We start from the raw sequence: 99154 nt of genomic DNA, 5'->3' as shown, positions 1-99154 counted from the left end.
TCTCCGCCGTGCTCCCGCAGGTCTCCGCCGTGCTCCCGCAGGTCCTCAAAAACCTCCGGCAGCGGAAACCATCATGCCGCAATCCGCACATACAAGGATGAGGGAAACTCGAAACCGGCTTTCACCCTCATCCTGAGGTGCCCCGAAGGGGCCTCGAAGGACGAGGGTGTCTCTCAGTACTCGCTGACCTGGCCCGGCGGCATGGACATGACGCGGAAGGTGACGGCAACGTCGCCGGCATTCTGGAAGCTCAGCGTGCCGGTCACCTCGTCGCCCTCGACGACCGTTGGCAGGCCGAACACCATCAGATGCCGGCCGCCGGGCGTGAAGACGAGCGGGCCTTCGGTGCCGAGGATTTGCGGGCCGATCTCGCGCATCTGCATGACGCCGCTTTCGTCCATCGTGTGGGTGTGCAGCTCGACGCGTTCCGCGCCATCGATGCGGGCCGACAGGAGGAGGTCTTCTCTACCTTCCGTCAGATTGGCAGCGAAATAGGCGGCGGTCACATCGCGGCCTTGCGGGTGCGGACGCATCCAGGCGGCGCGGATTTCGACCGACGTCGCCTCGCGGGCCACCACGGGTGTCGCATCGTCCATCGCCGGCATGGCGTCGTGGTTCATCCCGGCATGGGTCTCGGCCTCCTCGCTTGATCCGCCGCAGGCAGCGAGGATGAGGGTGAGCGGCAGGGACAGGATCAGGCGGCGCATGGCGGGTCTCCAACTGGGTCGGGTAATGTCCTAGACGGCGGAAAACGGGCCGTCCATGCGGCAATCTAGCCCCAGAAGCCGACCGTCTTCTTCGCTTCGGCGATGACCGGGGCGGCGACTTCGCGGGCGCGCTGCGCCCCGGCTTCGAGGATGCGGTCGATCTCGGCCGGGTCGGCCATCAGGCGGTTGTACTCGTCAACGACGGGGGCGAGCTTCGCGACAGCGAGGTCGGCGAGCGCCGGCTTGAACGCGCCGAAGCCCTGGCCGCCGAACTCGGCGATGACGTCGGCCTTCGTCGTGCCGCAGAGCGCGGCATAGATGCCGACCAGGTTGGAGGCTTCCGGGCGGCCATCCAGGCCGTCGAGGCTTTCAGGCAGCGGCTCGGGATCGGTCTTTGCCTTCTTGATCTTCTTGGCGATCGTGTCGGCGTCGTCGGTCAGATTGATGCGCGAAAGGTCGGACGGGTCCGATTTCGACATCTTCTTCGTGCCGTCTTTCAGCGACATGATGCGCGTGCCCGCGCCCTCGATGATCGGCTCGGGCAGCGGCCAGAATCCCTCGCAGTCATAATCGCGCATGAAGCGGGCGGCGATGTCGCGGGCGAGTTCGAGATGCTGTTTCTGGTCCTCGCCGACGGGCACCTGGGTCGCCTTGTAGACGAGGATGTCGGCGGCCATCAGCACCGGATAGGTGAAGATGCCGACGCTGGCGCGTTCGCGGTCGGAGCCGGTCTTGTCCTTGAACTGGGTCATGCGCTCCATCCAGCCGAGGCGGGCGACGCATTGCAGGATCCAGGCGAGCTCGGCATGGGCCGGAACGGCGGATTGCGCGAAGATGGACGAGCGTTTCGGATCGACGCCGGCGGCCATGTAGGCGGCCGCGACCGAGCGCACCGCGCCGGGCAGGGCGGCGGGGTCGTGCGGCATAGTGATGGCGTGCATGTCGACGGCGCAATAGAAGCATTCCGCGCCGCGCTCCTGCAGCTTCACCCAGTTCACCAGCGCGCCGAGATAATTGCCGAGATGCAGGTTTCCCGTCGGCTGCATGCCGGACAGGATGCGGTCGGGGCCTTTATAGGCGGGCGCGTCACTCATGGGTCACTCCGGGCGGGGTCTTCAAGGCCCGCGGGGTTTAGCCGCGCTTCAGGGCCTTCCGCAACTCTCCCATCCGTACCGCGCCCGTCGCGAGCGCCAGGGCGGCATAGATCACCCCCCCGATGGCGACGACGGCGATGAGGGCGAGCAGCGTCGAGCCGCCGGTCCAGCCGGTCAGCAGGGCGCGCTGAGTGCCCATGGCTGCGACGGCGGCGCCCATGATGGCTGTCGCAAGCCCGATCCGGACGAGTTTGGATTTGAGGCGCGCATCGAATTCCAGCAGGCCGCGCCGGTGGAGGACCACGCCGAGCAGACCGGCGTTGATCCAGCCGGCCGTAGCCGTGGCGATGGCAAGGCCGACAAAGCCGACCGGGGAAAAGAACAGCCCCAGGCCGAGCGCGATGTTCACGACCACGCCGATTGTGGCGAACTTCATCGGCGTTGAGGTGTCCTGCCGGGCGAAGAAGCCGGGCGAGAGCACCTTGATCAGCACGAAGGCCGGCAGGCCGATGGCAAAGGCCACCAGCGCCGCCGAGGCCATTTCGGCATCGAGCGCGGTGAAAGCACCGCGCTGGTAGAGCGCGGTGATGATGAAATGCGGGATGACGGCCAGGGCCACGGCTGACGGCAGGGTCAGGCCCATGGAGATTTCGAGCGCCCGGTTCATCGCGTCCGAAGCGCCGGTATCGTCACCGGCGCGCAGACGCTTCGACAGGGCCGGCAGAAGCGCGACGCCCATGGCGATGCCGATCACGCCGAGCGGCAACTGGTAGAGCCGGTCGGCATAGTAGAGCCAGGAGCGCGCACCTTCCTGCAGCGTCGCGATCGAGCCGGTGACGACGATGTTGATCTGGGTCACTCCCGCGGCGATCGCGCCGGGCACGCCCAGCACGATCAGGCGGCGCACGCCTGGCGTCAGGCGCGGGATGCGGAAGCCAAGGCGGATGCCGATCCGGCGGCAGGCGAGCCAGAGCCAGAGCGTCTGCACCACGCCCGACACGGTGATGCCGATCGAGAGCCAGAGGACGAGGGTCTCAGGCGGCGCCTCGCCGAAGAAGAGGATGCCGATCAGGATGACGTTGAGCAGGACCGGGGCGGCGGCGGCGGCGGCAAAGCGGTCATGCGAATTGAGGATGCCGCTCAGCATGGCCGAGACCGACATCATCAACAGGTAGGGCATGGTTACCTGCGTCAAGAGGATGGCCAGCTCGAACAGGCCGGGATCGCCGACGAAACCCGGGCCGAGCGCATACATCAGCCAGGGCATGGCGATCTGCGCCGCGACAACGAAGACCAGCATGAAGGTGGCGAGCACGCTGACGACGTCGCGGGCGAAACGTTGGGCCTCTGTTTCGCCCTCGGCCTCCATGCGCCCGGCATAGAGCGGCACGAAGGCGGAATTGAACGCGCCCTCGGCGAAGACGCGGCGGAACAGGTTCGGGAACTGGAAGGCGGTGAAGAAGGCGTCGGCGATCGGCCCGGCCCCGATGGCGGCCGCCAGCAGGATTTCGCGGACGAAACCCAGAAGCCGGCTCATCAGGGTGAAGACGCCGACGACGGCGGAAGAACGAAGCAGGCGCATCAGATCCCCTAGCGGCCGGTGCTGGCGCGGGCACGGGCGAGACCGCGCGCCCTGGCTTCCTCGGCCCATTGCGCCTCCTCCTCCCGCAGGATGGAGAGAAGGGCGGCGCGGACCGGTTCGCGGTCGGCCTCGTCGGTGAGCTTCGCGCCATTCTTGAGGACGTAGAAGACATCGACGGCGCGCTCGCCATAACCATCGATCCGCGCGCCCTGCAGCGACAGTCCGGCATCGGCGAGCACCCGCGCCAGTTCCGACAGCAGGCCGGGACGGTCGCGGCCCGTCGCCTCGATCACGGTCGCGGCTTCGGACGCCGTGTCGTCGAATTCGACGGTCGAAGGCACGGTGAAGGCGGCGGCGCGGCGCTTCATGGCGTGCGGCCCGCGCTTGGCGGGACGGGCAGGCTCACCGGCTGCTGCACGGGTGACCCGGGCCTGCAAGGTGTCGAGGGCGCGGGAGCGGCCGACCCCGTAGGGGCCGCCGGACTCCTCCTGGATCAGGAAGACGTCGAAGGCATGGCCCGACCGCGTCGTCTCGACATGCGCCCCGACGATATTGGCGCCGATATCGGCGAGCGTGGCGGCAATGTCGGAGAAAAGCCGGTCCCGGTCCGGCGCATGGATCAGCACTTCCGTTGCCGCCCGGCGGCGATCGACGCGCACAGCAACAGCGATATCGCGCGTCATCGCGCGGGTGGCGCGCACGAAGAGGGCATGTCGCAACCGGTCTTCCGGGCCGAAGACCAGCCAGTAGGAATCGGGCAATTCCTGCGCCCATTCACGGGCGAAGGCTTCGTCGAAGCGGGCCATGCGCGCGGCGAGCTGGGCGCGGGCCTCGTCGGCCTTGGCGGTCAGGCGCGCCCGGGCCTCGGCTTCGCCGGCCTCGGCGAGCACGCTGTGCCCGTCGGCCAGCACGGCCGCGGTCGCCGAATAGAGATCGCGCAGAAGCTGGGCTTTCCAGCCATTCCAGATGCCCTCGCCGACCGCCCGGATGTCAATGGCTGTCAGGAGCAGCAGCAAGCGAAGGCGTTCGATCGACCCGACGATACGGGCGAAATCGATGATGGTTTTCGGGTCGCCGATATCGCGCCGCTGCGCGGTGTCACTCATTGTCAGGTGCGAACGGACCAGCCAGGAGACCAGTTCGACCTCGTCCTCGGGCAGGCCGAGCCGCGTGCAAGCCTCGGCGGCGCGGATCGCGCCCTCCTCGCACTGATCGCCCTGGCCCTTGCCGGTGTCGTGCAGCAGCGCCGCAAGGTGAAGCGCCCGCCGGTGCTTGATCTGGCCGACGATCTTGGTGGCGAGCGGGTGGTCCTCGGCCTGTTCGCCCTTCTCGATCGATCTGAGCCAGGCCAGCGTGCGCAGCGTGTGCTCGTCGACCGTGTAGCGGTGATACATGTTGAACTGGGTGCGCGCGACGATGTCTCCGAATTCCGGGATGTAACGGCCGAGCAGGCCCGCCTCGGTCATCAGGCGCAGCACGGCCTGGGGTTCCGGGGAATCCAGCAGCGTCGCGAAAAAGCTGCGTGCGGCCCGGCTGTCGGAGCGGAAATTGTCATCGACGAGGCGCAGTGAGCGGCCGATCGCGCTCATCGCGTCGGGGTGCAGATCGGCGCTGTGTTTCGCGGCGATCTCGAACAGGCGCATCATCACGACGGGGTCGGCCTCGATGCGCTTCTCGTCGGCGAAGTCGATGCGGCCTTCGCGCAGGACGAAATCCTCGCCGTCGAGCGTGGCCGGTCCGCCCTCGCCTTCCGGCAGGAAACGGGTCAGGCCGCGCGGGCGCGACTTCCAGGCGTCGGCTTCCAGCTTGGCGCAAACGAGGCGGGTCAGCGAGCCGACATCCATCGCGGTCAGGAAATAGCGGCGCATGAAGCGCTCGACGCCGTGCTCGTTCTCGGCGTCCTCATAGCCCATGCGGCTGGCGATCTCCGGCTGCAGGTCGAAGGTCAGCCGGTCATCCTTGCCGCCGGTCAGGGCGTGGAGGTGAAAGCGGACCGTCCACAGGAAATCGGCGGCTCGCAGATAGCGCTCGACATCATTGACCGTCAGCAGGCCCGCGGCGACCCAGCGCTCGAAGGCATCCTGGCCATAGAGGAATTGCGCCAGCCAGCGCATCAGTTGCAGATCGCGCAAGCCCCCCTTGGAATCCTTGATGTTGGGCTCAACCGTGTAGCGCGAGCGGCCGGCCCGTGAGATCCGGTTGTCGCGCTCCTTCAGCTTGGCCTCGACGAAGCCGGCATGCCCGGCCTCTCCGGCTTCGGCACGCAGCTTCGCCTCGAGATCAAAGGCGAGGCGGGCATCCCCGGCGATCACGCGCAGCGACAGAAGCGAAGTGCGCTCCGACACATTCTCGCGCGCCAGTGCCAGCGTTTCGCCGGTCGTGCGGGCCGTGGCGCCACCGACGACCAGCCCCATGTCCCACAGGCCATAGACGAGGTCCTCGATGAAACGGTCGGCGGCTTGCCCGGCGCTGTCGGCCTTGAGGAAAAGCAGGTCGATGTCGGATGAGGGGGCGAGTTCGCCCGCGCCATAGCCGCCGATCGCGCACAGGCTGACTTGTTCCGCGCCTTCGGGGTTGTGGGTCTCGAGCGCGGCAAACAGGGCTTCCAGCGCCGAATCGGTCGCATTGGCGAGGAAGCGCGCGGCTTCGAGCCCGCCGCTCTTGCCGTCCAGCCGCGCGAAGGCCTTGTCGCGGCCCTGCGTGACGGCGGCTTTCAGGTGGCCAATGGCGGCGAGGCGCGCAGCCTTGTCCGACCAGCCGCCCGCACCCAGCGAAGCGGCGATCTCCGCGCGCAGGCGAAGCCCGTCAAGGGACAGGGGGAGGGCGGCGACCGTCATCGCGCCGGAGACTAGGCTGCGCCGCGAAAAAGGGAAACGGGGTGGATGTGCCGAGTGCGCCTGACGTTGCCCTCCCCCTTGAGGCTTCGACCCGTCCCCTCGGGCGAAACGCTCCAGTGGAGCGTTTCGAGGGGAGAAGGGCCGTGAGGCTGCGCGTCAGCCAGCCGACCGGGGAGGGGGTGTTTTCAATCACCTTTCTCCGACGCCCCCCGGTTTCGCGAAGCGAAGACCGGGGTCCAATCGGGATCCCGGATCGGCTGCGCCGTCCGGGAAACGTCAGTTGAAAGGTTGATGGGGTCCCCATGAAAATGGGGACCTGAAGCATTCACCAGGTTTCGGATTCCCGCCTGCGCGGGAACCCCGGGGAGAGCAGAACGCTCACCCCACCCCGCTCCCCATTTCTAGGGGAAGGGAAAATGGGTCAAGCCTCGACGTCCACACTGCCGCCGGAGGGCTGGCCGCCGCCTTCGGCGGGGCCGGAGGACACCGCGACCATGGCGGCGCGCAGCGTGCGGTCGCCGAGGACATAACCCGGTGCCAGCACCGCGGCGATCGCGCCGGCAGCGTGCTCGGACGGGAATTGCGCCGTGGCCTGGTGCAAATTCGGGTCGAAGGCCTCGCCGGGCTGCGGATCGATCTTCTTCACGCCGTGGCGCTCGAAGGCGGACAGCAGGCTGCGCTCGGTCATCGCCACGCCTTCGACGAGCGTCTTCGCCGGACCCTCCAGCTCGGCCGCCTTCACTGCGTCGAGCGCGCGGGAGAGGTTGTCGGCCACGGCCAGCAGATCGCCGGCAAAGCCCGATACGGCGTATTTGCGCGTGTCGGCGATCTCCTTCTCGGCGCGGCGGCGCGTATTCTGGGCATCAGCCAGGGCGCGCAACATCTTCTCGCGCGCGTCCTCGAGCTCGGTCTGCAGCGCGTCGATCGCCTGTTCGGCGGTGATCTCCGCAGAGTCGTCGGCCTCGGGAATTTCGGTCTCGGGGGTGTTCTTGTCGGTCATGGGCGTCTTCTGAAGCGTCCTTGAGTCTCGTTCAATGGCGGCACTCAGCCGCGCGGCTTCTCGATCAGCCGGCCCATCACGCGGGCGGTATAGTCGACCAGCGGGATGACCCTGGCGTAGTTGAGGCGCGTCGGGCCGATCACGCCCAGCGCGCCGACAATGCGGCGGTCCTCGTTCATATAGGGAGCGACGATCACGCTGGAACCCGAGAGCGAGAAAATCGGGTTTTCCGCGCCGATGAAGATGCGCACACCCTGCCCGTCGCGGGCGCGGTCGAGCAGGGAGATCAGGCCTTCCTTGCGTTCGAGATCGTCGAACAGCATGCGGATGCGTTCGAGGTCCTCGGCGGCCTGGAAATTGTCGAGCAGACGGGCGCGGCCGCGCACGATCAGATTGCGTTCCTCGCCGCCGGCCCAGTCGGCGAGCCCGCTTTCCACCAGGCGCGAGGCGGCCTCGTCGAGCTGGGCGCGGCGCTCGGCGATCTCGCGGCGAATCTCGTCGCGCGCCTCGGTCAGGGTGCGCCCCTTCAGGCGTGCGGACAGGAAGTTGCCCGCTTCGATCAGCGAGGCGGTCGGCAGGCCGGACGGCGCGGTCATCAACCGGTTCTCGACGCTGCCATCGGCAAAGACCAGAACGGCGAGCGCCTCGGTCGCGCTCATCGGCACGAATTCGACATGTTTGAGCGGGGCTTCGCGCGCCGGCGCCAGGACGAGACCCGCCCCGCCGGCGAGGCCGCCGAGAAGGGAGGAGGCTTCCGACAGCAGGTCCGGGATCGACTTGCCCGTCCCGGCCATGCGGGATTCGATGTCCTTGCGCTCGTCGCCAGTCAGTTCGCCGATCTGCAGCAGGCCGTCGACGAAGAGGCGGAGGCCGGCATGGGTCGGCATGCGCCCGGCGCTCTGGTGCGGCGCGGTGAGCAGGCCCAGCTCGGCGAGATCGGCCATGGTGTTGCGGATCGAGGCCGGCGACAGGCCGACACCCTCGATGCGCGACAGGGTGCGCGAGCCGACCGGCTCGCCGGTGGCGAGATAGGTTTCGACCAGTTCGCGGAAGATGGCGCGCGAACGGGCGTCGAGGTCGGTCAGGGACGGGGCGGGCCGTGTCAGCTCACTCATGGCGGTCATCAGTTAGGATGAAGCCCGCTCCGGTGCAATCTCCGCGCATGGGCAGGTCCGGCTTTACCCGGCGGGGCGAGGCGGTTAAGCCCGCGCGGAAACACAGACCAGAGCGAGGAAGACCATGCGACCCGACGGACGGACTGCCGACACGATGCGGACAGTGGAATTGATCACCGGCGTTTCGCCTTATGCGGAAGGGTCGTGCCTCGCCAAGTTCGGCAACACGCATGTGCTGTGCACCGCCTCGGTGGAGGACAACATCCCGCCCTGGCTCAAGGGCTCGGGCAAGGGCTGGGTGACGGCGGAATACGGCATGCTGCCGCGCGCGACCCATACGCGCGGCCGGCGCGAGGCGGCGGCGGGCAAGCAGTCCGGCCGGACGCAGGAAATCCAGCGCCTGATCGGCCGTTCGCTTCGTGCGGTGGTCGATCTCAGGGCGCTCGGAGAGCGCCAGATCACGCTCGACTGCGACGTGATCCAGGCCGATGGCGGCACGCGCACGGCAGCGATCACCGGCGCCTGGGTGGCGCTGAAACAGGCGGTGAACTGGCTGATCGAGGAAGACGTGCTTGGCAATGACCCGGTCTATGGCCAGGTCGCGGCGATCTCCTGCGGCGTGATCTCCGGCGAGCCGCGGCTCGACCTCTGCTATGAGGAGGACCGGGTGGCAGAGGCTGATGCCAACTTCGTGCTGACTGCGGAAGGCGGGATCGTCGAGATACAGGCCACCGCGGAAGACAAGCCGATCCCGGAAGACGCCTTCGGCACGCTGTTCACGCTCGCGAAGACGGGTGTTCGCGAACTCTGTGACATCCAGAAAAGCGTGGTGTAATAAGGATGATGAAAGGCGGCGGGAGCGCGCTGGGGGGCTGAAAAAGGCCCGTCCGGCTCTTGGGAAGGGGCTATGGACCGAACAGGCCCGCCCCCGCCGCCTCTCACAAGGCCCTTCGCGGTTTTCCCCGCGAGGGGCTTTCCTCTTGCCGGCCTGTCTGAAGGCTCGACGGCCTATCCGTCGTCGTCCTCGGCGCCCGGTTCCGACTCGTCATAGGTCAGAAGGTCGCCCGGCTGGCAGTTCAGTTCGCGGCACAGCGCTTCCAGCGTGGAAAAGCGTACCGCCTTGGCCTTGCCCGTCTTCAGGATGGACAAATTCGCCATCGTGATGCCGACGCGGTCGCACAATTCGGTGAGCGACATCCGCCGTTCGAGCAGCATCCGGTCGAGGGTGACGCGAATGGCCATGTTTCGCGCCTCCCTAAATCGTCAGTTTCTGTTCCTGGCGCATTCTCGCGCCTTCCCGGAACACTTCCGAAAGCACCAGGAGCGCGATCACCGCGAACCAGGCCGCCAGGTTCAGATCAAACTCCACACTCAGTTCGACACCGCCCTCCACGGGCTGGCCGAACATGGTGAACGCCATCGCCAACAGCCCCTGGGCAGCGTAGGCGACCAGTTGATACAGACCGATCGCGACGGCGATGACCCGCAGATGGCCGGCATTTTCCGGCACGAAGGGATCGCCCGCGATCAGGGTCGCGAACATCCGCCGCAGCCGGTCCGTGATGATCATCAGGACGATGATCTCGAGGACGAAGAGCGGCAGGACGATCACATGGTACCGGCTGAGACGCTCCAGACCCTGCTGCAGCGTATCCGGCGCGATACCAAGAAAACTCAACGCCGTCAGGCCGAGAGACAATGCCGTTCCGATCGCCGAGACGACCAGAAGGGCCCACAGCACATACCAGGCAATGTCGAGTGCCCATTTGAGGATCGCGACCAGCGAGATCCGTCTTGTTTGTGCCATTCCCCAGCCCCTGGTGTTCCGCCTCAGGGTCTGCCGGTCTGGCGCGAAGGGGAGATCGCCGCGCCGGCAGCCCTAGAGACGTTCATTCCCGATCACGCAAACGCCGGAGCGATTGCCGCGATCATCGCCGCGCCGACAGACAGGACGAGGACCAGATTGATCATCACCATGCCGGCCTGACGGACCGAACCGTTATCGTTGTTTTTGGACCTGACCATTTTCATTTCTCCATTACCAGTGTTCGACCAAACCGTTTGAGTTTGTTACCCGGACGATCATTGTCGCCGTCCGTGGATTTATCGATAAACGTGAAAATCGGACGGCGCAAGCGAAAAATATCGTTTTTCGATATGAATTTTTCGAAAGGCGATATGAAAATCTGGAGAAATCGCCCGTGACGCGAAATTCGGACTGGTTGGTCGCAACCCACAATTCAGGTAAAATCAAGGAGATAGCGGCGCGGCTCGCGCCGCACGGCGTGTCGATCACGTCTGCTGCAGACGCCCATTTACCCGAACCGGACGAGACAGGGGATTCGTTCGCCGCCAATGCCGCCCTCAAGGCCGAAGCCGCGGCAAATGCCTCGGGGAGGCCTGCCCTGGCTGACGATTCCGGGCTTTCGGTCGCCGCGCTGGGCGGGGCACCCGGAATCTACTCCGCGCGCTGGGCGGGGCCGGAGAAAGATTTCTTTTCAGCCATGAAACGGGTCCATGACGGGATTCTGGAGGCTGGCGGATCGGCGGACGCGGCTTTCGTCTGCGTCCTGGCGCTTGCCGAACCGGGCAAGCCGACCCGGTTCTGGGAAGGCCGGGTGGAGGGGACGATCGTGTGGCCGCCGCGCGGAACGGCCGGTTTCGGCTATGATCCGGTCTTTGTCCCTGCGGACCATGACCGGACGTTCGCGGAAATGACGCTGGACGAGAAACAGGCGCTCAGCCATCGCGGGAGGGCGCTGAACAGGATGGTGAAGGAGGTGTTCGGGGAATGAGCGGCGTGTCTGCCCCGCTCGGTCTTTATATCCACTGGCCCTATTGCCGGCGGATCTGCCCGTATTGCGACTTCAACGTCTACAAGGCGCGGGGCCATGACACCGATCTCACAGATGCGTTGATCGCCGACCTCGCCGGATGGGCGGATATCGCGGGTAAGCGAGCATTCACTTCCATCCATTTCGGGGGCGGCACGCCCTCGCTGATGACGCCGCGCGATGTCGAACGGGTCATCGAGGCGGCCGACCGCCTGTTCGGGCTCGAGACCGGGGCGGAGATCGGGCTCGAGGCCAATCCGGCGGAGGCCGTGGCCCTGCCGGACCTCGCCCGGGCCGGGATCAATCGTTTGTCGGTCGGGGTGCAGAGCCTCGATGACCGGGCGCTGGCCCGCCTCGGACGCGACCACGACGCGGCCAGGGCGATCGAAGCGGTCGGGATTGCACAAACTGCCGTGGAGCGGGTCTCGGTCGATCTGATCTTCGCGCGCGAGGGGCAATCCCTGGCCGATTGGGAAAGAGAGCTCACCGCCGCCATTGCGCTGGGGACCGGGCATGTCTCGGCCTATCAGCTGACGCTGGAACCCGGCACGGCCTTCGCGAAGCAGGCCGAGACCGGACGGCTGACCCTGCCGGACGGCGATGCGGCGGCCGACTTCCAGGAACTGACCTATGGCGTGCTCGGGGCCGCCGGACTGACCCCGTACGAAATCTCCAATTTCGCGCGGAAGCCGGACGACCGCTCGGTGCACAACTCGCTCTACTGGACCGGCGCGGACTGGATCGGCATCGGGCCGGGCGCGCATTCGCGGCTGTTCTCGTCAACGACGGGGGGGCGGCTCGCCGCCGAGGCGAAGGAGAGGCCGGGCGACTATATCGCGGCGGTGCGTCAGGCCGGGCGGGGCAGCGAGGCTGAGATCCGCCTGACACCGGCCGAGGATTTCGCGGAACGCGTCCTGATGGGGCTGCGGATCGCGGAAGGCATCGACCGCGCCGCGCTGACGGCGGCCACCAGGCTGGCGCTCGACGCGGTGCGGCTCGAAACGCTGGCCGGCGATGGCTGGATCACGGTGACGCTGGACCGGGTCATGCTCACAGCGCAGGGACGGCTGCTCGCCGACCGGATCGGCGGCGAACTGGCGGAACCGCAAGCGTCCTAGAGAATTGGCTCAGAAATCGTCGGGCTGCGGCTGGCAACGCGGCCAGACCTGCCGCGCGTAGAGGAGGTCGTGAAGCAGCTTCTTGCGCAGTTCAGGGTCCGCCTCGGGGAAGGCCGCGACGGCATTGAAGCCGTTCTCGACCAGTTTGGGCAATTCCGGATGGCCTTCGCTGACTGTCGAGACATCTTCCGACTCGCCCATCCACAAGACGCTCACCAGTCCGCGCCCCGACTCCATCGTCCGGGACAGAAGGGCGTAGACGCCCGGCCCGGCCGGCGGCACGTCCGGTTGCTGGTAGACGTTGAATTCGACGCGCGCGTCGAAGGTGCGCATGCCGAGCTTGGGCGACGGAAATCCGGTCATGTCGGGTCTCTAGAATCCGGTGAGTTCGAAGGAACGGGGCGCTGGATCGATCGTCTCGATGCCCGAGGGCCGGACCTCGAAAATGGCCAGTCCGCGCTGGATTCGGCCAGCGGCGTTGAAGCGGAACAGGCCATCGGCGCCATAGAAGCCGTCCGGAGTCTCGATGCCTTCCCGCGTGATGCCGTCCTCGCTGCGCGCGAGGAAGACGGTCAGCAGGACCGCGTCATAGGCGTGGCTGGCAATACGCGAGGGTTCCTCGCCCCAGGCGTCGGCATAGGCGGTATTGAAGCGGGCGCGGGCTTCCGGGTCCGGTCCGGCAAACCAGCCGCCACGCAGGGCGGGCTCGCGCACCGTCTCAGGATCGTTCCACAGGCCGGTGCCGAGGAATTTGACCACCAGCGGATCGACGTCGTGATAGGGCAGAAGCGGGGCCAGCGTGCGCAGGCGGATTCCGCCTTCTGGCAGGATCACGGCCTGGAAGGGCGCGGTCGGAGACGGTTCCCAGCCGCCGCGGGCCTGACGCTCGATGGCTTCCATCGCGCCAAGGCTGGTGCGGCCCATCCGGGCCAGGCGTCCGGCCGCCGATGTCATCGCCTCGACGCCGCCGGAATAGTATTCCTCGCCCACGACCTCACTGGCATTCAGGTGCGCGGCATCGCGCAGCGCGGTTGAAACCGCCTCGCCATAACGGCCCGACGGTCCGAGATAGGCAAAGCGCGACGCGCCCTGCCGGGAGACGTATTCGACCAGGCGCGCGACTTCGATGTCGGGCGGGAAGCTGAGAAGGTAGACGCCATTTCCGGCGGCCTCGCCATCGGTCGAGAAGGCGATGACCGGGATATCGTATTCACGCGCGACCTCGCCCGCGGCGATGGCGGCGCTGCCGAAGAGCGGGCCGAGAATGATGTCGGCACCGTCGGTGATTGCGGCGCGGGCGGCGGAGCGGGCGCCCGAGGGGGTGCCGCCGGTATCCTTCGGAATCAGGACAACGTTGGTATCACCGCCCTGGAAGAGCGCGAGCTGGGCGGCATTGAGCAGTCGCAGCGCCTCGGTGCGGGCCCCTTCATTGTCCGACGAGAAGGGCAAAAGGATGGCCGCTCGGACGAGGTCGCGATCTTCCAGATGCGCCGGGGTCAGGCCGGTGTCGCGCTGGGCGGCTGGCGGCGTTTCGGGCTGCGGCTCGGGCTGACGCACCGGTTCCTCGACCGGCGGCGGTGTGTAGGAAGGCGGCGGAGACGGGGGCGGTGCAGGCGTTGAGGCGCAAGCGGCGACCAGCCCGGTCAGCACGGCGACGACAAGAGGCCTTGGAAGGAGGCGCGACACGCGCAAGACTGTCCGCGAGATCATGAGCAACCCGTCTGAGAATATGTCCGGCGAAGCTAGCCGCCCGCACCCGCCGGGGCAACCGCCCGAACCGGGTCTGCACCTGGTCTCGACACCCATCGGCAATCTCCGCGACATCACGCTGCGCGCGCTGGACACGCTGGCCGGGGCCGATCTGATCCTCGCCGAGGATACGCGCGTCGCCGCCAAGCTGCTGTCGGCCTATGGCGTTTCCGTGACCGTCTGGAGTTTTCACGACCACAATGAAGACAAGCAGGCCGCAATCATCCTCGACCGATTGCGGGCGGGAGAGCGGATCGCGCTGATTTCCGACGCCGGCACGCCGCTGGTCTCCGACCCCGGGTTCAAGCTTGTGCGGGCCGCGGTGGCGGCGGACCTGAAAGTGCATGTCGTGCCGGGTGCGTCCTCCGTGCTCGCCGCGCTGTCGCTGAGCGGATTGCCGAGCGACGCCTTCTTCTTCGGCGGCTTCCTGCCGGTGAAATCCGGGGCCAGGCAGGCGCGCCTCAATGCCCTGAAAACCGTGCCCGGCACGCTGATCCTGTTCGAGACCGCACCGCGCCTTGTCGCGTCTCTGGCCGACATGGCGGTCGTGCTGGGCGATCGGCCGGCGGCGTTGACGCGGGAACTGACCAAGAAGTTCGAGGAAGCCAGACGCGGGACACTGGCGAGCCTTGCGGCGCATTACGAATCGGCGGGCCCGCCCAGGGGCGAGATCGTCGTCGTGATCGGCCCGCCGGAAGACACCGAAGCGGCGTGGGACGAGGTCCGCTTGGATGCGGCGCTGGCCGACCGCATCCCGGCTGCCGGGGTGAAGCAGGCTTCAGCGGAGATCGCGGCCCTGTCGGGCTGGGCGAAGCGCGACGTCTATGCCCGCGCGCTCGAGCTGAAGGACCGGGCGTGAGCGGGAAGCGCCGCCGCGCTGAGGCGCGCGGGCGGCGCGCCGAAACGCTAGCCGCCCTGTGGCTGATGGCCAAGGGCTACCGCATCATCGCCCGCCGCTACCGCTCGCCGCTGGGCGAGCTCGACCTGGTCGTCCGGCGAGGCCGGGTGCTGGCCTTTGTCGAGGTGAAGCAGCGCGCCCATGCCGGTGCCGCGCTGATCGCGGTCGGCCCGAAACAACAGCAGAGACTGATCCGGGCGGCCGCGGCCTTCCGTACGCGGCACCGGTCGCTTGCCGAACTTCAGCCGCGATTCGACCTGATGGTGATGACGCCCGGGCGCTGGCCCGAACACTTACGCGGGGCGTGGCGCCTGGAAGGGCGCGATGCCCTGACATTGAGCTGACTCCGGCGCGCCGGCGTTAACCGTCTGGAGTCGCGTGCGAGTCAGGCTCCGGCCATCCGATTCGGTCGACCAGAAGGATCCCCCCGATGTTCTCCCGCCTTGCCGTTCTCGCCGTGTCCGGCGCCCTGCTCGCCGGCTGTGCCGCCTTCCAGCCCGAGCGAAGCGTCGGGCGCGGCATCGACGACACCAATGCGTCGCTCTCGATCAAGTCCGCCATGCTTCGGACCGAAGGCTATGCGCTGGACAATGTCGATGTCGAAGTCACCGAGGGGATCGCGCTTCTGACCGGCACGGTGCCGCGCGAAGCCGACCGCCGCATGGCCGAATGCCTGGCCTGGTCCGCCGTGGCGGTTCGCTCGGTGGAAAACGAGGTCGAAGTGACGAGTCCGGAGAATTTCCGCGACCGCAGCCGCGATTACTGGATCGGACAACAGGTACGCTCGCGGCTGCTGCGCGACCGGTCGGTGCGCAGTGTGAATTTCAATGTCGAGGTCGAGGGTGGACGCGTCTATCTGCTCGGCGTCGCCCGCACGCGCGGCGAGCTCGAACGTGCCGCCGGCCATGCCGCCCTGGTCGACGGGGTCAGCGACGTGATCACCTATGTCCGCGTCGCCGGCGAAACCGCCGAGCCGGTCTCGCGCGGGGCGCGCCAGGCTGCCGTGTGCGAAGGCGAAGCCGCACCGGTCCGGTCCGGCGAGGAGGCCGAACTGCTGGGGGCCGCGCCCGACATGGCGCCGCCGGAAGAAGTGCGTGACGCGCCGGTGCGTCCGATTGATGATTGATCCCCGGCGTCCCATATCGGGCGCAGACAATCCGGTGCGGACGGGGAAATGAGCATGGCGCTACGCGTTGCGGTCCAGATGGATCCGGTCGAGACCGTCAATATCGACGGCGACACGACTTTCGCCCTGATGGAGGCGGCGCAGGCGCGCGGCGCCACCCTGTTCGAATACCAGCCGCAGCATCTCAGCTGGCGCGAGGGCCGGATCGTGGCGCGGGCGCGTCCGGTAACCGTGCAGCGGGTCAAGGGCGACCACGCCGCGTTCGGCGAGCGCCGCGAGATCGATCTGGCCGAGGATGTCGATGTCGTCCTGATGCGTCAGGACCCGCCCTTCGACATGGCCTACATCACCGCCGCCCACATTCTCGAGGAGCTGAAAGGACGCACGCTCGTCCTCAACGATCCGGAATGGGTGCGGTCGAGCCCGGAAAAGCTGATCCCGCTGAAATTCCCGGAGCTGATCCCGCCGACCCTGATCACGCGCGACATGGCGGCGATCCGGGATTTCCGGGCGCAGCACAAGGACATCATCGTCAAGCCGCTGTTCGGCAATGGCGGGCTTGGCATTTTCCGGCTGAAGCCCGACGACGGAAATCTTTCCGCGCTGACCGAGATGTTCTTCGCCCAGAGCCGCGAACCGATCATCGTGCAGGCCTTCCTGCCCGCCGTGGCGGAAGGCGACCGCCGCGTCATCCTGATCGACGGCGAGGCGGTGGGTGTGATCAATCGCCGCCCGCAACCGGGCGAGACCCGCTCCAACATGCATGTCGGCGGCACGGCGGAAGTCGCAGAGCTCAGCGAGACCGACCGGCGCATCTCTGCCGCGATCGGCCCGCTGCTGAAGGAGCGGGGCCTGGTCCTGGTCGGGATCGACGTGATCGGCGACCGGCTGACCGAGATCAACGTGACCTCGCCGACCGGCGTGCAGGAGCTGAAACGCTTCTCCGGCGTCGATGCTGCAGCGCTGTTCTGGGATGCCGTGCAACGCCGCCTTGGCTGATCCCGCGGGGGTTGAGTTGTTCACAAAAACGCGCGCGGGTTGACTCTGCGCCCGCTTTGTTCTTTCCTTGTTCCGGTTTTGATCCGTCTTGTTTCCGGCCTCCTGTGGAAAACTCCATATGGGGCATGGGGTTAGACGGATCGCTTCATCCGGTTTGACGGGAGGGGGCATGAGCGCGCGTACGACCACCGTGGCCTATGAAGGCGCCGAGGCGCGCCGCGTCGACGTCCAGGTGCAGATCGTCGATGCCCATTTGCCGACCTTCACCATCGTCGGACTGGCCGACAAGGCCGTCGCTGAGAGCCGGGAGCGGGTCCGCGCCGCCTTCGCGGCGATCGGGCTTTCGCTCCCCCAGCAACGCGTGATCGTGAACCTTGCCCCGGCCGACCGGCCGAAGGAGGGGGCGCATTTCGACCTGCCGGTTGCCATCGGCCTGATGGCGGCAATGGGGGTGGTGCCGTTCGAAGCGGCGGAACGCGCGCTGGCGGTCGGTGAACTGGGACTGGACGGCACGATCGCGCCGATCCCCGGAACCCTGCCCGCGGCGCTGAAGGCCGCGGAACTCGATCTCGAATTCATATGCCCGGCGGCGTCAGGCCCCGAAGCCGCCTGGGCGGGCGGGGATCTCCCCATCCTCGCCCCCTCTTCGCTGATCCAGCTGGTCAATCACTACAAGGGCGTTCAGGTGCTGTCGCGCCCGGCCCCCGGCGAGCTGATCGACGGTCTGCCCGAGGCTGATCTGCGCGATGTGAAGGGCCAGGAGGGCGCCAAGCGCGCGCTCGAAATCGCCGCGGCCGGCGGGCACAACCTCCTCATGGTCGGCCCGCCGGGTGCCGGAAAATCGATGATGGCGGCACGCCTGCCCGGCTTGTTGCCTCCCCTGGATGCCGGTGAACTCCTGGAAGTGTCGATGATCCAGTCGGTCGCGGGCCTGCTCGAACGCGGCACGCTGTCGCGCGCGCGGCCCTTCCGGGCGCCCCACCACTCCGCCTCGATGGCGGCGATGGTCGGGGGCGGGCAGAAGGCCAAGCCGGGCGAGGCCAGCCTCGCGCATCACGGCGTGCTGTTTCTCGACGAATTGCCGGAGTTTCACCCCCAGGTGCTCGACAGTCTGCGCCAGCCGCTTGAGACAGGGGAGATCGTCGTCGCCCGCGCCAATGCGCACATCACCTATCCGGCCCGCTTTCAGCTCATTGCCGCGATGAATCCGTGACTTCCTGTTGCCTTTCGTCCGCCAGTTCCCTGGAAGGGACATAGTGCAACGAGAGCTCTATGTCCCTTTCACCAATCTCGATCTTTTCCACGATGGCTTCGATGATCGAGACCTTGTCCTCGAAGGTAAGGTCGTCCCAACGGCCATAAAGATCGCGGGCACCGGAGATCACTTCCTCGCTTGAGAGCCGCGACACCTTGAGCGCGTCGATCTTGCCCATTATCTGCGGGATCGCGGTGTCGATCTCCTTCATGCGGGATTTCTTCTCGGTATAGAGCTCACCGAAGGCCTCCCGGGACATGGTCTCGTCCATATAGTCCCGGTAGATGCGGTCACACTCGACCTTGAGCTGGGCCTTCTCTGCCTTCAGGGTTTCGATCTGGTTCGAGTGATCGACGATCTCCTGATCGGCATTCGCGAGGAAGGCGGACAGATCTTCCTCCGACCAGAAGAAGCGCTTCATCTCGTCGCGGAAGACCGCTTCGAGATCGTCGACCGGCATTTTGTTGCGGCATTTGCCGCAAGCGAATTTATGCGTGCCGGTCTTCACATACATCTTCCCGCCACAGGCGCAGATCGTCTTGCCGGCGAAGAGATACTTCCCCTTCGGCCCGACATTACGCCGCGCGGATTGCGCTTCGAGGATGGCATTGCATTCCGCCCAGAGGCTGGCACTCACCACGGGCTCGACCTTCTGGATGACCCATTCGTCGCGAGGTTTGTACGCCCAGGTCTTGCCGTTCGTCTTATGGGGGCGCTGCGTCGTATAGTTCGCCCGGTGCTCCCCTTTGGCGGTTGGATCGCGCAAGAGCCGGTCGATCGTCGTGTCGGAGAACTTCGCTCCCGTTCTCGTGCGGAAGCCCTGCTCATTGAGGAGCTGCGCGACCGTCTTCTTGCGGCGATGTTCGAGATAGAGTTCGTAGATGAGCTTGCGGACGGGGGCCTCCTCTGGATGAGGTTCGAGCTTTCCGTCGATCCAATCATAGCCAAAGCTCGCCGGTCCGCCGGTGTTCTTCCCGAGCTTGGCGCGGATCGGAACGGAGGCCGCCACGCGGTCGGCGATCTCCTCTCTCTCCCACTGCGCCATCGCCGCGATCATCGTGTAGAAAAGACGCCCCGAAGGCGTTGATGTGTCGATCGCCTCGTAGAGCGAGACGAGGTCGGCCCCGTAGCGGTCGAAATACTCCGCGAAATCGAGGAGCTCGCGGGTGTTGCGCGCGAGACGCGCAAGCTTTGAGAAGATGAGCCCGCGGATGCGGCCGGACTTCACATCCTCCATCATGCGCTGGGCTTCACCATGCTCGACAACAGATTTTCCCGATACGCCCGAGAGATCATAGACCGTCCCGACGATCCACCCTCGCGCGGCCGCATACATCTTCGCGCGCTCAAGGTGGTGTTCCGGGCTCTCGCCTTGCGCCTGGTCCTCGGTCGAGACCCGGATCCAGATACCGACTATGTGTCCGACGTCCTTGTCGCTTCCATCCCGCATCACCGCGCCTCCTTCAATTGAGATGTGTGCAGTATCTCATAATTGTGCGTTCAATTAAACTAAAGAAGCGCATTTTATACACTACAGTTTCTGTCGTGCCCGAATCTTTTCATTCGTTGACTTTTATCCGAAAACTGGAATGAGGCTCGATTTCTGCCGGTAATTCAGCTCCTTGAGTCCGGGCCTGTCAGGGGCTCCGGGACCTTTCCGGGCTGATCCGTGCCGTGTCAGACCGGGCGCCCGGCCTGGCGCAACGCCTTCTTCGAGGCGTCCTTCGCTGCGCTGCGGTCCGGTTCTGCCGGATGCGCCGACCGGACCCCGGTCCGTTCAGGGCCGTCTCCGCCGCCCGGAAGGTCCGGGGCTTTTCCCGACGACCGGTGGCGGCTTCAACAAGGAGACTGACCCCATGCATCTCACACACATCGAGCTCGACCAGCTCATCGTCTCTCCCGTCAACATGCGCGGAGGACGCAGACAGGCTTCGATCAAGGACATCCTGCCGAGCGTTAAAAAGCGCGGCATCCTGACCCCGCTTCTCGTCCGCCCCAATGGCGAGGACGGCATGTATGAGATCGTCGCGGGCAAGCGTCGCTATCTCGCCGCCAAGGCCGCCGAACTTTCAGGGCCTCTGCCGTGCGCTATTCTTGAGGAGGGCGACGATGCCGACGCGCTCGAAGCCTCGCTCATCGAGAACCTCGCCCGCCTCGATCCCGATCCGATGACCGAGTTTGAGGCCTTCGCCCGGCTCGCGCGTGAAGGACGCAGCGTCGAGGACATCGCGGCAACCTTCGCGGTCTCGCCCGCCCTCGTGCGCCAGCGCCTCGCCCTCGGCAATCTCGCGCCAAAAATCCGCATCGCCTACCGTGCGGGCAAGATCGACGCCGAGAGCGTGCGCTACCTCACCCTCGCCACTAAGGCGCAGCAAACCGACTGGCTCGCCCTCTTCGAGAATCCCGAAGCCCGCGCGCCGCGAGGCTACGCCCTTAAACGCTGGCTCTTCGGCGGCGAGGATATCGCCACCAGCGCCGCTCTCTTCGATCTTGATGCCTATCCCGGCCGGATCGTCACAGATCTCTTCGGTGAAGCCTCCTATTTCGACGACGCGGAGAGTTTCTGGTCGCTCCAGAACGCCGCCATCGCCGAACGCAAGGCCGCCTATCTCGCCGACGGCTGGGCCGGTGTCCGCATCTATGGCCCCAACGATCGCTATGAACGCTGGAACGAGCACGAGGTCGCGAAGTCCGACGGCGGTCACATCGTGATCGAGGTCCATGCCAACGGCGAGGTCTCGATCCATGAGGGCCGCCTGTCGCAGCGCGACTACGCGAAGAAGATCGCTTCGGAGCGCTCTGAGGACGCCAACATCGAGCAACCCGCGAAGCCCGAGATCACGCAGACGATGAGCGACTATCTTGCGCTCCATCGCCGGGCCATGGTCGGCGCCGAACTCCTCACCGCCCCCGGCGTGGCCCTTCGGCTGGCGGTCGCCCACCTCATCTCGGGATCGGGTCACTGGAATGTCCGACCCGATCCTGAGCGCGCGCTGAGCGAAGCCGTCGCCGCCTCGATTCGTGCGTCGAAGGCCAACGGAGCGCTGGCTGCGGCCCGTGAGGCGGCCGCCGAGACACTCGGATTGCCTTTCGTGCCCGACACGCTCATCGCCCGTCCGGGCAGGGGGGCGTCGCTCAGCGGGCATTTCCGGACGCTGCTGGCGCTCGATGACGCGACCGTCCTTTCCCTCCTCGCCCTCGTCATGGCCGAGAGCCTTGAAGCGGGCGGCGAGGGCGTCGAGGCCGCAGGCTGCGCTCTCCAGGTCGATCCCGCCACCTGGTGGTCGCCGGAGACGGCCTTCTCGAACCTCCTGCGCGACCGGGAGACGGTCGACGCCATCCTCGGCGAGCTCGGCGGAGAGGCGGTCTTGACCGCCAATCTCCACGAGACGCTCAAGACCAAGAAGGCCATCGTCGAGGCCTATCTCACCGGTGAAGGCCGCGAGAAAGCCTCGGGTTGGACCCCGCGCTATCTCACCTTCCCGATGGCAAGCTACACCTCCGCAGGAGCCGGACGGCTTGAAGCCGTGAGCCAATCGGCCGCCGAGGCCATGGCACGCACGGATTAGGTCTTTCTGCCTCATCAAAACGGGACCGTCCCCTTGGGGGCGGTCCCATTCTTTTTGTCCTGATAAGCGATATCAGGCCGTCTCTTTCAGATGCCGGGTCTGCGCCACGATCCCCATCGCCGCGGCCTCGAACACGACCATCCTTGGATGCTCCGCCTGCCACGGCCTCCGCCGGGGCGGCAGGCGGCGCTTCAGTTCGGGATAGAGCGCCGCGACCGCGACGGCGACATCGTCCTTCGATCCCGTCCCGAAGCCCGCGAAGTGAGCATGAACCTCGAGCCGTGAGACCGGTTCGACGTGACAGGCGCGCGCGGTCGCCGTGTTCGACAGGCGCGCGATCAGCGTCACGATCCGCTCCTTGCGGCGGGCTCCTGACGCATGAACGTTTTCGAGGGCCACGATTTGGGGTTGCCCCAGGGCGAGGAGCGTCTCGGCCTTGGCAAGGCATTTCGAATTCTTGTCGCTTCGCGTCTCATAGGCCCCGCAATCAAGGAGACGCTTGTCCCCGTCGAAGAGCGCATAGCCGAGCCCGCGCGCGGTTGGCTGCAGGGCGAGCACGCGCACACAAGCCTTCGCCGTCATGGGCGCCGGTAGCGCAAGAGGCGCGCGATGAGGGCGCGTAAGAATTCGACCTTGTCATGGACATCCGGAGCGGACTGATGTTGGAAGCGGCGCTTGAGGCGCAGCGCACGGTGGAGCATGCGCGTGCGTTCCTCCGCGGTCACGGACTGAAGGAGCGCTGCCGCCGAGTCGCCGAAGGCGAGCTCATAGGCGATGAGCGTGCGCGCATCGGGGAGCCGGCGTCCGGTCTCGAACGGCGAGATCGCCTTGCGGTGGCGAAGTCCCAACAAGTGGGAGAGCTCGGCCTGGTCGAGGCCCGAACGCTCACGGCAGGCCTTGAAGCTGAATGAATCTGGATGATGCATAAGATCAAGGGGCGCGATCGGACCACTTACCGTCCGGGCGCCATCTTTATCCTTTCAGCATACCGCATTCCTTCATAGACGTGGAAATTCACCCCAGCGGCGAATGCGGCGCTCACCGCGCCGCATTCGAAGCCGTCGTCTCTTTTCTGCCCGCTCGTTTCCCTCGCGGGGGAGGTCGGGGCGTTCGGGGATGTTGCGATGTGTAGGTGCTCGAGCATTCTTGCAGCGCATCGCGCCTGTCACGCCGCTCCGTTTCGCGAGTCAGGCAGCCTTTGCGACATCCCCCTCATCCCCGTAGTCCACCCTTGTCTCGAGCCCGGCGGCGGCGCTGAGGCGCTCGGCGTCTTCCTGCGTGACCCCATAGCGAGCGCACAAGGCCGCTATCGCAGCCCCCGCTTCGCGGGGCACGATGAAGACACCGTGGCTCTTCCGGGTCGGGAGATTGAGCCGCACCCTGAGGATATGTCCCATCGACCGCGCATTCATCGCCCGCGCCGCGTCCCCGAGGAAGACTTTCCCATGAAGCCGGGCGATCGCCTGCACGCTCGCACCCGCCGTCTCCGTCGCATCCAGCAGACAGCGCGTGACGGTCAACACCTCGGCTTCGACGCTCTGGCCGCGCGTCTCCTTGAGCCCCGTCTCGACCGCCTCGGCGTGGATGAGGATGGCTTCGACGTCTTCCTCCTCAGCCGCGACACTCAGAAGCGGGGTGAGGATCTGCCTCAAGCGTGGTTCGAACCGGTCGAGGCGTTCGTCCTGCCGGGCCGTGATCTTCCCGTGATTGTGGAAGCGCCAGAGAAGGAGCCGGTTCCTGAGCCGTTGTGCCGCCTCCTCCTGGTCTGGGGGCAGATTGATCGGGATATCGGCCCGCGGAGCCGCACCGCTCGCCGTCTCGGTCAGGAAGCGGCTCTCGAGCGCGGGGTCGTCATAGCGCCCGCGCATCGCCGCGATTTTCGGCCCGAACACCTCAAACGCCCGCGGCCGGAAATCCCGCCCGTTCGGACTCTCGCTCCTTAGAACCGGGAAGCCGCGCACATTGCCGTTGTTGAGAATCTTCGCGATGAGGGCGTGCTCATCGGAGAAGCGGAAATCGGCCTCATCGAGAATGAGCGTCCCGCCAATCCGGTCGATGAGATGAAAGAGCGGCGAGACGGTCGAGGCCCCCGCCGCGAAGATCGGCTTGTAACAGAGATTGCCGAGTGTGATGAGAAAGCGCGTCTTGCCCGTCCCGAACTCACCCCGGCGGCGGAGATAGGGCAACTCCTCGAACCGGTCATGGACCCAGGTCATGAGGACGTAGAGCGCGGCGAGCCGTTCGAACGCCGCCGGCAGATCGACATAGCGATGGATGTGCGAGCGGATCGCCGCGAGAAGGTCTTCGGTCTCGCCATAGCTTTCCGTACCGGACGCGAACTTCACGACGCGGTGCCGGGCGAGCGCTTCGGCCTCGCGGGCTGGAACGAGCCGGTCCGGGCCGTCCGGGAGTTGCGAGACGACATGCACCTTGTGACCGTCCCAGACGGCGAGCCCTGCGGACTTCTTCACCGGGTCGAAGACGAGTTCGACGAGCGTGCCCTTCGGCAGGACCGCCGAGACGACCGGGCGAAGCGGGCGCGGCGGGGCTTCTGATGAAGCGGGCAAGGGACTTGGTGATTGTGTTTTCTGGTTCATAGGCCTTGAGCCTATCGCGGCCGTCCGATCGCCCACAGACGTGGAAATTCTCACGAGGCGTGAATTTCCACGTCTGCTCCGATGCACGGTGAGGGGGTAGGCTGATCGCCAATGCCTCGACGTCCTCCAAGACCACAAGCCGACCCGATCCTCTTCAAACCGCCGCGCATCGAATCCCTGCGCAATCTCCTTTCCCATCTGCCCGAACCGGAAATCGATGCCGCCGAGGCCCGGCTTTGGCGCTACATCAAGATCGTGCGTTCCGAATGCATGCGTCAGGTGCGCGAGGAAATCGAGCGCGAACGCCGAGCGCGCGATTCGACAGATCGCCCGGAGGATTCTAGAATCGCCTAACTTACTCTTTATGAAGCGATATTTCGGCTACATCCGGGTCTCAACACAAAAGCAGGGCGTTCGCGGCGTCTCCCTTGTCGAACAACGAGATGCGATCGCTCGCTATGCCCAGCGCGAAGGCGCGGCCGTTTCGGCCTGGTTCGAAGAACGCGAGACCGCGGCCAAGCGCGGCCGCCGCGTCTTCGCCGACATGTTGCGTCGGCTTCGGGCCAATGAGGCGGACGGGGTCATCATCCACAAGATCGACCGGTCCGCGAGGAATCTCAAAGACTGGGCCGATCTCGGCGAGCTCATCGATTCCGGCATCCACGTTCTCGTGGCCACAGAGAGTTTCGATCTCGCCTCACGCGGCGGGCGGCTCTCCGCTGACATCCAGGCCGTTGTCGCGGCCGACTATATCCGCAACCTGCGCGACGAGACTAAAAAGGGGTTCTACGGACGGCTTAAACAGGGGCTCTATCCCCTGCCAGCCCCCATCGGCTATCTCGACGCGGGCGGCGGCAAACCGAAAGCACTCGACCCGGAGCGGGCACCGCTCATCAAGCGCGCATTCGAACTCTACGCTGACGGCAATCATTCCCTTCGGTCGCTAAAGTCCGAACTCGCTGCCCTCGGTCTTCGGTCGAGAGGCGGAAGGCCGCTCTCGCTCAACGGCCTGTCGGTCGTCCTCAATAACCCCTTCTATGCGGGGCTCATCCGCATTCACACAACCGGCGAGACATTCGGGGGCATCCACGAGGCCATCGTTGAGATGGATCTCTTCGAGACCGTGCAGCGACGGCTTCGCGGGAAAACGATCCAGCGCACCGAATACGCCGATCTTCTTTTCCGGAAGATGATCATGTGCGCGAACTGCGGCCGCAAGCTGGTCGGCGAGTGCCAGAAGGGTCGCTTCTACTATCGTTGCCACACAGTCAGCTGTCCGGTCACATCGATCCGGGAGGACCGGGCCGAGGCGGAGGTGGTTGCCTTCCTTAAAGACCATCAGGCTCCGAAGGAACTCGTGGCGGACATCGATCGGCTGCTGGGGCGAACCGATCGTGAGTGGACGGCGGAATGGGATCGCATGACGGCAACGACCCGCCTGAAACTCGCCAACGACACGAAGCGCCTCGATCGGCTCACCGACGCCCTCATTGACGGGGTCATCGACCAGGCGACCTACAACCGGCGCCGGGAGCAGCTCAACCGAGCGATCCTGCAAGGACGACAGGCAATTGACCAGGAAGAGACCCGATTTAACGAGTTTCGCTCTGCCTATCTGAAAAAGCTCGAACTCTGGAAAAGCCTTCAATCAAGCTATCTTTTGGGAGATGTCGCCTATCGCAGGAATCTGCTCGAAGAGGTGACCTCGAACCGGACCTATGACGGAAAAAAGCTAGCGTTTGAGCTGCGAAATCCCTTTCGGGAGTTCAAAAAACGCATGAGCGTCACGACGGGCTGCCCGTCTCGGGACACACCTAGTACCGAGACGGCTCTACTGCGTAAATTTATCAAAAAAATAGATTATCCGCCGTCACCCGAGCCAGGACGGAAGAATGAACATGGAGATTTCTGGATATAAAAAACCGGAAGGATCTGTCCTTCCGGCGGGAAATGTGCTGTACTCGAGAGTCCAGCTGGGGGAGGCTCAAGTTGCGTACCGACCTCCCCTCAGCCCGAGACGAGGAGGTGTTGGCCCCCTATCGAATTGAGGATCTTGCGATCCATTCCCTGAACCAGCGGCACTGAGTCAGGTAATGAAGAACATACATCAGTTCGATAATTTTGTAAAGGACCAACCCTCCTTCGGTGCGGACAGCCCAAGGAGGAGACAATGCCGCAAAATGCGAGTGCTGTAGTTTGTGAAAATACTGAGGACCCTGACAGTCCAGGGACCTGTGATAAAAATTTTGCGGAAGTGCATGTGTATGAAGCGTTGATCGAAGATGGATGGACACCCCAAAGCGTCCACGTTCAAAACGATCTGCCAATTTGGAAGTTTTTGTGCGGTTTGACGACACGCTCTCGCGTGTCATCGCGGTGCGCGTCGTTCATCCCCACGACCTGCCGCGTATGAAGACTAGATGCTATGCGGGAGTATCTCGTGAGCGACCAATACCGATCGCTCGGGTGAAAATTAAACGGTAGTAGAATGTGTGTGCATTTAGAGCGGCCGGCCCCATGTGGGGTCGGCCGTTCTTATACCGAATAGCAGAACGCCCCCTCGGGACATCGAACCTGGGTATCTTGTGTTTAAAGGCTCATTCAGCGTGCGCGCGTGCGGGTACACCCAGAATCGTGTACCTCGAACTTTGAATCTCTCTCTTATGGCGCTCAACAGAGCGGATTTGGTGTCAACGGATTTTATCCGTCACCGCGGGCTGCCCGTCTCGGGACACACCTAGTACCGACACGGCTCTGTTGAGGGAAATCGTATCACAAAATCCCGATGACGCTCCGGAGGAGCAGCAACCGAAGCCTAAAAGAAAACCGGCTGGCCATGAAGACCAGCCGGTGTGAGGTCGTACGTTGGAACCGTCGTACAAAGCCGAGATTCCTGTGGCATCATCAAATTCACAGATTCTACGGACGATTTTCGACCAGTTATTGAGGGCCCTCAGAGAACACGATTGCTTAGTAATCACCGACGATCTGTACAACTTTCTGGCATTGAGCCTGAAGTTCCGAAGGATCAGGCTTTGGCGCGTTGGCATGCATGTACCTGCGACTGTACTCATTTAGCGCGTTCAGGCCTGCAACAGCAGAAAAGAGAGGGTCCGACTCTCCAGCGTTTTTGATCTCCGGCAACATTTCACTTATCAGTGCATTCTCCGCAAATCGGCCAGGCATTCTCGCTCGCATGTAATCTTCTAAGAAGGGTCGAATTGCCTGTGCGGTGCTCTGTAAACTTTCTCCTTTAATTGGCGCGCCTTGTGTCGCAAATTCGCGTATAATTTCAGCATTGCGAACGTATGGCTGCTTTAATTCTTCACCGGCATCCCAGCGCGATACACACCCGATTCCATCCGTCCTACAGAGCAACTGAAACGTTGCAGTTACATCACCTGAGGCATCTTTCTGAATATTGAACAAGAAACGAGGGTCATGTGAAAAGACCACGACCTGTCTCGCCTGAGAAGCTAAAGATCGTATCTGACTTTCGGTTTCAAACTGCCTTCCTAAATCCTGACTATTAAAAGGATCATCAAATACAATAACAGCGTCAGATAGGGCGGGGTCAGATTTTATTTGTGCCAAGAAGAAAGCTAAAGCCAGAGTGCCCTTGTCACCTGCACTGAGGATTGTCGAGAAGCAAGGTTCATCAACTTTCTTCTCACCGACGGGGAATCTTGTCCCACTTAGTTCGATCGCGTATTCTGCGTTAGCTTCGCGTCCTACAAAAGTTGCTTGGGTATCGACAATTCGGAAGTTTGCACTGAATGTTTTTAGTATCTCATTTATTTGGGATTGTCGCGGACCTATATTATCTTTTGTAAATGCTTTAAGGTCTGCCTGCGCTGCTGCTTTGAGCATGTCGACCTCCGATTTTCGTGTGATTGCCTGAATATAACGTTCCACGAGTTCAGAAACTTCGGTCTCTCGCCTGCGTTGCAGCGCTTCTAACCAAGCCAGCCTTCCTTCGGCTGCTGCAACATCTACACTGGTTGCAGATTTCCTAGCTTCGGCAATTACTTCGGAACATGAGGAAATGTCCCGATCCACCCTTAAGAGAATCTCGAACGCGGCACTTATCTTTCTCAAGGACGCGTCAGAAGGCACCAATGTCTCTAGGGGATTTTCTAGCTTCGTTTCGAAATGACTTTGAAGCTCTAGAAGTCCGGTCTCAATGACACCCTGCTCTGAGTCAGTGATCACGGGTTCAACTGGCAGGCGAGTAACGGAACCCCAAAACTCGACATCCGATCCGAGTGCGGTCGCTTTCGCAGACCAATCTGTTTCGACCAGCTTCTCGACCTCTGCGTTCGCATCGCGACAGCGACGGTGAAGGTCTGTGAACGCGCTACTGAAGTAGCCCTTGTACGCTTTAATGAGATCGAGACCGTCGATTGGTTGATCACAGTAAGGACATGCGCTCTCGAGGCGATTTAAGTTGAAACCAGTGTTCAGCCACTTTGTGTCTTCTCGGGACATTCCGTGCTTTTCAAGATGATCGCGAACGCGGGCGATAGCATCTTCAGACACATGCTCGACCGTTTCGGCAAATAAGATCAAAAGTGGACCAAGGTCTGGAGGCGCTATCACAGCGATCTCCTTTCGCCGTGATACCTCTGTAGCTTTTCGGCCGAGTTCGGCGTCCTTGCGCGCTTGATCTACTTGAGCATCAATGTCTGCTGATATTTTTGCTTCGCAGTATTTCTTTAACGAGCGCGCATCAACGGCTTTGATCCGAGCGCTTATTAACGACCCGATCTGCTTGATCTCGCCATCAAGCGTTCGCTGCTCTGAATCAAGTTCGTTGACGCTCGCTGCGAGGCTCACGCCCTTTTGCCCGAGGACCACAGGAACCAGGCTGCGCTTATTATCGCGCGTCACACTTTCGCCTACGTGCAGATTCCGAGAGATATACTCTTGGTCAAAAATTATGATCGCTCCAGGTGCCTTCTTCCAAACGCCGCCTGTGAAAGCTATCACCCCGACCCCATCTAAAAGTAGCTCAGCCTCGCTTTGCGCCGTGGAGCCTGCGCGCTTGCGTGCGAATATTAGATTTGGATTGGCCTCGGTCGCGGATCTGAGCACTGCACAGATCGTACTTTTCCCCAGGCCGTTGCGAGCATAAATCAGTGATAATTTCGAAAACTGCGGAGCCTTGTGCGAAAGGTCGGCGAAACGTCCGATATCCTTAATTCTCTGAATTTTATGAAGCATATTGTTTTAACCCCCCCGCACGAAATTTGAATCCGCGAACTTATCCGTTGCCCACAACACGAATCGCGGCTGGCAATACCTTCTCTGCCCCTGTCGTCCACCCAATTATATCAAAAAGTGAATTCATAGGCATTTGCCGTATTGGTTGTGCCTAAAGGTCCCCATTCTCCATGAGCCGGCGTCGGTTCGCCTCTCGTTGGCGATCGTTCTGGTGCTCCTCGTTGACCGAACGCATCGCCTGCTCGCGCACCAGCTTGATATAACGCCACAGACGCGCGTTCGCTGCCTCGATCTCGGTATCTGAGCATCCCTGCTCTTTGAGCATCTTCTCGAGCGACAGGACCCTCCGAGACAATTCTTGTTGTGCCGACCGGTTAACACAATGCTTTTTTGAGCCCGCGGAAAGAGTGCGCTCGAACGCAAGATTCTCTTGGGGCTTTGAGCTCCATTTTCTTGGGTTTGAACCGTCCTCCTGCGAGTTTCGGTCAATCGAACATTCAGCTAGAAACGGATGGACGACGCTAGGGAGCCGTCTACTGTCTGAGAATTGGTGTCACGATGTCGCATCTCGTCAATTGACGTTCGACCCGGCATCAACGGAGGAAAGGGAGACCAAACTTGCCTATCGCCATCGAACCTCCGTCGCGACAGTTGCTCAGGAGTATGGATACGCGTTTTGCGCTCCAGCGGGACGACTGGAATGACTATAGCTTTAGAACACTCTATCACCTCTATTATAGACCCGATGGTGACGCTTCGGATGTGACATACATCGGTGGCGTAAAAATCCTTCGAAAGGGTCAGAAAGCGGGTCCGCAGCTTATTCAGAAGCCGTTTAACAAGTTGTCTGAAGACTGGGCTTCAGTCGGTACTAGTCTTGACTACTACCAACGCCTTAACGAGCTCCCCACTCGGCACCGAAAGCGGATCATGGATGCCTTGAACGACGTGGTGGCGCACCCGGAGCTCGTGGCAGTATTCCAGGGCGAGGAGGGTTGGGAGAAATCACTCTTCCGTGACAACTACGATTGGCGCGGCTTCCTTAACGACGCACAGGCGCTCTACGAGAATAACTTCTCATCCTTGGCCGACATTAGCGAGGCGTTCACTTTCACTCCGGCCGGAGTGGATGAACCCATCGAATTCGATTTTAGCTCTCCCGAACCCGCCAACTACTTTGGGCCGTACCGTCGGGTCGGGCCGAGTAGGCGCGGAACGCTGCTCCCAAATCGCATCTTCGTTCTAGTGGGGCGCAACGGGTCGGGAAAGAGCACTCTCCTCGCGCGGTTGGCGCATATCGCTTTCGCATCGCCCTTGGAGCGCTCAACTAAAGAGCTGAAAGCGCTCGGAACGCTAGACCCCCCATCCGTTGGTTTTATGCGCATTATTACAATTTCCTACAGCGCATTCGATAGCTTTGTAGTGCCCAGCCTTGGCGCCAAGGATTTGTCACAGATGACACAAGACCTCGCTAGCGGAGAGGGGCGATTCGTCTTCTGTGGATTACGCGATCTCGTCGCTGAGGCGCGCGCGGACATCGAGAGAGATGAGGAGGCGACCTCGGGTGGTGGTGATACCAAGCAACCAGTCGAGCGCCGGACCACCACTCGCTTGAAACCGGTCGAGAAGCTAGCTGATGAGTTCGCCGAGCTCGTCACGCGCATACGCAAGGAGGAGCGTGTCGAACTATTGGAGGCGGCACTCGAGCCGCTCGTTAACGACCCTTCTTTCGCCGACCTCAAAGATCAAATGGAGCGGTTGACTTCTTCTTCCAGGTCAGCGCGCTCCTTTTTCCTCGGGTGGAGCACCGGTCACAAGATCGCCTTGCACGTCGTCGCATCGCTCGTTGCGCACGCAATGCCGCGCTCGCTCGTCCTCTTTGATGAACCGGAAGCGCACCTCCACCCGCCTCTCATGGCGGCGCTCATGCATGCGGTCCGCATCGTACTCACGGAGTTGAACGCTCTATGCGTGGTCGCCACTCATTCTCCAGTGCTTCTTCAGGAGACGCTATCTCGGCATGTACGCCGGGTGCGGCGAACGGGAACGTTGCTTGAAATAAAGAAACCAGTTCTGGAAACTTTCGGTGAGAATGTAGGAGTGCTCACCTACGACGCTTTCGGTCTGACCGCGTCTAGCACCGACTACCACAAGATTTTGGATGTATTGGTAACTGGCTGCGATACGATCGACGAGCTAGACGCACTGTTCGAACCCGGCCTCAGCGCGCAGGCGCGCGCGTATGTTCTTACACAATTCGCCCGAAAGAAATGAGGAATCTTCCCGCACCTTCGCGTGCCAGCGATCGGCTCGACCTCGTAAGGGCGATCCGTCGATATCGATATGCTGGCCAACAACTGGGCCATGACATTACTGAAGCGGAACTCGAGAGGGTAATCGCGCTCTACGACAAATACGAGCAGGACCGCGGAGCGCCTTGCACCGAGTTCAAGGGCGATGACCTACCTTTTTCTTTACGGGAGGAACTCTTTGCCGCTTATGACAAGACGCAGGAAGGCCGAATACTGCACTCTGTACGCGAGCGCTTGTTAAAAGACATTGATCTTTGCCCAGTGTGTGGAATTGGGAGAGCGGTCGAACTCGATCACCACCTGCCAAGATCAGTTTTCAAGCCGCTAGCAATCCACACACGAAATCTGGTACCGATGTGCCATGACTGTAACTTAGCCAAGCTAGCTGGTTTTTCTGACGAAGGGGCAGGCTTCCTTCATCCATACTACGACGTTTTACCTGACATCGACTTCGTACAAGTTTCCGTTAATCTCAATGCAGCTGACCTCGTCGTGTCGTTTTCAATTGATGCTGCCGCAGCGCTTCCTTTAGGCTATTACGACCGGCTCACGGTGCAAATGCATGACCTGAAATTGAATGACCGCTACCAGCAAGAAGTGAACACTTACATTTCGTCACACGCTGCGGCGCTACATCTTTCCTATCGCGCGAGTGGTCAAGACGGGGTGCGAGAAGCGCTGCGGTTGCAGACACAGTTTGAGATCAGAGCCTTCCACCGAAATCACTGGCGTCCGGTCTTGTTGCGAGCGCTGACCGATCACGAAGGTTTCACTGATGGTGGCTTTGCCGACATCCTCCCGATTTCAGAGGATATGCTTGAGGATCTGGGAGGGTGAGGCAGTCTCGCTTTCGGGAGGCACTCTTTTGGCGAAGAACTTCGAAGTCAGATTCAGAACCCCTCACGAGTTGATCGCTTAGCTGACTGACCTTCCGCTACCTTTATTGCCGACTTTTCTCAGTGTTGGAGTCGCGCAGTGCCTGTTGTGATTTCTAAAGATTCTATAATAGGCAATGACGATGCAAATCTAAATGCCGCAAATACAATTTTTGCTAAAAAACTCGATATAAATCGCCGCCATATCCTGTATTGCAATCTTAACAGAATACTGGATAATGTTCATAGCTGAGCCGCGCGCGTCAAGCTTTCTTTTGAAGGCGCTCGGATATGGGCTCAGCCAATCAATATGCTTCGAGACAGACAAGGGTATCGGAAGTACCTCACGCCGAAAGAGCGAGAGACCTTTCTTGTTGCCGCGGATAGGTTCGACGACGAAGTCGCAACGTTCGCATTGGTCCTGGCGTACACCGGCTGCCGGATCAGCGAGGCGCTCGAGCTTACCGTCGGACAGATCGATACCGCTGAGAGCGCGATCGTTTTTCGTTCGCTGAAGAAGCGTCGAGATGATGTTTTCCGCGCGGTGCCCGTTCCAGGCGATTTCATTGAGCGCCTTGTACGGGTTCACGATCTGAGAAACCGTCAGGTATCAGCGCCACTCTGGCCCAAATCGCGGACCACAGGCTGGGCATACATTAAACAGGTCATGGCAGAAGCTGGCGTTGAAGGCACTCATGCGAGCCCTAAAGGCTTGCGGCATGGATTCGGCGTCGCTGCAACACAGAAGGGGATACCGCTCAACATCGTTCAGCGCTGGCTGGGCCATGCCGACATATCGATGACGGCAATCTACGCCGATGCGATCGGGGACGAGGAGCGCGCATTAGCATCCCGTCTCTGGAGGCCGCCGGCCGCGTGAAGGCGCTCCACCGTCTCCAGTAAAGTGTTCAACTCCTGGGGACAGCTTCATGCCAAATCATCGCAGATCCGCTGGCGCGGCCGCTCTCCGACTCTCGCTCGTTGCGTCGTCTTTTCTTCTGTCAGGCTGCGTGGCTGCCGCGCCTGCAATCTTTATGGCCGCCACCGCGCTTACGGTCGGGTCGACCGCGTTCTTCGGCTACAAGATGTATCAGTCGGCGAGCGGTTCGGAGATCGAGATCGGCTTTGAGAACGATCTCGTCTCGCAGGTGGTGCAGGAAGAGCTTTTCAGCGCCGAGACCATCGCGTTCTGGCCTTCTCCTAATCGATCGCTCGTGGTTGCCGCAGAGGACATCAACAGTGAGCTCGGAATCTCGGTTATTTCTCCGGCCCTGACGGCCGAGAGGCTGCGTGCTGCCGGTATTGCGACGTCCATCGAGACGATGACCGCCGGGGAACGGGCGCAGACCTTCTACGCCGCCGCTGAGGCACTGAATGCCGACTTTATCGTCACTTTGACGATGATTGGGACCGAGACCGACTCGAACGTGTTTTCAATCCGCCGTTCGACCTACACCGCCAACTACGATGTCGTGGTCTACAGCCATTCATCGAATGCGGAAGTCTGGACGAGCCGGCTGATCGCAGAGCTTGGTATCGGCCGGAACATCCCCAGCCAGTCAGAGATCGACGAGGTTGCCGGTCGCGCCGTCGCAGACCGGATCATCGACTTCTCCGAAGGCGACTTCATCGTGTCCTACATCGACGGCGAAACACCAGAGATCCGCCTCGTTGAGCGTCGTTCTCCGTCATCCATTCTTCTTCCCTGACCGCATTGGAGGCATGCCATGAACAAGCAAGCTGCGCTTGGAATTTCGATCGCAGGTTTCGTTGTCCTCATCCTGTCAGTCTTCATTCCACTCTACGGCCTGACTTATATCGGCGGCATCGCGCTCGTCCTGGTGACCGTCGGCGCATTTTTTGGAGAACGCGTCTTCTCCGTGCTCACCGTTGTGGTCTCGGCGGTGAAGGTCTGGTTCTTGAGCCCAACGTTCAAATTGATGACGAGCGTGAATGAGGGAGGTGACCTTGCACTCGTCTATACGATCGCAATCGCCGCGCACGCTGCACCGGTCATTGGGTTGATCATCGCCCATCAACGCGCCCAGAGTGTGAGCCCTGAGAACACCAACCAACCCACTGGCATGCCCCGCGGAAAGTAACGCACCAGGGCTTTCTTGGCACGACAAACTCCCCGTCATGTACGTGTCTAGCGGGCTTGGCTCCTCACGCCATACTGGATGGAATGGAGTATTCCGACCGACGTTATCTGTTTGGGCATACCAACCATCGCGGCATTTCCCGGCCAATCTATCTCGGTCGCAGCCATATCGACCAACATACCTATCTGATCGGCCGAACCGGGACTGGGAAATCCTCACTCATCTTCTCCCTTCTCACCCAATCGCTCTGGGCAGACGACTGCGGAATCGCTCTCATCGACCCGCACGGCGATCTCGCAGTGAGCGTGGCGTCCACACTGACTGAGTCAGAAAAGGCTCGGACCTATGTCCTCGATTTGGCGAGCGAAGGGTCAACCCTAACCTTCAATCCGCTCGCCCACGTGGCGAAAGAGTTGCGGCCGCTCGTTGCGTCCGGCTTGCTCGACGTGTTTCGTATGATGTGGCCCGATGCCTGGGGTCCCCGGATGGAGCATGTCCTCCGAAGCGCACTCTTTGCGCTCCTCGACTACCCGCCCGCCAAACTCCCCGACATTCTGCGCATCCTCAACGACAAGACATTTCGCTTTGAGGTACTGCGGCACGTCAAAAACCCGCAAGTGTTGCGGTTCTGGAAGGTCGACTATCCCAAGCTTTCGTTCCGTCTGCAGGCGGACGCCATAGCGCCGATCCAGACGAAAATCGGTGCCCTACTCGCTGATCCTCGCATCTACCAATTCCTCGCCGGCGAGGGAGAGGCGCTTCGAATTCGCCGGATCATGGATGAGCGGCAGATACTGATCGTGAATCTCTCAAAGGGAAGGCTGGGCGGTGATAGTGCCCGACTCGTCGGGGCGCTCCTGACGACCATGTTCGCGATCGCGGCGTTCTCCCGCGCGTCCATGACAGGTTCCGAGCGCACGCCCTTTCTGCTCTTCCTAGACGAGTTTCAGAGCTTCACCACAGGTGCGGTCGCCGACATGCTCTCCGAGCTCCGGAAATACCGGGTCGGCCTCGTTATGGCGCACCAGTATCTTCATCAGCTCGACCCGGAGATCCGTCACGCAGTATTCGGCAATGTCGGAACGATGATCGCCTTCCGCGTTGGTGCGGAGGACGCCTACCTCCTTGAGCGCGAGTTTGGTCCCAAATTCACCGCGCACGATCTGATGAACCTGCCTAACCGTCACATCTACGCGAAGGTTCTGATCGGTGGCGCTCCTGGGCGCCCGTTCAGCGCCGTGACCGCTTCCCCGGAGGAAATCTTGTCCCGCAGATAGCGAGTCTGACGAAAAAGACTCGCATTGATTGTATTTTGGAATCTACTCTCGGCTTGAGGGAATCTCACGGAGGGTCAGATGAAGCTCAAAATTCGGCGCAGCCAAAAATCGGGACTTACCGGCAAGGTCAGCTTCGCCATCGATGTGATGGCCGAGCTGACCGATCACGAACGAGCGCTCTGCGACAAGTACCGGCTCTGGAACGACGTGGTCTACTCGTCAGAGGGATCAGACGGCAAAGCGGCGCGTGCCCAGGAGGGTAATATTCTGGCGCTCGGGTCACTCGCGCTCGATCGCATGACCAAGCGCATCTTCTCGGTCAAGGACCTGACGTCGGGACAGCATATCGAAGGGAAAGACCTCGTCGAAGTGATCGCCGCGGAAAACCAAGTGAAGCAGGCCTGCGGTTCGCTTCGTACCTATCTCGACGCCGCATCGCAATTCGACGGTTCGGAAGACGTCATCGAGTTCGCCGGCTAAGACCGCGTGTCTGACGATTTCGTCTCTGCGTTCTGGGACTGGGTCAAAGACGGGTGGAAGGCTGGCGCCGCGTCATCACCATCCCTCGGGCCCCGCGTCGGCCGCGGTCTGTTCTCAAATTGGTTTGAAAGCGAACGCGAACGAGAGCTCAGGGAGCTTCGCGCGCTCTACGAGCGTGTGACGACACAATTCATTGCCTCGCCGCTCGCCGACGAAAGCCGCTTCCGGATCGTCATCGATGAAGTTGTTGCGGATATCTTCGGCGGTGCCAAGCTCACGGTCACGCCGACGCTCCTGAAGGTCGTCTATCCGCCGATCGAAGCGCTATTGCTTGAGGAATATTGCACCCTTCCTTCGATGGAGGGGCGGGAGTGGCCCTTGCTGCGTCTTGAGACGCGCGTCGATCTGCGTGCCGCGCTACTTCGAAAAGAGCGCCAACTCGCCGAAAAGAACCCTTATGTGAATGCGGGATGCGCCAATCTCGTGGCGATCTGTTCGACCCTATTGTCCAGCACGGAAGCGGCGCTCGACGAAGTGAGCGATACGGGCGGTGCCCTTCGCTTTGACACCCGTCTCATCGACCAGCTCAGCGACCCGGCCGAGGTGGTCCAGGACGTGATCGGTCTCACCTTCGACGGTTCGTTCGAGGAGTTCGAGATCTTCGAGCCGCTACGGCGGCGGATGTACACAAATCTCCTGGCCGCCTCCGGTATTGAGCCGTGGCATGAGCATTCGAGCCGGAAGCCTTATATCCTGCCCAAGCAGTCGAAAATTGGTTCACCGGGCGAGCTGGCAGAAACCTACCTCGAGGATACAGTCTTCCACGACATCCTCGATGCCCCGCTGCCCCTCTCGATTTCGGACGCGGTTCGCTTTGAGCACTGCCACATCCTCGGCGGGACCGGTCATGGCAAGACCCAGCTCCTCCAGAAGATCATCCACCATGATCTCACAGCCGCGGTCGAAGACGGACGTGGGGTCATCGTCATCGACGGCCAGGGCGACCTCATTCGAACGCTGACGCGGCTCGAACTCTTCGATCCCGGCAATCCATCAGGCCTCGCGGACCGGCTCATCCTCATTGACCCCGAGGACGTTGAATACCCAGTGGCCCTCAACATGTTCGCCATCGATCACGAGCGTATCGAGGGCTATTCCCTTGCCGACCGTGAGCGCGTGTTCAACGGCGTCATCGATATCTTCGACTACGTCTTTTCAGCGCTCCTTGGAGCCGAGCTTACCCAGAAGCAGGGTGTCGTGTTCCGCTATATCGCCCGGCTGATGCTCACTATTACGGGCGCAACGATCCAGACGCTGCGGCAGCTCATGGAGGATGGCCGGCCGTTCAAAAGCTACATGCAGGTGCTCGACGGGTCCGCGAGACACTTCTTCGAGCAGGAATTCTTCTCCCCCGCCTTCGCCGCGACGAAGAAGCAGATCCAGCGCCGGCTCTGGGGCGTGCTCGCTAACCCGGTCTTCGAGCGGATGTTCTCCCACCCCGAGAACCGTATCGATCTCTTCGAGGCGATGAATTCGGGCAAAATCATTCTCATCAATACGTCAAAGGAGCTCCTGAAGTCGGAAGGGAGCTCAATTCTCGGCCGGTTCTTTATCGCGCGTATCGCGCAGGCTGCGCTTGAGCGCGCTACGCTTCCGTCCGAAAAGCGCCGGCCGGTATTCGTGTTTATCGACGAGGCCCAGGACTATTTCGACGATACGATCGGCGACCTCTTGAACCAGGCACGGAAGTACAAGGTCGGGCTCACGCTCGCGCATCAGAATCTCGATCAGCTCTCTCCAAAGCTCCGTGCGACGATCGCCTCATCGACGAGCATCAAGCTGGCGGGCGGCACTTCTGCGAAGGATGCCCGAACGCTCGCCGACGACATGGGATCTGACCCGGAGTTCCTTCGTTCCATGCGAAAAAGGCGCGGACGGACTGAGTTCGCACTTCATGTAAAGCACCATACGCCGAGGGCGCTTCGGATCGATATCCCGCTTGGCGAGGTCGATGAACTCCGCTCACTCAGCGACGAAGCCTTCTGCGAGCTCGTGGCGAAGTCCCGCGAGCGATATGCCGTGCCTCTCGCAGAGGTGAATTCGATCATCGAGTCCAGTGCGGCTGGCGCGGCTCGTGATCCGGGCCCCGCACGAGTACCGGAGCGGCGGCCGCCTTCACCAGAACGATCGCGAACCGAGCGCGTCGATCCCGAGCCTGGGCGCGCGACTATCCGCGATGATACCTTCGAGTCTCCGATCCAGCAGTCCGAAACACGTCCCGCAACAGAGGCGGACACCTATCTCGCCGGTCAGGGCGGCCGCGAGCACAAACGTCTGCAACAGACCGTACGACGGATCGCGCAGGAGCGCGGTTTCAAAGCGACCATCGAATATCCCGTTCCGGGCGGCGCGATCGACGTTGTCCTCGAGCAAGGCGCGGTATCGATTGCCGTCGAGATTACGGTCACGACCGAGCTCGCCCACGAAAGAGCGAATATCGAAAAGTGCATCGGAGCCGGATTCCGTAAGATTGCGCTTCTCGTACCCGACGAAAGCAAACGACAGCGAGTTTCTGCCGCGACGGCCGCCTGGCCGCCATTCTCCCCAGACGTGAATTTCCACGTCTATGGTCCAGAGGACTTTCTTGCTTTCATTGAGGCAGAGGCCGCGGCGCTCGCTGGATCAGAGCGAACCTCGAGAGGCTACCGCGTCCGGGTCACCCACACCCCCCTCTCGCCCGAGGACGCCGCGCGCCGGCGAGAGGCGATCAATCGGGTGATCGGCCGTTCCATCCTCAAGAAACCCCCGGAGTGAGTGCTCGGCGCTGTCCGCCGGCATCGAATGGTCGATGTCGGCGCAGCAGCACGGAGCATTCCCATGACAAATGACTGCAAGTGCGCGCAGATCCGCGCGCTAAATGACGAATTCCGCACAACTGGCCAGGGGGGAAAGATCTTCATCACGTCAGGTCTCCGCAACCGAGGCGACGGGTTCCTGGAGCGTTGCTTCCAGCGGATGCGGGAGTTCACAGACTTCAGCGAGGACAACGACCCGTACAGCGAGCACGACTTCGGGAGCTTCGAGATCGAAGGCGAAACGATTTTCTGGAAGATCGACTACTACGATCCGACGATGCAGTTCGCGTCCGAGGACGCGTCCCAGCCCGAAATCACCAAGCGTGTCCTGACGGTGATGCTCGCAGAAGAATACTAGCACTCGCGCCCCGTATCAGCGGGGCGCCTTTTATTGCGCGCAGCCCGTAGCCTAGATGGCGGAATCTCAACTATTATGGTTAAATATGAACACTTTAGTGCATAGTGTCTAATCGATATAGCGATGCGTCAAGATCGAAAATTCCGGAGCTATCGCTTTTCGCAACTTCATGATGATTCATTCCTCCGGAACAAGAGCATATCTCAACCGCCACGAGCGCGACCGGTTTGTAAGAGCTGCTCGAGAACTGCCCACCGATCAACGCCTATTTTTGTCTGCTCTTTGCATTCACTGGGTGCCGGGTATCGGAGGCACTGGAGGTAATCGCCGCTCGCGTCGACACCGAAGAGCAAGTTATTGTTTTTAGAACACTTAAGCGTCGATCTGCTAACGTATTTCGAGCGGTACCCATGCCTCCTGACCTTGCAAACGAATTAGAGCAACACATGCATTTCGTTGCGCTTTCGCCCGAAGCGCGACTATGGGCTTGGAGCCGCGGCAAAGCCTGGTTGATTGTCAAACGTGTGATGAAGAACGCAAGCATCGAAGGAAGGCACGCTTCACCCAAAGGTCTCAGGCACGCCTTTGGCATAACGGCCGTAACTGAAGGAATTCCTTTAAACTTAGTGCAGCGTTGGCTGGGTCATTCTCGGATTGAAAGCACAGCTGTATATACGAATGCGATCGGACGGGAAGAGCGGGCGATTGCAGCTCGTATGTAGGACAAACTCTGAAATTCTGATGTAATCGTGTGCGCAGCCTCAAAGGGCCAACTATACTCTTGACGCGCAATCTACGACGAAGAACACTCTACCCGAAAGTGTTTGCTGGCATTGTCACTATTATTTTTTCAACGATGTGGTGCAATACAAAGATCTCAACGGCGAAGAAAGTAGCGAAGTTTCAGTAACTTACACTGTGTGGCTCGATTGATAGCGTCTTTCTAGCCGTCTCCAGTCGCGATTGCTGGATAGCGGCCTTGAGGATTCGGCAGAGCATACCTGTCAATCGAGCCACGGAGACACTCTAGTGCAAAACAATGCGAAGATGCACTCTCTAGCTCATGTACTAACCGCGAAGTGTTTCTTGAAGCGTGCCGCCCGCCAATGCATGAGGCGGGCGTCAGCACCTGGGGCTGATGGCATGAGCTGGGCCGAGTATCGCAAAGACCTGACCAACAACCTTGGGCGACTTGCTGCTCGGCTATCAGCTGGGACGTGGCGACCGTCGCCAGCCCGTGAAGTTCCAATTGAGACCTTTGACGGCAAAAAAATGATACTCAGCATTCCGATCGTTGAAGACCGGATTGTGCATCGCGCTCTGCGTAATCTACTCGAACCAACGCTTGAGAGGCACGCGTTTTTTGACTTTGCATCTGGCTTTCGACCAAAGCGAAACCGGATTACCGCAGTCAGGCAAGCTGCAGAGATAATAACCGCAGGGTTTCCATATGCCGCTGACGTTGACGTTGAATCTGTATCAGACGACGTCACCGTCGACGAAGTTGTTACGTGGGTCGCGCAATGGATTTCAGACGGTAGTGTGTTGACAACATACAGACATGCCCTTGAGGGGCTTCCGACTCCTCTAGCGCCGGGAAGCGGCTTGTCACCAATGCTGCTCAATCTAAGACTCTTGCCGATCGATGCTACTCTTCAGCACGAACGCATTGTCCGCTTCGGAGACAATTTCTGCGTTTTCACAGCTACGCGCGCTTTGGCAGAAGCTGCGTTCGACAGGATCGTCGACACTCTCCAGAAGAATGGGCTTCGGCCATCTATGGGCAAGAGCAGCGTTCGCGATAACGTTAATCCGGAAGACTTGTTCCTGTTAGGTGGTTGAATGCGGCATTCGATCAGGTGGGTACTACTGGAGGGCGGTGATTACCCTTATGGCGACACGGGAAAGATGATGACCGTACCGACGCTATGGTGGAGCGATACCCCAATCACAGCCGGACAGATTTCACGAGCAGGAAGCACTACCAACGCCAACATCCCAGTAACGCATATTAGCTTGCCAGAAGCCGTACTTATAGCAGATGGCGTCGGCGGCCGGCTGCCCACCTCGGTCGAATGGGAGTGGATGGCCGCCGGAAAGGAAAAGCGGCTCTATCCTTGGGGCTGGGAGGAATGGACCGTCGAGAAGGCGGCTCTAACAAGCACCACTGCGGGGCCATGCCCAGTGAGGCGCTTCCCGGGTGGTGCGACTCCGACTGGAGTGTTCGATGTTGCTGGCAACGTTTGGGAATGGACTACCACCACACTCCCGAATTTGGGAGCTTACATTAGAGGCGGCTCGTACGCTTCGCCGCCGCTTTACGCTAGGACTGCTTTCCGTAACGCAGCACCAATTGAACTTCGGTCACGCGGTATAGGCTTTCGAATAGTACGCAAACCTTGATACGAAAGTGCGTGGCATAATCGACACCGCCCCTGCGGGATAGTGAGAGCGGCACATCCACCCATAAAAACTCACGATCAGAAAACGGGGCGAACCTTATTATAGCTGGGAGCGAATCCGACTACGTCAGTGCAATCATTGGCATCTCCATTAAACGAATGGCCCTCGCACATGAACATACTCTTTTGTCACCTTACAGCGGGATACAACATTTTCGGAGGAGTGGAGCGATCCATTATAAACCTCGCGCTCGAACTTTCCCGCCAAGAGCACAGAATCGTACTTTACACAGGAAGAAATACCATCCCCTCCCTTGACGGGCCCACATATAAAAGTATTTCATTTGTTAAAGCAGAATATTTAAATATTCCTACGTATTGCGATAATTTCGACGATACGCTCAGAAGATTACTAATAAGTAATGCGGGTGCTATAGTAAGAGAATTGAACGAGCTATTTTTTGATGGGAAATTTGATGCAATAATTGCAGTAGATCAACTTTGGGGAGTAATTCCATTTTTAAATAGAAATAGTCTCAATACAAAAGCGAAATTCGTTATGTATTACCATATGTCTCACTCGAACATGGACATAAATAGATCTATCGCATTCGGTTTTGATCACTATCTTGCTGTTAGTGATTTCGTCGCCTCTTCCATCTCTAGAGTTTTTCCGTCAATGAATGGAAAAATCGAAATTTTGCCGAATTGCATTTCAGATAAGAACGTACAGCTCAAGCCAATCCAACAAAGAAAACCATTTATATTTTGTAACGCCAGAATGTCTCCTGAAAAGGGTGTACACGAAGCTGTTCAAGCATTCAAGGAAGTCTCCGAAATCATCCCACTCAACCTCAAACTATGTGGCGGCGATTTCCACTTTGGCAGTAACGCGCCGGTATTGGAGGAAATCCGACAGTTTATTGATCGCAACCCCAATATATCACGCCGGATTGATATCGAGCCGCGTCTAACTTGGAAGGAAGCAGATGCGCTTTCAGCTGAAGCCAGCATGGTCTTGGTCGCATCCAAGGAAGAGTCGTTCGGCCTCGCGGCACTGGAAGCAATGAACGTCCGTACGCCAATTGTTTCTACACGGGCTGGGAACCTAGGCTCACTCTTGGACGGCGTGGCCATATTCTCCGAAGACAGCTCTCCGGCAAACCTGGCCGAAGCGATTTCCCGGTGCTTTCGCTCCATCCAAGATGGCTCGATAGAGGGTCGCTTAGAAACCGGCCTCCGCTGCGCAAGAAAGTTTCAAGCCTCAACCGTGGCCAGCGACCTCATCAAGGCCCTCTCCAACTAGATCTCTCGATTGGGGAAGAGCTTTTTGCTCAAAAGATTGCGCTATTCGATATTCGCCCGAGTAGGGGTAACTCAACAAAAGCTTCCGCGTGCTTACAACCGACTCGAAGGCCCCAGAAAGCCGTTTGTCGAAGTGACATATCGACAAAATGCTCAACCGGCTGAGATTCATGCATGCTGATAGCTGCGATCTTTCCCTCCACCCAATTGTCTATGCTGATGAGCATGGTGGGCTCAATAGTGGCGGAGCGTAATCTGCTCGCGTAGCTGTCACACGCGAAGATCTGCCGAGGCAATCCGATTTGAATTTTTGTTTCGATCGCGGCCGCGGTTACAATCGCTGAAACACGCCGGTGATCTGGGTGCACATCATCGAAGTGATGCGTGAAGATTACACTTGGGCGCAATTCGAGGATCATCTCCACTACGGATGCGCGAGATATTTCTTGAACCACGAGTCGATATTTCAGCACTTCTGCGGCACACCGAGCTTCATTAACGCGTTGCATGTCGCAGTGATCGATGAACACGGCAACGCTCCCCACCTCAGCGTAGCGCAACAGCGTTCCACCGCACCAAATGTCGGCGTCATCAGAATGGGCAAAAATACCAAGCAGCATTAGAATCTATTTCTTCTCCCGAAGTAGTGAAAGGCCTTCGCAGATTTTTGCGGCGATAGGCAGGTCAGCTGTAGGTTCAAGTTGCGGAGACTGCTCGAGCTTTAATGTTGGATCCAACCTTAGCAAGGCTCTCGCGCGCTCAAGATCGTCCCACGCGTCCAAGACTTTGCCCTCTAATGGACCAGGGTCCGAGTCCATCGATGCGATATTGTCCAAAGTGACGTGCTTGCCTAGCAATAGCTGCGCTTTCTTGGGGCCAATTCCCGTGATGCCCTTAATATTATCCGCCGGATCGCCAATCAGAGAGCGATAGTCTACCCACTGTGACGGCAACACTCCATACCGCGCGACAATCCAGTTAGCATTGATGATCCAAGCATCTTTCTTTTTCTGGGTGTCAAGTATTTCTGTTTTCTCATCAACAAGTTGATAGAAATCCTTATCCGAAGAAAAAATAGTTACGCTATGAGAGCGATGTCCCTCCCTCGCAGAGGCGATCGCATCATCCGCCTCATAGTCGTCGCATACATAGTTTCTTATACCGCACATATTCAGGCCATCTATTAGATGATCAAATTGATCAAAATGACTCAAATCCCCAAATCTATTGTTTTTGTAAGTATAATCAATCTTCCTATTTTGATTTGAGGATCTTTCGCTATCAAAAAACACTAAGACGACTTTTTGAGCATCAATGCTCCGAAGGCCGGCTCGTAGTAGGGCAAAGAACCCGAATGTCGGTGTAATATCCTCGCTCCGACGCCCAATAATCCGAGCCGGAAATCCCATCGCAGCCCGCCAAAATAAATTGCTCCCATCAACGAGCACGATCTTTAAACGCGGAGTTTCAGACATGTTTTGGCACCAAGAATTGGGCGTGACGCTCACCAACGCGCTACGCATTCTAACACTCTACCATATATCGCCACACATCTGCCTGTCCGATAAACGGCAAGAAATACTATCATTTATACCTCGCGCCTTGCCTTTGCCCCCCTCGCATTGAGCCGCGTTCACCGGTCAACCGAACAGTGAAATTCGTTCGACCCAAACGCAACCACGGGACACCACTTGAAATGCCGGCCACTTTGAGCCACACGAAACTCACAAAATGTTGTAGAACTACCCAGGCAGCCGTCGAATATCGCTCGGAACCTTATCAAACGGAGCGGTCTCAGGCATCAAGTCGCGCCCAGATTCGAACGAGGTGGAAAATGCGTGTACTGCTCATTGCGCCTCTCGGCGACGATCCACGATATCCACTGTATTTCCCAAGCGAAAATCTTGGACTTGGTTATCTCGCTTCATATCTCCGAGAGCGCGGCGTGGACGTGACACTGGTAGACGCCAATCTATTGCGCTTGGCCGCTTGCGAAATCTCATCGGTCGTGAATTTTGCGGAGTTCTCGCTTGTCGGCATTTCAATCTCATCTCACATGCTTGTATGGGAGGCGTTAGAAGTCGCCCGGTTGGTGCGCGAGCGTAACGAAAATGCGCATATCACCGTCGGGGGACATTTCGCGACGTTTCAAGACACCGCATTGCTCCAGGACCACCCCACGATCGACAGTGTCGTCCGAGGCGACGGAGAAGAGATCTTATGGGCCTTATTCTCCGCCCTGTCGTCGAATGGGGATCTCGCTGCATGTGTTGGCTTAACTTGGAGGCATCGAGACACTGGAGTTATTAAGAAAAATTCCGCTTCGCAGCAGTTAGTGGACTTGGATTCACTTCCTTGGCCAGCCAGAGATACCCTTTCGATATTGCGCGAAAAAGGGCATTTGTGGGCGACGCAGATTTCAACAAGCAGGGGATGCTTTGCTAGTTGCTCATTCTGCGATATCCGCGCCTTCTATGGCCCGAAATGGCGAGCACGAAGCCCGGTCGACGTAGTTGATGAGATTGAATTCATTAACGAACGATACGGCTCGACATTGTTCCGCTTTTCCGACGACGAGTTCATTGGGACGAACAATGAGGGAAGGAAGCGTGCTAGACTATTTGCGGAGGAAATAATTCGCAGGGGAATTGAGGTGGAGCTTATGATCGACGCCCGCGCCACCTCGGTCGAAGAGAGCCTCTTTCGGCTTTTACGGAAAGCCGGGGCAGTAGATTGCCTGATTGGAATTGAATCGGGCGTAGATCGAATTCTTCGTATGTATAATAAAGGGGCTTCAGTGGATCAAAATGTAAGAGCGATAAATATATTAAAGAACATCGGCATGACCTTAAATCTCGCCTTCATAATGTTTGATCCGAGAATGACATTCGGGGAATTGCGAACTAATTTTGAGTTCTTGGAGCATAATGATATAACTACTATTGATGCATTGAAGAGTTGGTTGTGGCCATTACATGGAACACCAGCCTTGGATCAAATTCGAGAGCTAGGTTTGATCACGAATGAGACCATTGAGGGCGTCGAATACCGATTCCAGGACCACCAAGTGCAAGCCGCATTTAATTTTATTTCATCGTTTAAATCCATCAGCTTTGAAATTGAAAAAAGAATCTTTCTCGAAAGAATAACACCAAATCACGACACAAAGCGCCTTGCAGATGCCGAATCCACTCTGCTGGATATATGGAGAATTGGATACGAAACAATTCTGTACGACGATAAGGTAAAATTCGATTTATTATTAAAAGAAATGAAAAAAGAAACTGAAGATATATCTAATCGATGGATGCAATAAAGTTACTAATCAAAATCGATTTTTTTTTGCGAACGTCTGGTTCCCATATAATTCTTCCATTATATTTTTCAGAAAATAGAACTGACGCCATTACTAGATAATTAGGCTCTATCAATAAATAAATAACTTTTGGATAAAGTGAGTGTATAATTTTAGCGTCTATTTGATTCGACACTGCGGCTCGCATTTCGAGTGCCATCTCGAATGATAATTTTTGTTCATACGGCAATATTTCATCGTGGGCACTCAACAAGCCGTGCTTTGCGGATAAGATGAAAATTCGATCTAATAACGAAGGGTACGGCAACACAGCTTGGTAGAGTTCTGGTATTCCGCCGCCTCGGTAAATCTGGATGGCTTTAGTCGGCCTCCTCGTGTCTTTCTTGCGGCGGGAGCAGCCAATTATAAACACGCTATCCATAGCTTTATCCGATAAAATAGGTTTCTTTATCCGCCAAGAGAATTGTAGACCTGTTTGGGAGACGGAAGGGGTTCCATATCCACCTGTCTGGGGGCATCCTCCCACGGAAATAATACCCAATCATCCACATCCCATACCCAATGCGTGGGTAGCACATCGCTTCCAATATTCCTGCAAAGCGTGGCGGTTTGTGTGATAACAATACCGCTTGTCCGTTGAATATAACTTTTGACTTCAATCATTGTTTTGCCTGTGCCACAAATGTCGTCGACGAGCACAGCGGTGCCACTTTCGGGTAGGTTGACATCTCCAGAGGTGGAAATTTTTACCTCATTGTTCGTCTTGCTATACGGTGCATCGCTAGCGTTGTGTGATGCTGTGATTTTGTAGTGTGGTAAGTTTAATAATCGAGACAGTTGATCTCCGAGTTTGTATCCACCCCGAGCGATAGATAGCACGAAACTGTCTTGTCCGTGTCGGGTGATTGAGGTTGCTAATAGAGTGCAAGCCACCGTAAAACTCTCATCGGTGAGCTGCAAAATGCGCTTTTTTTTAAACTTCCGCATTTGGGCTCGCCTCGCAATCGAGCTTTGGGACTCTAGGCAGTCACGCGATGCACTATTGACCTTAAAAGGCACGCTCGGCAATTCGAAGTTGCGAAAATTGTCTCCGGACACACGCCAACGGCTCTCGGCGATCGGCGCCTGCCTTCAATCTGCGAAAGCGTTCGACCAATCCGACCTGCCCGTCGCGCGGCGTCTGTCTTACGCTCAGCCTCGCTGAGCGTAAGACTAGGGCAGCAGATCGTCGAGACGCGTGATCTTTGTGTCGGCGATGTTGGCCAGCACGTCGGTGAGCCAGGCCTGCGAGGCTACGCCGTTGAGCTTGGCGGTCTCGGTCAGCGTTTAATCAATGGCCGCCGCCTTGCTACCGTTCTGCGAGCCGGCGAAGAGGACGTTCTTCCGGCCCGGGGCGAAGGGGGCGCATGGCGCGCTTGTCGGCATTGTTGTCGAGCTCGGTCATGCCATGGTCCAGCCAAGGCTCGAGCCGCTTCATGCGCGTGAGGGCATAGCGGATCGCTGCGGTAAGCGGTGTCTTTCCGGACACCCTCCTAATCTTGCAGCACGCTAGCGGCACCCGCTGATTAAACACTATGCACTAAAATGTTCAATCAGCGGGGTTCCGACGAACAGCGGTATGGTGCATCAGATTCGTTGAGCTGTTGTCGGTGGGACGATCTTAGGCTTGGGGTAAGTCGCTGCACGCTTTCGGTGGCAGAGTTAATGCCGACCTACGGAGCATAACCCCTGAACTTCCTGGGCGGAACTTGGGCCGATACCCCGCTTTGTCGGGACGCTAATACGACGGTGCGCTTCTCACCGCCGACGACGAGTTTCTTGATCGCGATCTATCAGGACGATCTACTCACAGACCGCGTTGATTGCCGGAATGAGTGGCGCCGCGGCCGATACGGCTCGCGTTTAACTTCGCTCGATTGCGGATTGACAGCCCAGGTGAACGTAAACCAGATCGACAGCGATACGATTGAACTCCAATACATCAATCTGTCGCATGCGCCGTCCAACCTGCAGGAAGCCGATGTCGCAAAGCGGCGGGATGCTCACCGAGCGGCTGTACCGGTGCATCGAGTAAGTCTCACCGCGAGGGCCTAACGTCGCGGGATCCTCGGGGCTGAGTCAAAATCCTCGCAAAACGGCCGGGCACTGGGCCCGGCCGCGGTATCAAGGTCAGATAGGACTCGACTACTTCTTCTTCGCTGCCTTGCCGCCACGGCCAAGGCCGATCTGCTTGGCGAATTGGGAGCGGCGCTTGGAATAGTTCGGCGCGACCATCGGATAGTCGGCGGGCAGGCCCCACTTGCGGCGATAGTCTTCCGGCGACATGTCGTATTGTGAGCGCAGATAGCGCTTCAGCATCTTCAGCTTCTTGCCGTCTTCCAGGCAGATGATGAAGTCGTCGGTGACGGACTTCGAAACCGGAACGGCCGGCTTCTGCTTCACTTCCGGCTTGGCATTGCCGCCAGAAATGTCGCTCACTGTCGCATGAACATTGCGGATGAGGTCCGGCAACGACTCAGACGGAATCGAATTGTTTGCAACAAAGGACGCGACGATGTCGGTCGTCATGCGCAGCAGTTCCTCGTTGTTTAGTGATGACTCGACTTCATTCATATTGATGTCTCCCAGAAAATCTTCTGCGAGCTTGGTATTGCTGCATCGAAAAGCCGTCAATACATAAGAAAATACAACTATCGATACCTATCTAGCGGCGACTCCTACCAACGCTGGAATGTTTCCATGAATCGCGTCTGCGGGTCTGATGTCACTGGTTCGAGCCTTGCTCCGCGCTCGGCAACTCTTCGAACAACACCGGATCCTGGATGGCGCCAGTTCGCGAACTCATCTGCCGGAGCGACCGCAAATGTGGGTCGAAAAAATTCAATCAGTTTCGGATTGAAATTGTGGTCTGACCCATGGTGCGGAAGCGTCATCGTCAAGATGGACTGCCCGCGAACGGAATAGTGATCACAGAACTTCTGCGCTTCTTGCACGGTCTTCAAATCAGCGTCCCCCGTCCCGAGCCAGCCGATGGCGGAGAGCAAAGTGTCTCTGCAACACCAACAACCCAAAGGCCATCGGTGAGGATGATCTACGTCCACATTCCACAGGAATTTCTCGGGGTCTTCATACGGTCGAGACAGGATCGAGAGACTCGTTACATTCAGATCAGAGCTGATCGCTTTATAGGCATCGCGGAGTTTGGTGCGACTGTTCACGAGGAGATCCCTGAGCTCGTCCGGGGACGATAGGAGCGAATCGAGGTGGGCGAGTTCGAGGGAGAGCTCGCGCGCTAATGCGGCTCGGAAAGCCTGAAGCCTGCTTGGATCGATCGGCTTGACATGGGGAAAGAAACCCCAGGCAAACCGCAGAATCGACAACTCGGAACGATCGCTACATTCCTGAACATTTGAACGCCCGACGCGACGTGGTGCGCTGCTTCGGCGAGCGGGAGAAAACCTTTTGAAGACCCAACCCGCATCCCTTTTATCCTCGCCAGGTCTCGGCTCAGGGCCGGGACCAGGCTCGTCGTCGGGCTCAGAAGCATGCACGATTATGATCTCATCCGGTCCAAACCGTTGCGAAATCGTACCAACTGGATCGATCGTGAGATCGCGTGCCAGCGCCATATCTTCTCCCCAGGCGCCAAGCGCGGTGTCCTTCGCGAAGAGAATCGCCCGTTCCGATAATCCGGTATAAGGAAGGACAATCGTTTTGGCCCGGACGGGCGCCGATCCCGCGAGAAGCTCGGGGAGGCCGCTCACATGGTCGGCATGGAGATGGGACAGAAACATGAGATCAATCGACCGCCCGTTCAGTTCCGATTTGAACTGGTTGATCTCGCGATTTCGCGCGTCCTTGTAACGCTCCATCGCGCCGCAATCGTAAACATAGACGAAGTCAGTGCCGCCGCTCTTGTTCAATTTGAAGAACCCAGCGTGGAAAAAACCTTGGCCGACGGCGTATTGAGTCCGGCGGTGAAACACGTTTGTCATCGCGCTCTCATCAAAGTGGCAAGATCGGCCAATGAGGCGCTATTGCCTGGGGCTGGGGCAAATACATCGCGATCGCCGCATTGCTCATTGAATAGCCATGCCGGACAAGGCGTTCGAAATTCGGTGCCCTCATTGCCTTCAGGCGTACAGCTTCCTGTCTTGCGCTTTCGGCATCGACCTTGGACAGCGAGAAGCCACCCCCAGCCGGGAAGTCGCTCACATCTCCACGGAGCGGAATGTAGGCGAGCTTTCTTTCTCCGGCCACAGCCAGCGAGACAAGCCAACGCACGCGGTTGTTTTCCGCTTGTCGGTGAACGAGCGAGAGGGCGCGCCGCGCCGTCTTCCCCCACCATTGCGGCTCTGTGTCGGCTGACGCCGGGTCGCCGGCGTTCGAGACGAGAAGCACGCCGTAGCGTTTCCAGATGGGCTCGAGCCCCAGATTGTCATATATGCCCGCGTCGGCGAGGAGGGAGCGTTCGGTGTAGGGCGCGTGATGGGCGTCCTCTCCGCCCTGCCGGATCATGACCTGAAGTTTGAGGTCAAGCTTGATGGGGCAAAAGAAGGGCGGAAAGCCTGAAGACGCCGCGACCATCTGGGCGAGTGGGAAATCCGGACGATCGATCCGCCCGACCCGGTAGTTCGCGGCATAGGGACGTGAAAAGCGCCAAAGCGTGTTGAGTTCAAAATCCGTAGCCAGAATCGTGAAGCGCGGCGCGGTCTCATCATCGGGAAAATCCTGGAGCGTCGCGTCGCCGAAGAGATGTTTGCGGTAACCCGCGATGAGGCCCTCTCCGGCATTCATTCCCGGGACCAGGCCGCGCAGGATGTTTGGCTCATCGAGCGTGACCGTCGTGAAGAAGTGGGTCAGCGGCGCCGTGACGACATCGGCGAAATTCGCAGCGACGCTGTCCTTCCAGACCAATTCTCGCCATTTGAGGCCGAGGAAGGCGGCGGTGATCGAGCCGCCCGAAACGGAGGTGATGCGCCCAAGCTTTGGGAGCATCCCCAGCTCATTCATCCGTATGAAGGCGCCGAGCTGATAGGCGCCTGACTTATATCCCCCACCTGAACAAGCGAGCGCCATGCTATTGGGTTCAAACTTCGAGGATTGAAGCGTGCCGGACAGTGCCTTTGCGACATCGCTTCGGGACTCTTCGGCTTCATCCCTTTCGGTCGAGGCCGTGTCGATCTCACTGACCATGCCCGTCTCCTTCTCCCACTCCGGGATGACGTCACCCCGGTGTCCCGTCCCATGTGCCGACGGCTTGAAGTGTCAGTCACCTGCGCGCGCATATCCGGCCGTGACCGAGCCATCGGGCGCGATCTCGAACACGATGTGATCACACCCGCCGGCGCGCCCATCGGCGTCGCTGCCGATCTTGTCGGGCTGCGCTTCGCAGGCCGCGTCATCAAGATCCGTGCGCCAGAGCGTGCCGCGGCCCTCCATCGAGGCGACGATCTCGCCATCGGGCAGAACCACCGAGCCATAGCGGGTTGGCCCCGAACTGATCACAAAATGCTCCGCATCCACCGCGTCGAGGAAGTCATCCCGCGAGGAGGTGAGGCTGCCATGATGACCCGCGACGAGGATGTCGGCTTCAAGGCTGGCCAAGCAGCATTCAAGGAGCAGGCCTTCGATCGAGTGAGGATCGGGCGCCTCGCTTGGCGGGCGGCGCCCGCCGGCCTCGGCATCGCCCATCAGGAGAATGCGCGTGCCGTTGAGGTCGAGGCGGACGACGAGACTGTTTTCATTGGGGCTCGCATGCGGCGCACCGTCGGCATGAAGGAATAGGAGGCTCGCCCCGGGTCCGAGCGCGATCGGCGCGTCATCAATCCGCGAGGCTGCGGGAATTGAGAAGGAGACGGGCGGGGTGTCCGGGCTGGCGCAGACCGAGGTATCGAACACCGCCTCATGCGTCCCGAAATTCTGCAGCGCCGTGTGGTAGCTCACCCCCGGTTCGGCGGCGACCGCCGCGAGGAAGGCCTCATAGCCCGACGTACAATTGATCCGCCCCGAATCCCAGACATGGCGAATGTCGTGCGAGACGAAAAGGTCAGGCAAGAGCTCGACATGGTCGCGGTGCGGGTGGCTCAAGATCACATGATCGATCACCGTCCGGCCGGGCAGGCGCGCGGCAAAATATGCCGAAAGCCGGTTGTTCGACCCTGTCCGCCGGTCATCATTGCTGCCCCCGTCATAGACAAGAAGCACGTCCTCGCCTTCGAGAATGAGGGCGAGACCGGTGCCGACATCGACGACGTGAAAGCGATAAGGTGCCGCGTCCGGATCGGCGATGATCTCGCTCCAGCCGGCGCTGACATAGGCGAGTTCGCCGTCTGCGGTCCGAACACGGTGCCAGCGCGGGACTGAACCCTCATAGTCGAGACTCTCACCAGGACGGAGAAGCCCAAGCGCCTCGGTATCAGTCGAGGGGCCCGCGCGGAGCGCGACGCCGGTCACGACCCGATCGGCTGGAACGACCCGGTCGGCCGGGAAGGCCGGCGCGGCAACCAGAATACCAAGGCAGGCCAGAATGAGCCGGAACATCAGCGATTCCCCCTTCATCGCCCGGAGGTGTCGCTCCGGAGATCATCCCCGTTTAGCATGGAGGCGGGATCGCCCCCCAGGAAGGTGGGTTTGGAGTGCTCCTGGGCGGCGATCCCGCTCCTGCTGAGGTGTCGGTCACTCCCACACTGTTGCGGAAGCGAGGCAGGCGAACCGACATTGGGCGCGCGCGCCGGTGACCCGAAGGGATCCGTCACGGCTCCGCGCGATTCGGATGCTGTCAGAAATACACGCATTAGTCGAATCGATTCTCGATGCTTTCGTTTGCGTGTTGACGGTGAGGGTAACGGCCCGTCTAATGCGGTCACAAGTCGCCGTGGGGATAGGAGTGATCTTCCCGGCGCATTGACGGGCAGGAGGGGTGGGGATTTGACGGACGCACACTGGAGGCTCGCCGGTTCGCCGGGCGCGCATTTCTCCGACGTGCTCGAGATGCTGACCGCCTATCGCGGGCTCGAAGCGGAAGAAGAGCTCGTTGAGTTCTTGGGTCTTGAACGCTTCACCGAACTTCTACATGGGGACGAACCCCGCTTCGGGGAGTTTCTCGAGATCGCGCGTATCCTGCGGGTCCCGCTCTCGACCTTCCAGATCACGTCGGCGGGACAATTCCCCGAGCTTGAGCTTGCCTATGCCGAACTCCTTTATCACGCGGCCTCGATGACGCCGGTTCAGCGTCACGAACTTGCCGGTTCCATGGTGCGCCTCGTTCGCCCGGAGGTGTCCGGTGCTGACGAGGGTTCCGCTGAAATCATTCCCCTGCCGCGCCGCACGCGAGAGGATTAGGGCCATGACGAAACTCGAACGCCCGACCCTACTCATTCTCGCAGACCCGAGCGCGCGTCAGGCCGCCCACCGCCTCTTCGCGGCCTTCGATCGACGCGGCGTCCTCGCCGATGTCGAGATCGCGTCCGGTGAGGTCTCGAGCGCAGACCTGCCTGAACATCTGTGTCTCCTCCTTTCCCCCGGTGTGAGCGACAACCTCCCGCTCGCTGTGCGTCTGGGCGCCTTCATAAAGGCCAGAGGCCGCGAAAACCTCATCCTGGTGCGCGCGGGCTCAGTGATCGCAGAGCGCGCGATCTATCCCGGCAGTTTGAGGTTTGAGCGCGGCACCGATGACCGCCTTTCCCCGATCGAGCCGTTAAGGCCTGACGCCGTCCTTGAAATGAATGGAAAGGACGCGGACACGGTCGTTGCGCAGCTGATCAGCGGGCGCCCCGGGCTTCTGACCGACGGCCACGGCGAAATATCGGTGCTCAAAGAGCGAGGCCGAGCGTCTGCTGGCGGAGCGGGCTGGGGGCGTGCCGGCTGGGCCGCAGCTGCGGGTCTCGCGGTCCTCTCGATCGGGCTTGGCGTGTTCGTGCTCGATCTGAGGTCTGAACGCAGCGAGCTGCTCGTGGCGCGCCAGGACGCTGAGTTCGAGGCCGTGCGCTGGCTCACCACGTTGGAGGAGACACTCCCCGCCGAAGAACGCCGCGCTGTGTTCCAGGCGTTGGGCGAAGGGCTACTGGCCGACTTCGCTGCCATCAGTGACGTGAACGCCAGCGATGATGAATTGTCGCTCGAGGCACGCCTCCTCCACGCGGTGGGAGATGCGCGTTTGCGTCACGGTGATGTCGCTGGCGCAGAGACGGCCTTCGAGGCGGCGGCGGCGCACACGGCCGCGCTGCTGCAGCGGCAGCCGAACGATCCAGATCGCATCTATGACCATGCGCAGTCGGTCTTCTGGGTCGGCAATGCCGCCTTTCTCCAGTTGAACCTCCCGCCTGCCGCAGAAGCCTTTGCCACCTATCGCGACCTTGCCGAGCAGCTTTACGCGATCGACCCGGCCAACCCCGTCTACCGGGCTGAACGCGGCTATTCCCTCACCAATGCCGGCGCCGTGGCACTGGCCCGCGGTGAGTTCAGCGAAGCGGACACGCTCTTTGGCGAGGTGATTACGCTCCGGGAAGGCGATCTCGTCGCGACCGGAGCCGCCTCGCGCCGCGATCTCGCCAACGCCTATGCCTGGCGCGCCGATGCCGCGCGGAGCCTTGGCGAACTTCAGCGCACGCGGGAGACGCGCGAGCGCGCCCTTGCGCTCTATCTTGAGGAACGTGCCGCCAATCCTTCGAGCTATGGTGCGCTGCAGCTCGTCGGCGTCGCGCATCGGGCGCTTGCGTCGGTGCTCCTTGATCTCGGTGAGCTCAATGAAGCTCGAACCCATCTTGATGCCGCCGAAACGGCGCTTGGCGAGGTGCTCGAATTTGCGCCCGACAACGCCCCGACCCGGCGTCACTACATGGCGACAATGCGCGACCTCGCGGAGATCGAACTCGCCGAAGGCCGCGTCACGCAGGCCCAGCTCCGCATCTCGGCCGCGCAGCGCTACCGGCTCGAAGGCGAAGCCGGCACGGCCGAGGATGACCGGGATTTTGATCACGCCTCATTCGATCTCGTTTCCGCGCGGGTCGCTCTGGCGCGGCAATCCCCTGAGGACGCGCTCGCCCTCGCGCTTCGCGCTCTGGCCGCCATGGAACGCCAGATCGCGCAGGGGCGGGAATATCGCCGTCACTATGCTGGCGAGGCACGTCTTCTTGAGGGCGATTCGCTCGCCGCACTCGGACGGCGCAGCGAGGCCGAACGGGCCTGGCGCGCCGGGCTTGATCATGTCGCCCAAGGCGCCGAGGTCCGGGACCGCCGCGCGGTCGCGGTCGAAGCGATGTTGCGGGCCCGGCTCGGCGAGGACGAGCCAGCGCAAGGGTTGCGCCTGGCCGCCGAGGCGGGCGGGTTTCGCCGCCCCTTCTTTGAGGCCTTCTGGATCGAAGACGACCCCGCCGGCGTGGCGGAACTCAGCGATGGAGACGAACGCGATGACGGATAACGCGACCAGCGCCCTCTTTCAGAGCCTTGGATATACCGGCCGGGATGTTCGGCAGGTCGTGGTGCAGGTCTATCCATCGGTGCATTTCGAAAACGGCGCGCTCGTTGCCGGCCACAAGACCTATATCGGTGAGGCGGCCGGGAATTTCCGGACCACGGTCGAGACCGATTTCATCTTCGCCTCGGCCGATCCCGAATGGGAGTTCATGGAGTTCGAGCTCGGCGGACAGACCTGGCCGGGCCTTGCCATCTTTCCCGGCGATGGCGACTTCACCGTGCGCTTTGGAGACACGGGGCCTAGAAGCGTGCTACTGACAGACCGTTGCGCTTGTCTTTATACGCATCGATATCAGATTGTTCTGAAGAACAAGGTCACCGGCGAAATCGCTCTGTGTGACCCGGAGGTCGGGAATGGCGGCGACGGGGTCGGATAAGTCAACCAAACATAATCCTCGGGCCGTGACCGAGTTTGATGCCGAGCTTGGCGAACGCATCCGGATTGCCCGCAAGCTTGCCGGCTATAGTCAGACCGAGCTTGCAGAGAAGCTCGGCCTCACCTTCCAGCAGGTGCAAAAGTACGAACAGGGAAAGAACCGGATCGCCGCAGGCCGGCTTGTCGACCTCGCGGACGCGCTTGGGAAACCGCTCGGCTTTTTCTACGATAACCCCGCCGCGTTTGAGCCAGGCGAGCCGATCTTTCAGCCCTTGAAGGGTCTCGATCCCGACACCGCACAGCGCGTGCTGACGGCGCTGGAACGCGCTGATCCCAAGGTGAGACGCTCGATCGTCAACATGATCGAGACCGTGACGTCGGACGAATCCGACCGTTAGCGGAAGTCCAATACGTCACAGTTGCGCCAAATCCGCGTTATCTGTGGAAAACCTCATCGTGCTGCGCCCGCTCACTTTCGTGCGCACTCAATGACTTTTGATCGCGAATGCCCTGCCAATGCACGGGTGATGGTTTCGTGCGGACGCAGCAATTCTCATGGCGTTGGGCTGCGCTTCATAAATTCTTCTTGAGCGCGAACCATTTTTTCCTTGCAGCCTCAAATTTCCTTCTACTACCGTGGGTTCGGGATAGAGGGACGGGGACGGATGCGATTTCGCTTTCTCGCGAGCACGGTCACGGCGTGGGGAATTTTCGTCTCGCCTGCCGTCGCTGACACCGCTTGCCATACTTATGATGAAACCGGGCGGCTCGTCGCGTCAGACTACTCAACCGCGTCAACATCCTCGTCGATCGACTACACCCTGGATCGCAATGACAACCGCGTCGCGGTTGACCAGGCAACGACCGGCACGCCGACCTGCACCACCCCGGCTGCGAATGTCGGACCCGTCCCGGGCGGCGACCTTGCTGCGGCCGTTCAATCAAGCGGCGGAGGCGGCTCGGGAGGTGGGGGCGGTGGTTCAAACACGCCGCCGGTCGCTGTCGATGACTTCCGGACCGTTTCCGCAGGCGGGCAGATCACGATCAGCGTCCTCCTCAATGACACGGACGCCGACAGTCACACCCTGACAATCACCTCGGTCAGCGTTCCGCTCGCGGGTGACGGATCAGCCAACATCCTGCCCGGCGCCACCCAGATTCAGTATTTCGCGCCATCCACTCCGCCGAGTGATTGGCAGGCCGAGGTCGAATACACGATTTCCGACGGGCACGGCGGTACCGATACCGCCATTGTCTATATCGATATTTTCTCAATGTGAACGAGGCGGCTATGCGCTCCTTCCGCTCATTCGTCCTTCTGTTGGGCTCCGGCCTTCTTTGCAGTTCCGCTGTCGCTCACGCGCAATCCGATACCGGTCAGCATGACGAGGAGAACGCCGCGGCGGTTCAGCAGGCGCTCGATTTCACACCGCCTCCCGCGCCGCCGGCCTCCTTGATCGAGGCTTTCGAACAGCCCTTGCCTCCTGGCGCGGTCCAGGTTCGTGATCGTGGCGGCGTCTATCAGGCGCCCTACGCGGAGCAGGAATCCTGCTCGGGCGATTGGTGCGGAACAACGGTCGTGAACACGGCCACTGGGGAAGTGATCTACGCCTACAAGCAGTGGCAAGCCGGGGCGGTAGAGACCGGATATGGCGAGGAAGTGATCTTCGTGCCCGTCAATCCAGCCCAGCCGGGAGCGCAATAGATGATTTTCGCACGGATCGCGCTCGCATCACTTGCCGTCCTAATTGCGGCCGCTGGTTCGGGAGGCTCGGGAGCTGGCGCACAAACACCCCCCGATTTCACGATCGAAGGTGTTCCATCGATCCGCGTCGATGTGCCCCCGCTCATCACGCCCGATGATGCGAAGACCTATTACGGGACGCTTTCGCAACCTCTGGCAGCTCCGGAGCGCGATCCGCGAATCGAGCGCCTTGCCGACGCGCTGAACAACGATCCCTGGCGGATCTACGAATACGTTCACAACTCGATCGGGTTCACGCCCCAATTCGGTCTCCAGAAGGGTGCGTTCAGCACGATCCTCGACGGTTATGGCAACCCGTTCGACCAGGCCAATCTCATGGTCGAGCTGCTTCGCGAAGCCGGCTACACGGCGAATTACCGGCTCGGAGTGCTCGAATTCAGCACCAGCGCCGGAAATCTCGGCGTCTTCACAAACTGGTTTGGTCCGTCCGCTGCGCGCGATGCGTGCGAGCTTCTCGCGGGCGGCGGTATACCTGCGATCGTCAACAACACGCCGGATGTTGCGTGCGATACGTTCTCGGCGGCGGCCGGGTCGCTCAGCTCCGTGCAATTCGTTCACATCTGGGTCTCGGCCGACCTCGGAAACGGCGTTCGGGCTTACGATCCAAGCCTCACCTCTCATATCTGGACCCGGCCCGATGACGCATTGAGTGCTCTGCCAACCGCGGCGAACTATCAGTCGGACGCCGGAGGATCGATCGGAACGGCCAACAGCCTCCCCGCGATCACCGGCATGGGATCCTCCTCGGTTACGTCCGTCGATACGCGGCTTGCCGGTGCGACGTCGACCCTGCTCACCGCGCTTCGCGATCCCGACAATATGAATCTGTCGCTCGTCGAGGTGGCGGGCGGCGTGCGGATCGACGAGGCTTACGAATTCTGGCCCACTCACGACACAGCGGGTGGCACGCACCCTTATGCTGTGTCGTCTAGCTGGGATCTCGACCCTTTAACCGAAATTCCGACCGAGCTCACCTCCATGGTGACGTTGCGCCTTGCGCTCCGCGGGAACATGACAGGTGTGCAGGAACAGGAATTTCGACTTGCTGACCTAGTGGGGCGGCGGCTGATCATCAGGGCGAGAGGGTTCAACCATAATCGGGAGATCCATCTCTACCGCGACGAAGAGGAGGTGCTTGAAGCGACCTTCACGGCGTGCACGGGCTGCGAGGCCGGTGGTCTCGGCGCCATGCTCGGCATTGAGTTCGACCATCCCTATGCCATCGGCGGTGGGGGCTATATGGACGAGGTGTGGAACCAGCCGATCGGGGACACGACCACGACGGCACTGGTGATTGGCGCAGGGGATCGCGGCACCGGGGCCGAAGCGCGCAACGCGTCCGCCTATGCTGGCGAGGGCTTTATTTATCGTTCTCCCTTCACTGCCGGTGCTTCGGCAAGTTGCGTTGCGAGCCAGACCCATAGTCTGACCAATGGCGGCGGCAGCGGACCCACAACTGTTTGGTTCACCTACAATGTCGACACAATTATTTACCCTAACCCCGCCTCGCATGAAACAGATACGATTACAACCACACATTGGGATTCTTATTCGATCGATTTGGGCGACCCAACGACCGGGATTGTAACTGGGAGTTGCCTCCCCGACATCAACACGCAGACCGAGATTGGTTTTAACACCGCACAAACCCGAACCAAACTGCGTCTCGCTGAGGCTTGGGCTGCGCGCAGCGAGGAGATGCTGCGCGTCATAGATGGTCTGGCGTCCGGTCGGCATGTCACGCACCACACGATCGTGATCGCCACCTCGCGCGCCGATATCGGCAGCAACAACGATATCCGCGAGGATCAGGCGCTGCTCTCGGTCACGGGTCGGTATTCCTATGCGCCGCTGACGCACTCGGGTGGCACAGGGGCATCGCGGCGGGCTTACACGCAGGCGGCATCGGCGGGCCTCTCGGCGCTCGAAGGCGCAGTGACGCAAGAGGTTTCGGGCGCGACCGTGGCGAACTCCACGGCGTCGATGTTCAGGTGGTATCTGACCGCCAATAACTCGGATGCGGGATGGCTTCCCTTGAGTGGCCCCCGCGAGTTTTACCTTCTGAACGATCAGAATCTTGCGACGGCCTTTGCGAGCTCCGCATTCGGACAGAACACGGGTTTGCTTCGCGATCTGCCCTTCACCGGGCAAGTCAGCGCCAACCTTCTAGCGCAGGCGGATTTCAATCTGATCTTACCGGCGGCCGGGCGCCTCGGGCCGAGTGTGGACTCGATCCGCTTTATTTCCGACGGAACGCTTGCTGGTGAGAATGCCGGCGGAGGCGGTTATTGGCGACGAATGGGCGGTGCCTTCATCGCGTATAACGACGATGGCGACGGCGACCGGGAAGTCGCTCACATGACCGCGTCGTCCTGCGGCACCGAACGTCCTTGGGAGCGGCAAAGCCAGTCCTGTCTGCTTCTGCCGCTTAAAGGGAGCGGCGCGGCAACGTTCTCGGAGGACATCTCGGGGCCACAGGCCGAGCGGGACTATCTTTCCGAGCAGTATGAGACCTGGGCGTCGTCCTTCAGCGTCGATACCGCAACCGGAGCGATGAGCTTCACGCCGCCCGCCGATATCGAGACCGGAGCCGGTGGATATCCCTACAGCCTCGCTTTTCAGCGCACCTATAATTCCGGTGCTCAGGCGACAGGGCCGCTCGGTACCGGCTGGACGCACAATTTCGAAACATGGCTCGAGGTCGATTCCGACGTTCGGTCGGCAACCGACGGCTCAGCGCTCAGCGCAATTTCGACGATCGTCGCGGCAGACGCCATCCTGTCTCTCTTCGAGAGCGGCGGAACCGAAGTCGACATGGTCACCGCCCTGATCATCCAGGGGTGGTGGGCGGACAGTCTCGTCAACAACCGCGCGACCATTCATCGGGGTAGTGGATCGGAGGCCTTCTACCGGCTCCCGGATACAGGATCGACCTTCGTGTCGGGACCGGGATCGCTCGTGACGCTCTCTCAGACCGGCAGCATCTCGGTCGATACGGAATTCACCGAATACGCCGAGCCAAACGGTCAGTACGCACAGCTCACTGACATCGCCTACTATGAGCAGCACGGTTTCGACTATTCGGGGCTGTCATTTACGCGCACGACCGAAGACGGCACGACCGAGACCTTCACCTATGGCGCCGATCGGATGCGCCGGACGGGGCTCCTGCCACAGGTTGATAGCGTTGATGTGGGCTCGCACAACATCTTCTTCCTTGATGCTGTTTCGCTACCGACCGGTGTCGTGGTCGATTACACCTATTCGGGCGGCACGCTGACCGGTGTCTCGAACAATCTCGGCCGGTCGCTCGCTTTCGAATACAGCTGCTCGGGCTACACCAACTCCAGTTTCGAAGGCCAATTCGTGGCCGAGCCGCCGCCCGCGCCCGATTGCCGTCTGGTCCGGGTCACGGACGATACCAGCCGAACCGTGGAGTTCGCCTTCGGCGGCAACTCGGCCGTCAACAAGATCGAACTTCAGACGGTCGAGGCACCCGATGGCAGCCTTCAAACCTATGGTTATAGCGCGCAGCGCGTCTGGTCGCTCGAGCCCTATGGCTCGCCGTTCGCCAGCGGGATCGGAACCTATTTCGACGAGCTGAGCCTCCTGACGTCCGTACGTCTCCCGCATCAGCAAAGTCCCTACACCTTCCTCGATTTTGCCTATGACGCGTTCGGTCGCCTGACCACCGTCACCGACGCCGATGGCGACACCACCTTCTACGGCATTGGCGAGGGTGCGCGGGGGCTTGTCCGTAATCCGGCTGGCATCCCCACCTGGAGTTTCTTCGATCAGGATGGACGGCAGATCGCGTCGCTCGACCCGGCAGGCAATCTTGAAACGACCGGATATGACGGCATCGGACGAACGGTCTGGGAGCGGCTCAGATTCCGCACCCATCCGATCACCTATTTCTGGCGCGGTACGGATTACACCTACGACGCGTTCAACAATGTCGTAGAAACCCGCTCGCTTCCCTATCCCAATTATCCCTCGGGCAGTTCCGGGCTTCCCGACCTCGTTACGACGACCGAATACGATCATCCGAATCGTCCGACCTGGCCCACGCGCCGCATCGATGCGCGCGGTTATTCGGCCGAGGTGATCTGCTACACCTCTGCAACCCCGGAAGCGGAATGCGCTGCGCTCTCCGGCATGCTCGACGCTGTGGACCGTGGCCCGCTCCCCCAAGCGATTATCGGCGCCGAGGGCGAAACCACCGTCTTCAACTATACGACCCACGGACTGCCTAGCGGAACCGAGGTTCTGGTCTCCAGCGGCAATTGGCGCGAATCTGTCGTCACCTACAACGCGAACTGGCTGCCCCAGAGTTCGAGGATCGAGAATACATCGACCGTCTCGACGCCGGGCGGCGTCCTCTATGGCGGGGTCGACCTCGTCACATCCTTCACCTGGACGGCGGCTGGCGATCTTGCGAGCGTCACGGACGCAGAGGGCGGCGAGGTCGAGGCCACCTATGACGCCAACCGGCGCATCATCTCCATCACGGTCGAACCGGACACGCCCGCGCTGAGGCAATATTCCCGCTTCGATTACAACGCGTCTGGCTGGCTGACGGCGACCCGTGTCTCGGTCGATGGCACGTCGACGGGGCAGATGCTGACGACGAGCGTCACCTATACGCCGTCGGGTCAGGTCGAAACCATTCTCGACCCCGATGATGCGCCGAGCACGTCGGAGACCGGTCAGCACTTTGCCTACAACACGCGTGGCTGGCTGGAGCTTCTGACCGATGGTGCGGGGCGTCAGACGCACTTTACCTATAACGCGATCGGGCAGGAACGCTGTGTCCGCGCGGGTTATGGCACGAGCGATGTGCGCACCGTCTCGCTCATCGTGCCGCGGCCCTGGGGCGGGGCGTCCTATCTCTACCAGCCCAATGCCGACCGGGATTCCGATTGCAGCTACACTGATGCCGGAGAGGATCCGTCTGCCACCTGGGCGACTGTTTTCCCGAGCGACCGGTATCTCAGGGACTATTTCACCCAGTATCCGCACGGGGCGTGGGACTACCGCGTCCTTGATCCCAACGGCAATGTTACGGCCCGCCATCGCTACACGCCCGACGGACAGGGCGCCCAAACCCTGCGCTGGACGCACACCAGCACGTATGACGATTCCAACCGTCTGACCGCGCTCACGACACCGGAAGAGACCGTCGAGACGCTCTACAATCTCGCGGGCGAACCGACCTATGTCGGCATCGTCAACGGGAGCTTTCTGCAATACGAGTACGACTTTGCCGGCAATCTCATCCGCGAGGTCCGCTCGAACGGGATGAACACGCGGTATGAATATGACCGCGTCGGCCGGCGCACCGCCATCATCTGGCCAGACAACTACACCGCCCGCTACGTCTACAATGCGCGCGGCGACCTCATCCGGGTCGAGGAGGACGCGAACGGGGACGGGACGTCCGAAACCACACTCGCCGAATATGTCTACGACCGCCTCGGGCGGATGATCGAGCAGCATCTGGGCGGGCGCGACCCCCATGGCGATCTGACGGGTCCGGGCACAGCGAACGCGGCGACGGGGATCGCCTACGCCTATGAGGCCGACGGGGATCTCAACAGCGAATTTCACCTTTTCACGAGCTCAGGGCACAGCGTCACCTTCACTTACGACTATGACGGTTCGGGGCGTCTGACCGCCGAGCATGCTGACACGGGAGGCTGGCTCTGGTCGGCTCCCAATGGTCTCAGCTGGGATTTCTTCAGCGCCAACGCCGTGCGCACGGGCGAGCCGACGGACATACAGAACCGCTATGGCGGCGTCTCGCGCACGCAAAGCGGTGGCACGCCCGTCAATCTCAACTTCGCCTATGACGAGAGCGACAATCTCGTCGCGGATGGTACGCGCACCTTCCTTCACGACACACGCAACCGGCTCTATGCGGTTACAGGCTTCGGCGACACCGCCGTGATGCAGTATGACGCGGTCGGGCGGCGCTTCTGGTACACGCCCGACTACGGCACGACCTGGCAGGGCTATTTCCACGCCGGCGATCTGGAAATTGGCCAGATCGACGGCAGCTACAACCTCCTCCACCGATTCATTCCGGGGCCTGGGACGGATCAGCGCGTGGCGATGATCAGCTATGACACGTCCGGCAATGAGACCGGGCGGTATTTCTATCACGCCAATCGCTTGGGTAGCGTGATCGCTATGGCTGACGCTTCCGGCGCGCTCGCTGATCGCTATGTCTATACGCCCTTCGGCGTGGAAGAGCCGCTCGTCACAACCGGCAATCCCTTCCGTTATACCGGCCAGCGCTACGACCAGGCCACGGGGCTCTATTTCTACCGGGCGCGCTACTACTGGCCGCAGATCGGGCGCTTCCTCGAAACCGACCCGATCGGCTATGCCGACCAGCTCAATCTCTACGCCTATGTCGGGAATAATCCGCTCAATGCGACGGATCCAAGCGGGATGGACGCTGTTCACATAACAGAGATTGTAACTCCCGAGGGCGAAGTACAACGTAACGTCTCGACCTCGTATGACGATTCGGATGAGACAACTGTCTACATCCAACGGCAGACGCAATCCAACCGGTATGAAACCCGGATTGTGAATGGTCGTGAAGTGAGTATGTATCCATACGTTCACACGGATTACGACTATGAACAATATACAATTTCGGGCCGATTGTCGTCAGCAACGACAAGAGAGGCGATCACCGAACTCGCTTCGCAAGTCTTAGGGACACGTCTCCGCTTCAGACCTAGCGTTCAAAACCGTGAGATGTATAGGTATATGTCACGAGCGGAAGCCGAGGCTGTCCGTGAGACCGGCATTCTTCGCGGTGGTCGAAGGGGCGATACTTTCTTTACTGATGAAGCAGTAGATTCAGCCCGGCGAGCTCGGAGCAGATTTGCGTTACCGGAAGAACCGCAGGTCCGAATGAGAGTGCGTATATTGAACGATCCCACTCTACAACGTGCGGGTACAAGGGTTCGTCGAGATTACGGTCAGCGAGGTGGCGGCCGCGAATGGATGACAAGCGATGAGGTCCAGGTAGAAATCATTGAGGAGGTTATACTAAGGAGATGAAAATCGTTGAAATATCTGTCTCCGAACCTTGGGACTTTGACGGGCCTGACGGCCCAAACAATATCGTAGGAATATTATGCGAAGGAGCTTTAACTGAACGACAATACATTGCTGTTCTTTCTATCAAAGCTTTAGCATTTCGAAATATCAACTATAATGCGGTGGCCTTGTCACCGCGGTATGAAGGTGAAGCGTGCCTAGCAAATTTTCTTGCGGGTCGAAAAGTTTATGTGAATGGGGAGTTTGGACAAATCGCGGATGGCCGGTTTATTAGATCAGGGGAACATCAGATTATTGGTTCTTGCCATCTTAAAGAATCATAATCACATCTTTCTAAACGGAGTAGTTTTATTCAATATTTCTCTCGTTTTCCAAGTTCTGCTTTAATTTCTGCTAATTTCTGACGGGGAACGATCAAGCTACTGATATTACCGCGCTTGCCGCGCTGCCCCCTGAAGTGGGTCGGCTATTAGCCTCCAGAATAAAAAGTATTGGAATCTTACTCGGGGTCAACCTATCTGTAATTTGCTGGCAACCCGCGATTGCCGCCTGCCCCGCGTCCCGGTTTAATGCCCCTGGATGGGAGTATCAGGGACCGCATGACGATGCGCCAAAGATGTCCGGTTTCCGGGTGCGCCCGCGCGCAAAACCGGAGCGAATTTTCGCGAAGCGTTCGCCCCCGTCTCGTTCTGATTCCTCTTATGATGCTCGCTGCGTGCTCCACGCCGACGGAGCGTTCGACGGGCGTACCTCCGCTCGGCTCTTTTGCGGCGCAGCTAGCGCGCGGCGAGCCGCGTGATCCTCGAGCCAACCCCCGCGACGGGGAGGCGGAAGAGCTCGCCTCCCCCACCTTCACGATGCGTGGACCAAGCGAGTTTCTCGATTCCGGGCGCGGGAACGCACGCCGCGCGGTCGAGACCCGCGACGGGATCGAGCTGGCCTTCGATCAGGCCAGTATCGAGGAGGTCGTCTCCGCCGTGATCGGAGACCTTATGGGCGCCGAATTCGTGATCGATCCCGAAGTTTCCGGAAGGGTGACGCTGCGGTCCGCCCGCCCGATCCCCCGCTCGGACCTGCCCGCGGCGCTGGACCGGGCACTACAGCTTTCGGGCGCACGCCTCGTCGAAACCACAGACGGCGTCTATTTCGTCGCGCCCGATGCGCGGGCCCGTGAATTCGCTCGCGGGCCGCGTCTGGCCGGCGAAGGCCTGCCGCCGGGCTATGGCTATGTCGTTGCGCCACTCGATTTTGTGCCGGCAGGCGAGATGGCCCGGCTCTTGCGGCCCTTCGCGCCGCAGAATGGGGTGGCGCTGGTCGACAGCGAACGCGACATTCTAATCTTGGCAGGCGATCCGGGGCAGCTTGACGTCATGCTGGAGACGATCGACCTCTTCGACGTCGACTGGCTGTCTGAAATGTCGTTTGCGCTCTACGAGCTGCGTTATGCCGAGCCCCAGGCGCTGATCACCGAGCTCAACGAGATATTCGGGGGACCGGAGGGTCCGGTTGGAACGCAGCTCGAATTCGTGCCGCTAACCCGCTTGAATGCCGTCGTGGCCATCGCCCGCCGCTCCTTCCGGCTCGATCAGGCCGAGGCCTGGGTCCGGCGGCTTGATGTTCGTATCGACCGGGGACGGCGCGTGCGCGTCCTGCCGCTTGTAAGTGCGGACGCGACGCGCCTCGCCGAGCGATTGAACGCCCTCTTCACGCTTGATGGCGCGCTCGACGGCAGCGCAATCACTGTGGAAGCGGACCCCGACGCCAATGCCCTATTGATCATCGCCGACGATGCCGGCTTCGACCAGGTCGTCGAGGCCGTGTCGGGTCTCGATCGCGCCCCCGATCAGGTGCTGATCGAGGCGATGATCGCTGAAGTCGTCTTGAACGACGACCTCCGCTACGGCGTTCAATGGTTCCTCGATACGCGTGACGGCGGATCGCTGACCAACACCGACAATGCCGGAGGCGGGGTCGGGCCACGCTTTCCGGGCTTCTCCTACACCTATGCGTCTGACTATGTGCGCGTCGCGCTCAACGCCATCGCCTCAGTGACCGATGTCGAGGTGATCTCCTCGCCGCAGATCATGACGCTCGACAACCAGACCGCCAGCCTGCAGGTCGGCGATCAGGTGCCGGTCGTGACGCAGAGCGCCGTTTCGGTGTCCGATCCCGACGCGCCGATCGTCAACTCCGTCCAGTTTCGCGATACCGGTGTTGTGCTGACCGTCACCCCCCGGATCAGTCCCGATGGTTCAGTCACGATGCTCGTCTCGCAGGAAGTGAGCTCCGTCGCCGAAACGACGACTTCGGGCATCGACTCCCCCACTATCCAGCAGCGCCGCTTTGAAAGCACGGTGACGGTTCAGGACGGCCAGACCGTGGCCCTGGGCGGTCTCATCCGCTCAAGCCGTACGATTTCCCGTTCGGGTGTGCCCTATCTCCAGGACGCGCCGGTGATCGGAAACCTTTTCCGCGATAACACCAATTCAGTACGGCGCACGGAACTCATCGTGTTTCTGACCCCGCGTGTGATCCGGTCGAGTGAGGATGCGGCGATCGCCACTGCGGCCATGCGCGACCGGCTTGAACATCTCCGCGTCTCCGGGTTCGGGGATGAATGAACACGGACAGGACCCGCGCCGCGGTGCAGCCCTCGTTTCCGCGCTCGCGATCACGCTGACGCTCGCGACCATCGGCATCCTCATCCTCCGGGAAACCGCAAGCGCCCGCTTCGATATCGCCCGTGAGACCGAGCGGGTTCTGGCGCGCGATGCGCTCGAAACCGCGCTTTCGGCCTATCTCTTGCGCGTTGCGGAGGGCGGTGATCCGCCGGTGCGTCTCGGGGAGGCGGTCGTGATCGAGACCATGAGAGGCGAGGTGTCAGTGACCGCGCACTCCCCTGCCGGAAAAGTCGATCTCAACAGCGCCTCACCGGCCTTGATGGAAGCCGTGTTCCGGGCCGGCGGACTCTCCCCTTCCGATGCCGCTGCGCTCAGCGATGCCGTTGCCGACTGGCGCGACGGGGACGATCTGGTTCGCCTCAACGGCGCGGAGATGCGCGACTATCAAGCGGCGGGGCGGTCGGTACCCGCCAATGCGCCCTTCACCTCGGTCGATCAGTTCGCTTCGGTTCTCGGTGTCGATGACCGGCTGTATGCGTGTCTGGCTCCCCATCTGACCGTGGCGTCGAGTGCGGCCGGTGTCGATCTCCGCCGTGCCTCCCCGTGGTTGCAGGCCGCCCTCGGGAGCGCCGAAACCGGCGACGCGCTTACCGTCGAGCTCGTTGCGGGCGACGCCCTCGAAATCGAACTCGTCGAGCAGGAGGGCCGACGGTTCCGCTTTCGGCTTTTCGTCATTCTCCGTCCCTCCGGTGATCCGCGCGACCCGCTCTGGTTTCATGCCTTTGAGCTGGAAAGCGCGCGAGAAAGCGGAGATACCGCGTGCCCGGGTGTGGCTTCGGGCGGGGTGACCCGATGAATGAGCCGCTTCACCATCCCATGATGCTGGAGGCGCTTCGCAAGGCCGGCGTCTCGGATGAAGTGCTGAGCCAGGCCGTGATGCAGTCCGAGCGGACCGGCGAAAGTCTTCCGGTCGTCATAAGCCGTCTCGCGCTCGCGGACGATCGGACGATTGTCGAGGCGCTGGCGGACGTTTTCGCGGTTCCGATTCTGCCTGAAAGCCGGGTGCCGAGCGCCCCCGTGCTGCCCGATGTGTTCAACCCCGGATTCCTTCGCTCCCGGCGGATACTCCCCATCTCCGTGCGCGAGACTGAAATCGACATCGCTCTGGTCGATCCGTCCTCTCCCGATGCGCTTGATGGCGTTCTCTTCGCCACGGGCAAGGCTCCGCGCCCCTTTCTGATAGGGTTCGATCTCTGGCGGCGCGCCTATTCCGCGCTCTATGAGGACGGCAAGACCGCTGAGGAAGGCGAAGGCCGGACCTTGGGTGCACGATGGACGCGCGCGGAATCCGGCATGGAGGGGCTTTCGCTTGACGCGCCCGCCGTCCAGCTCGTTGAAAGCCTCATCGGTGAGGCCGTCCGTGCCGGAGCATCCGATATTCACATCGAGCGGAAGCCAACCGCCGGCCTTGTCCGGTTCCGGATCGACGGACGGCTCCGCGACATGCGCCGTATGCCGCCCGGACTGACCGAACAGGCGATTTCGCGTCTTAAAGTGATCAGCGATCTCGATGTGTCCGATCACCGCCGCGCCCAGGACGGGCGCACCACCGTCAGTATCGGAGGCCGTCCTGTCGACATCCGGCTGTCGATCATCCCGTCGGCCTATGGCGAGGGGGCGGTCATTCGTCTTCTTCACCGAGCCGACATCGCGCTCGATTTCGAGAGGCTCGGCTTTTCGGGCCCCGAACAAAACCGTATCTCCGCCGCGATCAAACGCCCGCAGGGCTTCTACCTCGTTGCTGGCCCGACCGGCGGCGGAAAGACCACCACCCTCTACGCGGCGCTCAACACCCTTCGCGCCCCGGACCGGAAGATCGTCACCGTCGAGGACCCGATCGAGTATTTCTTCGAGGACGTGCACCAGACCGGCATCGACGAAAAGGCGGGCCTGGGGTTTGCGTCCGCCCTGCGGGCCTTTCTCCGCCATGATCCCGATATCGTCCTCGTCGGGGAGATCCGCGACAGCGACACGGCACGCACCGCCGTTCAGGCCTCCCTGACCGGGCATCTGGTTCTGTCCTCGATCCACGCGTCCGACGCCGCGACTGTGCCTGCGCGCCTTAAGGATATGGGAGTCGATCTCTACCTCATCGCCTCGACGCTGACCGCCGTAACCGCGCAGCGGCTTGCACGGCGGCTCTGCCCGGACTGCCGAGAACCCGTTAAAGCAAGCCAGGAAATTGCGGATCGCTACGGCATTCCCTTCGCCGAGAACGACCAATTCCATGAGGCACGCGGCTGTTCGAGCTGTGAGGATGGCTATCGCGGGCGCGTCGTCATTTCGGAAACGCTGACGGTCGATGATGTGGTGCGCGACCTGATCCGGGAGGACGCCGGATCGGATGCCATCCGCCAACATCTCGAAACGACCATGCTTCACGATGGCTTGGACAAGGCCCGTTCGGGCCTCACCTCACTGAGCGAAGCGCTGCGGGTGCTGGAGGCGAGTTGATGCGCTGGCGGTATTCAGCCCTCGATCACACGGGACGATCACGATCGGGACGCATTGAGGCCGAATCCGAAACGGAAGCCGCCGACCGGCTCGCGGGAGAAGGTCTCTCGCTTCTTTCCCTGGCGAAGCTTCCGGCCAAGCGGCGCGCCTTTTCCTACGAGAAGGCCGGACGATTGGCGGGCGAACTGGCGCGGCTTTCTTCCGCCGGGATTGCGCTTGAGACGGCGCTCACGCTCGCGGCCGATGCGGAAACGTCGCCCTCGCTAGGCGAGGATCTACGGCTCGCGGCGAAAAAGCTATCCAAAGGCGAGCGGCCGGAACGCGCTTTTGCTCACTTTGAAGGACCTGCCGGAGCGATGCTCGCGACGACGATCGCAGCGGGTGAACGTGCCGGCGATCTGCCCCAAGCGCTTAATTCCATTGCGCCGGTCCTGCGATCAACCGCGCGCTTTCGATCGAAATTGCTTTCCGTCATGCTCTATCCGGCCGCGGTGGTGGCGACCTCGCTTGGCGTGCTCGCCGTCTTCTTCGGCGTCGTGGTGCCGAGCCTCCGCCCTGTTCTCGAACAATCGCGCGCGCCGGAGGACGGCATTCACTGGCTGATCCGCGTCGCTGACGCCATTCCAGCCGTCCTTGTCGCGATCTTGATTGTCCTGTTTTTCGGACTGGCCGCCGCGCGCATGAAAGAAGCGCGGCTTGCGCTTGGCCGCTGGCGCGACCAGGTGTTGCTGTCTCCGCTCGGGTTCGGCCTTGCCGCCGAGATCGAGACCGCGGTGTTCGCGCGCCTCTTCGGCGCTCTCGTGACCTCCGGAGTTCCGCTCGGCGAGGCCGCGGCTCAGGCTTGCCGATCGCTCGGCAACGAGATCCTTCGTGAGAAGCTTCTGCATGCCGGGTCGGACATTCAGACTGGCCGCAATCCGGTCACAGCACTCGCGGACGTCTTGGGCCGGCGGAGTATGGTGGTCCAAGCCGCCGAGATCGGAATTCGGACCGGCCAGGCGGGTCCTCTCATCGCGGAGGCTGGCCAGGTGCTCGGCGAACGCGCGGAAATTCGGCTCGAACGGGTTTCCGCGCTCGCCTCGCCCGCTATCATCATTTTTGTCGGCGTGCTGATCGGTGCCCTGGTGATTTCCCTCTTCTCAAGCCTCGCGGCGATTCCCGATGCCCTATCATGACCCGCCCGGATCGAATGACCAGCCGCCACGGAGCCACGCTGATCGAGGTGCTCGTGGCCCTGGTTGTCGTCGCCCTTGCTGTTGCCGGAACCAGTCAATTGCTGCAGACGAGCCTCTGGTCGATCGAGGATGCGCGCGCCGAAGCCGCAGCCCTGCGCGAGCTCAATTATCGCCTCGACCTCGCGGAAGCGGGTCAAGGCTCCGCAGTCCTGCCGAGCGGCCAGCCACTCGACTGGACGGTAAATCAGGAATCCGTGGCGAGCCGGACCATCGCTGGGACCGAAATGCGCTGGATCCGGCTGTCAGGCGAGGTGCGCTGGGTGTCTCGGGGACGCGAGCGAAGGATGGCAAGCGAACGCCTCATCATCCTGCCCGGCGACGGAACGGATACACGCTCACCGAGTTGATGGTCGCGCTCGGTCTCATGGCACTCGTCGCGGCGCTCCTAACACAATACGCGCAGCAGGTGATCGGCATATTTGACGAGGCCCGCGCCGCGCGAGCGGCGGCCCGCGAACACGTCCTGACATCGGCGCATCTCGAAAGCCTCGCCATCCGGGGCGACGGCGGGGATCGTCTTTCGCCGGACGATGAACCGGCCTTGCTTGACGGCGAGATGCGCGAAAACATCCAGACGGCACAGACACCCGCAGGTGAAGTCCTGATCTTTGCGATCGACTCGGCGGCCTATTCAGCGCGCGTGAGGGCGTTGAAACCGCTGCCCTGCGTCTTCGAGGCGGTCGGAAGGCAGTGCGCCAATGAGCCCTAGACGCGCGTATCTGGAGCGATGGGGTTTCCGTCTCCGCGGCGGGATCGATCGCATTTTCGATCTGGTCGAGGACGCCTTCCTCCTGCTGAAACGAAACCGTGAGATCCGCTCAGAGGCGGAACAAGCGATCGCCTCAGTCTCTCCCGCTACCGTGTTCCGCGCCCGTCTTCCGTTCCGGACCAACGACCCGCTCCTTGCGCGACGGCTCGCTTCCCGGCAAATGAGCCGTCACGCGCCGAGCGATCCTGAAGGTCTTCACTGGACCGTCTTGCCCAGTGAGGAGCTAGGGCGCTGGTGTCTGGTCTTCCGCAAAGATGAGCCTGACTTCGAAGCCGGCACCCCTGCAGACCTACAACGCGTGTGGCGCACCGGGTCTGCGCTCGCCGCGCGCCAGAAATCATGGATGTTGCGGCTCGGCGCGGCCGCATTGACGCTGCTGAGCGTCTCGCTCCTTGTGCAAAGCCTCGCCTGGCGCAGTGAAGCCGATCTCGAACTCGCCCGGCGCGCTGAACGCGACGTGCTCGCCGAGGTGGGGGCGCTGCAACAGAGCCGGTCCGGTCAGGACCCGGCATCATCCGAAGAGTCCGGCTGGAGCGTCAGCCGCTATGCCGAGCTGGAGTCGCTTGCCGCCGAAATTTTGCCCGCCGATTGGTCGCTCCTGTCCCTCAACCTGTCGGACGCCCGCTTCGAACTTGCCGCGCTTGCGCCCGCCGAGGATCGTGCCGCCGAACGGGAAATGTCCGAAGCGCTCCGGGCCGAACTCGGGAGCGATGCCGTCGCGGTCAGCCGGAGCACCTTCCGTCCCGCCGGCGTCGAGGTCCGCTTCACCGTGGTTCTGCCCGTTCAGGCGGAAACCCCGTGATGGTGACATTGCGGCGGATACTCGTTCTCTGCCTACTCGCCATCGCGATTGGCACGGCGATCTGGGTCGCCTTGCTTCCCACTCGCACAATCTTCGAGGATCGACGCGAAGTCCGGCAGATCGAGCAAAGACTGCCCGCCGCTCTCGCTCAGCTGGCGATCGAGGAGGCTGAAATTGCATCCGAGCGCGAACGCCAACGCAGGAATACACTGTCCGCAACCAATGAAGACCAGGCGCGTTTGAGGTTTCAATCCGCGTTGTCGACCGCTTTCGACACGCCCGGCGCGCAGCATCTCGCCATCAATGCGACCTCATCTCCAACTCAAGTTGAAGCAAGCCTCACCTGGCGAGGACCGGAAACGCAATACCGGGCGGCGCTCGAAGACGTGCACTCACGGTTTCCTTTCCTTCGTATCACATCGCTTCGCGTCCGCCGGCTGCTCGACCGGGATCCCGGCATCGTCGAGCTTGAAGCGGGGTTCGAGATCCGTTGGAGGGTCTCCGAATGATCGTTCGGGCACTTCTTGTCGTTTCGCTCGGCTGTGTGGGTGCGGCGGCCCTGTTCCGTCTTTGGCCGCTCGATCCCGTTATGGCTGTGCGTCCAGCGGAGACGGCCGAAGTCATGATCGACGAAAATGACAGATCGCCTGGGGCCGAGTTTGCGGAACGATCGTTATTCTCGTCCGTCATCGAACAAAGTGAGATCGCGCCCGAACCGACAGCGCCCTTGGCTCAGCAAACCCCGCCGCCGCGTCTCGTTGGAATCGCCATGGATTCCGAAGGTCCGCTCGCCTGGTTCGAGCTCGAACCGGGTCGGACCATCCGGGTCAGAACCGGCGAGGATGTCGGAGCGTGGACCGTTCTCGAAATCCGACCCTCCTCGATCCACCTAGGCGCAGCAGACCGGGAGGTTCGGCTCGAAATCTACCAATAGCAGCGGAAACCCCGGTTGGCCCGTTATTGCCGGTCATCCCAGACCGCCTCCATCAAAAGGCGGAGGGGTTATTTGCCCGCAGGCGCGCTGTCGCCAACAAGGCCCGATTGATAGGGATAAAGGTTCGGCGCGCCGACCGACATGTCGAACTCGAACCGGTGCTCCTCGCCGCCGAGATTGGCGATCAAAGTGACGCGCGAAATCTCAGGCAGGGCTTCGGCTTCGAAGGGGCGAGCCGTCGCACGTCCGCCAAAGGAATAGCCGGAATCGACCGTCGTGGTTTCGAGGGCCGCGCCGCCGAGTTCCCCAAGCGTACGTTCCATCGATCCATTGATCTCGCTGATCGCTTCAGCCGTGACGCCTGCGGCGAGCGCTGAGCCGAGCACGGCCGCGGTCGCGTTGTAATGAGAGTAGGCATAGGTGGTCGTGCCGTAAGGGCCTGAAATGTACCCGTGACCCGATGAGCTCGCCATATCAGCCGCCGCATAGGCAGCTGCTGCGCCAATCAGGATGGCGGCAGCGATTTGCGCGTTGCGCTGCCGCCGCGCCTCTTCGGCCAGTTCGTCGCGTGTGAAGAAGCCCACCGTCTGGCCGTTCACGATCAGTTCGAGGCTCTCAAGCCCGAAATTGACCGATGTTTCGGAGTGATTGATGACAGCCACATCGAAGAGCAGCCGGCGGTTCGAGTTTGCGCCCGCCGGATACACCATGACGGAGCCCTGTTCTCCGTAAGACGTAACCGTTGCGAAACCACGTTCATATCGAATTTCAGTGTTCTCAGCTTCGACCGGCCGAAGTGTGTAGCCCGTGGTTGCACACGCAGTGGTGAGCGCGCCTGCCGCGATGACCGCGACCGCCGATTGGAAAGTCATGTTCGTGGTTCCCCCCAACTCATTCCAATCACACTTCGCCACAACCGATGGTTATTTGCAACGCCTTTTCGGCGAGTTAGCCAGACAGTGGTCTACATCATCCGCCGAAAGACCGATCAACCTTTGCTCGTATACGCACAGAGGGCAGGTCGTTCTCCTATTCCCAATCGCGATACGTCGGCACATTGACCTTTAGCTGACGTGCAACGTTGCGGTGCCTACAATCCCGTTAGCGACAGCCGCACGCCTGAGCCGTCGCAGTTCCTTTTTCACAGAGGATTTACGCTCACGCTTGATCGGAACATTACATGAACTTAGATTTAATCGGCTCGCGAGCTGAGCAGCGTCGATTTCTTTATCCCGAATTGGAGACACGCATGCACAAAGTGACGTTCTTTCCCACCGGCAACGCAGATGCGTGCTTCATTGAGTTCCAAAACGCCCGGCGGATTATGTTCGACTTCGCCGACCAGAAGGATCGCACCGACAAAGACGACAAGCGATGCGATCTTGAGTCGGAGCTTCGAAAAAGACTCGGCTCAAACAAGAAGGTCGACGTTCTTGCGATCTCCCATCTGGATGCTGACCACTTCCAGCGAGTGTCGGAGGTATTTTGGCTCGAACATGCGGCGAAATATCAAAGCGACGACCGGATCAAGATCGATACCCTGTGGGTACCGGTCGCCGCGATCATCGAGGAGGGGATCACCGACGAAGGCCGCGTCTTGAGATCGGAAGCGCGCTATCGGTTAGAGCAAGGGGATGGAATTCGGGTATTCGGCCGGGCGACGCTTTTGGACGCATGGCTCCGCGACCGGGGTATCAATCCCGCCAACCGTCGCTCGCTGATCACTGATGCGGGTCAGCTCGCACCAGAATTCTCTCTGGCCGTCGACGGTGTGGAATTCTTCGTCCACTCGCCGTTCGCGAGCCGCGACAAGGACGGGAATCTTGTGGACCGCAACGGCTCCGCGCTTTTCATGCAGGCCAAGTTCGAGATTGAAGGCGCGTCCACCCGCCTCATTCTATCGGCAGATTGCCCGTACGAACCGCTTGAAGCCATCATCGCCGCCACCAAGAAGCACGGAAATGAAGAGCGGCTGGAATGGGACATCAATAATATCCCGCACCACTGCTCCTATCTCTCGCTATCGGATGAGAAAGGCGATGACGAAACCGAACCTGGCGAGGAGATCGACTGGCTTTACAGCACACAAGGCGCTTCTCGGTCGTTCCTTGTTTCTACCAGCAAGCCGATTCCGACAGGCGGAGATGACACCCAACCCCCTCATCGCCAGGCGGCGAACTATTATCGCCGTATCGCGCGCGAGCACGGGGGAGAATTCCGCATCACCATGGAGCATCCGAGCGCCGGGTCGCCAAAACCGATGGAGTTCGAGATCGATCGTTACGGAGCGCGTTTACTGAAACCTGTGATGGCGCCGGTGGTCGCAGCCGTTTCCTCCCGCCCTCGCGCCGGTACGCGCTAGTGTGGGATTTCGGGGAGGTCAGTTCCGCATCAGATTTGCGGAACGTGCGCGCGCGAGAGATTGTCGCGCTACTTCTCGCCGAAGGGGCACCGTTCTTCAAGCTGGTCGAAATCTATCAAAAGGGGCGACTCGACGTCGTCTTGGTCGAAATCGAGCTAGGCGTCGCTCAACGTCCGGTCGTCGACATTCGGCCAGTCGAACAAATCGCGATCGTGTTCAGCGCGGAGCAGGACCTGCAGCCGGAGTTCGTCCCTGCCCGGGATGATTTCCCAAAAGAGCCGCTGCATGTCATGGTCGGCGATCAGGACTTCCCGCATACGCTGTGCATCTGGTTCGCGCCCTTTGACGAAATCCGAGGCAACCTCACACCGATCGGCCTTTTGGAAGCGCTCAAGCGCTGGCTGGAGTGTGCTGCGGCCGGAACACTTCATGATCCAGATCAGCCATTGGAACCCCTGCTGCGAAATGCGGCCGGAACACTTATCCTGCCTGGACTCCCGCCGGTCGGTGAGGCGCCCGTGGTCGTGCCGACACGCCACACGCAGAGGCCTTTCGGTCGCTTCGTCCTACGCCTCGAGGACCCTGCGAGACCGCGGAATGCACAGGATGCAGCTTTCTGCATTTTCTCACGGGTTGTAGGTCCGATTCCGCAACGGGCCACGCGCCTTGCACCGAGAAACCTAGCTGAACTGGCTGAGGTGCTTGATGGGGTGAGTGAGCCTCTGACAAAGCAAATAGCGACATGGGCTACCGAGTTCGGGATGGATACGAACCGGCGAAGTTGCCAACTGATCATTCTTCTGAACGTTCAGAAGTGGACCTCTGACGCTTGCGACGACACCCGAAACGAGTACTGGGCATTCTATTGCGATAAGTCGATCGAAGCCTTGGCCGAAACCCTTGGTCTCGTCGCGCGAGATCCCACCTCAGGTCGTCTCGGAAAAATGCTCGGCGTAAATCCGTCACCTGAGCAGCTCGTCTCGGTCAGGATCGACCCGCTTACCGTCCAATTCGAAGTGGGTAGCGAAGAGCTCGCGGGATTCTCTGGAGAGGAAGGAGCAGACAAGACCAAGATCCTCGCGATCGGTGTCGGTGCCTTGGGCTCGACAGTCTTTCTGGCGTCTACGAGGGCGGGCTTCGGAGAATGGACGCTTGTGGACTCCGATATCTTCCTCCCCCACAACACCGCGCGTCATATTCTTGGCGATGCCTCCATCGCCGAGCGCAAAGCGCATGGAGTTGGACGATTTGCTCACTGGCTCATGCCGCGAACCAGTCCAGCAAAAGCAATTGACTGCGATGTGAGCTCTCCGGGCGAGGCCAGCGAGGAACTGGACCGAGCGTTGGGTGAGGCGTCGGTCATCTTGGACATAAGCGCGTCAGTAACGGCGGCGCGAGTGATCGCAGAGCATCCATCGCCAGCCCGCCGTATATCCGCATTTCTAAACCCGGCGGGCACCGACCTGGTCATGTTGGGAGAAGACCAAGAAAGGTCCGCTGACCTTTGGGACCTTGAAGCCGACTATTATGCTCAGATCTCCTGTGAAGACGTCTTCGGCGGGCACCTCGAAGCCGTTCCAGGCGCCACCCGCTACGGAAATGGATGTCGCGACGTGAGCGTTCATATGAGCGGCGACGACGTCGCGGTCCTTGGTTCAATCGCCTCCAGACAGCTTCGAAGGCGGATCCACTCGACCGGCTCGTTCGCGGCCCTTTGGCGCTATGATCGCGAAACAGGTAGCGTGCGTTCTTTCGAGCTGAGCACTTCCAATTCCCTTCGACTGGACTTCGAGCCATGGACGGTTCGGTTTTCACGACGGCTTCTGAAACAGCTGACCGCTTTGCGTACCGCGTCCCTTCCGGCTGAAACTGGCGGTGCTCTCTTCGGAATCGTAGATCGCACCCACAAGCGCGTCTGTATCGCTGCGGCATTGCCGGCTCCGTCCGACAGTGAGCTCCGACCGAATTGCTTTGTGCGGGGGAGTAATCGGCTCTCGGAAGACGCTCAGTCGCTAAGCGATCGGTCACTCGGGCAGCTTCGTTACGTCGGCGAGTGGCATTCCCACCCGGACCACGCACCCGCGAAGCCGAGCTCGACCGATAATAAAATGTTCGATGAATTGACGCGCTTTTTTGCTTCAAGCGGGGAGCCGGTTTTTATGGCAATCCTCAGCAACAACGAGCTTTTTCTTCGCATGAGCCTCAATGGCGAACTGAACGAAGGGATTGTAGGTGTCGACTGATCTGAAGTCGGGAATTTTGTCCCGCTATGTGATTCCCTATCTCGCTCTTCTCGCTGCTCTGCAGGCGTTTGCATCAAGCGGTTCGTGGATGGCCCTTCTCAACTCGGTCGATGCTCAGGGTGCGGCCCTCAGATTTGGCGGCGTCGGGCTCGTTTCAGCATTATTTTGGCTGGGGGCCGCATGGTTCAAAGACGTACTTCCGAGGTCTGCTAAGGAAGTTCTCGTGTTTTGGCGGTCGGGCAACCGGATGCCCGCTCATCGTGTATTCGACAAGCAACATGACAACCGGATCGACTGGCAGAAGATTCGCGATGCGGGCGGAGCTCCGTCACTGTCTCCACAAGAACAAAATGCTCTTTGGTACAATTGGTACAAGACGTATCGGAACGATCCAAGCGTCGTCCAATCTCACAAAAGCTATCTCGCTTTTCGCGACTTGGCGGCCGTGGCGGTCCTGAGCGCGCCGGGGCCTTGGCTCACGGCAGCTCTGGTCGACATGAGCATCGGTGGTCGCCTGGCGCTCTTCGCGCTGCCGGTCCTCGCGTGGTTTTTGGCAGCTTTGGCCGCCCGTGCGAAGGCATCGGACATGATGTACCAAGTTCTAGCGTTGAGATCCGATTAGCCGCGCTTAGAGTTCAAAAGTATACGAAATGCTCCCCGAGTATACTCGTCGCGAAGATCGTGACTGCCGATCGGAGAGTCATGTTCTAGGACCTCCGAACCCAATCCAATCGCGCTTCGCCCCAACTGATGCCTATATGCAGCACCTGCCGGGTTAGGTGGCCTGATCGCCATCCACATCGTCCGTCGAGACGGACAACCCGCTTAATAATCGATCGACCTTTCTTCGGTTGCGCACAGAGGGAAGGTAGTTGTCCTGCTCCCAATCGCGGTACGTCCATTCATTGACGGTTAGCAGCTGTGCAACGTCGCGCTGTCTTAGTCCCAAGTTGAATCGCTTTCGTTTCAGCCGACCGCCCAACGATGGCGGAAAGCGCGGCAGCGGCTTTTGAATGACACTGTGAACAGAGGCGCCCCGGAAAAAAGGCAACGCGTTGATGCCGCTGTGGCTGGGCGGGCACCAATGGCGAGGCCTGCGCGCGCGGTCCGCGCTGCGCGGCGGACTATCAGGCCCGGGTGTCCGGCCCGCTGATGGACCGGATCGATTTGCATGTCGACGTGCCGCCCGTCACACCCGCCGATCTGGCCCTGCCGTCCCCGGCGGAAGGCACGGCGGAAGCCGCCGCCCGCGTGGCCGACGCGCGTTCGGCGCAGGCCGAGCGCGGTCGGCTCAATGCGCGGCTTTCGGCCGACCTGCTCGACCATGTCGCCGAACCCGATGCCGGCGGGCGGGCGCTGATCAATCAGGCCGCGGAAGCCATGGGGCTGACCGCGCGCAGCTATCACCGCGTCCTGCGCTCGGCCCGCACCATTGCCGATCTCGACGGCTCGGACGGGGTGCGCCGGGTGCATATCGCCGAAGCGCTGTCACTGCGGCGTTCGCCGCCCCGGCAGAATACGGGCATGGGCGCGGTACGTCAGGTGGCGATGCGGCCGGTGTGAAGGCGTTCAACGAGGCGAATACATGCTACGTCCCGATGCTGGCAGCCATCGGGGCGAGATTTGCGGGACGACACGTCAAGAACAGGCCCCAGGGTCCGAAAAGCGGAACTGGTCTCTGGCATCGTCAGCTTTTGCCTGCTGCTCGGTGTCGGCCTGGGGATGACGGCTCTCGCGAAAAGCGGATGGCCCGGCCCCGCGCAAACCCTGGTCTGCGTTGCGATCGCTTCCCTGGTCGTGGGCGGGCAGCTCACGCCTGCCAGAAAGTGGATCGAGAATGACTGGATTTTCCTTCCGGCATGCATCGTCCTTGTCCTGACCCTCTTCACGATCGCAGGTGTGACGCCAGAGCGTCCTTTGGTCCAAGAAATGACGCACGCAGCGGTCGCCACACTCGTCTATCCGGTCGTCGCCCGCTTCATCTTCTGATCCTCCCCAATCCGTTCCGCTCTCGACGCTTCCTTAACCGTGTTCGTGCCAGTCTCGCCGTCACGATGACCGGCGATATCCCCTTCCAGGCCCCGCCCGAGGCGGAGGCTGCGCTGGCCGCGCTCGACGCGGTCGGCGAACTGGCCCTGGCGCGCGCCGCCGACGGCCGGGTCACATTCGTCAATCACGCCTTCCTGGCGGCGTTCGGCGGCAGCCGGTCGGACTGGGCCGGGCGCTGGTTCGCCATCGCCCCGGCCGGGCGCGAAGGCGGCGGGTCGCGCCGCTATGATGCGATGATGCGAACCCGCTCCGGCATGCGCTGGATCGAATGGGATGAGCGCCCGATGCCGGGCGGCGGCTCGATCGCCATGGGCCGGGACGTGACGGCCCGCCGGGCCGATGACGAGGCGCGGGCGCAGGCGGCGAGCGCCAAGGCGCTGTTCTTCGCCTCGGTCACACATGAATTGCGCACGCCGCTGTCCGGCGCGCTCGGCATGGCGCGGCTGCTGGGTCAGACTCCGCTCAAACCCGACCAGAAGGAATATCTGCGCGCGATCAAGGAGACCGCGGCGCACGGGCTCGACCTGATCGACGAGATTCTCGATCTGTCGCGGATCGAGGCGGGCAAGCTGGAATTGCGGCCTGAGCCGCTCTGCCCGGCGACCGCGGCGCGCCAGGTCGTCGAACTGCTCACGCCGCGCGCCGAGCAGAAGGGGCTGGCGCTGGCGACCGTGATCCACGAGACGGCACCGGAAGAGGTGCTCGGCGATCTCGGGCGGATCAAGCAGATCCTGTTCAACCTCGTCGGCAATGGCGTCAAATACACCGAAACCGGCGGCGTCCGGCTCGACGTGTCGGGCGATACCGATGTCGAAGGCCGGACGCGCCTGATCCTGACGGTCCGCGACAGCGGTCCGGGGATATCGGAAGCCGACCAGGCCAACCTGTTCGAACAGTTCGAACGCGGCGCGGCGGAACGCGAACAGCGTGAGGGTGGCACTGGTCTGGGCCTGGCCATGGTCAAGCGGCTCGCCGAGGCGATGCAGGGCGAGGTCGGCTTCGAAAGCCGGCCCGGGGAAGGCTCGTCCTTCTGGGCGGCGCTGCCTCTGCCGGTGCGCAAGGCGGCCGGCGCCGACCGCCCGTTGGCCGGAATGGCGGTTCATGTGGCCACGGCCAACCGCATGCTGCGCGACGCGCTGGCCGATCAGGCCCGCGCGCTCGGCGCGGATGCCGAGACGATCGGGTCGCCCGACCGTCTGTCCGCCATCGAGGGCGGCGTTCTGCTGGTCGAGGCTGGCTGGGCCGAGGCGGCCCGCGCGGGCCGTCCCGGCCGGACCCTTGTGCTGACCGATGCGGCCGGCAAGGACCGGGTCAAGGCGCACCCGCCCACCGGAATTCAAGGCTGGCTCGTGACGCCGGTGCGCCGGACCAGCCTTGTGCGGTTCGTCACGGGTGCGGCGGCCTCGCAGACCGGGGACGACCCGGCCCACAGCCGTGCCCTGCCGCTGATGGGGTTACGGATTCTGGTAGCCGAGGATGACCCAGTGAACGCGCTGATCGCGGAAAAGACGCTGTCGCGGCTCGGTGCGACGCCGGAACGCGCCAGCGACGGCGCGGAAGCACTCGAGCGCATCCGGCTGGGCGGGCTCGACGGGGCGCTGCTCGACATGCGCATGCCGGAGCTCGACGGCCCCGGCGTGGCGCGCGCAGTGCGCGCCGAGCGGCTGAACATTCCCCTCGTGGCGTTGACCGCCAATGCGACCGAGGCAGACCGTCAGTCCTGCCTCGCCGCCGGGATGGACGATTTCCTCGCCAAGCCGGTCAATCCCGAAGCGCTCACGAAGACCTTGAACGCCTTGTGCCGGGGGCAAAAGCGGTTAAGGCTCGTCGCCGGATAGACGGAGGACGGGCATGGCGGACGCGGCGGTGACCGAGCAGCGCACCTGGCGCGACACGGTGCGGGTCTATTTCACCCCGGTCATGCTCTCGATGCTGATCCTTGGATTTGCGTCCGGTCTGCCGCTCTACATGGTGTTCCAGAAGCTCAGCTACTGGCTGCGCGATTCGGGGATCGACCGCACCACAATCGGCTTTTTCTACTGGGTCACGCTGTCCTACACGCTCAAATTCCTCTGGGCGCCGATCATTGACCGGGTCCAGGTCCCCTTCCTTCACAAGCTGCTCGGTGCCAGGCGATCGTGGATCGTGACAGCGATCACCGGAACGGTCATCGCTCTGGTCATCATTTCGCAGACCGATCCCACCCAGGGGCTGATCCCGGTCGCGATTGCCGCAATCCTGCTGTCCTATTCCAGTGCCACGCTCGACGTGGCGATTGATGCCTGGCGGATCGAGAGCGCACCGAACCGGATGCAGGCCAACATGGCCGCTGCGTATTCGCTCGGATACCGGGTGGCCTACATGACGTCCGGCCTGGGCCTCGCCATTTCCGAATGGTCCAACTGGACCTGGTCCTTCCTCGCCATGGCGGCGGCCATGGCCCTTTCGGCCGTTCTGGTCTTCTTCATGAAGGAGCCCGCCGCTGGTGCAGGAAAGCGCGCCCTTGAAGGGTCGTTCGGGATGAAGGTCGTGCGCGCGGTCTGGGAGCCGCTGCGTCAATTCTTTGCCCTTCTGCACTGGTGGGTGATTCCGGTCATCCTCTTCCTGATGCTTTACCGGATGTCGGATTTCACGATGGGGGTGATGGCGAGCCCGCTCTATTCGGACATCGGCTTCGACCGGGCGATCCTCGGCGGCATCCAGGGCGGGCCGGGTCTGATCGCCACGATCAGCGGTCTCTTCCTCGGCGGCGTCGCGGCCTATCGCTTCGGCCTGATGAAGTCGCTTGCTGTCGGGCTGGTGATCACGCTGGTGACCAATGGGGCCTATGCCTGGCTGGCAGCGACGGCGGGTCCGGAAGACTACTGGAAGCTGACGATCGCCATTGTGGGTGACAATCTCGCGGGCGGCTTCGTTACAACGGCCTTCATCGCCTACATGTCCAGCCTGGTCGATCCGGCCAACGCCGCCACGCAATACGCGTTGCTCTCCTCCTTCTATGCGCTGTTCGCGAAATTCCTGTCAGGGTTTTCCGGCATGCTGGCGGATGCCGTCGGTTGGGTGAATTTCTTCATCATCACTGCGGCGTGGACCCTCCCCGCCGCTGGTCTTCTCGTCATTCTGATGATGTCGCGCAGCAAGGCAGTCCGCGGCGAGCACAAATTCGCCGAACGCGAACTCGCCGACCCCGGAGCCAAACCCGCCTGACGCCTATTCCGCGGCTTCGTCCTCGGCCACCGGGCTGAAATCGTAGGCGGCGAGGGCGGCAAGGGTGACGATTTCCGACACCGTGGCGCCGAGACGGGCGATCTGCGCCGGCTTTTCGGTGCCGAGCAGCATCGGCCCCAGCACGGTCGCGCCGCCGCCGGCCCGAAGGAGCTTGGTGGCTATCGAGGCCGAGTGGAAGGCCGGCATGATCAGTACGTTGGCGGGCTTGGTCAGGCGCGAGAAGGGGTAGAGGACGCGGTGGCCCGGATCGAGGGCGACGTCGGCGGCCATCTCGCCTTCATACTCGAAATCGACGCCGCGCATGTCGAGCAGTTTCACCGCGGTCTGGATCTTCTCCGAACGCTGCCCGGCGGGATTGCCGAAGGTCGAGTAGGACAGGAAGGCGACGCGCGGGTCGAAGCCCATCTGGCGCACGGCCAGCGCCGCCTCGCAGGCGATGTCGGCGAGCTGTTCGGGTTCCGGGAATTCGGTGACATTGGTGTCGGCGATGAAGAGGGTGCGGTTGCGCGTCAGCGCGATCGACATGCCGATGACCCGGCGGCCTTCCGCCGGGGCCAGCACCGAGAGCACGTCTTTCAGCGCGGCGTCGTAATTGCGCGTGACGCCGGTGACCATGCCGTCGGCATCGCCAAGCTTGACCATGCAGGCGGAAAAGACGTTGCGGTCATTGTTCACCAGCCGCTGGACGTCGCGTTTCAGATAGCCGCCGCGCTGCAGGCGGGCATAGAGATAGTCGGTATAATGCCGGTTGCGGGTCGACAGGCGGGCATTGACGATCCTGAGGCTGTCTTCCGGCACGCCGACAAGGCGCATGTTCGCCTTGGTCTGTTCCTCGCGGCCGACCAGGACGGCCTCGCCCAATTCCTGGTTCTGGAAGGCGTAGGCGGCGCGGATCACGGACGGCTCCTCGCCCTCGGCGAAGACGATGCGCTTGCCCTTGCCGCTGACCGCGCCCTGGATGCGCTGCAAAAGCGCGGCGGTCGGGTCGAGCCGGCGGGCGAGCGCGGCGCGGTAGCCGCCCATGTCGGACACCGGCTTGCGCGCCACACCGCTGTCGACGGCTGCCTTGGCGACGTGCGGCGGCACCCAGGAGATCAGGCGCGGATCGAAGGGCGAGGGGATGATGTAGTCCTTGCCGAAGCTGGGGCGCTGGCCGTGATAGGCCGCCGACACCTCGTCGGGTACATCCTCGCGCGCCAGCGCGGCGAGCGCATTGGCGGCGGCGATCTTCATGTCTTCGTTGATCGTGCGGGCTCGCACGTCGAGTGCGCCGCGGAAGATGTAGGGGAAGCCGAGGACGTTGTTGACCTGGTTGGGATAGTCCGACCGCCCGGTGGCGATGATCGCGTCATTGCGGACCTTGCGCACGGCCTCGGGCCGGATTTCCGGATCGGGATTGGCCATCGCGAAGATGATCGGCTGGCTGGCCATGGAGCGGACCATGGCCTCGTCGACCGCGCCGGCGATCGACAGGCCGAGGAAGCAGTCCGCGCCTTCCATCGCCTCGGCCAGCGAGCGGGCCTTGGTTGGGGCGGCGTGGGCGGCCTTCCACTGATTCATGCCGTCCTCGCGGCCCTGGAAGATCGTGCCTTTCGAGTCGCACAATATGGCGTTCTCGGCGCGCACGCCCATGGCCTTGAGGAGTTCGAGCACGGCGATGCCGGCGGCGCCGGCGCCATTGACCACCACTTTCAGGTCAGCGATGTCGCGCCCGGTGATCTCGCAGGCATTGATGATGCCGGCGGCGGAGATGATCGCCGTGCCATGCTGGTCGTCATGGAAGACCGGAATGTCGAGCCGTTCGCGCAGCGCCTGCTCGATGATGAAGCAGTCCGGCCCCTTGATGTCCTCGAGATTGATGCCGCCGAAGGAATTGCCGAAGCGGGCGACGCATTCGACGAAGGCGTCCGGGTCGCGTTCCTCGATCTCGATATCGATGGCGTCGACATCGGCGAAGCGCTTGAACAGCACCGCCTTGCCTTCCATCACCGGCTTCGAGGCGGCGGGGCCGAGATCGCCGAGGCCGAGAATGGCGGTGCCGTTCGAGACGACGGCGACCATGTTGCCCTTCGAGGTGTAGTCGTAGACCTTGTCCGGGTCCTCGGCGATCGCCTTCACGGGCGCGGCGACACCCGGCGAATAGGCCAGCGACAGGTCGCGCTGGGTGGCCATCGGCTTGGTCGCCATCATGCCCAGCTTTCCGGGCACCGGGTCCTTGTGAAAGGCGAGGGCTTCGTTGTCGTCGACGGGGGAAGTGCGGTCGGCCATGGGGGCTGGCGTCCTCAGGTCTGGCAGGTCTGATTTGTCTGTCCCGTCGAGCCTAGCCGGGACGCGCCAAAGCACAAGCGTTTCGCCTGCTTGCGCCTACCGCGAATCCCCGCCAGTTTCGCCCCCACATGTCCGCCGAAGACCTCAAAGACCGACGCTTCCCGACCCAGGACGGGGCCAGCCCGATGATGGCGCAATTCCTCACCCTGCGTGAGGAAGCACCGCGCGATGCGCTGCTGTTCTACCGGATGGGGGATTTCTACGAGCTGTTCTTCGATGACGCGGCGCGGGCGGCGGCCGCGCTGGACATTGCGCTCACGAAACGCGGCGAGCACCAGGGCGAGCCGATCCCGATGTGTGGCGTGCCGGCGGCGACGGCGGAAGCCTATCTGGCGCGGCTGATCCGGGCGGGCTTCAAGGTCGCGATCGGCGAGCAGACCGAGGATCCCAGGGAAGCGAAGAAGCGCGGCTCGAAATCCGTTGTCGAGCGCCAGATCGTCCGCGTGGTGACGCCGGGCACGCTGACCGAGGACACGCTGCTGGAGGCGCGTTCAGCGAACCGGATCGCGGCGCTTTGTGTCACGGCGGCGGGCGACCATGCGCTCGCCTGGGCGGAGGTTTCGACCGGGGAGTTCGCTGCCGCGCCCTCGACACCTGCGACGCTGGCGGCCGACCTTGCGGCAATCGACCCGGTCGAAATCCTGGTCGAGGACACGCGCTATGGCGAGGCCGGGCTGCTGGGATCGCGGGCGCGGATCACGGGTCTCGCGAAGGCGAAATACGACCGCGCCTCGGGCGAGCGCCGGCTGAAATCGCGCTTCGGGGTCCAAACGCTTGACGCTTTCGGTGACTTCACTGGCGCGGAAGTCTCGGCGCTCGGGGCGCTGCTCGACTATCTCGAACTGGCCCAGGCCGGGTCGCCCGCGCGGCTCGCCCCGCCGAAGCGGCAGGCGGCGCAGTCGGTCATGGCGATCGACCCGGCGACGCGGGCGAGCCTCGAGATCGAGCGCACGCTGCAGGGCCACCGCAAGGGCTCCCTGCTCGACGCGGTCGACCGCACGGTGACGGCACCGGGCGCGCGCCTGCTGGCGGCGCGGATCGGACGGCCTTCGACCGAGCGTGCGGAGATCGAGGCGCGGCTTGATGCCGTCGCCGCTCTCCATGGCGACCGCGCACAGCGCGAGACGATAAGATCGCGGCTCAAGGCGGCGGGTGATCCCGAGCGCGCGCTGACACGGCTTCTGCTGGGGCGCGGCGGACCGCGCGATCTCGCCGCCCTGGCCTGCGCCCTGCGCGAAGGCGAGGCGCTCGCCGCGGAATTGTCGCAGCGGCCGACTGGCCTGCTGCCCAGCCGTCTGGCCGATGCGGCCGCGGCGCTCGACCTGACACCGCGTCAGGAACTGGCGAAGCTCGTTGCGGATCTCGAAACCGCGCTGAGCGAAGAGCCGGGCCTGATGGCGCGCGATGGCGGCTTCATCGCACCGGGCTGGGACGGGGCGCTCGACGAGGCCCGCGCGCTGCGCGATGAGAGCCGCAAGGTGATCGCCGGGCTGCAGGCGCGATATGCCGAGGCCACGGGCATCTCGTCGCTGAAGGTGAAGCACAACAATGTGCTGGGCTATTTCGTCGAGGTGAATGCGAAGCATGGCGAGACGCTGATCGGCACCGAGCCTTTCATCCACCGCCAGACCATGGCCAATGCGGTGCGTTTCTCCACGACCGAGCTTGCGGAAATCGAGGCGCGGATTGCCGGGGCGGCCGAGCGCGCGCTCGGCCTCGAACTCGAACATTTCGAACGCTTCCGCGGACGGGTCGAGACCGAGGCCGAGGCGATCCGCACCGCAGCGCAGGCGCTGGCCAGCCTCGACGTCGCGGCGGGGCTTGCCGAATGGGCCGAGGATTGCGGCGCGACACGCCCGGTCTTGCGCGACACGCCGGTCTTCAGGATCGAGGGCGGGCGGCATCCGGTCGTCGAAGCGGCCCTGAAAAAGGCCGGCGACAGCCCGTTCACGCCGAATGGCTGCAGGCTTGACGGCGCGGGAGCCGAGGGGCCGCGCCTGACCTTCGTGACCGGGCCGAACATGGCCGGTAAATCCACCTATCTGCGGCAGAATGCGCTGATCCTGGTGCTGGCGCAGGCGGGCAGTTTCGTGCCGGCGGCAAAGGCCGAGATCGGCCTGGCGGACCGGCTCTATTCGCGGGTCGGGGCAGCGGACGATCTGGCGCGCGGGCGCTCGACCTTCATGGCGGAAATGATCGAGGCGGCGGCCATCCTCAACCAGGCGACGGCGCACAGCTTCGTCATTCTCGACGAGATCGGCCGCGGCACGGCGACGTTCGACGGCCTGTCCATCGCCTGGGCGACGGCGGAGCACCTTCATGCCGTAAACCAGTGCCGGGCCCTGTTCGCCACGCATTATCACGAGCTGACGCGGCTGGCCGACGATCTCGACGCGGCCGGGAATGTCTCGCTGAAGGCGAGGGAGTGGAAGGGCGAGCTGGTCTTCCTGCACACGGTCGCGCCGGGCGCCGCAGACCGGTCCTACGGGATCGAGGTGGCGCGGCGGGCCGGCTATCCGCCGGCGGCGCTTGATCGGGCGAAGACGATCCTTGAACGGCTGGAGGCCGACAATCATCCGTCTGCACGGCTCGACGACCTACCGCTGTTCACGGCCATGCCGGCACCCGCTCCGGCGAAGCCGAGTGCGGTCGAAGAACGGCTCAATGCCATCGATGCCGACAGTCTGACGCCGCGCGAGGCGCTCGACGTGATCTATGCGCTGAAAGCGCTGTCCGGGAAAACGTGACCGCCAGAATTTGACCCCGGGGGCGGGACAAACCACCCGCCGGCCCTATATGCTTTCGCAACACCCAAAGGGGAGGGAATCCATGCGTCACCTCATTCTCGCCACGGCGCTCGCCACCGCGACCGTCTCCGCGTCATTCGCCCAGGAGGCGCCTCAGCTGACCTTCACGGCGACGGAACTCAATGGCGGCATCGTGATGCTGGACACGGGCATGGCCGGAAACCTGGCGGTCCTGCCGGGACCGGACGGCGTGCTGCTGGTCGACGACCAGCTGCCGGGCACGGGTCCGCAGGTCGAAGCCGCGATTGCCGGGCATGCCGAGGAGGGCGTACCGCGCTTCATCCTCAACACGCACTGGCATGGCGATCACACCGGCTCGAATGCGCATTTCGCGGCGCAAGGCACGACGGTCGTCGCGCATGACAATATCCGGGTGCGTCTGGCGGCGTCCGAGGATGAATGGACGCAGGACCCGAATGTTCTGCCGCTCCTGACCTTCGGGCAGGACATCACCTTCCACATGAACGGGCAGACGATCGAAGTCACCCACGTGCCGAACGCGCATACGGACGGGGATGCCTTCGCGTATTTCCGCGAGGCGGATGTGCTGCACATGGGCGATGTGATGTTCAACCAGCGCTTCCCCTTCATCGACCTGACGGCCGGAGGGTCGGTCGACGGCTATCTCGCCGCGATGGAGCGCGCGCTGGAAATCGCCGGTCCCGACACGCAGATCATCCCCGGTCACGGCCCCCTGGCGACGCGGCAGGACGTGGAGAATTCCATCGCCATGCTGAGAACTGCCCGCGAACTGGTCCGCACCGAGGTCGAGGCCGAACTGACACTGGAAGAGGTTCTCGCCGCCGACCCGCTCGCGGGTCTGACCGAGGCCTGGAGCTGGCGCTTCATCTGCACGCCGCGCATGACGGCGATCCTTTATTACGACCTGACCGGTGCCGCCGAACGCTGGCCGGCCGACATGCGCTGTGGCTAGGCTTCACGGTTCCGCGATTTCCGTAACCGCGAATTCATCCGCTCCCCATCGCCCCGTCATCCCGGCGGGGCGATGGTTTCCGGCATGAATGACAACTCCTCGTCCGGACGAACCCGTTTCAGTGCCAATCATTTCGCAGGCGGCGTGGGCGGCGGGGGTCTGCTCTTCCTGATCCTGTCCCTGGCAACCGGCAATCCCGTGCTCGGCGTCCTGTTCGGCCTGCTTCCCGGTGTCGCCATCGGGTTGTGGCTGGCGCTGACCAGCCGGGACTGATCCATCCAAGATTGCGCTGGACGCCGGGCTGTCGCATTCTCTCCCTTCGCTGAGGGGGGATGCGATGCGATTGTTATTCTTGACGTTCTGTCTTTGGTTGGCGGGCATGGCCGTCGCGGCATCCCAGAGCCCGGACCCGGACGCAGCGTCCGACATCCTTGACCAGCTTCTCGCTGCCCCGGAATACTCGTCGCCGAAACTGTCACCCAGCGGACGATATCTCGCCTTCTACGCCCAGTCGCAGGAAGACGGGGAAGGCGATGTGCTAATCGTGCGCGATCTCGACGCTCCGGACGGGCCCGCGGACCGGAGGGCGAGTTTCGGCGAACTTGCCATTCTCGAAATCAACTGGGCGAATGAAGACCGGATCCTTGTGACCGTCGCGTCGCTGGGCGGAGTCGAAATCATTGGCCGGGCGATACGCTTCCCTGTCTCCCGGGTCATGTCGGTGCCGCGAGAGACCCTGACCAATGCGGTGGCCCTGTTCGACGACGAAGGCCGCAATGTCACGGGCAATCTGCGCAATCTTGACCTCAACAACATCACCGACCTTCTGCCCGACGACCCGGACCATATCCTGATGTCCGCCTGGCGGGGCCGGGCCCACCATCTCTGGCGTGTCAACGTGCACACCGGCCAGGCCGATGTCGCCGAACGCGGAAACAGCCGCACCGCAATGTGGTACACGGGACCGGACGGTCACGCCGTCATGCGCGTCGAAGTGTCCGCCCGCGGACGACGCGTCACTGTCTTCACGCGGGACCAGCCGCGTTCGCGCTGGCGGCGGGCTGCCTCCTACCGGATCAACGAATTGTCGGACCTCGCACCGGAATTCGAGTGGGCGGGCCTCTCTGACGATCCCAACATGATCTATGTCTACGGGCGGCCGGAAGGCGCGGGCCGGAACAATGTCTATCTTTACGACCTAGCCAGCGGCACCTATGCCGAAACCGTGGCGACCCACGAACGGGTCGATATCGACAGCACGCTCGTGCATCCTCGCACGCGGCGCTATGTCGGCCATGTCTATGTCGAGGACCGGCAGCATTTTGTCTTCGCCGATACGCGCCTTCAGCGGCATCTGACCGGAATCGAGGGCTTCTTCGGCGGCGAGGTTTCGGTCGTGCCGCTCGACCTGTCCGGAAATCGCATGACGCTCTACGTCTCCGGCCCGACGGAGCCAGGTGCCTACTATGTCTATGACACCGAGGCGCGCAGCATTGATCCGCTCTACCTGTCGCGCCCGGACATTCCGCTCGATGACCTCTCGCCAGTCGAGATCGTGCGCTACACAGCGCGCGACGGGCTGGAACTGACCGGCTATCTCACGCTGCCGGCCGGACGGTCCGGCGTGTCCGTTCCCCTCGTGGTCATGCCGCATGGCGGCCCCGAAATGCGGGACGTCTATGATTTCGATCCGGTGGCGCAATATCTCGCCTTCAATGGCTATGCCGTCTTCCAGCCGAATTTCCGCGGGTCATCGGGTTATGGCGACGCGTTTGCCGAGGCCGGATATCGTCAATGGGGCGGGGTGATGCAGGATGATGTCACCGACGGTGTCGAACACCTGGTCGCAACGGGACGGGCCGCGCGCGACCGGATCTGCATCATGGGGTTCAGCTATGGCGGTTATTCCGCCCTTGTCGGCGGAGCAATGGCGCCGGACGCCTACCAATGCGTCATCGCCAGCGCCGCGGCGACGGATCTGCCGGCCTTTGTCGAGGGGTGGCGGGACCGCGACGAGGATGCCTATGAATACTGGCGCGAGGTGATCGGCGATCCCGATTCCGACTCGGACCGGCTGCAACAGGTTTCTCCCGTCAATCTGGCCAGCGAATACCGCGTCCCGGTTCTGCTGTTCCACGGCGATGCGGACGAGATTGTGCCGGTCGAACAGTCCCGCTTGATGGCCATGGCGCTCGAGACTGCCGGAATGGAGTACCGCTATGACGAGCTTCCGGGCATCGGGCATTCCCTGACTCCCGGGGCCAATCTGCGCGAGCAGATGAACCGGTCGATCTGGCTGCTCAACCGCACCATCGGGCCGCAGCGTTTCGGGTCCGATCCTTTCGCCGATTGGGCAAACCTGTCCTCGAAAGACGACCGGGGTGAAGCGGCGGTGCCCGTCGAAGCTGATTAGCCCCGCCCGCAGCCCGGACAGGCCGGATCGCGGGCGAGTTTCAGCGTGCGCGCCTCGCCGCCCAGCCCGTCAAAGATCAGGAGGCGGCCGGCCAGCGTCTCGCCCGCACCGGTAATGTGCTTGATCGCCTCAAGCGCCATCAGCGAACCGATCACACCGGTCAGGGCGCCGACAATGCCGACCCGGGCGCAGGTTTCCGCGTCCGGGGGTATGGCTGGCACCAGGCAGCGATAGCAGGGCGCGTCCGGACCGGCGTTGAAGACGCCGACCTGCCCGTCCCAGCGGCCCACCGCGCCGGAAACGAGCGGGATGCCTTCCGCGAGGCAGGCGGCGTTGACGGCAAAGCGCGCCGCGAAATCGTCGGTTCCGTCGAGCACGAGGTCGTGCCCTGCGATCAGGTCCCGCGCATTGGCGGGCGTCAGCGCGACCTTTTTCGCGTCGATCGCGGTGCCGGGATTGAGCGCGGTCAGGGCGGCCTTCGCCCGCTCGACCTTGGGCTGGCCGACCTCGTCCGTGCGGTAGAGAATCTGGCGCTGGAGATTGTCGAGACTGACCGTGTCGGGGTCGGCGATCGTGAGATGACCGATACCGGCGGCGGCGAGATAGAGCGCCGCCGGCGCGCCGAGCCCGCCCGCCCCGGTGATGAAGATGCGGGCGCGGGCCAGGGCCTGCTGGCCGGGGCCGCCGATTTCCTTCAGCACGATGTGCCGGGCGAAGCGTTCGATATCGATGTCGCTCATCGCTGTCAGGGGTAACAGAGCCGATTTCCCCCCGCCACGGCTTTCATCTCCGGTTCAGGTCGGTGCATAAAGGCTGGGATGTGTACGCCAAGACGGGGGAGCGTCATGAAATTTCGCCATCTCATCCTGACCGCAGCCGCTGCCGGCCTGCTCGCAGCCTGCGCGACCACGGAAGGCTATCGCCAGCAGACGGCTCTGTTCGTCGGCGCGCATTCCGATGCGCTGCTGCTGGAATGGGGATCGCCGGTGGCCCAGGACCGCCTGTCGGACGGCAGCGAGGTCTGGACCTATTACCGCGAATTCGACCACTCGGCACCGGGCGGCAACCGGCCGGTGACGCGTACGCGAACGATCACTTACGAGGACGAGGACGGGAATGTACGGACCCGCACCGAGTCGTATACCGATTATGTCTACGAACCGCCGCGCTACTGGACGACGGAGTGCGAGACCCGCTTCATCATCGGGCGTGACGGGATCGTGCGCGATTTCCGCTTCGTCGGCGATGCCTGCGTGGCTGAGGAAATCGAGCCCTCCGCATAGCGCGCCGCGCCGATAGCGGGCAGGGTGCGGCCATGTCCGCACCCGCCACACGACCCGATTCGCGAACCGATGCCGCCCTTGACCTTCTGGTCCGCGGGCGCGCGCACATTTTCCTGACCGGAAGGGCCGGTACAGGCAAGACGACGTTGGTGCGCCGTTTCATGGACCAGGCCGGCGAGGATGCGGCGATCGTCGCGCCGACCGGCGTAGCCGCCATGAATGCCGGCGGGCAGACCATCCACTCCTTCTTTCGCCTGCCGCCGCGGCTGATCTCGCCCGGCGATGTGAAGCGGCTGCGCCATGCCAAGGTCATAAGGGCGCTGAAGACGCTGGTGATCGACGAGATCTCGATGGTGCGCGCCGACCTGATGTCGGCGATCGATCTGTCGCTGCGGCTCAATCGCGGGATCGACGAACCCTTCGGCGGTGTCCGCATCATCGCCGTCGGCGATCTGGCCCAGCTGCCGCCGGTGGTGCAGGGCGAGGTGGCGCAATATCTCGACGAGGAATTCGGCGGGCCCTTCTTCTTCAACTCGCCCGCCTTCGCCGATGCCGGCTTTCTGCGGCTCGAACTCGATACGGTGTTCCGCCAGGACGATCCCGATTTCATCGACATTCTCTCCGGCGTGCGCGATGCCGATCTGACGCAGTCGCAGGCCGCGCGCCTCAATGAGCGGGTGACGCAGGCGACCGGCTTTGATGCCAGCGCGACCCATGTCGTGCTGACGCCGACCAATGAGCAGGCCTTCCGCATCAATGCGCAGCGCCTCGCTGCCCTGCCGGGACGGGAAACGGCCTTTGACGGGGCGGTGAAGGGCGAGTTCGATCCGCGCCTTTTCCCGACCGAATCGCCGCTGCTGCTGAAGCCGGGCGCGCGGGTGATGATGATCCGCAACGATCCCGGCGGGCGTTTCGTCAACGGCACGCTGGGAGAGGTCGACAGCGTTGAAGGCGGCGCCGTGCGGGTGCGTATCGGGACGGAGATCGTGCGGGTCGACCCGGTCGACTGGGAGCGGGTCAAATACGTCTATGACGAGAAGGAAAAGGCGATCGGCCAGGAAGTGATCGGCGCCTTCAAGCAACTGCCGCTGCGCCTCGCATGGGCGATGACGGTGCACAAGTCGCAGGGGCTGACGCTCGACAAGCTCTATGTCGACATGGGGCGCGGCATGTTTGCCCACGGCCAGGCCTATGTCGCACTGTCCCGCGCGCGGGCGCTCGACGGGCTGTGGCTGTCGCGGGCGCTCAGGCCGTCGGACCTGGTGCGCGATCCGCGTGTCGACGGCATCCGGTCCGTCACGCACGACGCGCCGATCTGATCCGAAATCAGACCCCCGTCGAGCCGAAGCCGCCCGTACCGCGCGCGGTCTCGTCGAGACTGTCGCGGACGTCCCAGTCGACCTGCGTGAATTGCGCAATCACCATCTGCGCGATGCGTTCGCCGCGCTGGACGACGAAGGGCTCAGGCCCGTGATTGATCAGATTGACGCGGATCTCGCCGCGATAGTCGGCATCGACCGTGCCCGGCGTGTTGAGGCAGGTGACGCCCTTCTTGGCGGCGAGGCCGGAGCGGGGGCGCACTTGCGCCTCATAACCGTCCGGCAGGGCAATGGAGAGGCCGGTCGGGATCATCCGCCATTCGCCGGGCGGGATGGTGACTGGCTCATCGGCCGGAACGGCGGCGGGCAGGTCGAGCCCGGCGCTGCCCGATGTCTGGTATTTCGGCAGGTCGAGCCCGTCGAAATGCGGCAGCGGCTTTACGGGCAGGGTCAGCGGCACGGGAATCACCCCCTCGGAAAACGGAACGCCCGCCTGCATAGCGCGCAAGCGGGGCGTGTCCAATCGTCCGGATGTCAGACCGGGGCGGGGGTCAGCCCTCCTGATTGACCATCGCGGTGTAGTATTCGAGGCGTTCGGCCGCGAGCGCGCGTTCCTCGGCGGTCAGGCGCCCTTCGATGATGCGGACGCGGAATTGCTGGTCGACGATTTCAAGCAGCGTCATCGTGCGCGCCTCGCCTTCCCCGGCAATGACGTAGAGCGGGTAACCATCGAGCAGGATCTCGTAGTCGTTCGGGGCCGGAACCGCACTGGTGCGCAGGCAAACCACGGATTCGACTGCCATGCCGGCCGGCAAGTTGAGATGGAATTGTCCGGCGTCGGCGGTGCGTTCGATCAGCGTCCGGCCCATCAGTTGGGTGCGCTCTGCCCCGCCCTGCGATACGGCGTGACAGACAATCTCGGTTTCCGGGCCCTGGGCCAGGGCCGGCGCGCCGGTCAGGACCAGCCCAGCCAGCAGCGGAAGCGCAATCGCTTTCATGGATGATTCCCCTTCTTCTTCGTTCCCGCACAACATTACGCCGGCGTCATGAATCTGCCCACACACGCTTATGTGATCGCGGCTCCGGCGGCCCAATTCCCGATCGCGTCGGCAAGACGGTCTGCGATACGGTCCTTGCCGGCCCGGGGCCATTCGGCTTCCCATTCGGGTGTGATCAAGGTGGCGGCATTCTCGGCGCCGCCCATCGCGTCGCCCGACACGTCATTGGCGACGATCCAGTCGCAGCCCTTGCGAACGCGCTTGGCGCGGGCGCGGTCGAGTAGGTCGTGGGTCTCGGCGGCAAAGCCGATGACGAGGCGCGGGCGCCGGTTCGGGGGCAGGGCGGCGACGGCTTTGAGGATGTCGGGATTCTCAACCAGTTCGAGCGTTGGCGCTGCCGCGGACTTTTCGGATTTGCGGGGGGCGGCGTGTTTCGGCCGCCAGTCGGCCACCGCCGCGACCGCGATGAAGATGTCGGCGGGCAGGGCGGCCTCGACCGCGGCCAGCATGTCGCGCGCGGTCTCGACATCGATCCGCAGCGCGCCCGCGGGACAGGCCAGGCAGGTCGGGCCGGAGACGAGGGTCACGTCGGCCCCGGCCTGAGCCAGCGCGGCGGCGATGGCGTATCCCTGCTTCCCGCTCGAGCGGTTGGACAGGAAGCGGACCGGGTCGATCGGCTCGATCGTCGGCCCGGCGGTGATGACAATGCGCAGGCCGGACAGGCTCATGCGGACTGCCGCGACAGCCGGCTTTCGATGGCATCGGCGATCCTGACAGGTTCCGCCATGCGTCCCGGCCCGAATTCGCCGCAGGCCATATCGCCCTCGTCCGGGCCGATCAATTCGATGCCATCGGCTTGCAATTGCGCCACATTCCGTTGAACGGCCGCATGCTGCCACATCCTGACATTCATCGCCGGCGCCAGCAGCACCGGTTTGTCCGTCGCCAGCAGCGCGGTGGAGGCAAGGTCATTGGCGAGGCCGCCGGCCAGCTTGCCGATCAGGTCGGCGGTGGCCGGCGCGACGACGACGAGATCAGCCGAGCGCGACAGTTCGATATGGCCCATCTCGGCTTCATGGGTGAGCGAGAAGAGGTCGGTATAGACCTTGTCCTTCGTCAGCGCGGCAAGGGAAAGCGGGGTGACGAATTGTTCGCCGGCGCGGGTCAGGATGGCCCGCGTTGCGATGCCGCGCCGCGCCAGCTCGCGCACGAGTTCGAGGGATTTGTAGGCGGCGATGCCGCCGCCGACGATCAACAGGATGCGTTTGGCGCTCATGAATGTCTCCCGTCCGTCTGTCCTAGCGGTTTTCCGCGTCCGCGTGAACGGGACGGTCTACAGCGCGGAGGTGACGACCCAGGCTGCCGCCGCGCCGGCGGCCGCTGCAGCAAGGACGACGCCGAGCCAGCGCCAGACGCGGCCTTCGCGGCGGCGGGCATCGATCCGGTCCAGCGTTTCCGGGGCGAGGCTGACTTCACCCGCGCGCAGACGGGCACCCGCTTCGGCCCAGTCGTCGAGCGCCTGGGGCAGTTTGCGGACGGCGGCGTGCAGGTCGCGAAGTTCTTCCAATGTGTCCTGAATCATGCCTTCGGGACCCAGTTCGCGCTTCATCCAGGTTTCGACCACGGGGGCGGCGGCGGCCCACATGTTGTGACGCGGGTCGAGCGCCCGGGCGACGCCTTCGGCCTGGACCATCGTCTTCTGCAGCAGGACGAGCTCGGGGCGCAGGCGCATGTCGAACAGATCGGTGATCTCGAACAGCTGCAGGAGGACGCGGCTCATCGGCACTTCGTCGGCACGCTTGCCGAAGATCGGTTCGCCGACGGCGCGCAGCGCGGCGGCGAAATCATCGACCGAATGGCGCGCGGGAACATAGCCGGCGGCGAAATGGGCCTCGGCGGCTCGCTTGTAGTCACGGGTCAGGAAGCCGTGGAGGATCAAGGCGAGGAAACGGCGCTCGGCGCGCCCTATCCGCCCGACAATGCCGAAATCGACCGCCCAGAGATGACCGTCCGTGTCGGCGAAGAGGTTGCCGGCATGCATGTCGGCGTGAAACACGCCGCGGTCCATGGCGCAGGTCAGGAAGGCGCGGGTCAGCGAGGTGGCCAGTTTCGGCCGGTCGATGCCCGCCGCCGCGATCGCGTCGATGTCGGTCAGCGGGATGGCATCGACCCAGCTGGTCGTGAGGACGCGCTTCGCGCTGCGGTCCCAATGCACGTCGGGAATGAAGAAATCATCGGCCGGCGCCGCGGCCTCGGCCAGCTCGCTGGCCGAGGCGCCCTCGAGGCGGAGATCCATCTCCATTTCGGTGGCCCGGGCGACGGTTTCGACGAATTTCACCGGTTCGAGACGGCGCGAGGCCGGGAAAAGGGATTCGACCAGTTTCGCGCCAAGCCGCATGGCGGCGATGTCATGCGCGAGACGCTGCTCGATGCCGGGGCGCAAGACCTTGACGGCGACCGTGTCGCCATCGGTCGTGACCGCCTTGTGGACCTGCGCAATGGACGCGGCCGCGATGGCCGGTCCGAATTCAGCAAACAGCGCGTCCAGAGGACGACCGAGTTCGGTCTCGACGGTTTTCACCGCCTTGGCGTGATCGAAGGGCGGCATCCGGTCCTGCAGCCGTGACAGACC

General features: G+C 61.9%; 86 protein-coding genes and 3 pseudogenes (1 of these 89 only partly in view). 55 read left to right on the top strand and 34 right to left on the bottom strand.

Going from position 1 to position 99154, the window contains the following annotated elements; genetic code table 11:
- Positions 1 to 173: 173 nt before the first annotated feature.
- The 6 genes from ACFOOR_RS07725 to hrcA form a co-directional block, all read right to left on the bottom strand.
- Positions 174 to 707 (bottom strand): copper chaperone PCu(A)C, encoded by a 534-nt coding sequence (locus tag ACFOOR_RS07725; protein WP_343164824.1) that lies wholly within the window; start codon positions 705 to 707, stop codon positions 174 to 176.
- 65 nt (positions 708 to 772) lie between these two features.
- The gene (gene trpS / locus ACFOOR_RS07720; protein WP_343164825.1) at positions 773 to 1801 is read right to left on the bottom strand and encodes a tryptophan--tRNA ligase; all 1029 of its coding nucleotides are present in this window, start codon (positions 1799 to 1801) and stop codon (positions 773 to 775) included.
- A gap of 37 nt (positions 1802 to 1838) precedes the next feature.
- The gene (gene murJ / locus ACFOOR_RS07715; protein ID WP_343164826.1) at positions 1839 to 3383 is read right to left on the bottom strand and encodes a murein biosynthesis integral membrane protein MurJ; all 1545 of its coding nucleotides are present in this window, start codon (positions 3381 to 3383) and stop codon (positions 1839 to 1841) included.
- Between the two features lie 8 nt (positions 3384 to 3391).
- Positions 3392 to 6220: a [protein-PII] uridylyltransferase gene (locus ACFOOR_RS07710; RefSeq protein ID WP_343164827.1), complete on the bottom strand. Its 2829-nt coding sequence runs from the start codon at positions 6218 to 6220 to the stop codon at positions 3392 to 3394.
- A 421-nt stretch (positions 6221 to 6641) separates the two neighbouring features.
- A complete protein-coding gene (gene grpE / locus ACFOOR_RS07705; protein WP_343164828.1) occupies positions 6642 to 7220 on the bottom strand; it encodes a nucleotide exchange factor GrpE in 579 nt (192 codons plus the stop codon).
- A 44-nt stretch (positions 7221 to 7264) separates the two neighbouring features.
- Positions 7265 to 8335, bottom strand: a complete 1071-nt coding sequence (gene hrcA / locus ACFOOR_RS07700) for a heat-inducible transcriptional repressor HrcA (protein ID WP_343164829.1) — start codon at positions 8333 to 8335, stop codon at positions 7265 to 7267.
- Between the two features lie 124 nt (positions 8336 to 8459).
- On the opposite strand from hrcA, the gene rph reads away from it, so the two are divergent.
- A complete protein-coding gene (gene rph / locus ACFOOR_RS07695) occupies positions 8460 to 9170 on the top strand; it encodes a ribonuclease PH (RefSeq protein WP_343164830.1) in 711 nt (236 codons plus the stop codon).
- Between the two features lie 173 nt (positions 9171 to 9343).
- Here rph and ACFOOR_RS07690 read toward each other — a convergent pair whose 3' ends face one another.
- From ACFOOR_RS07690 to ACFOOR_RS07680, 3 genes are all read right to left on the bottom strand, one after another.
- Complete coding sequence (locus ACFOOR_RS07690; RefSeq protein ID WP_343164831.1) at positions 9344 to 9577, bottom strand: helix-turn-helix domain-containing protein; 234 nt, start codon at positions 9575 to 9577, stop codon at positions 9344 to 9346.
- A gap of 13 nt (positions 9578 to 9590) precedes the next feature.
- Positions 9591 to 10142, bottom strand: coding sequence for a DUF2975 domain-containing protein (locus ACFOOR_RS07685; protein WP_343164832.1), 552 nt, complete (start codon positions 10140 to 10142; stop codon positions 9591 to 9593).
- A gap of 92 nt (positions 10143 to 10234) precedes the next feature.
- Positions 10235 to 10360, bottom strand: a complete 126-nt coding sequence (locus ACFOOR_RS07680) for a hypothetical protein (protein ID WP_343164833.1) — start codon at positions 10358 to 10360, stop codon at positions 10235 to 10237.
- A gap of 161 nt (positions 10361 to 10521) precedes the next feature.
- On the opposite strand from ACFOOR_RS07680, the gene rdgB reads away from it, so the two are divergent.
- Both rdgB and hemW read left to right on the top strand, forming a co-directional pair.
- Positions 10522 to 11130 (top strand): RdgB/HAM1 family non-canonical purine NTP pyrophosphatase, encoded by a 609-nt coding sequence (rdgB, locus tag ACFOOR_RS07675; RefSeq protein WP_380214208.1) that lies wholly within the window; start codon positions 10522 to 10524, stop codon positions 11128 to 11130.
- Positions 11127 to 12287: a radical SAM family heme chaperone HemW gene (gene hemW / locus ACFOOR_RS07670; RefSeq protein WP_343164835.1), complete on the top strand. Its 1161-nt coding sequence runs from the start codon at positions 11127 to 11129 to the stop codon at positions 12285 to 12287. Before rdgB ends, hemW begins: the two co-directional genes overlap by 4 nt.
- 9 nt (positions 12288 to 12296) lie before the next feature.
- On the opposite strand, the gene ACFOOR_RS07665 is transcribed toward hemW, so the two are convergent.
- Complete coding sequence (locus ACFOOR_RS07665; RefSeq protein ID WP_343164836.1) at positions 12297 to 12650, bottom strand: hypothetical protein; 354 nt, start codon at positions 12648 to 12650, stop codon at positions 12297 to 12299.
- Between the two features lie 9 nt (positions 12651 to 12659).
- Positions 12660 to 13973 (bottom strand): penicillin-binding protein activator, encoded by a 1314-nt coding sequence (locus tag ACFOOR_RS07660; protein ID WP_343164837.1) that lies wholly within the window; start codon positions 13971 to 13973, stop codon positions 12660 to 12662.
- 22 nt (positions 13974 to 13995) lie between these two features.
- Between ACFOOR_RS07660 and rsmI the strand changes: the two genes are divergently transcribed.
- The 5 genes and pseudogenes from rsmI to ACFOOR_RS07635 all read left to right on the top strand — a co-directional run.
- Complete coding sequence (gene rsmI, locus ACFOOR_RS07655; protein WP_343164838.1) at positions 13996 to 14895, top strand: 16S rRNA (cytidine(1402)-2'-O)-methyltransferase; 900 nt, start codon at positions 13996 to 13998, stop codon at positions 14893 to 14895.
- Positions 14892 to 15278 carry a YraN family protein gene (locus ACFOOR_RS07650; RefSeq protein WP_343164839.1) on the top strand — a complete coding sequence of 129 codons (387 nt, stop codon included), beginning with the start codon at positions 14892 to 14894 and terminating at the stop codon, positions 15276 to 15278. Before rsmI ends, ACFOOR_RS07650 begins: the two co-directional genes overlap by 4 nt.
- A gap of 86 nt (positions 15279 to 15364) precedes the next feature.
- On the top strand, positions 15365 to 16060 hold the full coding sequence (locus tag ACFOOR_RS07645; protein ID WP_343164840.1) for a BON domain-containing protein: 696 nt from the start codon (positions 15365 to 15367) through the stop codon (positions 16058 to 16060).
- Between the two features lie 54 nt (positions 16061 to 16114).
- On the top strand, positions 16115 to 17059 hold the full coding sequence (gene gshB, locus ACFOOR_RS07640) for a glutathione synthase (protein WP_343164841.1): 945 nt from the start codon (positions 16115 to 16117) through the stop codon (positions 17057 to 17059).
- A gap of 169 nt (positions 17060 to 17228) precedes the next feature.
- Positions 17229 to 18269, top strand: a pseudogene (locus tag ACFOOR_RS07635) (YifB family Mg chelatase-like AAA ATPase); the annotation flags it as partial.
- On the opposite strand, the gene ACFOOR_RS07630 reads toward ACFOOR_RS07635, so the two are convergent.
- Positions 18250 to 19764, bottom strand: coding sequence for a recombinase family protein (locus tag ACFOOR_RS07630; protein WP_343164842.1), 1515 nt, complete (start codon positions 19762 to 19764; stop codon positions 18250 to 18252). The pseudogene ACFOOR_RS07635 and the gene ACFOOR_RS07630 overlap by 20 nt on opposite strands.
- Positions 19765 to 20170: 406 nt before the next feature.
- Here ACFOOR_RS07630 and ACFOOR_RS07625 point away from each other — a divergent pair, with 406 nt between their 5' ends.
- Positions 20171 to 21883: a ParB/RepB/Spo0J family partition protein gene (locus ACFOOR_RS07625; RefSeq protein ID WP_343164843.1), complete on the top strand. Its 1713-nt coding sequence runs from the start codon at positions 20171 to 20173 to the stop codon at positions 21881 to 21883.
- Between the two features lie 72 nt (positions 21884 to 21955).
- Here the strand turns inward: ACFOOR_RS07625 and ACFOOR_RS07620 are convergent, their stop codons facing one another.
- The 3 genes from ACFOOR_RS07620 to ACFOOR_RS07610 form a co-directional block, all read right to left on the bottom strand.
- Positions 21956 to 22447 (bottom strand): hypothetical protein, encoded by a 492-nt coding sequence (locus tag ACFOOR_RS07620; protein WP_343164844.1) that lies wholly within the window; start codon positions 22445 to 22447, stop codon positions 21956 to 21958.
- Between the two features lie 14 nt (positions 22448 to 22461).
- Entirely contained in the window at positions 22462 to 22809 is a 348-nt protein-coding gene (locus ACFOOR_RS07615) for a helix-turn-helix domain-containing protein (protein WP_343164845.1), read from the bottom strand.
- A 261-nt stretch (positions 22810 to 23070) separates the two neighbouring features.
- The gene (locus tag ACFOOR_RS07610; RefSeq protein ID WP_343164846.1) at positions 23071 to 24450 is read right to left on the bottom strand and encodes a hypothetical protein; all 1380 of its coding nucleotides are present in this window, start codon (positions 24448 to 24450) and stop codon (positions 23071 to 23073) included.
- Positions 24451 to 24697: 247 nt separating this feature from the next.
- Between ACFOOR_RS07610 and ACFOOR_RS07605 the strand changes: the two genes are divergently transcribed.
- Positions 24698 to 26398: a recombinase family protein gene (locus tag ACFOOR_RS07605; protein ID WP_343164847.1), complete on the top strand. Its 1701-nt coding sequence runs from the start codon at positions 24698 to 24700 to the stop codon at positions 26396 to 26398.
- 1052 nt (positions 26399 to 27450) lie between these two features.
- On the opposite strand, the gene ACFOOR_RS07600 is transcribed toward ACFOOR_RS07605, so the two are convergent.
- Positions 27451 to 29703: an AAA family ATPase gene (locus tag ACFOOR_RS07600; protein ID WP_343164848.1), complete on the bottom strand. Its 2253-nt coding sequence runs from the start codon at positions 29701 to 29703 to the stop codon at positions 27451 to 27453.
- Positions 29704 to 29854: 151 nt separating this feature from the next.
- Complete coding sequence (locus ACFOOR_RS07595) at positions 29855 to 30028, bottom strand: hypothetical protein (protein ID WP_343164849.1); 174 nt, start codon at positions 30026 to 30028, stop codon at positions 29855 to 29857.
- A 293-nt stretch (positions 30029 to 30321) separates the two neighbouring features.
- Between ACFOOR_RS07595 and ACFOOR_RS07590 the strand changes: the two genes are divergently transcribed.
- The 13 genes from ACFOOR_RS07590 to ACFOOR_RS07530 all read left to right on the top strand — a co-directional run bounded on the left by ACFOOR_RS07590 (position 30322) and on the right by ACFOOR_RS07530 (position 43670).
- Complete coding sequence (locus ACFOOR_RS07590) at positions 30322 to 31977, top strand: ATP-binding protein (protein ID WP_343164850.1); 1656 nt, start codon at positions 30322 to 30324, stop codon at positions 31975 to 31977.
- A complete protein-coding gene (locus ACFOOR_RS07585; protein ID WP_343164851.1) occupies positions 31974 to 32852 on the top strand; it encodes an HNH endonuclease in 879 nt (292 codons plus the stop codon). Before ACFOOR_RS07590 ends, ACFOOR_RS07585 begins: the two co-directional genes overlap by 4 nt.
- A gap of 348 nt (positions 32853 to 33200) precedes the next feature.
- On the top strand, positions 33201 to 33770 hold the full coding sequence (locus ACFOOR_RS07580; RefSeq protein WP_343164852.1) for a tyrosine-type recombinase/integrase: 570 nt from the start codon (positions 33201 to 33203) through the stop codon (positions 33768 to 33770).
- 49 nt (positions 33771 to 33819) lie between these two features.
- Positions 33820 to 34599 carry a hypothetical protein gene (locus tag ACFOOR_RS07575; protein WP_380214189.1) on the top strand — a complete coding sequence of 260 codons (780 nt, stop codon included), beginning with the start codon at positions 33820 to 33822 and terminating at the stop codon, positions 34597 to 34599.
- An 18-nt stretch (positions 34600 to 34617) separates the two neighbouring features.
- Positions 34618 to 34992 (top strand): hypothetical protein, encoded by a 375-nt coding sequence (locus ACFOOR_RS07570; RefSeq protein ID WP_343164854.1) that lies wholly within the window; start codon positions 34618 to 34620, stop codon positions 34990 to 34992.
- 83 nt (positions 34993 to 35075) lie between these two features.
- Positions 35076 to 36269 (top strand): type IV secretory system conjugative DNA transfer family protein, encoded by a 1194-nt coding sequence (locus tag ACFOOR_RS07565; RefSeq protein WP_343164855.1) that lies wholly within the window; start codon positions 35076 to 35078, stop codon positions 36267 to 36269.
- A 78-nt stretch (positions 36270 to 36347) separates the two neighbouring features.
- Positions 36348 to 36749 (top strand): hypothetical protein, encoded by a 402-nt coding sequence (locus ACFOOR_RS07560; RefSeq protein WP_343164856.1) that lies wholly within the window; start codon positions 36348 to 36350, stop codon positions 36747 to 36749.
- A 6-nt stretch (positions 36750 to 36755) separates the two neighbouring features.
- On the top strand, positions 36756 to 39563 hold the full coding sequence (locus ACFOOR_RS07555; protein ID WP_343164857.1) for a type IV secretory system conjugative DNA transfer family protein: 2808 nt from the start codon (positions 36756 to 36758) through the stop codon (positions 39561 to 39563).
- Positions 39564 to 39962: a DUF3768 domain-containing protein gene (locus ACFOOR_RS07550; protein ID WP_343164858.1), complete on the top strand. Its 399-nt coding sequence runs from the start codon at positions 39564 to 39566 to the stop codon at positions 39960 to 39962.
- 236 nt (positions 39963 to 40198) lie between these two features.
- Positions 40199 to 40684, top strand: coding sequence for a tyrosine-type recombinase/integrase (locus tag ACFOOR_RS07545; protein ID WP_380214206.1), 486 nt, complete (start codon positions 40199 to 40201; stop codon positions 40682 to 40684).
- A gap of 421 nt (positions 40685 to 41105) precedes the next feature.
- A complete protein-coding gene (locus ACFOOR_RS07540; RefSeq protein WP_343164859.1) occupies positions 41106 to 41804 on the top strand; it encodes a reverse transcriptase domain-containing protein in 699 nt (232 codons plus the stop codon).
- Entirely contained in the window at positions 41805 to 42365 is a 561-nt protein-coding gene (locus ACFOOR_RS07535) for a formylglycine-generating enzyme family protein (RefSeq protein ID WP_380214185.1), read from the top strand.
- A gap of 171 nt (positions 42366 to 42536) precedes the next feature.
- The gene (locus tag ACFOOR_RS07530; RefSeq protein ID WP_343164860.1) at positions 42537 to 43670 is read left to right on the top strand and encodes a glycosyltransferase family 4 protein; all 1134 of its coding nucleotides are present in this window, start codon (positions 42537 to 42539) and stop codon (positions 43668 to 43670) included.
- Positions 43671 to 43698: 28 nt separating this feature from the next.
- On the opposite strand, the gene ACFOOR_RS07525 is transcribed toward ACFOOR_RS07530, so the two are convergent.
- The gene (locus ACFOOR_RS07525; protein WP_343164861.1) at positions 43699 to 44289 is read right to left on the bottom strand and encodes a PIG-L deacetylase family protein; all 591 of its coding nucleotides are present in this window, start codon (positions 44287 to 44289) and stop codon (positions 43699 to 43701) included.
- A 6-nt stretch (positions 44290 to 44295) separates the two neighbouring features.
- A complete protein-coding gene (locus ACFOOR_RS07520) occupies positions 44296 to 45192 on the bottom strand; it encodes a 5'-3' exonuclease (RefSeq protein WP_343164862.1) in 897 nt (298 codons plus the stop codon).
- 311 nt (positions 45193 to 45503) lie between these two features.
- Between ACFOOR_RS07520 and ACFOOR_RS07515 the strand changes: the two genes are divergently transcribed.
- Positions 45504 to 46985 (top strand): B12-binding domain-containing radical SAM protein, encoded by a 1482-nt coding sequence (locus ACFOOR_RS07515; RefSeq protein ID WP_343164863.1) that lies wholly within the window; start codon positions 45504 to 45506, stop codon positions 46983 to 46985.
- Here the strand turns inward: ACFOOR_RS07515 and ACFOOR_RS07510 are convergent.
- The 4 genes from ACFOOR_RS07510 to ACFOOR_RS07495 all read right to left on the bottom strand — a co-directional run bounded on the left by ACFOOR_RS07510 (position 46966) and on the right by ACFOOR_RS07495 (position 48513).
- Entirely contained in the window at positions 46966 to 47406 is a 441-nt protein-coding gene (locus tag ACFOOR_RS07510) for a DUF6884 domain-containing protein (RefSeq protein ID WP_343164864.1), read from the bottom strand. The two genes, ACFOOR_RS07515 and ACFOOR_RS07510, sit on opposite strands and share 20 nt — an antisense overlap.
- A gap of 26 nt (positions 47407 to 47432) precedes the next feature.
- Positions 47433 to 47972 (bottom strand): phosphoribosyltransferase, encoded by a 540-nt coding sequence (locus ACFOOR_RS07505; protein WP_343164865.1) that lies wholly within the window; start codon positions 47970 to 47972, stop codon positions 47433 to 47435.
- A gap of 225 nt (positions 47973 to 48197) precedes the next feature.
- Positions 48198 to 48308, bottom strand: coding sequence for a transposase domain-containing protein (locus ACFOOR_RS07500; protein ID WP_343164968.1), 111 nt, complete (start codon positions 48306 to 48308; stop codon positions 48198 to 48200).
- A gap of 25 nt (positions 48309 to 48333) precedes the next feature.
- Positions 48334 to 48513, bottom strand: coding sequence for an IS66 family transposase (locus ACFOOR_RS07495; RefSeq protein ID WP_343164866.1), 180 nt, complete (start codon positions 48511 to 48513; stop codon positions 48334 to 48336).
- Between the two features lie 290 nt (positions 48514 to 48803).
- On the opposite strand from ACFOOR_RS07495, the gene ACFOOR_RS07490 reads away from it, so the two are divergent.
- Entirely contained in the window at positions 48804 to 49079 is a 276-nt protein-coding gene (locus ACFOOR_RS07490) for a hypothetical protein (protein WP_343164867.1), read from the top strand.
- Between the two features lie 90 nt (positions 49080 to 49169).
- On the opposite strand, the gene ACFOOR_RS07485 is transcribed toward ACFOOR_RS07490, so the two are convergent.
- From ACFOOR_RS07485 to ACFOOR_RS07470, 4 genes are all read right to left on the bottom strand, one after another.
- Complete coding sequence (locus ACFOOR_RS07485) at positions 49170 to 49598, bottom strand: MucR family transcriptional regulator (protein ID WP_343164868.1); 429 nt, start codon at positions 49596 to 49598, stop codon at positions 49170 to 49172.
- 104 nt (positions 49599 to 49702) lie between these two features.
- On the bottom strand, positions 49703 to 50980 hold the full coding sequence (locus tag ACFOOR_RS07480) for an MBL fold metallo-hydrolase (RefSeq protein ID WP_343164869.1): 1278 nt from the start codon (positions 50978 to 50980) through the stop codon (positions 49703 to 49705).
- 10 nt (positions 50981 to 50990) lie between these two features.
- Complete coding sequence (locus ACFOOR_RS07475; protein ID WP_343164870.1) at positions 50991 to 52181, bottom strand: patatin-like phospholipase family protein; 1191 nt, start codon at positions 52179 to 52181, stop codon at positions 50991 to 50993.
- Positions 52182 to 52253: 72 nt separating this feature from the next.
- Entirely contained in the window at positions 52254 to 53528 is a 1275-nt protein-coding gene (locus ACFOOR_RS07470) for an MBL fold metallo-hydrolase (protein WP_343164871.1), read from the bottom strand.
- 387 nt (positions 53529 to 53915) lie between these two features.
- Between ACFOOR_RS07470 and ACFOOR_RS07465 the strand changes: the two genes are divergently transcribed.
- The 17 genes from ACFOOR_RS07465 (at position 53916) to ACFOOR_RS07385 (ending at position 74558) form a co-directional block, all read left to right on the top strand.
- Complete coding sequence (locus tag ACFOOR_RS07465) at positions 53916 to 54329, top strand: hypothetical protein (protein WP_343164872.1); 414 nt, start codon at positions 53916 to 53918, stop codon at positions 54327 to 54329.
- 4 nt (positions 54330 to 54333) lie between these two features.
- A complete protein-coding gene (locus tag ACFOOR_RS07460; RefSeq protein ID WP_343164873.1) occupies positions 54334 to 56406 on the top strand; it encodes a hypothetical protein in 2073 nt (690 codons plus the stop codon).
- Positions 56396 to 56839, top strand: a complete 444-nt coding sequence (locus ACFOOR_RS07455) for a hypothetical protein (protein WP_343164874.1) — start codon at positions 56396 to 56398, stop codon at positions 56837 to 56839. Before ACFOOR_RS07460 ends, ACFOOR_RS07455 begins: the two co-directional genes overlap by 11 nt.
- Positions 56817 to 57236 (top strand): helix-turn-helix domain-containing protein, encoded by a 420-nt coding sequence (locus tag ACFOOR_RS07450; RefSeq protein WP_343164875.1) that lies wholly within the window; start codon positions 56817 to 56819, stop codon positions 57234 to 57236. Before ACFOOR_RS07455 ends, ACFOOR_RS07450 begins: the two co-directional genes overlap by 23 nt.
- Before the next feature lie 267 nt (positions 57237 to 57503).
- A complete protein-coding gene (locus tag ACFOOR_RS07445) occupies positions 57504 to 58118 on the top strand; it encodes an Ig-like domain-containing protein (protein WP_343164876.1) in 615 nt (204 codons plus the stop codon).
- A gap of 11 nt (positions 58119 to 58129) precedes the next feature.
- Positions 58130 to 58543 (top strand): hypothetical protein, encoded by a 414-nt coding sequence (locus ACFOOR_RS07440; protein WP_343164877.1) that lies wholly within the window; start codon positions 58130 to 58132, stop codon positions 58541 to 58543.
- Positions 58544 to 65683, top strand: a complete 7140-nt coding sequence (locus ACFOOR_RS07435) for an RHS repeat-associated core domain-containing protein (protein ID WP_343164878.1) — start codon at positions 58544 to 58546, stop codon at positions 65681 to 65683.
- On the top strand, positions 65680 to 66006 hold the full coding sequence (locus ACFOOR_RS07430; RefSeq protein ID WP_343164879.1) for a hypothetical protein: 327 nt from the start codon (positions 65680 to 65682) through the stop codon (positions 66004 to 66006). The genes ACFOOR_RS07435 and ACFOOR_RS07430 overlap by 4 nt, the downstream gene beginning before the upstream one ends.
- A 378-nt stretch (positions 66007 to 66384) precedes the next feature.
- Positions 66385 to 68304, top strand: coding sequence for a secretin N-terminal domain-containing protein (locus ACFOOR_RS07425; protein ID WP_343164880.1), 1920 nt, complete (start codon positions 66385 to 66387; stop codon positions 68302 to 68304).
- Positions 68297 to 69160 (top strand): type II secretion system minor pseudopilin, encoded by an 864-nt coding sequence (locus ACFOOR_RS07420; RefSeq protein WP_343164881.1) that lies wholly within the window; start codon positions 68297 to 68299, stop codon positions 69158 to 69160. The genes ACFOOR_RS07425 and ACFOOR_RS07420 overlap by 8 nt, the downstream gene beginning before the upstream one ends.
- Entirely contained in the window at positions 69157 to 70818 is a 1662-nt protein-coding gene (locus tag ACFOOR_RS07415) for a GspE/PulE family protein (RefSeq protein ID WP_343164882.1), read from the top strand. The genes ACFOOR_RS07420 and ACFOOR_RS07415 overlap by 4 nt, the downstream gene beginning before the upstream one ends.
- Positions 70818 to 71993 (top strand): type II secretion system F family protein, encoded by a 1176-nt coding sequence (locus tag ACFOOR_RS07410; protein WP_343164883.1) that lies wholly within the window; start codon positions 70818 to 70820, stop codon positions 71991 to 71993. Before ACFOOR_RS07415 ends, ACFOOR_RS07410 begins: the two co-directional genes overlap by 1 nt.
- Complete coding sequence (locus tag ACFOOR_RS07405; protein ID WP_343164884.1) at positions 71990 to 72400, top strand: prepilin-type N-terminal cleavage/methylation domain-containing protein; 411 nt, start codon at positions 71990 to 71992, stop codon at positions 72398 to 72400. Before ACFOOR_RS07410 ends, ACFOOR_RS07405 begins: the two co-directional genes overlap by 4 nt.
- Positions 72400 to 72762 (top strand): hypothetical protein, encoded by a 363-nt coding sequence (locus tag ACFOOR_RS07400; protein WP_343164885.1) that lies wholly within the window; start codon positions 72400 to 72402, stop codon positions 72760 to 72762. The genes ACFOOR_RS07405 and ACFOOR_RS07400 overlap by 1 nt, the downstream gene beginning before the upstream one ends.
- Positions 72763 to 73165: 403 nt before the next feature.
- Positions 73166 to 73624 (top strand): hypothetical protein, encoded by a 459-nt coding sequence (locus tag ACFOOR_RS07395; RefSeq protein ID WP_343164886.1) that lies wholly within the window; start codon positions 73166 to 73168, stop codon positions 73622 to 73624.
- The gene (locus ACFOOR_RS07390; protein ID WP_343164887.1) at positions 73621 to 74133 is read left to right on the top strand and encodes a hypothetical protein; all 513 of its coding nucleotides are present in this window, start codon (positions 73621 to 73623) and stop codon (positions 74131 to 74133) included. Before ACFOOR_RS07395 ends, ACFOOR_RS07390 begins: the two co-directional genes overlap by 4 nt.
- Positions 74130 to 74558 (top strand): hypothetical protein, encoded by a 429-nt coding sequence (locus ACFOOR_RS07385; RefSeq protein WP_343164888.1) that lies wholly within the window; start codon positions 74130 to 74132, stop codon positions 74556 to 74558. Before ACFOOR_RS07390 ends, ACFOOR_RS07385 begins: the two co-directional genes overlap by 4 nt.
- Before the next feature lie 68 nt (positions 74559 to 74626).
- Here the strand turns inward: ACFOOR_RS07385 and ACFOOR_RS07380 are convergent, their stop codons facing one another.
- A complete protein-coding gene (locus ACFOOR_RS07380; RefSeq protein WP_343164889.1) occupies positions 74627 to 75430 on the bottom strand; it encodes a hypothetical protein in 804 nt (267 codons plus the stop codon).
- A gap of 377 nt (positions 75431 to 75807) precedes the next feature.
- Here ACFOOR_RS07380 and ACFOOR_RS07375 point away from each other — a divergent pair, with 377 nt between their 5' ends.
- The 7 genes and pseudogenes from ACFOOR_RS07375 to ACFOOR_RS07345 all read left to right on the top strand — a co-directional run bounded on the left by ACFOOR_RS07375 (position 75808) and on the right by ACFOOR_RS07345 (position 84419).
- Complete coding sequence (locus tag ACFOOR_RS07375) at positions 75808 to 76920, top strand: hypothetical protein (protein ID WP_343164890.1); 1113 nt, start codon at positions 75808 to 75810, stop codon at positions 76918 to 76920.
- A 44-nt stretch (positions 76921 to 76964) separates the two neighbouring features.
- On the top strand, positions 76965 to 79163 hold the full coding sequence (locus tag ACFOOR_RS07370) for a Mov34/MPN/PAD-1 family protein (protein ID WP_343164891.1): 2199 nt from the start codon (positions 76965 to 76967) through the stop codon (positions 79161 to 79163).
- Complete coding sequence (locus ACFOOR_RS07365) at positions 79153 to 79785, top strand: hypothetical protein (protein WP_343164892.1); 633 nt, start codon at positions 79153 to 79155, stop codon at positions 79783 to 79785. The genes ACFOOR_RS07370 and ACFOOR_RS07365 overlap by 11 nt, the downstream gene beginning before the upstream one ends.
- Positions 79786 to 80222: 437 nt before the next feature.
- Positions 80223 to 80726 (top strand): annotated as a pseudogene (locus ACFOOR_RS07360) (magnesium chelatase subunit ChlI family protein); the annotation flags it as partial.
- A gap of 60 nt (positions 80727 to 80786) precedes the next feature.
- On the top strand, positions 80787 to 81152 hold the full coding sequence (locus ACFOOR_RS07355; protein ID WP_343164893.1) for a hypothetical protein: 366 nt from the start codon (positions 80787 to 80789) through the stop codon (positions 81150 to 81152).
- Between the two features lie 65 nt (positions 81153 to 81217).
- The gene (locus tag ACFOOR_RS07350; protein WP_343164894.1) at positions 81218 to 83050 is read left to right on the top strand and encodes an ATP-binding protein; all 1833 of its coding nucleotides are present in this window, start codon (positions 81218 to 81220) and stop codon (positions 83048 to 83050) included.
- 13 nt (positions 83051 to 83063) lie between these two features.
- A complete protein-coding gene (locus tag ACFOOR_RS07345) occupies positions 83064 to 84419 on the top strand; it encodes an AmpG family muropeptide MFS transporter (protein WP_343164895.1) in 1356 nt (451 codons plus the stop codon).
- A gap of 3 nt (positions 84420 to 84422) precedes the next feature.
- On the opposite strand, the gene ACFOOR_RS07340 is transcribed toward ACFOOR_RS07345, so the two are convergent.
- Positions 84423 to 86708 (bottom strand): NADP-dependent malic enzyme, encoded by a 2286-nt coding sequence (locus tag ACFOOR_RS07340; protein WP_343164896.1) that lies wholly within the window; start codon positions 86706 to 86708, stop codon positions 84423 to 84425.
- A gap of 128 nt (positions 86709 to 86836) precedes the next feature.
- On the opposite strand from ACFOOR_RS07340, the gene mutS reads away from it, so the two are divergent.
- The 4 genes from mutS (at position 86837) to ACFOOR_RS07320 (ending at position 92922) form a co-directional block, all read left to right on the top strand.
- Complete coding sequence (gene mutS / locus ACFOOR_RS07335; RefSeq protein WP_343164897.1) at positions 86837 to 89515, top strand: DNA mismatch repair protein MutS; 2679 nt, start codon at positions 86837 to 86839, stop codon at positions 89513 to 89515.
- Positions 89516 to 89597: 82 nt separating this feature from the next.
- The gene (locus tag ACFOOR_RS07330) at positions 89598 to 90509 is read left to right on the top strand and encodes an MBL fold metallo-hydrolase (protein WP_343164898.1); all 912 of its coding nucleotides are present in this window, start codon (positions 89598 to 89600) and stop codon (positions 90507 to 90509) included.
- Between the two features lie 84 nt (positions 90510 to 90593).
- Positions 90594 to 90782 (top strand): hypothetical protein, encoded by a 189-nt coding sequence (locus ACFOOR_RS07325; RefSeq protein ID WP_343164899.1) that lies wholly within the window; start codon positions 90594 to 90596, stop codon positions 90780 to 90782.
- Positions 90783 to 90888: 106 nt separating this feature from the next.
- A complete protein-coding gene (locus tag ACFOOR_RS07320; protein ID WP_343164900.1) occupies positions 90889 to 92922 on the top strand; it encodes an alpha/beta hydrolase family protein in 2034 nt (677 codons plus the stop codon).
- Here the strand turns inward: ACFOOR_RS07320 and ACFOOR_RS07315 are convergent.
- A complete protein-coding gene (locus ACFOOR_RS07315; protein ID WP_343164901.1) occupies positions 92919 to 93662 on the bottom strand; it encodes a HesA/MoeB/ThiF family protein in 744 nt (247 codons plus the stop codon). The genes ACFOOR_RS07320 and ACFOOR_RS07315 overlap by 4 nt on opposite strands.
- 105 nt (positions 93663 to 93767) lie before the next feature.
- Here ACFOOR_RS07315 and ACFOOR_RS07310 point away from each other — a divergent pair, with 105 nt between their 5' ends.
- Together ACFOOR_RS07310 and ACFOOR_RS07305 are read left to right on the top strand one after the other, a co-directional pair.
- Positions 93768 to 94205: a hypothetical protein gene (locus ACFOOR_RS07310; RefSeq protein ID WP_343164902.1), complete on the top strand. Its 438-nt coding sequence runs from the start codon at positions 93768 to 93770 to the stop codon at positions 94203 to 94205.
- A gap of 32 nt (positions 94206 to 94237) precedes the next feature.
- Positions 94238 to 95524: an ATP-dependent DNA helicase gene (locus ACFOOR_RS07305; protein WP_343164903.1), complete on the top strand. Its 1287-nt coding sequence runs from the start codon at positions 94238 to 94240 to the stop codon at positions 95522 to 95524.
- Positions 95525 to 95531: 7 nt separating this feature from the next.
- Here ACFOOR_RS07305 and dut read toward each other — a convergent pair whose 3' ends face one another.
- From dut to ubiB, 4 genes and pseudogenes are all read right to left on the bottom strand, one after another.
- Positions 95532 to 96023, bottom strand: coding sequence for a dUTP diphosphatase (gene dut, locus ACFOOR_RS07300; protein ID WP_343164969.1), 492 nt, complete (start codon positions 96021 to 96023; stop codon positions 95532 to 95534).
- A gap of 52 nt (positions 96024 to 96075) precedes the next feature.
- Positions 96076 to 96522: a hypothetical protein gene (locus tag ACFOOR_RS07295; protein WP_343164904.1), complete on the bottom strand. Its 447-nt coding sequence runs from the start codon at positions 96520 to 96522 to the stop codon at positions 96076 to 96078.
- 68 nt (positions 96523 to 96590) lie between these two features.
- A pseudogene (gene coaBC, locus ACFOOR_RS07290) lies at positions 96591 to 97798 on the bottom strand (bifunctional phosphopantothenoylcysteine decarboxylase/phosphopantothenate--cysteine ligase CoaBC).
- 57 nt (positions 97799 to 97855) lie between these two features.
- A protein-coding gene (ubiB, locus tag ACFOOR_RS07285; protein ID WP_343164905.1) for a 2-polyprenylphenol 6-hydroxylase crosses the window boundary here: on the bottom strand, positions 97856 to 99154 show its 3' portion. The gene runs 273 nt beyond the window's last position; 1299 of the gene's 1572 nt are visible here — the last part of the coding sequence; the start codon falls outside the window, past its right edge; it ends in the stop codon at positions 97856 to 97858.

This window comes from Hyphobacterium vulgare, assembly GCF_042643335.1.
In the GTDB taxonomy this organism is placed as follows: domain Bacteria; phylum Pseudomonadota; class Alphaproteobacteria; order Caulobacterales; family Maricaulaceae; genus Hyphobacterium; species Hyphobacterium vulgare.
This window is presented reverse-complemented; position numbering and strand designations above follow the sequence as displayed.

Bases quoted from the DNA above. Each gene is read 5' to 3' on its own strand.
- ACFOOR_RS07615 (WP_343164845.1), bottom strand. From the start codon at position 22,809: ATGCATCATCCAGATTCATTCAGCTTCAAGGCCTGCCGTGAGCGTTCG.
- dut (WP_343164969.1), bottom strand. From the start codon at position 96,023: ATGCAGGCGGGCGTTCCGTTTTCCGAGGGGGTGATTCCCGTGCCGCTG.
- ACFOOR_RS07485 (WP_343164868.1), bottom strand. From the start codon at position 49,598: ATGAATGAAGTCGAGTCATCACTAAACAACGAGGAACTGCTGCGCATG.
- ACFOOR_RS07330 (WP_343164898.1), top strand. From the start codon at position 89,598: ATGCGTCACCTCATTCTCGCCACGGCGCTCGCCACCGCGACCGTCTCC.
- ACFOOR_RS07475 (WP_343164870.1), bottom strand. From the start codon at position 52,181: ATGGTCAGTGAGATCGACACGGCCTCGACCGAAAGGGATGAAGCCGAA.
- ACFOOR_RS07565 (WP_343164855.1), top strand. From the start codon at position 35,076: ATGGAGTATTCCGACCGACGTTATCTGTTTGGGCATACCAACCATCGC.
- ACFOOR_RS07450 (WP_343164875.1), top strand. From the start codon at position 56,817: ATGGCGGCGACGGGGTCGGATAAGTCAACCAAACATAATCCTCGGGCC.
- ACFOOR_RS07445 (WP_343164876.1), top strand. From the start codon at position 57,504: ATGCGATTTCGCTTTCTCGCGAGCACGGTCACGGCGTGGGGAATTTTC.
- ACFOOR_RS07515 (WP_343164863.1), top strand. From the start codon at position 45,504: ATGCGTGTACTGCTCATTGCGCCTCTCGGCGACGATCCACGATATCCA.
- ACFOOR_RS07460 (WP_343164873.1), top strand. From the start codon at position 54,334: ATGACGAAACTCGAACGCCCGACCCTACTCATTCTCGCAGACCCGAGC.
- gshB (WP_343164841.1), top strand. From the start codon at position 16,115: ATGGCGCTACGCGTTGCGGTCCAGATGGATCCGGTCGAGACCGTCAAT.
- ACFOOR_RS07405 (WP_343164884.1), top strand. From the start codon at position 71,990: ATGACCCGCCCGGATCGAATGACCAGCCGCCACGGAGCCACGCTGATC.
- ACFOOR_RS07525 (WP_343164861.1), bottom strand. From the start codon at position 44,289: ATGCTGCTTGGTATTTTTGCCCATTCTGATGACGCCGACATTTGGTGC.
- ACFOOR_RS07350 (WP_343164894.1), top strand. From the start codon at position 81,218: ATGACCGGCGATATCCCCTTCCAGGCCCCGCCCGAGGCGGAGGCTGCG.
- ACFOOR_RS07710 (WP_343164827.1), bottom strand. From the start codon at position 6,220: ATGACGGTCGCCGCCCTCCCCCTGTCCCTTGACGGGCTTCGCCTGCGC.
- rph (WP_343164830.1), top strand. From the start codon at position 8,460: ATGCGACCCGACGGACGGACTGCCGACACGATGCGGACAGTGGAATTG.
- ACFOOR_RS07400 (WP_343164885.1), top strand. From the start codon at position 72,400: ATGGTCGCGCTCGGTCTCATGGCACTCGTCGCGGCGCTCCTAACACAA.
- ACFOOR_RS07435 (WP_343164878.1), top strand. From the start codon at position 58,544: ATGATTTTCGCACGGATCGCGCTCGCATCACTTGCCGTCCTAATTGCG.
- hrcA (WP_343164829.1), bottom strand. From the start codon at position 8,335: ATGAGTGAGCTGACACGGCCCGCCCCGTCCCTGACCGACCTCGACGCC.
- ACFOOR_RS07685 (WP_343164832.1), bottom strand. From the start codon at position 10,142: ATGGCACAAACAAGACGGATCTCGCTGGTCGCGATCCTCAAATGGGCA.
- ACFOOR_RS07310 (WP_343164902.1), top strand. From the start codon at position 93,768: ATGAAATTTCGCCATCTCATCCTGACCGCAGCCGCTGCCGGCCTGCTC.
- ACFOOR_RS07340 (WP_343164896.1), bottom strand. From the start codon at position 86,708: ATGGCCGACCGCACTTCCCCCGTCGACGACAACGAAGCCCTCGCCTTT.
- ACFOOR_RS07320 (WP_343164900.1), top strand. From the start codon at position 90,889: ATGGCCGTCGCGGCATCCCAGAGCCCGGACCCGGACGCAGCGTCCGAC.
- trpS (WP_343164825.1), bottom strand. From the start codon at position 1,801: ATGAGTGACGCGCCCGCCTATAAAGGCCCCGACCGCATCCTGTCCGGC.
- ACFOOR_RS07455 (WP_343164874.1), top strand. From the start codon at position 56,396: ATGACGGATAACGCGACCAGCGCCCTCTTTCAGAGCCTTGGATATACC.
- ACFOOR_RS07520 (WP_343164862.1), bottom strand. From the start codon at position 45,192: ATGCGTAGCGCGTTGGTGAGCGTCACGCCCAATTCTTGGTGCCAAAAC.
- ACFOOR_RS07395 (WP_343164886.1), top strand. From the start codon at position 73,166: ATGTTGCGGCTCGGCGCGGCCGCATTGACGCTGCTGAGCGTCTCGCTC.
- ACFOOR_RS07645 (WP_343164840.1), top strand. From the start codon at position 15,365: ATGTTCTCCCGCCTTGCCGTTCTCGCCGTGTCCGGCGCCCTGCTCGCC.
- ACFOOR_RS07380 (WP_343164889.1), bottom strand. From the start codon at position 75,430: ATGACTTTCCAATCGGCGGTCGCGGTCATCGCGGCAGGCGCGCTCACC.
- ACFOOR_RS07305 (WP_343164903.1), top strand. From the start codon at position 94,238: ATGTCCGCACCCGCCACACGACCCGATTCGCGAACCGATGCCGCCCTT.
- ACFOOR_RS07415 (WP_343164882.1), top strand. From the start codon at position 69,157: ATGAATGAGCCGCTTCACCATCCCATGATGCTGGAGGCGCTTCGCAAG.
- ACFOOR_RS07600 (WP_343164848.1), bottom strand. From the start codon at position 29,703: ATGCTTCATAAAATTCAGAGAATTAAGGATATCGGACGTTTCGCCGAC.
- ACFOOR_RS07580 (WP_343164852.1), top strand. From the start codon at position 33,201: ATGCTTCGAGACAGACAAGGGTATCGGAAGTACCTCACGCCGAAAGAG.
- murJ (WP_343164826.1), bottom strand. From the start codon at position 3,383: ATGCGCCTGCTTCGTTCTTCCGCCGTCGTCGGCGTCTTCACCCTGATG.
- ACFOOR_RS07410 (WP_343164883.1), top strand. From the start codon at position 70,818: ATGCGCTGGCGGTATTCAGCCCTCGATCACACGGGACGATCACGATCG.
- ACFOOR_RS07570 (WP_343164854.1), top strand. From the start codon at position 34,618: ATGAACAAGCAAGCTGCGCTTGGAATTTCGATCGCAGGTTTCGTTGTC.
- ACFOOR_RS07315 (WP_343164901.1), bottom strand. From the start codon at position 93,662: ATGAGCGACATCGATATCGAACGCTTCGCCCGGCACATCGTGCTGAAG.
- ACFOOR_RS07595 (WP_343164849.1), bottom strand. From the start codon at position 30,028: ATGCTCAAAGAGCAGGGATGCTCAGATACCGAGATCGAGGCAGCGAAC.
- ACFOOR_RS07375 (WP_343164890.1), top strand. From the start codon at position 75,808: ATGCACAAAGTGACGTTCTTTCCCACCGGCAACGCAGATGCGTGCTTC.
- ACFOOR_RS07510 (WP_343164864.1), bottom strand. From the start codon at position 47,406: ATGGATAGCGTGTTTATAATTGGCTGCTCCCGCCGCAAGAAAGACACG.
- ACFOOR_RS07295 (WP_343164904.1), bottom strand. From the start codon at position 96,522: ATGAAAGCGATTGCGCTTCCGCTGCTGGCTGGGCTGGTCCTGACCGGC.
- ACFOOR_RS07680 (WP_343164833.1), bottom strand. From the start codon at position 10,360: ATGGTCAGGTCCAAAAACAACGATAACGGTTCGGTCCGTCAGGCCGGC.
- ACFOOR_RS07535 (WP_380214185.1), top strand. From the start codon at position 41,805: ATGCGGCATTCGATCAGGTGGGTACTACTGGAGGGCGGTGATTACCCT.
- ACFOOR_RS07530 (WP_343164860.1), top strand. From the start codon at position 42,537: ATGAACATACTCTTTTGTCACCTTACAGCGGGATACAACATTTTCGGA.
- ACFOOR_RS07665 (WP_343164836.1), bottom strand. From the start codon at position 12,650: ATGACCGGATTTCCGTCGCCCAAGCTCGGCATGCGCACCTTCGACGCG.
- ACFOOR_RS07575 (WP_380214189.1), top strand. From the start codon at position 33,820: ATGCCAAATCATCGCAGATCCGCTGGCGCGGCCGCTCTCCGACTCTCG.
- ACFOOR_RS07630 (WP_343164842.1), bottom strand. From the start codon at position 19,764: ATGCGGGATGGAAGCGACAAGGACGTCGGACACATAGTCGGTATCTGG.
- ACFOOR_RS07505 (WP_343164865.1), bottom strand. From the start codon at position 47,972: ATGCGGAAGTTTAAAAAAAAGCGCATTTTGCAGCTCACCGATGAGAGT.
- ACFOOR_RS07385 (WP_343164888.1), top strand. From the start codon at position 74,130: ATGATCGTTCGGGCACTTCTTGTCGTTTCGCTCGGCTGTGTGGGTGCG.
- ACFOOR_RS07325 (WP_343164899.1), top strand. From the start codon at position 90,594: ATGAATGACAACTCCTCGTCCGGACGAACCCGTTTCAGTGCCAATCAT.
- ACFOOR_RS07725 (WP_343164824.1), bottom strand. From the start codon at position 707: ATGCGCCGCCTGATCCTGTCCCTGCCGCTCACCCTCATCCTCGCTGCC.
- ACFOOR_RS07440 (WP_343164877.1), top strand. From the start codon at position 58,130: ATGCGCTCCTTCCGCTCATTCGTCCTTCTGTTGGGCTCCGGCCTTCTT.
- ACFOOR_RS07420 (WP_343164881.1), top strand. From the start codon at position 68,297: ATGAATGAACACGGACAGGACCCGCGCCGCGGTGCAGCCCTCGTTTCC.
- ACFOOR_RS07560 (WP_343164856.1), top strand. From the start codon at position 36,348: ATGAAGCTCAAAATTCGGCGCAGCCAAAAATCGGGACTTACCGGCAAG.
- mutS (WP_343164897.1), top strand. From the start codon at position 86,837: ATGTCCGCCGAAGACCTCAAAGACCGACGCTTCCCGACCCAGGACGGG.
- grpE (WP_343164828.1), bottom strand. From the start codon at position 7,220: ATGACCGACAAGAACACCCCCGAGACCGAAATTCCCGAGGCCGACGAC.
- ACFOOR_RS07430 (WP_343164879.1), top strand. From the start codon at position 65,680: ATGAAAATCGTTGAAATATCTGTCTCCGAACCTTGGGACTTTGACGGG.
- ACFOOR_RS07470 (WP_343164871.1), bottom strand. From the start codon at position 53,528: ATGTTCCGGCTCATTCTGGCCTGCCTTGGTATTCTGGTTGCCGCGCCG.
- ACFOOR_RS07690 (WP_343164831.1), bottom strand. From the start codon at position 9,577: ATGGCCATTCGCGTCACCCTCGACCGGATGCTGCTCGAACGGCGGATG.
- ACFOOR_RS07540 (WP_343164859.1), top strand. From the start codon at position 41,106: ATGAGCTGGGCCGAGTATCGCAAAGACCTGACCAACAACCTTGGGCGA.
- ACFOOR_RS07585 (WP_343164851.1), top strand. From the start codon at position 31,974: ATGAGGAATCTTCCCGCACCTTCGCGTGCCAGCGATCGGCTCGACCTC.
- ACFOOR_RS07425 (WP_343164880.1), top strand. From the start codon at position 66,385: ATGATGCTCGCTGCGTGCTCCACGCCGACGGAGCGTTCGACGGGCGTA.
- rsmI (WP_343164838.1), top strand. From the start codon at position 13,996: ATGAGCAACCCGTCTGAGAATATGTCCGGCGAAGCTAGCCGCCCGCAC.
- ACFOOR_RS07625 (WP_343164843.1), top strand. From the start codon at position 20,171: ATGCATCTCACACACATCGAGCTCGACCAGCTCATCGTCTCTCCCGTC.
- ACFOOR_RS07605 (WP_343164847.1), top strand. From the start codon at position 24,698: ATGCCGCCGAGGCCCGGCTTTGGCGCTACATCAAGATCGTGCGTTCCG.
- hemW (WP_343164835.1), top strand. From the start codon at position 11,127: ATGAGCGGCGTGTCTGCCCCGCTCGGTCTTTATATCCACTGGCCCTAT.
- ACFOOR_RS07480 (WP_343164869.1), bottom strand. From the start codon at position 50,980: ATGACAAACGTGTTTCACCGCCGGACTCAATACGCCGTCGGCCAAGGT.
- ACFOOR_RS07345 (WP_343164895.1), top strand. From the start codon at position 83,064: ATGGCGGACGCGGCGGTGACCGAGCAGCGCACCTGGCGCGACACGGTG.